This window comes from Streptomyces sp. NPDC043738, assembly GCF_056436545.1.
Genome location: NZ_JBWKCJ010000005.1, coordinates 90,060 through 205,402, shown reverse-complemented (window position 1 = coordinate 205,402; position 115,343 = coordinate 90,060). Strand labels below are relative to the sequence as shown.

Annotated in this window: 98 protein-coding genes, 5 tRNA genes and 1 pseudogene (2 of these 104 cut by a window edge); 72 read left to right on the top strand and 32 right to left on the bottom strand. The window is 71.5% G+C overall.

Going from position 1 to position 115,343, the window contains the following annotated elements:
* The 3 genes in view from gatA to gatB are tightly spaced (at most 32 nt apart) and all read left to right on the top strand, a layout consistent with a single transcriptional unit that may run on beyond the window.
* Window positions 1–1,120, top strand: partial view of an Asp-tRNA(Asn)/Glu-tRNA(Gln) amidotransferase subunit GatA gene (gene gatA / locus AC0680_RS10065; protein ID WP_384431790.1) — the 3' portion only. 374 nt of this gene lie to the left of the window's left edge; only the last 1,120 of its 1,494 coding nucleotides appear in the window; its start codon lies off the left edge, out of view; its stop codon occupies window positions 1,118–1,120.
* Window positions 1,117–1,359: a hypothetical protein gene (locus AC0680_RS10060; protein WP_384431787.1), complete on the top strand. Its 243-nt coding sequence runs from the start codon at window positions 1,117–1,119 to the stop codon at window positions 1,357–1,359. Before gatA ends, AC0680_RS10060 begins: the two co-directional genes overlap by 4 nt.
* A gap of 32 nt (window positions 1,360–1,391) precedes the next feature.
* On the top strand, window positions 1,392–2,900 hold the full coding sequence (gene gatB, locus AC0680_RS10055) for an Asp-tRNA(Asn)/Glu-tRNA(Gln) amidotransferase subunit GatB (RefSeq protein ID WP_478626456.1): 1,509 nt from the start codon (window positions 1,392–1,394) through the stop codon (window positions 2,898–2,900).
* 130 nt (window positions 2,901–3,030) lie between these two features.
* Here gatB and AC0680_RS10050 read toward each other — a convergent pair whose 3' ends face one another.
* Both AC0680_RS10050 and AC0680_RS10045 read right to left on the bottom strand, forming a co-directional pair.
* Window positions 3,031–3,255: a DUF397 domain-containing protein gene (locus AC0680_RS10050; protein ID WP_478626455.1), complete on the bottom strand. Its 225-nt coding sequence runs from the start codon at window positions 3,253–3,255 to the stop codon at window positions 3,031–3,033.
* Window positions 3,252–4,076, bottom strand: coding sequence for a helix-turn-helix domain-containing protein (locus AC0680_RS10045; protein ID WP_478626453.1), 825 nt, complete (start codon window positions 4,074–4,076; stop codon window positions 3,252–3,254). Before AC0680_RS10045 ends, AC0680_RS10050 begins: the two co-directional genes overlap by 4 nt.
* A 112-nt stretch (window positions 4,077–4,188) precedes the next feature.
* Between AC0680_RS10045 and AC0680_RS10040 the strand changes: the two are divergent.
* A pseudogene (locus AC0680_RS10040) lies at window positions 4,189–4,602 on the top strand (ATP-binding protein); the annotation flags it as partial.
* Between the two features lie 5 nt (window positions 4,603–4,607).
* On the opposite strand, the gene AC0680_RS10035 reads toward AC0680_RS10040, so the two are convergent.
* Window positions 4,608–6,356, bottom strand: a complete 1,749-nt coding sequence (locus AC0680_RS10035) for a chitinase (protein ID WP_478626451.1) — start codon at window positions 6,354–6,356, stop codon at window positions 4,608–4,610.
* Window positions 6,357–6,717: 361 nt separating this feature from the next.
* Between AC0680_RS10035 and AC0680_RS10030 the strand changes: the two genes are divergently transcribed.
* The 5 genes from AC0680_RS10030 (at window position 6,718) to AC0680_RS10010 (ending at window position 13,883) form a co-directional block, all read left to right on the top strand.
* Complete coding sequence (locus AC0680_RS10030; protein ID WP_478626449.1) at window positions 6,718–8,979, top strand: MMPL family transporter; 2,262 nt, start codon at window positions 6,718–6,720, stop codon at window positions 8,977–8,979.
* A gap of 111 nt (window positions 8,980–9,090) precedes the next feature.
* Window positions 9,091–9,690, top strand: coding sequence for a hypothetical protein (locus AC0680_RS10025; protein ID WP_478626447.1), 600 nt, complete (start codon window positions 9,091–9,093; stop codon window positions 9,688–9,690).
* Window positions 9,691–9,837: 147 nt separating this feature from the next.
* Entirely contained in the window at window positions 9,838–10,038 is a 201-nt protein-coding gene (locus AC0680_RS10020; protein ID WP_478626445.1) for a hypothetical protein, read from the top strand.
* Window positions 10,039–10,151: 113 nt separating this feature from the next.
* Complete coding sequence (locus tag AC0680_RS10015; protein ID WP_478626716.1) at window positions 10,152–13,256, top strand: helix-turn-helix transcriptional regulator; 3,105 nt, start codon at window positions 10,152–10,154, stop codon at window positions 13,254–13,256.
* 135 nt (window positions 13,257–13,391) lie between these two features.
* Complete coding sequence (locus AC0680_RS10010) at window positions 13,392–13,883, top strand: hypothetical protein (RefSeq protein ID WP_478626444.1); 492 nt, start codon at window positions 13,392–13,394, stop codon at window positions 13,881–13,883.
* Here the strand turns inward: AC0680_RS10010 and AC0680_RS10005 are convergent.
* From AC0680_RS10005 to AC0680_RS09995, 3 genes are all read right to left on the bottom strand, one after another.
* Window positions 13,786–14,025, bottom strand: coding sequence for a DUF6191 domain-containing protein (locus AC0680_RS10005; RefSeq protein ID WP_478626442.1), 240 nt, complete (start codon window positions 14,023–14,025; stop codon window positions 13,786–13,788). The genes AC0680_RS10010 and AC0680_RS10005 overlap by 98 nt on opposite strands.
* 86 nt (window positions 14,026–14,111) lie before the next feature.
* Window positions 14,112–15,344 carry a PQQ-dependent sugar dehydrogenase gene (locus AC0680_RS10000; protein WP_478626441.1) on the bottom strand — a complete coding sequence of 411 codons (1,233 nt, stop codon included), beginning with the start codon at window positions 15,342–15,344 and terminating at the stop codon, window positions 14,112–14,114.
* Between the two features lie 70 nt (window positions 15,345–15,414).
* On the bottom strand, window positions 15,415–16,461 hold the full coding sequence (locus AC0680_RS09995) for an aldo/keto reductase (protein ID WP_478626440.1): 1,047 nt from the start codon (window positions 16,459–16,461) through the stop codon (window positions 15,415–15,417).
* Between the two features lie 88 nt (window positions 16,462–16,549).
* Between AC0680_RS09995 and AC0680_RS09990 the strand changes: the two genes are divergently transcribed.
* The 8 genes from AC0680_RS09990 (at window position 16,550) to AC0680_RS09955 (ending at window position 28,189) form a co-directional block, all read left to right on the top strand.
* On the top strand, window positions 16,550–17,527 hold the full coding sequence (locus AC0680_RS09990) for a 2-hydroxyacid dehydrogenase (protein WP_478626438.1): 978 nt from the start codon (window positions 16,550–16,552) through the stop codon (window positions 17,525–17,527).
* Window positions 17,528–17,817: 290 nt separating this feature from the next.
* Window positions 17,818–20,766, top strand: a complete 2,949-nt coding sequence (locus AC0680_RS09985) for a putative bifunctional diguanylate cyclase/phosphodiesterase (protein ID WP_478626436.1) — start codon at window positions 17,818–17,820, stop codon at window positions 20,764–20,766.
* Window positions 20,767–20,973: 207 nt separating this feature from the next.
* A complete protein-coding gene (locus tag AC0680_RS09980; RefSeq protein WP_384431753.1) occupies window positions 20,974–22,833 on the top strand; it encodes an acetolactate synthase large subunit in 1,860 nt (619 codons plus the stop codon).
* Between the two features lie 41 nt (window positions 22,834–22,874).
* A complete protein-coding gene (gene ilvN / locus AC0680_RS09975; RefSeq protein WP_384431750.1) occupies window positions 22,875–23,399 on the top strand; it encodes an acetolactate synthase small subunit in 525 nt (174 codons plus the stop codon).
* A gap of 111 nt (window positions 23,400–23,510) precedes the next feature.
* The gene (gene ilvC / locus AC0680_RS09970) at window positions 23,511–24,509 is read left to right on the top strand and encodes a ketol-acid reductoisomerase (RefSeq protein ID WP_468974789.1); all 999 of its coding nucleotides are present in this window, start codon (window positions 23,511–23,513) and stop codon (window positions 24,507–24,509) included.
* 272 nt (window positions 24,510–24,781) lie between these two features.
* Complete coding sequence (gene serA / locus AC0680_RS09965; protein ID WP_478626433.1) at window positions 24,782–26,374, top strand: phosphoglycerate dehydrogenase; 1,593 nt, start codon at window positions 24,782–24,784, stop codon at window positions 26,372–26,374.
* A gap of 161 nt (window positions 26,375–26,535) precedes the next feature.
* Window positions 26,536–27,510: a YsnF/AvaK domain-containing protein gene (locus tag AC0680_RS09960; protein WP_478626431.1), complete on the top strand. Its 975-nt coding sequence runs from the start codon at window positions 26,536–26,538 to the stop codon at window positions 27,508–27,510.
* A gap of 82 nt (window positions 27,511–27,592) precedes the next feature.
* A complete protein-coding gene (locus AC0680_RS09955) occupies window positions 27,593–28,189 on the top strand; it encodes a TetR/AcrR family transcriptional regulator (RefSeq protein ID WP_478626429.1) in 597 nt (198 codons plus the stop codon).
* 61 nt (window positions 28,190–28,250) lie between these two features.
* Here AC0680_RS09955 and AC0680_RS09950 read toward each other — a convergent pair whose 3' ends face one another.
* The gene (locus tag AC0680_RS09950) at window positions 28,251–29,876 is read right to left on the bottom strand and encodes a DHA2 family efflux MFS transporter permease subunit (RefSeq protein WP_478626427.1); all 1,626 of its coding nucleotides are present in this window, start codon (window positions 29,874–29,876) and stop codon (window positions 28,251–28,253) included.
* A gap of 333 nt (window positions 29,877–30,209) precedes the next feature.
* The gene (locus AC0680_RS09945; protein WP_478626713.1) at window positions 30,210–31,451 is read right to left on the bottom strand and encodes a PucR family transcriptional regulator; all 1,242 of its coding nucleotides are present in this window, start codon (window positions 31,449–31,451) and stop codon (window positions 30,210–30,212) included.
* Between the two features lie 204 nt (window positions 31,452–31,655).
* Between AC0680_RS09945 and AC0680_RS09940 the strand changes: the two genes are divergently transcribed.
* A complete protein-coding gene (locus tag AC0680_RS09940) occupies window positions 31,656–32,582 on the top strand; it encodes a proline dehydrogenase family protein (RefSeq protein WP_478626425.1) in 927 nt (308 codons plus the stop codon).
* Window positions 32,583–32,726: 144 nt separating this feature from the next.
* Window positions 32,727–34,358 carry an L-glutamate gamma-semialdehyde dehydrogenase gene (pruA, locus tag AC0680_RS09935; RefSeq protein WP_478626424.1) on the top strand — a complete coding sequence of 544 codons (1,632 nt, stop codon included), beginning with the start codon at window positions 32,727–32,729 and terminating at the stop codon, window positions 34,356–34,358.
* Between the two features lie 69 nt (window positions 34,359–34,427).
* Here the strand turns inward: pruA and AC0680_RS09930 are convergent, their stop codons facing one another.
* Complete coding sequence (locus AC0680_RS09930) at window positions 34,428–35,063, bottom strand: Uma2 family endonuclease (protein ID WP_478626422.1); 636 nt, start codon at window positions 35,061–35,063, stop codon at window positions 34,428–34,430.
* Between the two features lie 354 nt (window positions 35,064–35,417).
* On the opposite strand from AC0680_RS09930, the gene AC0680_RS09925 reads away from it, so the two are divergent.
* Window positions 35,418–35,549 (top strand): hypothetical protein, encoded by a 132-nt coding sequence (locus AC0680_RS09925; RefSeq protein ID WP_085925161.1) that lies wholly within the window; start codon window positions 35,418–35,420, stop codon window positions 35,547–35,549.
* 175 nt (window positions 35,550–35,724) lie between these two features.
* Here AC0680_RS09925 and AC0680_RS09920 read toward each other — a convergent pair whose 3' ends face one another.
* Window positions 35,725–37,320 (bottom strand): purple acid phosphatase family protein, encoded by a 1,596-nt coding sequence (locus tag AC0680_RS09920; RefSeq protein WP_478626420.1) that lies wholly within the window; start codon window positions 37,318–37,320, stop codon window positions 35,725–35,727.
* 129 nt (window positions 37,321–37,449) lie between these two features.
* On the opposite strand from AC0680_RS09920, the gene AC0680_RS09915 reads away from it, so the two are divergent.
* On the top strand, window positions 37,450–38,490 hold the full coding sequence (locus AC0680_RS09915) for a 3-isopropylmalate dehydrogenase (protein WP_478626418.1): 1,041 nt from the start codon (window positions 37,450–37,452) through the stop codon (window positions 38,488–38,490).
* 361 nt (window positions 38,491–38,851) lie between these two features.
* Window positions 38,852–39,940 carry a branched-chain amino acid aminotransferase gene (locus AC0680_RS09910; protein ID WP_478626416.1) on the top strand — a complete coding sequence of 363 codons (1,089 nt, stop codon included), beginning with the start codon at window positions 38,852–38,854 and terminating at the stop codon, window positions 39,938–39,940.
* An 87-nt stretch (window positions 39,941–40,027) separates the two neighbouring features.
* On the opposite strand, the gene AC0680_RS09905 is transcribed toward AC0680_RS09910, so the two are convergent.
* The gene (locus AC0680_RS09905) at window positions 40,028–41,485 is read right to left on the bottom strand and encodes a cytosine permease (RefSeq protein WP_478626414.1); all 1,458 of its coding nucleotides are present in this window, start codon (window positions 41,483–41,485) and stop codon (window positions 40,028–40,030) included.
* A 258-nt stretch (window positions 41,486–41,743) separates the two neighbouring features.
* Here AC0680_RS09905 and ureA point away from each other — a divergent pair, with 258 nt between their 5' ends.
* From ureA to cimA, 7 genes are all read left to right on the top strand, one after another.
* Window positions 41,744–42,448 carry an urease subunit gamma gene (gene ureA, locus AC0680_RS09900; RefSeq protein WP_478626412.1) on the top strand — a complete coding sequence of 235 codons (705 nt, stop codon included), beginning with the start codon at window positions 41,744–41,746 and terminating at the stop codon, window positions 42,446–42,448.
* Entirely contained in the window at window positions 42,445–44,133 is a 1,689-nt protein-coding gene (locus AC0680_RS09895; RefSeq protein WP_478626410.1) for an urease subunit alpha, read from the top strand. Before ureA ends, AC0680_RS09895 begins: the two co-directional genes overlap by 4 nt.
* Before the next feature lie 73 nt (window positions 44,134–44,206).
* Window positions 44,207–45,247: an agmatine deiminase family protein gene (locus AC0680_RS09890; protein ID WP_478626408.1), complete on the top strand. Its 1,041-nt coding sequence runs from the start codon at window positions 44,207–44,209 to the stop codon at window positions 45,245–45,247.
* A gap of 34 nt (window positions 45,248–45,281) precedes the next feature.
* A complete protein-coding gene (locus AC0680_RS09885) occupies window positions 45,282–45,890 on the top strand; it encodes a TetR/AcrR family transcriptional regulator (RefSeq protein WP_478626407.1) in 609 nt (202 codons plus the stop codon).
* A 155-nt stretch (window positions 45,891–46,045) separates the two neighbouring features.
* The gene (locus tag AC0680_RS09880) at window positions 46,046–47,371 is read left to right on the top strand and encodes an MFS transporter (protein WP_478626405.1); all 1,326 of its coding nucleotides are present in this window, start codon (window positions 46,046–46,048) and stop codon (window positions 47,369–47,371) included.
* A 98-nt stretch (window positions 47,372–47,469) separates the two neighbouring features.
* Window positions 47,470–48,861: a S28 family serine protease gene (locus AC0680_RS09875; RefSeq protein WP_478626403.1), complete on the top strand. Its 1,392-nt coding sequence runs from the start codon at window positions 47,470–47,472 to the stop codon at window positions 48,859–48,861.
* Between the two features lie 286 nt (window positions 48,862–49,147).
* Complete coding sequence (gene cimA / locus AC0680_RS09870) at window positions 49,148–50,788, top strand: citramalate synthase (protein WP_478626401.1); 1,641 nt, start codon at window positions 49,148–49,150, stop codon at window positions 50,786–50,788.
* A gap of 87 nt (window positions 50,789–50,875) precedes the next feature.
* Here the strand turns inward: cimA and AC0680_RS09865 are convergent, their stop codons facing one another.
* A complete protein-coding gene (locus AC0680_RS09865) occupies window positions 50,876–51,496 on the bottom strand; it encodes a YceI family protein (protein ID WP_478626399.1) in 621 nt (206 codons plus the stop codon).
* Between the two features lie 255 nt (window positions 51,497–51,751).
* On the opposite strand from AC0680_RS09865, the gene AC0680_RS09860 reads away from it, so the two are divergent.
* From AC0680_RS09860 to AC0680_RS09845, 4 genes are all read left to right on the top strand, one after another.
* Complete coding sequence (locus tag AC0680_RS09860; RefSeq protein WP_478626397.1) at window positions 51,752–54,184, top strand: polysaccharide lyase 8 family protein; 2,433 nt, start codon at window positions 51,752–51,754, stop codon at window positions 54,182–54,184.
* Window positions 54,185–54,402: 218 nt separating this feature from the next.
* On the top strand, window positions 54,403–55,986 hold the full coding sequence (locus tag AC0680_RS09855) for an acyl-CoA carboxylase subunit beta (protein ID WP_384433791.1): 1,584 nt from the start codon (window positions 54,403–54,405) through the stop codon (window positions 55,984–55,986).
* Window positions 55,987–56,041: 55 nt separating this feature from the next.
* A complete protein-coding gene (locus AC0680_RS09850; RefSeq protein WP_384433788.1) occupies window positions 56,042–56,245 on the top strand; it encodes an acyl-CoA carboxylase epsilon subunit in 204 nt (67 codons plus the stop codon).
* A 272-nt stretch (window positions 56,246–56,517) separates the two neighbouring features.
* Entirely contained in the window at window positions 56,518–57,174 is a 657-nt protein-coding gene (locus tag AC0680_RS09845; protein WP_478626395.1) for a DUF4360 domain-containing protein, read from the top strand.
* Between the two features lie 168 nt (window positions 57,175–57,342).
* Here AC0680_RS09845 and AC0680_RS09840 read toward each other — a convergent pair whose 3' ends face one another.
* From AC0680_RS09840 to AC0680_RS09805, 8 genes are all read right to left on the bottom strand, one after another.
* Window positions 57,343–57,921 (bottom strand): GTP-binding protein, encoded by a 579-nt coding sequence (locus AC0680_RS09840; protein WP_073447656.1) that lies wholly within the window; start codon window positions 57,919–57,921, stop codon window positions 57,343–57,345.
* Window positions 57,902–58,507, bottom strand: coding sequence for a DUF742 domain-containing protein (locus AC0680_RS09835; protein ID WP_478626393.1), 606 nt, complete (start codon window positions 58,505–58,507; stop codon window positions 57,902–57,904). Before AC0680_RS09835 ends, AC0680_RS09840 begins: the two co-directional genes overlap by 20 nt.
* Window positions 58,508–58,591: 84 nt before the next feature.
* Window positions 58,592–59,005 (bottom strand): roadblock/LC7 domain-containing protein, encoded by a 414-nt coding sequence (locus tag AC0680_RS09830; RefSeq protein WP_384433849.1) that lies wholly within the window; start codon window positions 59,003–59,005, stop codon window positions 58,592–58,594.
* A gap of 10 nt (window positions 59,006–59,015) precedes the next feature.
* Window positions 59,016–62,129: a nitrate- and nitrite sensing domain-containing protein gene (locus AC0680_RS09825; protein WP_478626391.1), complete on the bottom strand. Its 3,114-nt coding sequence runs from the start codon at window positions 62,127–62,129 to the stop codon at window positions 59,016–59,018.
* 399 nt (window positions 62,130–62,528) lie between these two features.
* Window positions 62,529–63,122 (bottom strand): GTP-binding protein, encoded by a 594-nt coding sequence (locus AC0680_RS09820; protein WP_478626389.1) that lies wholly within the window; start codon window positions 63,120–63,122, stop codon window positions 62,529–62,531.
* A complete protein-coding gene (locus AC0680_RS09815) occupies window positions 63,103–63,513 on the bottom strand; it encodes a DUF742 domain-containing protein (protein WP_030087818.1) in 411 nt (136 codons plus the stop codon). Before AC0680_RS09815 ends, AC0680_RS09820 begins: the two co-directional genes overlap by 20 nt.
* A gap of 103 nt (window positions 63,514–63,616) precedes the next feature.
* A complete protein-coding gene (locus AC0680_RS09810) occupies window positions 63,617–64,030 on the bottom strand; it encodes a roadblock/LC7 domain-containing protein (RefSeq protein ID WP_018087200.1) in 414 nt (137 codons plus the stop codon).
* A 9-nt stretch (window positions 64,031–64,039) separates the two neighbouring features.
* Complete coding sequence (locus AC0680_RS09805) at window positions 64,040–67,642, bottom strand: sensor histidine kinase (RefSeq protein ID WP_478626387.1); 3,603 nt, start codon at window positions 67,640–67,642, stop codon at window positions 64,040–64,042.
* Window positions 67,643–68,235: 593 nt separating this feature from the next.
* Between AC0680_RS09805 and AC0680_RS09800 the strand changes: the two genes are divergently transcribed.
* From AC0680_RS09800 to AC0680_RS09760, 9 genes are all read left to right on the top strand, one after another.
* Window positions 68,236–68,427, top strand: coding sequence for a hypothetical protein (locus AC0680_RS09800; protein ID WP_468974815.1), 192 nt, complete (start codon window positions 68,236–68,238; stop codon window positions 68,425–68,427).
* Between the two features lie 82 nt (window positions 68,428–68,509).
* Window positions 68,510–69,283, top strand: coding sequence for a fumarylacetoacetate hydrolase family protein (locus AC0680_RS09795; RefSeq protein WP_384433766.1), 774 nt, complete (start codon window positions 68,510–68,512; stop codon window positions 69,281–69,283).
* A complete protein-coding gene (gene gltX, locus AC0680_RS09790) occupies window positions 69,276–70,757 on the top strand; it encodes a glutamate--tRNA ligase (protein ID WP_478626384.1) in 1,482 nt (493 codons plus the stop codon). The genes AC0680_RS09795 and gltX overlap by 8 nt, the downstream gene beginning before the upstream one ends.
* Before the next feature lie 82 nt (window positions 70,758–70,839).
* Window positions 70,840–71,565 (top strand): HAD family hydrolase, encoded by a 726-nt coding sequence (locus AC0680_RS09785; RefSeq protein WP_478626382.1) that lies wholly within the window; start codon window positions 70,840–70,842, stop codon window positions 71,563–71,565.
* 88 nt (window positions 71,566–71,653) lie between these two features.
* A tRNA-Gln gene (locus tag AC0680_RS09780) sits at window positions 71,654–71,725 on the top strand.
* Between the two features lie 21 nt (window positions 71,726–71,746).
* Window positions 71,747–71,819 (top strand) — tRNA-Glu (locus tag AC0680_RS09775).
* Window positions 71,820–71,881: 62 nt separating this feature from the next.
* Window positions 71,882–71,954 (top strand) — tRNA-Glu (locus tag AC0680_RS09770).
* Between the two features lie 16 nt (window positions 71,955–71,970).
* A tRNA-Gln gene (locus AC0680_RS09765) sits at window positions 71,971–72,042 on the top strand.
* Between the two features lie 41 nt (window positions 72,043–72,083).
* Window positions 72,084–72,156: transfer RNA gene (locus AC0680_RS09760), tRNA-Glu, on the top strand.
* Window positions 72,157–72,200: 44 nt separating this feature from the next.
* Here AC0680_RS09760 and AC0680_RS09755 read toward each other — a convergent pair.
* Window positions 72,201–72,848 (bottom strand): MerR family transcriptional regulator, encoded by a 648-nt coding sequence (locus tag AC0680_RS09755; protein ID WP_478626380.1) that lies wholly within the window; start codon window positions 72,846–72,848, stop codon window positions 72,201–72,203.
* Between the two features lie 90 nt (window positions 72,849–72,938).
* Here AC0680_RS09755 and AC0680_RS09750 point away from each other — a divergent pair, with 90 nt between their 5' ends.
* Window positions 72,939–73,418: a DUF4188 domain-containing protein gene (locus tag AC0680_RS09750; RefSeq protein ID WP_478626378.1), complete on the top strand. Its 480-nt coding sequence runs from the start codon at window positions 72,939–72,941 to the stop codon at window positions 73,416–73,418.
* 123 nt (window positions 73,419–73,541) lie between these two features.
* On the opposite strand, the gene ndgR is transcribed toward AC0680_RS09750, so the two are convergent.
* On the bottom strand, window positions 73,542–74,258 hold the full coding sequence (gene ndgR, locus AC0680_RS09745; RefSeq protein WP_030414225.1) for an IclR family transcriptional regulator NdgR: 717 nt from the start codon (window positions 74,256–74,258) through the stop codon (window positions 73,542–73,544).
* A gap of 175 nt (window positions 74,259–74,433) precedes the next feature.
* Between ndgR and leuC the strand changes: the two genes are divergently transcribed.
* The 5 genes from leuC to AC0680_RS09720 all read left to right on the top strand — a co-directional run bounded on the left by leuC (window position 74,434) and on the right by AC0680_RS09720 (window position 77,923).
* A complete protein-coding gene (gene leuC, locus AC0680_RS09740; RefSeq protein WP_478626375.1) occupies window positions 74,434–75,864 on the top strand; it encodes a 3-isopropylmalate dehydratase large subunit in 1,431 nt (476 codons plus the stop codon).
* Window positions 75,865–75,867: 3 nt separating this feature from the next.
* Entirely contained in the window at window positions 75,868–76,461 is a 594-nt protein-coding gene (leuD, locus tag AC0680_RS09735; RefSeq protein WP_478626374.1) for a 3-isopropylmalate dehydratase small subunit, read from the top strand.
* A 136-nt stretch (window positions 76,462–76,597) separates the two neighbouring features.
* Window positions 76,598–76,843 (top strand): SCO5555 family protein, encoded by a 246-nt coding sequence (locus AC0680_RS09730; protein ID WP_384433744.1) that lies wholly within the window; start codon window positions 76,598–76,600, stop codon window positions 76,841–76,843.
* Between the two features lie 125 nt (window positions 76,844–76,968).
* Complete coding sequence (locus AC0680_RS09725; RefSeq protein WP_393493920.1) at window positions 76,969–77,631, top strand: HU family DNA-binding protein; 663 nt, start codon at window positions 76,969–76,971, stop codon at window positions 77,629–77,631.
* A gap of 88 nt (window positions 77,632–77,719) precedes the next feature.
* The gene (locus AC0680_RS09720) at window positions 77,720–77,923 is read left to right on the top strand and encodes a hypothetical protein (protein WP_393493917.1); all 204 of its coding nucleotides are present in this window, start codon (window positions 77,720–77,722) and stop codon (window positions 77,921–77,923) included.
* Here AC0680_RS09720 and cofC read toward each other — a convergent pair.
* Complete coding sequence (gene cofC / locus AC0680_RS09715) at window positions 77,904–78,554, bottom strand: 2-phospho-L-lactate guanylyltransferase (protein ID WP_478626372.1); 651 nt, start codon at window positions 78,552–78,554, stop codon at window positions 77,904–77,906. The two genes, AC0680_RS09720 and cofC, sit on opposite strands and share 20 nt — an antisense overlap.
* A gap of 161 nt (window positions 78,555–78,715) precedes the next feature.
* On the opposite strand from cofC, the gene AC0680_RS09710 reads away from it, so the two are divergent.
* The 3 genes from AC0680_RS09710 (at window position 78,716) to AC0680_RS09700 (ending at window position 81,805) form a co-directional block, all read left to right on the top strand.
* Window positions 78,716–79,579 (top strand): lysophospholipid acyltransferase family protein, encoded by an 864-nt coding sequence (locus tag AC0680_RS09710; protein WP_478626371.1) that lies wholly within the window; start codon window positions 78,716–78,718, stop codon window positions 79,577–79,579.
* Window positions 79,576–80,577 carry an NAD(P)H-dependent glycerol-3-phosphate dehydrogenase gene (locus AC0680_RS09705; protein WP_478626370.1) on the top strand — a complete coding sequence of 334 codons (1,002 nt, stop codon included), beginning with the start codon at window positions 79,576–79,578 and terminating at the stop codon, window positions 80,575–80,577. The genes AC0680_RS09710 and AC0680_RS09705 overlap by 4 nt, the downstream gene beginning before the upstream one ends.
* A 91-nt stretch (window positions 80,578–80,668) precedes the next feature.
* The gene (locus tag AC0680_RS09700) at window positions 80,669–81,805 is read left to right on the top strand and encodes a D-alanine--D-alanine ligase family protein (protein ID WP_478626368.1); all 1,137 of its coding nucleotides are present in this window, start codon (window positions 80,669–80,671) and stop codon (window positions 81,803–81,805) included.
* Here the strand turns inward: AC0680_RS09700 and AC0680_RS09695 are convergent.
* Together AC0680_RS09695 and AC0680_RS09690 are read right to left on the bottom strand one after the other, a co-directional pair.
* Complete coding sequence (locus tag AC0680_RS09695; protein ID WP_478626366.1) at window positions 81,802–82,293, bottom strand: DUF3515 domain-containing protein; 492 nt, start codon at window positions 82,291–82,293, stop codon at window positions 81,802–81,804. The genes AC0680_RS09700 and AC0680_RS09695 overlap by 4 nt on opposite strands.
* 9 nt (window positions 82,294–82,302) lie before the next feature.
* Window positions 82,303–82,536: an Lrp/AsnC ligand binding domain-containing protein gene (locus AC0680_RS09690; RefSeq protein WP_384433720.1), complete on the bottom strand. Its 234-nt coding sequence runs from the start codon at window positions 82,534–82,536 to the stop codon at window positions 82,303–82,305.
* A gap of 158 nt (window positions 82,537–82,694) precedes the next feature.
* Here AC0680_RS09690 and AC0680_RS09685 point away from each other — a divergent pair, with 158 nt between their 5' ends.
* Both AC0680_RS09685 and thiD read left to right on the top strand, forming a co-directional pair.
* Window positions 82,695–83,660: a thiamine-phosphate kinase gene (locus AC0680_RS09685; protein WP_468974829.1), complete on the top strand. Its 966-nt coding sequence runs from the start codon at window positions 82,695–82,697 to the stop codon at window positions 83,658–83,660.
* A gap of 49 nt (window positions 83,661–83,709) precedes the next feature.
* The gene (thiD, locus tag AC0680_RS09680) at window positions 83,710–84,540 is read left to right on the top strand and encodes a bifunctional hydroxymethylpyrimidine kinase/phosphomethylpyrimidine kinase (protein ID WP_478626364.1); all 831 of its coding nucleotides are present in this window, start codon (window positions 83,710–83,712) and stop codon (window positions 84,538–84,540) included.
* A 158-nt stretch (window positions 84,541–84,698) separates the two neighbouring features.
* Here the strand turns inward: thiD and rpmB are convergent, their stop codons facing one another.
* Complete coding sequence (gene rpmB, locus AC0680_RS09675; RefSeq protein ID WP_006602870.1) at window positions 84,699–84,884, bottom strand: 50S ribosomal protein L28; 186 nt, start codon at window positions 84,882–84,884, stop codon at window positions 84,699–84,701.
* Between the two features lie 215 nt (window positions 84,885–85,099).
* Between rpmB and AC0680_RS09670 the strand changes: the two genes are divergently transcribed.
* The 10 genes from AC0680_RS09670 to AC0680_RS09625 all read left to right on the top strand — a co-directional run bounded on the left by AC0680_RS09670 (window position 85,100) and on the right by AC0680_RS09625 (window position 95,566).
* Window positions 85,100–86,776, top strand: a complete 1,677-nt coding sequence (locus AC0680_RS09670) for a DAK2 domain-containing protein (RefSeq protein WP_478626361.1) — start codon at window positions 85,100–85,102, stop codon at window positions 86,774–86,776.
* A 57-nt stretch (window positions 86,777–86,833) separates the two neighbouring features.
* Window positions 86,834–89,803, top strand: coding sequence for a helicase-related protein (locus tag AC0680_RS09665; RefSeq protein WP_478626360.1), 2,970 nt, complete (start codon window positions 86,834–86,836; stop codon window positions 89,801–89,803).
* A 222-nt stretch (window positions 89,804–90,025) separates the two neighbouring features.
* Complete coding sequence (gene rsmD, locus AC0680_RS09660) at window positions 90,026–90,625, top strand: 16S rRNA (guanine(966)-N(2))-methyltransferase RsmD (RefSeq protein ID WP_478626358.1); 600 nt, start codon at window positions 90,026–90,028, stop codon at window positions 90,623–90,625.
* A gap of 26 nt (window positions 90,626–90,651) precedes the next feature.
* Window positions 90,652–91,134 carry a pantetheine-phosphate adenylyltransferase gene (gene coaD / locus AC0680_RS09655; RefSeq protein ID WP_478626710.1) on the top strand — a complete coding sequence of 161 codons (483 nt, stop codon included), beginning with the start codon at window positions 90,652–90,654 and terminating at the stop codon, window positions 91,132–91,134.
* 127 nt (window positions 91,135–91,261) lie between these two features.
* Entirely contained in the window at window positions 91,262–92,380 is a 1,119-nt protein-coding gene (locus AC0680_RS09650; protein WP_478626356.1) for a cell division initiation protein, read from the top strand.
* A gap of 162 nt (window positions 92,381–92,542) precedes the next feature.
* Window positions 92,543–93,175, top strand: coding sequence for a YceD family protein (locus tag AC0680_RS09645; protein ID WP_478626707.1), 633 nt, complete (start codon window positions 92,543–92,545; stop codon window positions 93,173–93,175).
* A 2-nt stretch (window positions 93,176–93,177) separates the two neighbouring features.
* Entirely contained in the window at window positions 93,178–93,351 is a 174-nt protein-coding gene (gene rpmF, locus AC0680_RS09640; protein ID WP_028802425.1) for a 50S ribosomal protein L32, read from the top strand.
* Between the two features lie 19 nt (window positions 93,352–93,370).
* Window positions 93,371–94,261, top strand: a complete 891-nt coding sequence (rnc, locus tag AC0680_RS09635; RefSeq protein ID WP_478626354.1) for a ribonuclease III — start codon at window positions 93,371–93,373, stop codon at window positions 94,259–94,261.
* A 78-nt stretch (window positions 94,262–94,339) separates the two neighbouring features.
* Window positions 94,340–95,269 carry a bifunctional DNA-formamidopyrimidine glycosylase/DNA-(apurinic or apyrimidinic site) lyase gene (gene mutM / locus AC0680_RS09630; RefSeq protein WP_478626353.1) on the top strand — a complete coding sequence of 310 codons (930 nt, stop codon included), beginning with the start codon at window positions 94,340–94,342 and terminating at the stop codon, window positions 95,267–95,269.
* A gap of 72 nt (window positions 95,270–95,341) precedes the next feature.
* Entirely contained in the window at window positions 95,342–95,566 is a 225-nt protein-coding gene (locus tag AC0680_RS09625; RefSeq protein ID WP_478626351.1) for a hypothetical protein, read from the top strand.
* A 139-nt stretch (window positions 95,567–95,705) separates the two neighbouring features.
* Here the strand turns inward: AC0680_RS09625 and AC0680_RS09620 are convergent, their stop codons facing one another.
* Window positions 95,706–96,641 (bottom strand): CAP domain-containing protein, encoded by a 936-nt coding sequence (locus tag AC0680_RS09620; RefSeq protein WP_478626350.1) that lies wholly within the window; start codon window positions 96,639–96,641, stop codon window positions 95,706–95,708.
* 180 nt (window positions 96,642–96,821) lie between these two features.
* Here AC0680_RS09620 and AC0680_RS09615 point away from each other — a divergent pair, with 180 nt between their 5' ends.
* From AC0680_RS09615 to AC0680_RS09600, 4 genes are all read left to right on the top strand, one after another.
* Window positions 96,822–97,103, top strand: coding sequence for an acylphosphatase (locus AC0680_RS09615; protein WP_384433684.1), 282 nt, complete (start codon window positions 96,822–96,824; stop codon window positions 97,101–97,103).
* A 381-nt stretch (window positions 97,104–97,484) separates the two neighbouring features.
* A complete protein-coding gene (locus tag AC0680_RS09610; RefSeq protein WP_006602857.1) occupies window positions 97,485–97,688 on the top strand; it encodes a hypothetical protein in 204 nt (67 codons plus the stop codon).
* 302 nt (window positions 97,689–97,990) lie between these two features.
* Window positions 97,991–101,716 (top strand): AAA family ATPase, encoded by a 3,726-nt coding sequence (locus AC0680_RS09605; protein ID WP_478626347.1) that lies wholly within the window; start codon window positions 97,991–97,993, stop codon window positions 101,714–101,716.
* 268 nt (window positions 101,717–101,984) lie between these two features.
* The gene (locus AC0680_RS09600; RefSeq protein WP_478626345.1) at window positions 101,985–103,403 is read left to right on the top strand and encodes a sugar porter family MFS transporter; all 1,419 of its coding nucleotides are present in this window, start codon (window positions 101,985–101,987) and stop codon (window positions 103,401–103,403) included.
* Window positions 103,404–103,423: 20 nt separating this feature from the next.
* Here AC0680_RS09600 and AC0680_RS09595 read toward each other — a convergent pair whose 3' ends face one another.
* On the bottom strand, window positions 103,424–104,542 hold the full coding sequence (locus tag AC0680_RS09595) for a GlxA family transcriptional regulator (RefSeq protein WP_478626343.1): 1,119 nt from the start codon (window positions 104,540–104,542) through the stop codon (window positions 103,424–103,426).
* A gap of 71 nt (window positions 104,543–104,613) precedes the next feature.
* Between AC0680_RS09595 and AC0680_RS09590 the strand changes: the two genes are divergently transcribed.
* Window positions 104,614–104,976, top strand: coding sequence for a cupin domain-containing protein (locus tag AC0680_RS09590; protein WP_478626341.1), 363 nt, complete (start codon window positions 104,614–104,616; stop codon window positions 104,974–104,976).
* On the opposite strand, the gene AC0680_RS09585 is transcribed toward AC0680_RS09590, so the two are convergent.
* The 3 genes from AC0680_RS09585 to AC0680_RS09575 form a co-directional block, all read right to left on the bottom strand.
* On the bottom strand, window positions 104,961–105,989 hold the full coding sequence (locus AC0680_RS09585; RefSeq protein WP_478626340.1) for an LLM class flavin-dependent oxidoreductase: 1,029 nt from the start codon (window positions 105,987–105,989) through the stop codon (window positions 104,961–104,963). The genes AC0680_RS09590 and AC0680_RS09585 overlap by 16 nt on opposite strands.
* 119 nt (window positions 105,990–106,108) lie before the next feature.
* On the bottom strand, window positions 106,109–107,596 hold the full coding sequence (locus AC0680_RS09580) for a purine-cytosine permease family protein (protein WP_478626339.1): 1,488 nt from the start codon (window positions 107,594–107,596) through the stop codon (window positions 106,109–106,111).
* Window positions 107,597–107,831: 235 nt separating this feature from the next.
* Window positions 107,832–109,064: an NAD(P)/FAD-dependent oxidoreductase gene (locus tag AC0680_RS09575; protein ID WP_478626337.1), complete on the bottom strand. Its 1,233-nt coding sequence runs from the start codon at window positions 109,062–109,064 to the stop codon at window positions 107,832–107,834.
* Window positions 109,065–109,208: 144 nt separating this feature from the next.
* Between AC0680_RS09575 and ftsY the strand changes: the two genes are divergently transcribed.
* A complete protein-coding gene (ftsY, locus tag AC0680_RS09570) occupies window positions 109,209–110,438 on the top strand; it encodes a signal recognition particle-docking protein FtsY (RefSeq protein WP_478626335.1) in 1,230 nt (409 codons plus the stop codon).
* A gap of 105 nt (window positions 110,439–110,543) precedes the next feature.
* Complete coding sequence (locus AC0680_RS09565) at window positions 110,544–111,434, top strand: alpha/beta fold hydrolase (RefSeq protein WP_478626333.1); 891 nt, start codon at window positions 110,544–110,546, stop codon at window positions 111,432–111,434.
* 62 nt (window positions 111,435–111,496) lie between these two features.
* Here the strand turns inward: AC0680_RS09565 and AC0680_RS09560 are convergent, their stop codons facing one another.
* Window positions 111,497–112,165 (bottom strand): bifunctional DNA primase/polymerase, encoded by a 669-nt coding sequence (locus AC0680_RS09560; protein ID WP_478626331.1) that lies wholly within the window; start codon window positions 112,163–112,165, stop codon window positions 111,497–111,499.
* A 478-nt stretch (window positions 112,166–112,643) separates the two neighbouring features.
* Between AC0680_RS09560 and nsdA the strand changes: the two genes are divergently transcribed.
* Together nsdA and AC0680_RS09550 are read left to right on the top strand one after the other, a co-directional pair.
* Window positions 112,644–114,119 carry a transcriptional repressor NsdA gene (gene nsdA, locus AC0680_RS09555; protein ID WP_478626704.1) on the top strand — a complete coding sequence of 492 codons (1,476 nt, stop codon included), beginning with the start codon at window positions 112,644–112,646 and terminating at the stop codon, window positions 114,117–114,119.
* Between the two features lie 398 nt (window positions 114,120–114,517).
* Window positions 114,518–115,343 carry the 5' portion of an ammonium transporter gene (locus AC0680_RS09550; RefSeq protein ID WP_478626329.1) on the top strand. Its footprint extends 515 nt past the window's final position, so 826 of the gene's 1,341 nt are visible here — the first part of the coding sequence; the start codon lies at window positions 114,518–114,520; the stop codon falls past the right edge of the window.

Here is a 115,343-nt window from a genome sequence, read left to right as displayed (position 1 = left end):
GGACGAGTTCGCCATGGGGTCCTCGACCGAGAACAGCGCCTACGGGCCGACCGGCAACCCCTGGGACCTGACCAAGATCCCCGGCGGTTCGGGTGGCGGCTCCGCCGCCGCGCTCGCCGCCTTCCAGGCCCCGCTGGCCATCGGCACGGACACCGGCGGCTCCATCCGCCAGCCCGCCGCCGTCACCGGCACGGTCGGCGTCAAGCCCACCTACGGCGGCGTCTCCCGCTACGGCATGGTCGCCTTCTCCTCCTCCCTGGACCAGGGCGGCCCGTGCGCCCGTACGGTCCTGGACGCCGCGCTGCTCCACGAGGCCATCGCGGGCCACGACCCGCTCGACTCCACGTCCATCGACGCGCCCGTACCGCCGGTCGTCGAGGCCGCGCGCAACGGCAGCGTCGAGGGCATGCGGGTCGGCGTCGTCAAGCAGTTCCGCGGCGAGGGCTACCAGGCCGGCGTCATCCAGCGGTTCGACGAGTCGGTCGAGCTGCTGAAGGAGCTGGGCGCCGAGATCGTCGAGCTGGACTGCCCGTCCTTCGACCTCGCGCTGTCGGCGTACTACCTGATCGCGCCGTCCGAGTGCTCCTCCAACCTGGCCCGCTTCGACGCCATGCGCTACGGCCTGCGGGTCGGCGACGACGGCTCGAAGTCGGCCGAGGAGGTCACCGCGCTGACCCGTGAAGCCGGCTTCGGCCCCGAGGTCAAGCGGCGGATCATGCTCGGTACGTACGCGCTCAGCTCCGGCTACTACGACGCGTACTACGGCTCCGCCCAGAAGGTGCGGACGCTGATCACCCGCGACTTCGAGAAGGCCTTCGAGCAGGTCGACGTGATCGTCTCGCCGACGACGCCGACCACCGCCTTCCCGATCGGCGAGCGGGCCGACGACCCGATGGCGATGTACCTCGCCGACCTGTGCACGATCCCCACCAACCTGGCGGGCAACGCGGCCATGTCGCTGCCCTGCGGCCTGGCCCCCGAGGACGGGCTGCCGGTGGGTCTCCAGATCATCGCCCCTGCCATGAAGGACGACCGGCTCTACAAGGTCGGTGCCGCGGTCGAGGCCGCGTTCACCGGGCGCTGGGGCCACCCGCTGCTCGAGGAGGCACCCGCACTGTGAGTGGAAAGCTGGCCAAGGCCAAGGGCTTCAAGAAGTCCAAGCCCGGTACGTATCTGTCCATCGGCACCACGCTGTTCGGCGCGGTGAGCGTCGTCAAGCAGGCGAAGAAGGCCAAGACGGAGCAGGACACGCTCCAGATGATCGACGCCGTCGTCTCCGCCGCCGCCATCGTCACCGGCGTCGCCCTGCTCATCCGCGAACTGCGCCGTCTTGGCGACGACGACGTCCTCGCGGACTGACCCGGCGCCGGACCTGAGAGGTTAGTTTCACCGTGACTGTCACCGACCTGGTGTCGTACGAGGACGCGCTGGCCGCCTACGACCCCGTCATGGGGCTCGAGGTACACGTCGAACTCGGCACCAAGACCAAGATGTTCTGCGGGTGCTCCACCACCCTGGGTGCGGAGCCCAACTCGCAGACCTGCCCCACGTGCCTGGGCCTGCCCGGCTCGCTGCCCGTCGTCAACGCGACCGGCGTCGAGTCCGCCGTCAAGATCGGCCTGGCCCTGAACTGCACCATCGCCGAATGGTGCCGTTTCGCCCGGAAGAACTACTTCTATCCGGACATGCCGAAGAACTTCCAGACCTCCCAGTACGACGAGCCGATCGCCTTCGACGGCTACCTCGACGTGCAGCTGGAGGACGGGGAGGTCTTCCGCGTCCACATCGAGCGCGCGCACATGGAGGAGGACACCGGCAAGTCGACGCACGTCGGCGGCGCCACCGGCCGCATCCACGGCGCCCGGCACTCCCTCCTGGACTACAACCGCGCCGGCATCCCGCTCATCGAGATCGTCACCAAGCCCATCGAGGGTGCGGGCGAGCGGGCCCCCGAGGTCGCCAAGGCGTACGTCGCCGAGCTGCGCGAGCTCATCAAGGCGCTGGGCGTCTCCGAAGCCCGTATGGAGCAGGGCCAGATGCGCTGCGACGTGAACCTCTCGCTGCGCCCCAACGGCACGCAGAAGTTCGGTACCCGCTCGGAGACCAAGAACGTCAACTCCCTGCGCTCCGTGGAGCGCGCGGCCCGCTTCGAGATCCAGCGGCACGCCGCCGTGCTGAGCAGCGGCGGCACGATCGTCCAGGAGACCCGGCACTTCCATGAGGAGGACGGCTCCACGACCTCCGGCCGGATCAAGGAAGAGGCCGAGGACTACCGCTACTTCCCCGAGCCGGACCTGGTGCCGGTGGCCCCCTCCCGCGAGTGGGTCGAGGAGCTGCGCGGCACTCTGCCCGAGCTGCCGCGGGTGCGCCGCAACCGCCTCCGCGAGGAGTGGGGCATCAGCGAGCACGACATGCAGTCGATCCTCAACGCGGGCGCGGTCGATCTGATCGTCGCCACCGTCGAGGCCGGCGCGGACGCCGCCGCGGCCCGCAAGTGGTGGATGGGCGAGCTGGCCCGCCGCGCCAACGAGGACGGCGTCGAGCCGGCCGCCCTGGCGATCACCCCCGAGCAGGTCGCCCGGGTCGCCGAGCTGGTCGCCAAGGGAGACCTGAACGACAAGCTGGCCCGTCAGGTCATCGAGGGCGTCCTCGCGGGCGAGGGCACCCCGGACGAGGTCGTCGACAAGCGGGGCCTGAAGGTCGTCTCCGACGAGGGCGCCCTGGGCACCGCCGTCGACGAGGCGATCGCCGCCAACGCCGCCATCGCCGACAAGATCCGCGGCGGCAAGGTGGCCGCGGCCGGCGCCCTGGTCGGCGCGGTCATGAAGGCCACGCGCGGCCAGGCGGACGCGGCCCGGGTGCGCGAACTGATCCTGGAGAAGCTGGGCGTCGAGGGCTGACGCACCACCGATACCGGTATCGCCGAGCGGCCGTCCTTCTGCGGAAGGGCGGCCGCTTCCGTCGGCCCGGACCCAAAGGCGACGGCCACCACACCCAGGCCCGCCGCAAGCAGCATGCCGTGCCCTCCGCCTAACCGGCGACGTCCGTCACCACCTCCGCGAGAAACGCGGCCCAGGCGCCGGCGCTGAGGGTGAGCGTCGGGCCTTGGGGGGTTTTGGAGTCGCGGATGTGGATGGTGGGGCGGGGGGAGGAACAGGTGGCGACTTCGATGCAGTCGCCGCCTGCGCTGCCGCTGTAGCTGGACTTGAACCAGGTAAGGCCGCTGGAGAAGGACTGGGCTGCTGTGCTGGTCATGACTCTCCTAGCAAGTCGTCCAGCAGGCCCTTGGTCTCCTCAGGGGTGAGGGCCTGCGACCGCAGCATCCCATACACCTGCTGATACACACTGACCTCGTCCGGATCGTCGACCAGGAAGCTGATCCGTTGCGCCTCGATGTAGCCGAGGTGATCGTGGCCGGGGGTCTCCAGCAGCACGAGTGGACCATCCAGCGCGGCATGAGCAGCTCGGTCGGTCAGCATCACCTGTAGCCCCAGGAACGGCAGTTCAGTGCAGCGTCGGAGATGGCGGATCTGTTCGCGCAGGGTGTCCGGCCCGCCGATCGGTCGGTGGAGCACCACCTCCTCCAGGATGAAGTTGAGCATGGGCCTCGGCTTCTTGCGCTCCAGTAACTTCTGCCGGTCGAGGCGCGCGGAGACCCAGTCGTCGGCCTGGTCCTCGTCGAGGGGCGGATAGAGGCAGTCGAAGACTGCTCGTGCGTACGGCTCGGTCTGCAGCAGGCCAGGCACCACCTGGTTCTGGTACGAGAGCAGCGTCAGTGCCTCTTCCTCGTGCTCGACCAGGTTCTGCACGAACGCCGGCAGCTTCTCCCGCGCCGGAACCTTCCTCACCGCGACCGCCAACGCGCCCTTGGTGTCGAGGATTTCGTCGAACGTCTCGGCCAGATCGATCTTCAGTGCCCTGCGGCCCTGCTCGATCGAGCCGATGGTGTCCTCATGCAGGCCCACTGCCTCGGCCAGCGCTGGTTGCGTCATGCGGGCGGCCCGCCGGAAGTGGCTCAGCTGGGCTCCGATCACATGCCAGGACGTGATCCTCTTCGGTTTGTTCACCGGGTGCATGCGGCTTGCCTTCCCCCCGTCGTGACTGGCTGATGCGGAGTGGAGTCGTACACCGAATCTGTACGACTTCACGCTGTGGCTCAGCGTAATCACGGGGTGTGACAGTGGCGTCATGCACAAGGAGATCCAGGCTCTCTGCACCCGCTCGGCCTTCTTCCTTCGCGAGCGCCGTTCCGTGGCGCTGGCCAGGGAGTTCGTCCGTACCGCGCTGGCGGACTGGGACCTGAGACAGCGGGCGGACGACATCGTGCTCTGCGTGAGCGAACTGGCCACGAACGCCCTGCTGCACGGCGTCCCGCCGGGGCGCGGCTACCGGCTGTGGCTGGCGAGGGGGGCAACGGACGGGGTGTTGCGTGTGGAGGTGCATGACAGCGGGGGCGGGGAGCCGCGCCTGCCGGGGGCGGTCGTCGGCGAGGAGGCCGAGTCGGGCCGGGGGCTGCTGCTGGTGGCCGCGCTCGCCGACGCGTGGGGCGTCGGCGAGCCCGTACCCGGGAAGATCGTCTGGTGTGAGTTCCGCGTGGACGGCGCGGGTTACGGCAGTCCGTGCACGTGCGGCCCCACCGCCGACGACCACGCGTTGCCGTTCGCCGCGTCCCAGTTGGTGGACCAGGTCATGGCACCCCGTAGGCCGGGGTAGGTCTTCGCCGGCTTGAACGAGCCGCAGCCGGTGCCCTTGGTGAGGCAGTCCAGGGCGGCGTTGACGACGCTGGGGGCGACGTAGCCGCTGCCCGCGCCGCGGGTGGACGCGGGCAGGCCCAGGCCCACCTGCGAGGGGTCCAGCCCGCCTTCGAGCTGGATGCAGGCGAGCGCGGTGAGGAAGTCGACGCTGCCCTGGGAGTAGACCTTGCCGTCGCAGCCGAGCATGGAACCGCTGTTGTAGTACTGCATGTTGACGACCGTGAGGATGTCCTTGACGTTGAGCGCGGTCCGGAAGTAGCCGCCCGACGTGGACTGCATGTCGATGGTCTGCGGCGCCATGGTGAGCACGAGCCGGCCGCCCGCCTTCTGGGAGAGCGAGCGCAGCGCCTGCGTCATGTAGGTGGGATTGAGGCCGTTCTCGAGGTCGATGTCGACGCCGTCGAAGCCGTACTGCTGCATGAGGGCGTGGACGCTGTCAGCGAAGTTGGCCGCCGAGGCCGCGTCGTTGACGGACACCGTGCCCTTCTCGCCGCCGACGGAGATGATCACCGATTTGCCGGCGGCCTGCTTGGCCTTGATGTCGGCCTTGAACTGCTCGACGGTGTAGCCGCCCAGGCCCGCCGAGTCGAGGTGGAAGGTGACGGCGCCGGGTGTGGTGGTGGCGTCCGCGAAGGCGACCGCGATGATGTCGTACTGGCCGGGGACGTCGCTGATCTTCTGGACCGTGGCGCCGTTGTTGAAGTTCTGCCAGTAGCCGGTGACCGCGTGTTTGGGGACGGTGGGGTCGGTGCCGCCACCGGAGGGCGCGGTGGTGGCCGTGACCTCCGCGGAGCGGGCCGACTCTCCGGCGGCGTTGGTGGCGGAGACCTGGAAGCGGTAGGCGGTCGAGGGGCTCAGACCGCTGACCGTCGCCGAAGTGCCGTTCGTCGTACGGTCCTTGGCGCCGTCGCGGTAGACCGTGTAGCCGGTCGCGCCGGGTACCGGGTTCCAGGACAGGGCGACGGAGGACGCGGTCACGGCGCCGGCGGTCAGGCCGCCGGGGGCGGCGGGGACCTCGGGGCCGGGGTCGGTGCCGCCTCCGCCGTCGGGTCCCAGGACGCTGAAGTCATCGGCGTGGTAGGCGGGTTGTCCGTACCAGCCGTGGGTGTAGACGGTGACGGAGGTGGTCTGCGGGCCGGTGGTGAAGGTGGTCGAGAGTTCCTGCCACCCCGTGGCGGACGGGGTCCAGGTGGAGACGTCCGTGGTGCCGGTGCCCGAGGCGCCCAGATAGACGTAGGAACCCTGGACGTACGCGCTGAGCCGGTACGTCGCGGCGGGCTTGACGGCGACGGTCTGGGAGCAGGTGGCGTTGTCCGAGGCGGTGGGGGCGGCCTTGAGGGCGGCGGCGCCGCTGTGGACGGGGGAGGTCACGGTGCTGCCGCTGCCCGCCGAGCAGGTCCAGCCGCTGAGGCCGGATTCGTAGCCCGCGTTCCTTGCGACGTTGACGTCGGCGGTGGTGGACGCGGCGGTGGCGGACCCGGTGGGGGAGGGGGCGGGGGCGGCCGAGGCGGTCGTGCTCGCCGCGGCGGCGGCCACGACCGCGAGGAGCGTGGTGAGCAGGCGTCTGTGGCGGGACGGTCTGATGCGCGCGGTGCCAGGCATGGCTGTCTCCAGTGCCGAAGGGGAAACCCGGGGAACTGTGCGAGACGGTGGCCACCGCCGCCAGGGCCGTTCCGGCCCTGTGGCTCAGAATGGTTCAGACCAATGTGCCGGTCAAGGGGGCGGACGGGACGAGGCGCGCACGGCGCGGGAGCGGCGCGGGACGAGTCATCGCATCCCGGCTCTTTGTGGGGAATTCCACAAAGAGCGCAAAGGATCTCTTCGGGGTGTCACTCTGCTCTGTCAGGGGCCCGCCGCTCACCCGACCGGTTGGCGGCGCATCCGCCCGTCCCCGTACATCCGCGCTCGGCACCACCCGTACCCGGGAGTTATCGACGCACAACCCGGGAAGCAGTCGAGGTCCGTGACCGCTCTTGCTCGGTGGTGTCTCAGGCGCCGCATCGTGGTGATCGTTCTCTGGCTCGCCGCCTTCGCGGGTGTCGCCGTCGCCGCGGGCGTCACCGGGTCCGCGTACTCGAACGACTACGAGGTCCCCGGGACCGAATCCGGGCGGGCCGGCGCCCTGATGGCGAAGGCGTTCCCGGACCGGTCCGGGGACAGCGACACCATCGTGTGGCACACCGACCGCGGAACGGTGCGCTCCGGCGCGGTCGAGAAGACCATGCGGCAGACCCTGGAGAAGGTCGCCGAGCTGCCCGGTGTCTCCGAGGTGCGCGGCCCCTACGGCGGCCGCGGCGACGGTGCGCACGGCGCGCGCCAGATCAGCGAGGACGGCCACACCGCCTACGCCTGGCTCGTCTTCGACCGGCCCGCCGACGAACTGGAGGCGGCCGGGGTCCAGCGGATCGTCGACACCGCGCGGGCCGCGGCCGGCGACGGCCTCCAGGTCGAGCTGGGCGGCGCCGGCATCGCGCTCACCGAGGCGCCGCGGGCCCAGCTCCCGGAGATCATCGGGATCGGCGCCGCGGCCGTGGTGCTCTTCCTCGCCTTCGGCTCGCTCGCCGCGACGTTACTGCCGATCGTCACCGCGGTGGCCGCCGTCGGCACCGCCTCGGCCGGCACCACGTTGCTCAGCCACGCCATGACCGTCGCCGACTTCGCCCCGATGCTCGGCAGCCTGATCGGCCTCGGCGTCGGCATCGACTACGCGCTGTTCATCGTCACCCGGCACCGCAAGGGCCTACGGGCGGGGATGTCGGTCCAGCAAGCCGCCGAGCGCGCCGTCTGCGTATCCGGGCGCGCGGTCGTCTTCGCCGGGGCCACGGTCTGCATCGCGCTGCTCGGCATGCTGATGCTGCGGCTGAACTTCCTCAACGGCGTCGCGCTGGCCGCCTCGCTCACCGTTGTCCTGACCGTGGCCGCGTCAGTGACGCTGCTGCCGGCGCTGCTCGGGCTGATCGGGATGCGGGTGCTCGGCCGGCGGGAGCGGCGGCGGCTGGCCGAGGAGGGGCCGCGGCCCGAGCGGCGCGCCGGGATCGCCGCCCGCTGGGCCGGCTTCGTCGAGCGGCACCCCAAGCTGCTGGGCGGGACCGCGGCCGCCGTGATGCTCGCCCTCGCACTGCCCGCCTTCGGACTCCACCTGGGCACCTCCGACCAGGGCAACAACCCGGCCACGTCCACCACCCGCAAGGCGTACGACCTGCTGGCGCGAGGCGGGCCGGGGGACGGCCACGGCGGCGGCTTCGGGCCCGGACTCAACGGGCCGCTGACCCTCGTCGGCGCACTCGACGGCCCCAAGGACCGGATCGCCTTCGACGAGCTGCCGCGTCAGCTGCGCACCACGCCCGGCGTCGCCGAGGTCAGCCGCCCGCAGTTCGACGGGAGCCGGAGCACCGGGCTGATCACCGTCGTACCGGACGGCTCTCCGCAGTCCCGGCAGACCTCCGACCTGGTGGAGCGGCTGCGTACGGACGTGCTTCCCCAGGCCGCCGACGGGACCACGATGCGGGTGCGGGTCGGCGGCATCACCGCGAGCTACGACGACTTCGCGTCCGTCATCGTCGGCAAGCTGCCGCTGTTCATCGGCGTGGTCGTGGCGCTCGGCTCGCTCCTGCTGCTGCTCGCCTTCCGCAGCATCGGCATACCCCTCAAGGCCGCGTTGATGAACGTCGCGGCCGTCGCCTCGTCCTTCGGCATCGTCGTCGCGGTCTTCCAGTGGGGGTGGGGCAGCGAGCTGCTGGGTCTGGGCAGCGCCGGGCCGATCGAGCCGTTCCTGCCGGTGATCATGGTGTCGGTGCTGTTCGGGCTGTCCATGGACTACCAGGTGTTCCTGGTGTCGCGGATGTACGAGGAGTGGCAGCTCACGCGCGACAACCGCCGGGCGGTACGGGTCGGCCTCGCCGAGACCAGCCGGGTGATCAACTCGGCGGCGGTCATCATGATCGCGGTGTTCGCGGCCTTCGTCCTCAGCGGCGACCGGACCATCGCGATGTTCGGCATCGGTCTGGCCTCCGCCGTCGCGCTGGACGCCTTCGTCCTCCGTACGCTGCTGGTCCCGGCGCTGATGCACATGCTGGGCGGTGCCAACTGGTGGCTGCCGTCCTGGCTCGGCCGTGTGCTGCCCCGGATCAGCATCGAGCCGCCGCCGGAGCCGGACGAGGCCGCGCAGGGGCCGGGCGACGGCGCGCCGGAGCCCGGCGGCGAACGGCCACTGGTGGGCGTGTAGTACCTGCCGCAGGGCTGCCGTCCGGCTCGGCACCTGCCTCCCGGCCATCGGAGCCCCGGCTCTCACCGCGCTCTCATCTCCCTCTCAGACAGGGCACCTACGGTCGCGCCCATGGGAACGACCAGGACGACCGAGAAGCGAACCGACGACGAGACCGTGCCGGCGCAGGCCGCCGCCGCGGAGGAGGAGAAGGCGGCGGGCCCCGAGGCCGGGAGCGCGGAGCCCGAGGCCGCCGAGGAGGCGGTCGCCGCCGGTCAGGACGACGACAACGGCGAGGACGGCCTCGGCGAGGACGCCGAGGACACCACCCCCGCACCGCCCGCCACCGGGGTCGCCGCCGGTGCCGGTGCCGTCGTCGCCGCCGGGCTCGGCCTGGCGTCCGTCACCGGCACCTGGCTCGGCACGCTGATGGCCGAGCGGCAGACGCTGCTGGGCCAGATCAAGCTCCAGACGGGCAAGGCCACCGACCAGATCGCCACCGTGTACGGCACTCCGTGGCACACCACCGCCCTGGTCAACGGCGTCTTCGCGGTGCTCGCCGCGATCGTGGCCGCAGTGGTGCTGACCCGCCCCCGCGCCCCCTGGGTGCGCGCCGTGGCCTGGGCCGGACTGGCGCTCGCCGTGCTGGGGATCCTGATCTCCGCCGGTATGTACCTCGACCTGTTCGGGAGTCTGCCCAGCATCCCTAAGGGCACCGGACCGGGCGCCTAAGGCAGGTACCGGCGCCTTGAGGCACGCGCGGTCGGGTTTCTAAGCACCACCCGCAGGGAAAGATCGGGAACCCTCCCGATGCGGCTTACCCCCCTTGGCGACGAGGCTTGAGCACGTCAACAAGCCCACGCCGTCAAGGGAGTCACCGTGTACACCTCCGAGCTGGAAATGCGGGTCCGTTACGAAGAGCTGCGCCGCGAGGCCGACCGGCAGCGCCTGGTCCGCGAGGCGACCGGCGCCCTGCGCGCCGGGCGCGGCGCCGCCGCCCGCTCCGGGGAGAACGCACCCGAAGGGCGGGTGAGCACCAGGCGGGGCCGGTGGTGGCGTGTACGCCGCGCCGCCGCCTGACCGCCTCCAGGTCCTGAGGATCGGCAGACCCCGCCGTGCCGGACGCCGCGGAACAGGCCATGCCCCATCGGACAGGCCCCAAGCCCCCTGCCGGAATGTCGGACCCCTGTGCGATGCTCGGCAGCGTGGAGAACAGGTCCGTCAGTCCCGTGTTCGTCGGCCGCGCGGCCGAACTCGCCGCGCTCGGCGACGCGCTCGCCCGTATCGCGGCCTCCGGTGAGCCGCAGGCCCTGCTGATCGGGGGCGAGGCCGGGGTCGGCAAGACCCGCCTCATCGAGGAGTTCAGCGAGGCAGCGCGCGCCCGGGGCGCGCTGGTCGCGCTCGGCGGCTGCATCGAGATCGGCTCCGAGGGCCTGCCCTTCGCGCCGTTCTCCGCGATCCTGCACACCCTCAACTGGCACCTGCGGGACGAGCTCGCCGCCGCCGTCGCCGGCCAGGAGGGCGAACTGGCCCGCATCCTGCCCGAATTGGGGGAGACGCCGGGCGAGGCGCACGACGAGGAGATCGGCCGCGCCCGCCTCTTCGAGCTGACCGCCCGGCTCCTGGAGCGGCTCGCCTCCGACCGCACCCTCGTCATCGTCATCGAGGACCTCCACTGGGCCGACCGCTCCACCCGCGAGCTGTTCGCCTACCTCCTGAGAGCCCTGCACGACGCCGGCATCCTGCTGGTGGCGACGTACCGTTCCGACGACATCCACCGCCGCCACCCGCTGCGCCCCTTCCTCGCCGAGATCGACCGCATGCGGACGGTCCGGCGGGTCGAGCTGGCCCGCTTCAACAGGGACGAGGTCCGCTCCCAGATAGCGGGGATCAACGGCAGCGACCCCGAAGAGGACACCGTCGACCGGGTCTTCAAGCGCTCCGAGGGCAACGCCTTCTTCGTCGAGGAGCTGGCCCGCAGCCTCGCCGAGGGCTGTCTGCACGGGCTGAGCGACCCGTTGCGCGATCTGCTGCTGGTGCGGGTCGAGGCGCTCCCCGAGGACACCCAGCGGGTGGTGCGGATCGCCTCGGAGGGCGGCTCCACCATCGAACACGAACTCCTCTCCGCCGTCTGCCGGATGCCCGAGGACGACCTCATCGAGGCGCTGCGGTCCGCAGTCGGCAGCAACACCCTCGTGCCCACCGAGGACGGCACGGGCTACCGCTTCCGGCACGCCCTCGTGCGCGAGGCCGTCGTCGACGACCTGCTGCCCGGCGAGCGCACCCGCCTCAACCGCCGTTACGCCGAGGCTCTGGAGGCCGACCCCTCCCTGGTGCGCGCCGACGCCTGCGCCGCCCGGCTGGCCAGCTACTGGTACAAGGCCCACGACGCCGCCAAGGCGCTGCCCGCCGTCCTCGCCGCCTCCGTCCAGGCCCGCCGCCGCCATGCCTACGCCGAGCAGCTGCGCCTGCTGGACCGCGCCCTGGAGCTGTGGGACGACGCGCCCCCGGAGGTACGCCAAGGGGTCCGCCCGGTGGACTACACCGAGGCCTATCCGGCCCGCGGCTGCGACGACGAGGCGCTGCGCTTCCTCGATCTGCTCGCCGAGATCGCGGTGGCCGCCCGGCTGTCCGGCGACGGCGAGCGGGCCTTTACGATCACCAAGCGTGCCCTGCGGTCCCTGCGCGAGGAGAACGACCCCCTGCGCACGGCCTGGTTCCTGGTGCAGCGCTCCCGGCTCTGCCAGGGCACCGGCCGCGGCAACGGCTGGGAGGACCTCGGCAGGGCGCAGGAACTGGTGCGCGGCCTGCCGCCGTCCTCGGTGCACGCCGAGGTGCTGGCCGCCGTCGCCAGCTGGGCGGTGCTGCACGAGCCGGGCCCGGAGACCTTCGCCACGTCCGAACGCGCGGTGGAGCTGGCCCAGTTGGTGGGCGACGAGGAGGCCGAGCTGAACTCCCGGCTGACGCTGGCGGGGCTGCGGATCGACTCCGGCGCGGTCGACGAGGGCCTGGCCGATCTCCGCGGGGCCGTCGACCGCGCCGTCGAGCGCGGCTACTTCTCCGCCATCGGGCGCGGCCATGTCAACCTCCCGTCCTTCCTGGAGGGCGTGGGCCGCTCCCGGGAGGCCGCCGAGGTCACCGAGCAGGGCATCGAACTCACCACCCGCTACGGCCTCAAGGACAAGACCTGCTGGGTGATGGCCAACCGCGCCGAATCGCTCCAGTCGCTGGGCCGCTGGGAGGAGGCGAGCCGGGCCGCCGCCGACTGCCGCCGGCTCGCCCAGAGCGCCCGCTCGATCGCCCTGGCGGCGAACCGCCTCACCGACCTCGCCCTGGACCAGGGCGACCTCGCCGCCGCCGAGCGTGAACTGGCCGTCGCCCGTGAGCACTACGGCACCCACGACCCCCAGCCGCAGCACGCCCTGCCGCTCGCGCGGCACGCCCTGCGCATCGCCGTGCACCAGAGCCGGATCCTCGATGCCCGCGCCATCCTCGTACAGGCCCTGGACGCCGGCTGTCCGCCCGGTACCCAGCGCTACGCCTGGCCGCTGCTGTGGTCGGCCGCCGCCGCCGAGGCGGACGCCCGCGGACTGCCCGCCGCCGAGCCCGGCCGGTCCGCGGTGCTCGCCCGCGTGCGGGACACCGCCAAGAAGCTGCCCCAGCTCGCCCCCGTCTGGGAGGCGCACGCCCTCGCCGTCGACGCCGAACTCCGCCGCGCCGAGGGCCGCGAGACCCCCGACGCCTGGGCCGAGGTGGTCGCCGCCTTCAAGCCCCTGGAGCGGCCGCACGAGCTCGCCCGGGCCTGCTACCGCTGGGCCGAATCCCTGCTGCACGGCAGCGAGCGGGCCACCGCAGGGCTGGACGGCCGCACCCCGCGCGAGGCCGCCGCACTCCTGCTCACCCAGGCGCACACCGCCGCCACGACGATGGGCGCCCGCCCGCTCGCCGAAGAACTCACCCTCCTCGCGCAGCGGGCCCGGATCCCCCTGCTCGGGCTGACACCGGACCCCGCGGCCGCCACGACCGCCGGTGCCACCCGCCGCGCCACCGCGGACGGTTCCCCCGCCGATCCCGCCCCCGCCGCGGCGCTCGGGCTGACGCCGCGCGAACGGGACGTGCTCCGCCTGGTGGCCGAGGGCCGCAGCAACCGCCAGATAGCCGACACGCTGTTCATCTCCCCGAAGACCGCCAGCGTCCATGTCTCCAACATCCTCGCCAAGCTCGGTGTCTCCGGCCGCGGCGAGGCGGGCGCGGTGGCCCACCGGCTGCGCCTGTTCGGCGAACCGGCGGCCTCCTGACCCGAGGCGCACCGGCGGCCTCCTGACCCGACCGGTACACCGCGGCCGGGCCCGCCGCGGCCCGGCGGTGAGCTGCTGGGATACTGCGGACGCGGATGCCGGCCGTCGGCGGCGCGTTCGGGATGCGGGGACGAGATGGGCAAGTCGCGCGCCGTGGTGCGGCGGGGGCTGGTGTTCGGTCTGCGGGCCGGGGCGATCCCGGCGGGTGCCGGCGCCCTGCTGTGGGCGCTCGTCATGGTGACGCGGTGTCTCAACGGCCCGACCGGCAGCACGATGGAGGACCCGGCGCTGGCCGTGGTCGCCGTGCTGGGGTCGATGGCCGTCGGCGCGTCGATCGGCGCGGGCGTCGGCCTGGTGCTGGCCTACGCCCCGCTCCGACTGGTCTCCTCCGGGCCGTTGCGGGCACTGGTCTGCTTCGTGCTCGCCTCAGTGCTGGCCTTCGGCGAGGTGGTGGTGATGGCGATGTCCAGCGACGGCGGCTACGGGCCGATCCTGCTGGCGCTGCTCGCCATGCCGGTGGTCGGCGTGGTCACCGCGGCCCGCAGCGGGCACCTCGCGGCCGCGCGGATCGGGCCCGTGGGCACGCATCTCCGGCGTCCGGGGCAGTGCCCCGTCCCGCCCGGATGACCACGACTCCGGAGGAGAGGTCTATCGGGCCCGTCCCGGGATCGCCGTCGCCCACGTCATCGACGACGAGCGACATCTTCTGCCGCTCCTCCTCGGTGTGCTGACGGCCCGGTGCGAACAACTCCTCGGCGATGTTGAACATGGTGCCTGCCCCCTCTTCGGTGTGACGCGCACCCGTCCCCTGGCCCCGAGTGTAGGCAGCAGAGGAGAAAGAGGGGGCAGAAGCGGTCAGCTCACCTTGAGCCGGAGAATCCGGTCGTCGCCCTTGTGCGGTGTGCCCCGGCCGTCCGTGTTGCTGGTGACCAGCCACAACCCTCCGTCGCCGGTCGCCACGACGGTCCGCAGCCGCCCGTAGGTACCCTTCAGGAAGGCCTGCGGAGCCGCCACCGGCTTCGTCCCGTTCAGCGCGATCCGCCACAGCCGTTCGCCGCGCAGCGAGGCCATCCAGATCGAGCCCTTGGCGTAGGCGATGCCGCTGGGTGAGGCGTCCGCGGTCTTCCACACCTCGACAGGGTCGACGAAACCGGCGCCGGTCTGCCCGCCCTTGGCCTCGCCCTCGACCTCCGGCCAGCCGTAGTTCTTGCCCGGTTCGATCAGATTGAGCTCGTCCCAGGTGTCCTGCCCGAACTCCGAGGCCCACAGCCGGCGGTCGCCGTCCCAGGCCAGGCCCTGCACATTGCGATGGCCGTAGTCGTAGACGACGGAGTCGGCCGAGGGGTTGCCGTGCGCCGGCTCGCCGTCCGGGGTCATCCGCAGGATCTTGCCGCCGAGCGACTTCTTGTCCTGGGCCAGCTGGCCGTCGCCGGTCTCGCCGGTGCCGGCGTAGAGCATCTTGTCCGGGCCGAACGCGATCCGCCCGCCGTTGTGGATCTGCCCCTTCGGAATCCCCCTCAGGATCGTGTCGGGAGCGCCGAGCTGATCGCCCTGGGGGCGCTTCTCGTCGTAGATCATCCGGGCGATGCGGTTGTCGGAGGCGGTGGTGAAGTACGCGTACACCTGGTGGTCCGTGCCGAACATCGAGGACACCGCGATCCCCAGCAGCCCGCCCTCGCCCCCCGGGTCCACGCCCGGCACCGAGCCCAGCTCGGTGGTCTTCCCGCCGTCCGCAGCCACCCGGACGATCTTTCCGGTGTCGCGGGAGGCGACCAGCAGGTCCCCGCCCGGCAGCACCGCCACGCCCCAGGGGGACGTCAGACCGGTGGTCAGCGTGGCGGTCACCTTCACCGAGCCCTTGGCGGGCGGCGCGGTCGGCGACGGCGTGGCGGTCGGCGAGCCGGCGCCCGCCGAGGCGCCGGGGCTCTTCGCCGGAGTGGTGGCACGCCCGCCGTCCTGGGGCTGGCCGCCACCGGACGAGCAGCCCGCTGCCAGGAGCAGCGAAGCGGCAGCCAACACGGCGGTCTGGGAACGGCGTTGCACGGAAGTGGTCCTCTCGTCGGCGGGGCGTGCACAAGAACACCACATCGGGCCGCCGAACGCGCTCACTCCGCCCGTCCGCGCCCCGTCGGCACCCGCGGTGCCGGCACCGTCGCGGCTACCAGGACTGAAGCGCCGGCGGCAGCGCCGCGATCTCCGCCAGGTCCTCGCGGGTGAGCGCCAGATCCGCCGCCGCGGCGTTCTGCGCGGCCCACCGCTCCTTCTTCGTGCCCGGTACGGGGACGACATGACGGCCCTGTGCCAGCACCCAGGCCAGCGCCACCTGCCCCGGCGTCGCGCCGTACCGGTCGCCGATCCGCCGCAGGCCGGCCACCACCGGCTGGTTCGAGGCCATCATCTCGGCGGTGAAGCGCGGGTGGCGGGCCCGTATGTCCGCCGGTTCGAAGCCCTGTCCCGGGGTGAGGGTGCCGGTCAGATAGCCGTTGCCCAGCGGCATCGCCGCCAGGAAACCGATGCCCCGCGACGCGCACCACGGCAGCAGCTCCTCCAGCGCCTCCGGGGACCACACCGACAGCTCGGCCTGCACGCTGCTGACCGGGAAAACCTGCTGGATGCGCTCCAGTTGGGCCAGTGTGGTGTCGTGCAACCGGGAGCGGGGGCGCAAAGCCGCAGGCCCCGTCCGCCGCTGCGTACGGGCGGTGAGCGGCGGTCGTGCCTGCCGTACCGCCCGCGCGCCCACCGCGCACAGCCCCAGCGACCGTACCTTCCCGGCCGCCACCAGCTCCGCCATCGCCCCCCAGGTCTCCTCGATGGGCACCTCCGGGTCGGCCCGGTGCAGCTGGTAGAGGTCGATGTGGTCGGTCTGCAGCCGGCGCAGCGAGGCGTCGCAGGCCCGCTTGACGTACCCCGGCCGCCCGTTGGCGACGATGTGCTGCTCGCCGACCAACAGCCCGCACTTGGTCGACACGAACGCCTCCGCCCGCCGCTCCTTGAGCACCCGCCCCACCAGCAGTTCGTTGGTGAACGGCCCGTACATATCGGCGGTGTCCAGCAGGCTGGAGCCCCGGTCCAGCGCGGTGTGCACGGCCCGCAGCGACCCCTCCTTGTTGCGCTGCGACTCGGTGTACCCCCAGCTCATCGGCATGCAGCCGAGCCCGATGGCACCCACTTCGAGGGCCGCCGCGCCGATTGTCCTGCGCTCCACCTGGTTGTGCCTCCGTCCCCTCGCCCCCGATCAAGGGCCAGACCAAACTAACGTCTGAGCAGAACATCTCTTCGCATAGCCTCTGGCCATGGCAACCGCAGACCAGCGCACCGACGCGAACGACGTCTGGCTCCCGATCCCGCCCGGCGAGATCGAGGGCCTGCCCGACGGATTCCGCTACCTCCACTGGGACGCCGGACCCGACTTCCCGGCCGATCCGGCCCGGTGCGTGTGCTACGTCGTCCCCTACATGAAGGGCGCGGAGGCGAGCCTGCGCCCGCTGTCCCGGATGAGCCGGGTCCGGGTCGTACAGACCCTCACCGCCGGCATCGAGCACATGCTGCCCGGGCTGGCGCAGATGCCGCCCGGTGCCCAACTGTGCAACGCCCGCGGGCTGCACGACGCCAGCACCGCGGAGCTGGCGCTCACCCTGATCCTGGCGGCGCTGCGCGACATCCCCGGCTTCGTGCGGAGTCAGGACGCGGGGGAGTGGCGGCCGGGCTTCCGTCCCGCGCTCGCCGACAAGTCGATCCTCATTGTGGGCTATGGTTCGATCGGCAGTGCCATCGAAGACCGGCTCACGCCTTTTGAATGTGCGCGGGTGGTGCGCGTCGCACGCACCGCGCGTGACACTGTGCGCGGCCCTGTGCATCCACTCGCCGACCTGTCCGCCCTCCTGCCCGCGGCGGATGTCGTCGTGCTCGCCGCTCCGCTCACCGACGGCACCCGTGGCCTGGTCGGAGGCGATTTCCTGGCGCGGATGAAGGACGGCGCACTGCTGGTGAACATCGCGCGCGGCCCGATCGTCGACACCCAGGCGCTGCTCGGCGAACTGGAGTCCGGGCGGCTTCGCGCGGCGCTCGACGTCACCGATCCGGAACCCCTGCCCGCCGGACACCCGCTGTGGCACGCTCCCGGCGTGCTCATCACTCCACACGTCGGTGGCCCCAGCTCTGCCTTCCTGCCCCGTGCGAAGCGGCTGCTGCGGGAGCAGTTGACGCTTTTCGCGGCCGGCGAACCCCTGCGCAACGTGGTCGCCACCGCCGGCGAAAGCGGTTGCGCGTAGCGCTACGAGGCCGTACGACTGCAGGGGGTATTCAAATCGCGCTACCTGTCACGCTCCGTAGAGGTGCTATGTCCCTGAGTGACGGAACTGGTGTATCGTCCCGATCGGGGACGGCGCCGGACGAAAGCGGCGCGATGGGAAAGATCCGGAACGCGAGGGGGGCGACGGGCGATGTACGGCCGATGGACGATCCGCGAGATGCGTGATCCACGAGCGCCCGCGGGAACGCGGCGAGGCCCCCGGGCGCACCGTCCGCGACGAATCCCCGCACGGGACACCGGGAGAGCACGGTGAGTGCCCCCGGGGCGATGCTCTCCAGGTCGTCCGCGCCGGCCGGCGGTCCGGCGAGCGCGGTGCCGCAGATCGTCCTGGCCGTGGTCTGCGGCGGCTATGCCGTCGGTGCCGCATTCGGCTGGGGCTCCCGCCAAGTCGCCATGTTCATGGGCGACTTCGGCCTCAGCTTCGCGGCCCTGGTGGCGGCGGTCTCCTGCGGTCTGTACGCGCGCCGGCACCGCAGCCGGTTCCGCCCGGCCTGGATGCTGTTCGCCGCCTCCTCGGGGATGGCGGGCATCGGCAACGGCGTATGGGGATGGTACGAGGTCATCGAGGGGACCACGGTGCCCAGCCCCTCGCTGGCCGACTTCTGCTTCCTGCTGTTCGCGCCGCCGGCCATCGTCGGTCTGCTGGTGCTCGCCAAGCGGCCGGTCACCAGGGCCGGCTGGGTCTGCCTGGGGCTGGACTCCTGGCTGATCGCCGGGTCGCTGCTGACGCTCTCCTGGAGCCTCGCGCTCGCGCACACCGCCCACTTCCAGGGCCGCAGCGTGGCGCAGAGCGCACTGTCGCTGGCCTATCCGCTGCTGGACATCGTGCTGGTGAGCATGGTGCTGGCGCTGCACTTCAGGCGCTCGTCCGTTCACCGCTCCGCCATCAACACCGCCGTCGCGGCACTGGCGTTGACGGTGCTGTGCGACGCCCTGTTCAGCTCGCCGCTGCTGCGTGAGCACTACCGCTCCGGCCAGATCCTGGACGCCGGGTGGTTCGCCGGCTCGATACTGCTCGCCTACGCGCCCTGGGTCGCCCGCCGCGCGGGCGAGGAGGAGCCCGAAGAGGCCGAGCCCGCCCGCCGCCCGCAGCCGCACGGCAGCCGCCCCATCGCCGGCTCGCTCGCCGCGCTCACCCCGTACCTCGCCGCCGCGGTGTGCACCCTGGGCATCCTCACCAACGTCCTGGGCGGCCGGCGGATCGACCGCGTGGTGCTCTTCACCGGCTGCACGGTCGTCCTCGCACTGGTCGTCCGCCAGGGCATCATGCTGCTCGACAACATCACCCTCACACAGGAGCTGGCCCAGAAGGAGAACCACTTCCGCTCCCTGGTGCAGGGCTCCAGCGACGTCATCATGATCGCCGCCCCGTCCGGTGTGCTGCGCTATGTGAGCCCGGCCGCGGCCGGTGTCTACGGGCGGGACGCGGAGGAGCTGGTCGGCTCCGAGCTGGCGTCGCTGATCCACCCCGAGGACCTGGGCCGGGTCGTCCACGAGGTCCGCAGGTTCCTCGCCGCCGACCCCGAGGACGAGCCGACCACCCGGATCGAATGCCGCTTCCGCGCCGGCGAGCGGCGCTCGGGCGGTGGGGGCGCCTCCCGCTCGAGCGAAGCCGAGAGTGGGGGAGGCTGGCTGAACGTCGAGTCCACGGTCAACCGCCATCACGGCGGGCTGATCTTCAACTCCCGCGACGTCACGGAGCGGGTCCGGCTGCAGGCCCAGCTCCAGCACAACGCCTCGCACGACGCGCTCACCGACCTGCCCAACCGCGCGCTGTTCACCGAACGCGTCACCAAGGCGGTCACCGGCCGCCGGGCCAGCGACCACGACACCGCCGTGCTCTACATCGACCTCGACGGCTTCAAGCAGGTCAACGACACCATCGGGCATCAGGCGGGCGACGAGCTGCTGGTGCAGGCCGCCCGCAGGCTCGGCGACTCGGTGCGCTCCGGGGACATAGCGGCGCGGCTGGGCGGCGACGAGTTCGCCGCGCTGATCACGGGCGATGGCACCCGCGACCGCGCCGCCCGTGAGTTCCGGATCCACGAGATCGCCGACCGCCTGCGCATCAAGCTCTCCGAGCCGTACCGCATCGACGGCCGGGACGTACGCGTCGCCGCCAGCATCGGCGTCGCCTTCGCCGAGCCCGGCGTCACCCCCGCGGGTCTGCTGCGCAACGCCGACCTGGCGATGTACCGCGCCAAGCAGGCCGGCAAGGGCCGGGTGGAGCTGTACGCCCCGCAGCTGCAGGACGAGGTCGCCCACCGCGCCGAACTCGCCACCAAGCTGCGTACGGCCCTCCAGGACGGCGAATTCGCGCTGCTGCACCAGCCGGTGGTCGAGCTGGCCAGCGGACGGGTCACCGCGGTCGCGGCACATGCCCGCTGGCGCTCCGCCCAGGGCATCCTGTTCACCCCGGCCGAATTCCTGCGGGTCGGCGACCGCGGCCGGTACACCGAAGACGGCGACCGCGCCGCCGAGCTGGACCGCTGGCAGCTGCAGGAGGCGGTCGAGCAGGCCGCGGCGCGCCACCGCGCCGGCCATCAGATCCCGGTCGCGGTCCGGCTCTCGGCCCGGCGGCTGCTGGACCGCTCGCTGTCCCCCAAGGGCGTCGAGTCGCTGCTCACCCGGCATGGCCTGCCCTCCCGCGCGCTCGTCCTGGAATTGTCCGAAAGTGATCCCCGGCTCCCGCTGGACGATCTGGAGCGCCGGCTGGTCGCGCTGCGCCGCATCGGCGTGCGGATCGCCCTGGACGGCTTCGGCAGCGGGTACGCCGCGATCAGCGCGCTGCGCCGGCTCCCCATCGACGTGCTGCGGCTGGACCGCGGGCTGGTCGACGGCGTGGTGGAGTCCTCGCGGCTGCACAAGATCACCGCCGGGCTGCTGCGGATCGCCGGCGACCTGGGCATGCAGTCCGTCGCGGACGGCGTCGACCTGCCCGAGCAGGTCCTCGCACTGCGCTCCATGGGCTGCACGCACGGCATGGGCGTGGCGTTCTCCGGGCCGCTCGACGAGCACCGGCTGCGGCGCACGCTGACGCACTCCGGCTTCCCCGTTCCGGACCTGGCCGGGCAGGGCCGTGCGGTGGTGCTCAGCGGCAGCGGACTGCCCGTCCGGCGCGGCGGGCTGGCGGGCCCGGATTCGCTCGTGCATCCGCCATTGCGCTCAAATAGTGAGACCTCCGTCCCACCCACTTGACACTCGGTGCACGGCGGGGGGAGGGTCAGTGCCATGCGCACCCGAATTCTCGTACTTGGAAAGCGCGTCGGCTGAAGCTGGGCCCGATGAAACCCAGCTGACCGCACCGACGCGCTCCCCTCGCTTGCCTCACGGCACGAGGGGTTTTTTGTTGCATAGCAACCTCACAAATCCCGCCAAAACCCTCAGCTTCGAGAAGAGACGCAGATGACCGAGCAGGCCTCCGGGGCCCACCATCCGCAGCCGCGGGCCCGTAACTCCGGCGGACCGCAGCAGCCCGCCACCGTCGAGCACGTCACGGGCGCGCAGTCCCTCATCCGTTCGCTGGAGGAGGTCGGGGCCGACACCGTGTTCGGCATCCCCGGCGGTGCGATCCTGCCTGCGTACGACCCGATGATGGACTCCTCGAAGGTCCGGCACATCCTGGTCCGCCACGAGCAGGGCGCCGGGCACGCCGCCACGGGGTACGCCCAGGCCACCGGCAAGGTCGGGGTGTGCATGGCGACCTCCGGTCCCGGTGCCACCAACCTCGTCACCCCGATCGCCGACGCGCACATGGACTCCGTCCCGCTGGTCGCGATCACCGGCCAGGTCGCCTCCAAGGCGATCGGCACGGACGCCTTCCAGGAGGCGGACATCTGCGGCATCACGATGCCGATCACCAAGCACAACTTCCTGGTCACCGACCCCGCCGAGATCCCCCGGACGATCGCCGAGGCGTTCCACATCGCCTCCACCGGCCGCCCCGGCCCGGTCCTGGTCGACATCGCCAAGGACGCCCTCCAGGCGCAGACCACCTTCGTCTGGCCGCCGCACACCGAGCTGCCCGGCTACCGCCCGGTCACCAAGCCGCACGCCAAGCAGATCCGCGAGGCGGCCCGGCTGATCGCCGAGTCCAAGCGCCCGGTGCTCTACGTCGGCGGCGGGGTGCTCAAGGCCGGCGCCACCGCCGAGCTGAAGGTGCTCGCCGAGCTGACCGGGGCGCCGGTCACCACCACGCTGATGGCGCTGGGCGCGTTCCCCGACAGCCACCCCCAGCACGTCGGCATGCCCGGCATGCACGGCGCGGTCACCGCGGTCACCGCGCTGCAGAAGTCGGACCTGCTGATCACCCTCGGCGCCCGCTTCGACGACCGGGTCACCGGCAAGCTGGACTCGTTCGCGCCGTACGCCAAGGTCGTGCACGCGGACATCGACCCGGCGGAGATCGGCAAGAACCGCGCTGCGGACGTGCCGATCGTCGGTGACGCCCGCGAGGTCATCGCCGACCTGATCGTCGCCGTCCAGGCCGAGCACGACGCCGGCCACAAGGGCGACTACAGCGCCTGGTGGAAGGACCTCAACCGCTGGCGCGAGACCTACCCGCTGGGCTACGACCTGCCGGACGACGGCAGCCTGTCGCCGCAGCAGGTCATCCAGCGGATCGGTCAGCTCGCCCCCGCCGACACCATCTACGCCGCGGGCGTCGGCCAGCACCAGATGTGGGCCGCCCACTTCATCGACTACGAGCAGCCCGCCACCTGGCTGAACTCCGGCGGCGCCGGCACGATGGGCTACGCCGTGCCCGCCGCCATGGGCGCCAAGGCGGGGCAGCCCGGCCGCACGGTCTGGGCGATCGACGGCGACGGCTGCTTCCAGATGACCAACCAGGAGCTGGTCACCTGCGCGCTGAACAACATCCCGATCAAGGTCGCGATCATCAACAACGGCGCGCTGGGCATGGTCCGCCAGTGGCAGACCCTGTTCTACAACCAGCGCTACTCCAACACCGTGCTGCACAGCGGCCCGGAGGCGGACGGCAAGCAGCCGAGCGCCGGTACCCGCATCCCGGACTTCGTGAAGCTGTCCGAGGCGATGGGCTGTGTGGCGATGCGCTGCGAGTCCCCGGACGAGCTGGACAAGGTCATCGCGGAGGCCAATGCCATCAACGACCGCCCGGTCGTGGTGGACTTCATCGTCCACGAGGACGCCCAGGTGTGGCCGATGGTCGCCGCCGGCACCTCCAACGACGAGGTCATGGCCGCCCGGGGCGTGCGTCCCGACTTCGGCGACAGCGAAGACGACTAGAGCCCAGGACGACACGGACGCACGGAAGAAGAGAGAAGACCATGTCCAAGCACACGCTCTCCGTCCTGGTGGAGAACACCCCCGGCATCCTCGCCCGGATCGCCGCGCTGTTCTCCCGCCGCGGCTTCAACATCGACTCGCTCGCGGTCGGGGTCACCGAGCACCCCGACATCTCCCGCATCACCATCGTGGTCAGCGTCGAGTCGCTGCCGCTGGAGCAGGTCACCAAGCAGCTCAACAAGCTCGTCAACGTCCTGAAGATCGTCGAGCTGGAGCCGGCCGCCGCGATCCAGCGCGAACTGGTCCTGGTCAAGGTCCGCGCGGACAACGAGACCCGCTCGCAGATCGTCGAGATCGTCCAGCTCTTCCGCGCCAAGACCGTGGACGTCTCCCCCGAGGCGGTCACCATCGAGGCCACCGGGTCCAGCGAGAAGCTGGAGGCGATGCTGAAGATGCTGGAGCCGTTCGGCATCAAGGAACTGGTGCAGTCCGGCACGATCGCCATAGGCCGTGGCGCCCGCTCCATCACGGACCGCTCGCTGCGCGCACTGGACCGTTCGGCCTGACGGCCCATCCGCCGGCGGTCCGTTTCGACCGTATGGCGAGACCCACCGACCTTCCCGACCCCGCCCGACGTACTGTGTGGGCACCCCGCTAGATCCAAGGAGATACCCGAAGTGGCCGAGCTGTTCTACGACGACGACGCCGACCTGTCCATCATCCAGAACCGCAAGGTCGCGGTGATCGGCTACGGAAGCCAGGGCCACGCCCACGCGCTGTCCCTGCGCGACTCGGGCGTCGACGTGCGCGTCGGTCTGCACGAGGGCTCCAAGTCCAAGGCCAAGGCCGAGGAGCAGGGCCTGCGTGTGGTGACTCCGGCCGAGGCCGCGGCCGAGGCCGACGTCATCATGATCCTGGTCCCGGACCCGATCCAGGCCGAGGTCTACGAGGAGTCCATCAAGGACCACCTGAAGGACGGCGACGCGCTGTTCTTCGGCCACGGCTTCAACATCCGCTTCGGCTTCATCAAGGCTCCGGCCGGCGTGGACGTGTGCATGGTCGCCCCCAAGGGCCCGGGCCACCTCGTGCGCCGCCAGTACGAGGAGGGCCGCGGCGTGCCGTGCATCGCGGCCGTCGAGCAGGACGCCTCCGGCAAGGCCTTCGAGCTGGCGCTCTCCTACGCCAAGGGCATCGGCGGCACCCGCGCCGGCGTCATCAAGACCACCTTCACCGAGGAGACCGAGACCGACCTGTTCGGTGAGCAGGCGGTGCTCTGCGGTGGCGCCTCGGCGCTGGTCAAGGCCGGCTTCGAGACGCTGGTCGAGGCGGGCTACCAGCCGGAGATCGCGTACTTCGAGTGCCTCCACGAGCTGAAGCTGATCGTGGACCTGATGTACGAGGGCGGCCTGGAGAAGATGCGCTGGTCGGTCTCCGAGACCGCCGAGTGGGGCGACTACGTCACCGGCCCGCGCGTCGTCACCGACGCCACCAAGGCGGAGATGAAGAAGGTCCTCGCCGAGATCCAGGACGGCACCTTCGCCAACAACTGGATGGCGGAGTACAAGGCCGGTCTGCCGAAGTACAACGAGTACAAGAAGGCCGACGAGGGCCACCTCCTGGAGACCACCGGCAAGCAGCTGCGCAAGCTGATGAGCTGGGTGGACGACGAGGCGTAAGCCCGACGGACAGGGGGTCGCGAAGCATCTCGCGGCCCCCTCGTCCATGTGTCCGGCCGGGCGCCGACCAGGCGCCTTGTCCACCGCGTAGAACCACGCACGGGTGATCCTTCCGCAACGGCGCAGGACGCGCCCTCCACCGCCACTACACTGCCCATCACAAGCGCGTTCAGGCCCACAACGTCGTGCGTCTTCCACGCGGCTTTCCCCCTTCACCGCCTTCGGCCGTCGGGACGGCCGTCCGCGAAGGACTAGTGAGGACTGAAGACCACGTGAGCTCGAAACCTGTCGTACTGATCGCCGAAGAGCTGTCGCCCGCCACCGTCGACGCCCTCGGCCCGGACTTCGAGATCCGGCACTGCAACGGCGCGGACCGCGCCGAGCTGCTCCCCGCGATCGTCGATGTCGACGCCGTCCTCGTGCGCAGCGCGACGAAGATCGACGCCGAGGCCATCGCCGCCGCCAAGAAGCTGAAGGTCGTCGCCCGTGCGGGCGTGGGCCTGGACAACGTCGACGTCTCCGCCGCCACCAAGGCCGGCGTGATGGTCGTCAACGCACCGACCTCCAACATCGTCACCGCCGCCGAGCTCGCCTGCGGTCTGCTGGTCGCCACGGCCCGCAACATCCCGCAGGCCAACACCGCCCTGAAGAACGGCGAGTGGAAGCGCAGCAAGTACACCGGCGTCGAGCTCAGCGAGAAGACCCTCGGCGTGGTCGGCCTCGGCCGGATCGGCGTCCTGGTCGCCCAGCGGATGTCGGCGTTCGGCATGAAGGTCGTCGCCTACGACCCCTACGTCCAGCCGGCCCGTGCCGCCCAGATGGGCGTCAAGCTGCTGACCCTCGACGAGCTGCTGGAGGTCTCGGACTTCATCACCGTCCACCTCCCCAAGACTCCCGAGACGGTCGGTCTCATCGGCGACGAGGCGCTGCGCAAGGTCAAGCCGTCGGTCCGGATCGTCAACGCCGCGCGTGGCGGGATCGTCGACGAGGTGGCGCTGGCCAGCGCGCTGAAGGAGGGCCGGGTGGCCGGCGCGGGACTGGACGTCTACGCCGTCGAGCCGTGCACCGACTCCCCGCTCTTCGAGTTCGACCAGGTCGTGGCCACCCCGCACCTGGGCGCTTCGACGGGTGAGGCGCAGGAGAAGGCCGGTATCGCGGTCGCCAAGTCGGTGCGCCTGGCGCTCGCCGGCGAGCTGGTGCCGGACGCGGTCAACGTCCAGGGCGGCGTGATCGCCGAGGACGTCAAGCCGGGGCTGCCGCTGGCCGAGCGGCTGGGCCGGATCTTCACCGCACTGGCCGGCGAGGTGGCCATGCGCCTCGACGTGGAGGTGTACGGCGAGATCACCCAGCACGACGTCAAGGTGCTCGAACTCTCCGCGCTCAAGGGCGTGTTCGAGGACGTCGTGGACGAGACCGTGTCGTACGTCAACGCCCCCCTGTTCGCGCAGGAGCGCGGTGTGGAGGTGCGCCTGACGACCAGCAGCGAGTCGCCCGAGCACCGCAACGTGGTGACCGTGCGCGGCACCCTCGCGGGCGGCGACGAGGTGTCGATCTCCGGCACGCTCTCCGGCCACAAGAACACCCAGAAGATCGTGGCGGTCGGCGACCACTCGATCGATCTGTCGCTCGCGGACCACATGGCGTTCATGCGCTACAGCGACCGCCCCGGCGTCGTCGGCACCGTCGGCCGGATCCTGGGCGAGGCGGGCATCAACATCGGCGGGATGCAGGTCTCCCGGGCCGATGTCGGTGGCGAGGCGCTGGTCGCGCTGACCGTCGACGACACGATTCCGCCGGGCGTGCTGAGCGAGATCTCCGACGAGATCGGCGCGACCTCCGTGCGTGCGGTGAACCTCGGCGACTGATCGTACGATCTCGCAGGTCAACGGGCCCGGACCCCGCTTTCGCGGAGTCCGGGCCCGTTGGCGTCCGCGCTTGCGTGGCTCCGCCCGGCGGCGCGCAATGGGAGGAGTGCACGGGGAAGCGTGCACGCCCCCGCCGCCGCGCGGCGGAAGGAGGACACGCCATGAATGCACCTGTGGGTGACTCCCCGCAGAGCCTGACCGGTCTGCGGGTGGTCGATGTGGACGGCGTGAAGGTGGGTACGGTCCAGCAGGTCTACCGGGACGACGCGACCAACGACCCCGAGTGGATCACCGTGCGTACCGGCCTGTTCGGGATGAAGGAGACCTTCATTCCGCTCGCCGGGGCCCGCCGGACCGGCGGTGAGCTGCGCGTTCCGCACACCAAGGACACCATCAAGGAGGCGCCGCGGATCGACGCCGACGGCCATCTCGACCCGTCCGAAGAGGCCCGGCTCTACCGCCACTACGGGCTGATGCGGCCGGATGACCCCTCCGACGCCGGCGGGCTCGAAGGCGTCGCCGACGACCGCGCCCGCGCCGACACCATCCTGGCGTCCGGCCCCGGGCCGCGGCCCGCCGCGGGTGCGGCCGGGGCCGGGACCCGGGCCATGGCGGACACCACGGCCCACACCCCGGCGCGCGGCGAGCGCAACAAGCTCTTCGACCAGCCGCCGGCCGGGGCGGGCGCGGCCACGCGCGGCCGCGCCGGGGCGGACACCCGGCCCGGTGGTGAGCCCGCCGCCGAGATCGTGCTCTCCGAGGAGCGGCTGGAGATCGGCACCGAGGAGCGGGTGACCGGCCGGGTCCACCTGAGCAAGCACCTGGTCACCGAGGAGGTGCACCGCACCGTCCCGGTCACGCATGAGGAGGTGCGGGTGGTCCGCGAGAAGATCACCGAGGAGGACCGGAGGGCGGGCCGGGCGGCGCCGCGGGCCGGTCACGGCCGGTCCGAGGTCGTCCTGCACGAGGAGCAGCCCACGATCAGCAAGAAGATGGTGCCGGTCGAGCGGGTGTGGCTGGAGACCGAGCGGGTGACCGAGCAGAAGGAGATCACCACCGAGATCCACCGGGAAGAGGTCGAGATCGACGACGGCACGGGCCCGCGCAAGGGCCCCGGCCCGGACCGCCCCCGGTGACCCGGGGATGACCGCCAGAACGTATACGTACGTTTAAGACAGCCGTCTGGTACGAGCGTATGCGCAGAGCTAGGCTGCCGCCATGGGACACCGTGAAGATCTTCTGGAAGGCGCCAAGCGCTGCCTGCTGGAGAAGGGGTACGCGCGCACCACCGCACGCGACATCGTGGCCGCCTCTGGCGCCAACCTCGCCTCCATCGGATACCACTACGGCTCCAAGGACGCCCTGATGCGCCAGGCGGTCATCGCGTCCAGCGAGGAGTGGGGCGCGAGCGTGGCCGAGGCGCCGTCCGCCGGCGGCGCGCGGGCGGCGGACGCGGACCCGCTGGAGCGGTTCGCCGCGGTCTGGGACAACGTCCTGCGGCGGATCGCCACGGAACGGGAGTTCATCGCCGCGCAGGTCGAGGTGCTGGGGCTGCTGCCGCGCGACGAGAAGCTGCGCGAGGCGATCGGCGCGGTGCTGCCGGAGGGCAACGAGGGCCTCGTCGCGATCTTCGAAGGGGTGCCGGACACCGAGGTCGACGCGGAGGCGGCCCGCGTCGTCGGCTCCTTCTACCAGGCCCTGCTCACCGGCCTCATGGTGCAGTCGCTGGTCACCCCCGACGCACTGCCCTCCGGGGACGACCTGGCGGCCGCGCTGCGGCGGGTCACCGCGGGCGAGGTGCTGCGCAAGGGGTGACCCGCCGTCAGGAGCCCGACGACGGCCGCGGCCACCAGGCCGCGACCATGTCAGTGCCGGGTCACTCCTGCGGTGCGGTTTCGGCCCGCCTCCGCCGAGCCGGCTCGGCCGTGGGCTTCTTGTGCGGGCTGAACAGGAGACAGAGCGCCGCGGCGGCCACCAGAGCGGCGGCGCACGCCATGAGGACGGTCTGCATGGCGTCGACGAAGCCCCCGGCGAAGGTGTCGGCGGTGACGCGTTCGTACAGGCCGGCCGTGGCCGGGTTCAGGCCGCTGGGCGGCGCGGGCGGGCCGTAGTTCTGCGCGGCGGCGGCGCTGTCGCCGATGAACCGGGCGCGCAACTCCTCCGGCAGCCGGCCGGCGTGCTTCTCGGCCTCGGCGCGCAGGGCCGAGGAGAGACGGGCCGACAGCAGGGTGCCCAGTACGGCGGTGCCGAGGACGCCGCCGATCTGCCGGGTGGTGCCGGAGACGCCGGAGGCCGCCCCGGCCAGCCGCGGGTCCACGCCGTCCGTGGTGGCCTGCTGCAGTGGTGCGAACGTGGCGCCGCTGGCGATCCCGATGATGAGCAGGCCCGGCAGCAGGCTCCACGCACTGCTGGTGGGGCCGGCCAGGCCGAGCAGTACCAGCAGGCCGACGGCCAGCAGCGTCATCCCGGCCATCAGGACGTACTTGCCGCCGAACCGGTCCGACAGCCGCCCGGCGTACGCCGAGCCGACCGCGGTGAGCACGGCGTTCGGCAGCACCGCCAGGCCGGTCTCCAGCGCCGAGTACCCGCGGGCCGTCTGCAGGTACAGCACCAGGACGAACATGATGCCGATCATGCCGAGTTGGAAGACGAACCCGACTCCGTTGCCGACCGCGAAGTTGCGCGTGCCGAACAGGGCCGGGGGCATCAGGGGCTCACCCCGCTGCCGGTGCTGCCACACGACGAACACCGCCAGCAGCACGACGCCCGCGACGATGACCGAGGTGATGCCGATCGGCCCGGCGATGGTGCCCCAGTCGTAGCGCTCGCCCTCGATCAGGCCGAACACGATGCCGCTCAGCCCGGCGGTGGCCAGCGCGACGCCGACCAGGTCGAGCCGGTGGGTGCGGCCCGAGCGCATGGGCGGCACGCAGGTCAGCGCCAGCACGGCGGTGGCGATGCCGATCGGGACGTTGAGGAAGAAGATCCAGCGCCAGCTGAGGTGGGCGAGCAGGAAACCGCCGACGACCGGGCCGAGGATCGGGGCCGAACCGGCGATCGCGCCGAACAGGCCGAACGCCCGGCCCCGCAGCCGCGGCGGGAAGACCGTCAGGATCGACGAGATGACCTGGGGGAACAGCAGCGCCCCGCCGAGCCCCTGCAGTGCCCGCGCGGTCAGCAACAGGGCCGGCGAGCCGGCCAGCCCGCACAGCGCCGAGGCGATGGTGAAGGTGACGATGCCGATCACGTAGAGCCGGCGGTAGCCGAAGACGTCCCCCAGCCGCCCGGTGCTGATCAGCAGCACCGAGAAGACCAGCAGATAGCCGTCGACGACCCACAGCACCTGGTCGTAGGAGGCGCCCAGGCCGTGGATCAACGTGGGAACGGCGACGTTGACGATGGATCCGTCGAGCAACGACATGAAGAAGCCGATGCACATGATCGCGAGTACCCGCCATGGATGCCGCGTGGACGGGTGCGGGGTGGAAATGACTTCCGGCACTCCGGAAACCTCCCTGAGGGAACCGGTTCTGCTGGCGATGACGCGGACCGGGCCGCTGACGCCGACCAGGCCGCTGATGCCAAAGCGGTGCTCACGTCGGAACACGGTCCCGGCAGTCCCCGGCAGTCCCCGAAGGCCTCGGAAAGGACCGGAAGGGCAGACGCACGTCGTCACCATCACAGAACACCCTTGTCAGGATGTGATGAGTGACTTCCACCTTCCCCGTGTCATCGGGACCCGGGGGAAGCTGGTTGGCGAGGCGGAATGCCCAACGGTGAGAAGTCGACTCGCACCGTAACACAGCGCCCGGAGCCGTCGGATTCCTCAACGCCCCTACAGGCGCGCCGCCTTGAGGGCCATGTGCAGCAGCAGCCGGTGCTCGCCGTCGTCCAGGTCGAGGCCGGTCAGCTTCTCCACCCGGCCGAGCCGGTAGTAGAGCGTCTGGCGGTGGATGCCCAGGGCCTGTGCGGTGCGCCCGGCCTGGCCCGCGCAGTCGAGGAACACCTCGGCGGTGCGGGCGAGTTCGGCGTGTGCGGGGGTGAGCAGCGGGCCGATCGCGGGGTCGGGATCGGTGGCGGGCAGCGCGGTCAGCATGCGGTACGAGCCGATGGCGTCCCACTGGACGATCGGCCCCAGCCGGGGCTCGGCGCGGGCCGCGCGGGCGGCGTCCAGGGCCTCGCGCCAGGCGGCCGGGAGGTCGGTCAGCTCCCGTACGCCGATACCGATCCCGGCGGCGCCCGGACCGGGCCGCGCGGGGTGGGGCCCGGCGGCCGCCGCGGCGCCCGCGCGCGGCGAGCGCAGCAGATGTTCGGCCACCGTGTGGGCGGGGGTGAGCGCACCGGTCGACCGCAGCCGCACCAGGGCGGCCAGGGCGGGTCCGGCCGCCGCGGACCCCGGAAGGTCGCCGGCGCGCAGCGCACACGCCGCGAGCAGCCCCGGCAGGCTCGGCAGCGGCGCCGCGCCGGTGTCCGAGGTGTCCCAGGGGGTCACCGCGACCACGGTGAGCGGCACCCCGGAGCTGAAGCGCAGGGTGTCCCGCAGGGCGTCGCGCAGCGCGGCCGCGGCGGCCGGCCGCCCGGCGGGCTCGGTGAGCAGCAACTGCCGCAGCAGATCCCCGAGTTCGGTTCCGGCGCGGGACTCGGCGGCCAGCAGCGCGCCGATCCGGGCGGCGGTCTCCATGGCCTGGGCGATCCGCGGATCGGGCGGGGTGCCGCGGCCACCCAGGGCGAGGTCGCTCAGATGCCCGTCGTCCAGCAGCCAGACGTAGCCGTGCGCGATGCCCTGATGGCGTACGGGCAGACAGATCCGGCCGCGGAAGACCCCGGCCGCCGGGTCCGGCGGAATGCGCAGCGCCGTCGTGGCCCGGGCGATCCCGAACGCCTCGAACCAGGCCCGTACCGCCGCCGACGAGCGCCGCTGCAGGATCGAACGGGTCCGCACCGGGTCCATGACCTCGTCGTCCTCGCCCTCGTGCGCGCCGAACGCGATCAGCCCGAAATCCCGGTCCTCCAGCGTCGCCGGCGCGCCGAGCGCCGCCGAGATCTCGTCCACGAGCTGCTGGTAGTCGCCCCGCATGCCTCGTCGGCCCTCTCCTGTCGCAGTGGTCACCCCCCACCATTCTCATACATCTGTCTGAGATCCCGACCACGAAGGCGTGACAGCTGTCGATGGCCGGGAAGTGGCGCGATCCTTAAATTTCAGGTGGCTCATTCGTGCCGGGGCATCCGCCTCGTCCGGCGTTCGCATGGCATTTGTCATCCTGAATCGTGGAGGTGCCCCATGCTGGGTCCCGTGCTCCTCGCCGCAGCGCGCAGCGACAGCATCCGCCGTATCGTCGCGGCCGCTCCGGTCACCCGTCCGGTGGTGGACCGGTTCGTCGCCGGCGAGCATCTGGACGAGTCCATGGCGGCCGTACGGTCCCTGGCCGCGCGCGGCATGGAGGTCACCCTCGACCACCTGGGCGAGGACATCACCGACCCGGCCGAGGCGCTGCGCAACCGCGACGCCTACCTCCAGCTGGCCGAGGCCCTCAAGGAGCACGGGCTCGGCGTCAAGGCCGAGATGTCGGTCAAGCTGTCGGCCTTCGGCCAGGCGCTGGCCGGCGGGCACGAGCTGGCGCTGAAGAACGTCACTCCGGTGGTCGAGGCGGCCGCCGCGGCCGGCACGACGGTGACCCTCGACATGGAGGACCACACCACGGTCGACTCCACCCTCGCCATCCTCGCCGAGCTGCGCGGGCGCTTCCCCCAGACGGGCGCGGTGGTGCAGTCCTACCTCTTCCGCACCGAGGACGACTGCCATGCGCTGGCCGGGGAAGGCTCCCGGGTGCGACTGGTCAAGGGCGCGTACAAGGAGCCCGCGACGGTCGCCTTCCAGGACAAGCGGGAGGTCGACAAGGCCTATGTGCGCTGCTTGAAGATCCTGATGGCCGGGCAGGGCTACCCCATGATCGGCTCGCACGACCCGCGGATGGTCGCCATCGCCCAGGAGCTGGCGCACCGCAACGGGCGCAAGCCGACCGACTACGAGTTCCAGATGCTGTTCGGCATCCGCGAGGCGGAGCAGCAGCGGCTGGTCGCCGAGGGGAACCGCATGCGGGTGTACATCCCCTATGGCACTGATTGGTACGGATACTTCATGCGTCGGCTCGCCGAGCGCCCCGCGAACCTCGGCTTCTTCCTGAGGTCGCTGGCGACACGAGGATGACGGACATGAGCAAGCGAGTTCTCGGCCGGGGGTCCGGGGGTCGTCCCCCGGGGGGCGGCAGCCTGAGGTCGCTCGCGACACGAGGATGACGGACGCCCCAAAAGACCGCAGTACGTACGAACCGACGATCGAAGGAGAACGGCCATGGACGCTGTGACCCAGGTCCCCGTGCCGGTGAACGAGCCGGTCCACACCTACGCCCCCGGCAGCCCCGAGCGCTCCCGCCTGGAGGCCAAGCTCAAGGAACTCGCCGGCAACCCGATCGAGCTGCCGATGACCATCGGCGGGGAGCGGCGGATGGGTGGCGGCGAGCGCTTCGACGTCGTACAGCCGCACAACCACTCGGCCCGGCTCGGCACGTACGCCAACGCCACGGTCGCCGACGCCCAGGACGCGGTGGACGCCGCGCTGGCCGCCGCCCCGGCCTGGCGCGCGATGTCCTTCGACGACCGTGCCGCGATCATCCTGCGGGCCGCGGAGCTGCTCTCCGGCCCGTGGCGCGAGACGATGGCCGCCGCCACCATGCTCGGCCAGTCCAAGACCGCTCAGCAGGCCGAGATCGACACCCCCTGCGAGTTGATCGACTTCTGGCGCTTCAATGTGCACTTCGCGCGCCAGATCCTCGCCGAGCAGCCCCCGGCGAACTCCCCGGGCGTGTGGAACCGCTCGGACCACCGTCCCCTCGAAGGCTTCGTCTACGCGATCACGCCGTTCAACTTCACCGCGATCGCCGGCAACCTCCCGACCGCTCCCGCCCTCATGGGCAACGTGGTCGTCTGGAAGCCGTCCCCGACCCAGACCTTCGCCGCCGTGCTGCTGATGCAGCTGCTGGAGGAGGCCGGTCTGCCCAAGGGCGTGATCAACCTCGTCACCGGTGACGGCAAGGACGTCTCCGAGGTGGCGCTGACCCACCCCGACCTGGCGGGCATCCACTTCACCGGCTCGACCAAGACCTTCCAGTACCTGTGGAAGACGGTCGGCAACAACATCGAGAACTACAAGACCTACCCGCGTCTGGTCGGCGAGACCGGCGGCAAGGACTTCATCGTCGCCCACCCCACGGCCGACCGCGCCGTGCTGAAGACCGCCATGACCCGTGGCGCCTTCGAGTTCCAGGGCCAGAAGTGCTCCGCGGCCTCCCGCGCGTACGTCCCGGCCTCCCTGTGGAACGCCGGCTTCAAGGAGGAGTTCGCCGCCGAGGTCGAGTCGCTGACCATGGGCGACGTCTCGGAGCTGGCGAACTTCATGGGCGCCGTGATCGACGAGCGCTCCTTCGCCAAGAACAAGGCGGCGATCGACCGCGCCAAGGCCGACCCGACCGTCGAGGTCGTGGCCGGCGGCACGTACGACGACAGCGAGGGCTACTTCGTCCGCCCGACGGTCCTGGTCTCCACCGACCCGGAGAACGAGATCTTCAAGGACGAGTACTTCGGCCCGATCCTCGGCGTCTATGTCTACGACGACGCCGACTACGACGACATGCTCACCCAGATGGAGTCCGCCTCGGCCTACGGCCTGACCGGTTGCGTCATCGCCCAGGACCGTGCGGCGGCCGCCGTCACCTGCGAGAAGCTGCGCTTCGCGGCCGGCAACTTCTACATCAACGACAAGCCCACCGGCGCCGTCGTCGGCCAGCAGCCCTTCGGTGGCGGCCGGGCGTCCGGCACCAACGACAAGGCCGGTGCCAAGCAGAACCTGATGCGCTGGACCTCCACCCGCTCCATCAAGGAGACGCTGGTCCCGCCGACGGACTACCGCTACCCGCACATGGGCTGACGCCCACGGGCGACCACGCCGACGGCCCGGCACCCCTCTCGTCAGGGGCGCCGGGCCGTCGGCGTCGCGTCAGGCGTTGCGGGGCGGGCCGGTGATGGACTCGCCGATGACGAAGCCCTTGGCGGGGCCTTCGGGGACGATCACGTCGGTGCCGTACGGCATACGGGTCGAGGTGGCGTAGTTGGCGTCCTCGGGGGAGGGGGAGGTGAGCACCGTGACGATGCCGTCTCCGTCGTAGTCGTCGATGATGACGTACGTGGGGATCCCCATCCGGGCGTACAAGCGGCGCTTGCGTACTCGGTCGCGTTGCATTCCGTCCCATCCGGGAGAGACCACTTCCAGGACGAGCGCTACGCAACGGGCATCAAGACCGAGCCCGTCCTCGGTGATGAACTCCTCGTCGTCCTCAGGAGCGACGTAGGCGTCCGGGATCACGACTTCGAAGCCCTGTATGACGTTCATGTCGTTGTCGGTGATGTAGGCACTCGACTGCGCCTCGAGAAACTTCCCCAGCTCCCGACGGAACTCACGACTGGTCCTGCTGTGGCGATGACGACCGGTAGGCGACACCTCTAGGGCTCCCTCGATGATCTCGGCGTGAAGGCCCTCGGGAAGTTCCATGGCTTTCCATGTCTGCCACAGATACTCATCCCGGTCAGGTCCGGACATCGCGGCCTCCGGCGCCTCGTGTGCGAGAGCGGTCATGGTGCAGCACCTCCTCCTCAAGTGTGGGCGGGCTCGGCCTCGTGGCACAAGCGACACCGCGACGCTAGCCACGCCTCAAGCCCTCCAGCTGGCATATGCCAAGAGGTCACTCGTTCGAGCACACGCTCGCCCCGTCTCAGATAGTAGGAAGCCCAAGTAATTGTGCAGACATCACGGCCGAGCTGCCCTACGTTTGTAGAAGCCGAACGTCTCGCTCGATCGAGCGAAGGCGGATGCGGCCCGGTGCGTGAGCGCAGGTGACCCCTGCCGCGCCGTGGCTCCCGCCCCTTCCGGCCGCTTCTGGATCGACGCATCCCTTTTGTTCTCGGGGCTTTGGCATTGGAGACGTGAATCATGGCCGAGACCGCCGTCCGCAGGACCCGTCACTCCGTCCGTACGACCAACGAAGCCGACCGGCGTAACGCCGCGGCCGCTCTCCAGCGCGCCCTCGACCGCCGTGACAACGGCGGCTCCACCGGGCACTGAGATGCTGCGCGCGCGACCCGGGCGGGTGCTGTCGAGGCCGGCGTCGGTGCCCTGCCGCTGCTGCTGGCGGATCCGGCTGTCCGTGGCTCGGTGGCTCTTCCTCTCCTGAACGCCCTCTCCTGAACGCCGCCAGGGGCGCCCGGATCCCGGGCGCCCCCGCGGCCTGCGGGTGCCCCTAGCGGGTCACCTCGAAGTGGTCGATGCGCTCGCCGGATTCGGCCAGCGCGGTGACCTTCATCCGCGGGCGGTGGCCCGGGGAGACCTCGACGGCGATGAACGAGTAGCCGGTGTAGCGGACCCGGGACCACTCCACGGTGTCCTTGATCTTGACCTGGCCTTTGGACCAGTGGAACGTCTCGACGTGGTCGAGGTCCTTGACGTGGCCCTCGTAGCTGTCGGGCACGGGGAAGTCGTACAGGGCCCTGCCCGCGCCGCCGGCGGTGACGTAGACGATGCCCTCGCGTGCGCTGTCGACGCGCTCGCCGATCGGCATCTTCTTGGCGACCCGGCCGCCCCTGAGGGCGTCGGTCCGCTCGTAGACGTGGTTGTGCCCGTTGATGACCAGGTCCACCCGGTGCTTGTCGAACAGCGGCAGCCAGGCGTCGCGCACGCCGCCCTCGGAGGCGTGCGCGTTGGTGGTGGAGAAGGCGCAGTGGTGGAAGAAGACCACGATGAAGTCGATGTCCTCGGCGGCGCGCAGCTGTGCCAGGCGGCGGTCGAGCCAGCGGGTCTGCTCGCCACCGGTGTAGCCCTGGTTGGCGGGGATCTCGTACGAGACGTCGTTGGCGTCCAGGGCGACGACCGCGACGTTGCCGTAGGTGAAGGAGTACACGCCGGGGGCGCGGTGGGCGTCCGGGCCGTTGCCGGGCAGCGACCAGCGGGCGTTCTGGCCGCCGTAGCCGTCGGGCGAGTACCAGGCCTCCATGTCGTGGTTGCCGGTGGTCACCATCCACGGCACGGACTTGGCCACCGACTCGGTCTGGGCGAGGAACTGGTCCCACACCCGCGCGTCGTAGGCGTCGTGGTCGGAGCCCTGCCCGTCGGTGTCCGCATAGCAGATGTCGCCCGCGTGCAGGTGGAAGGACGGGTTCTGACCCAGGATCAGCTGGTCGTTGGCGAGCGCGTGGTAGCTGACGCCCTGGTCGCCGAAGGCGGTGAAGACGAACTTCTCGGCGCGGGCCGGGGCGGTGCGGAAGGTGCCGACCGTGGAGAAGTGGCGCGCGTCGGCCGGGTCGAAGCCGTCGTGCCCGACGCCGTAGTAGTACGTGGTGCCCGGCCGCAGGCCGTCGAGGGCCGCGTGCAGGTAGTACTGCTCCACGGCGGGCAGCTTCGAGGAGAGCGAGGGGGTGTGCAGCGCACGCACCTCGGCCTCGATCTTGAGCCCGAGGTCCCAGGGCCGCAGGCCCACCCGGATGAAGGGCCGCCGGACCGCGAGCGGCACCTGCCAGCTCACCCGCATCTGGCTCCTGGGGTCGGCGCCGAAGGCGAGGTGGCGGCCGAAGGGGGCGACGAGGGACCCGTCGACGGCGACGGTGGCGGAGGGGGCCGACGGGGCGGGGGAGACGGCCGTGGCCGAACCGGTCAGCAGACCGGATCCCGCGACCACTCCCGCGGTGGCGGCCGAGGTGCGCAGCAGGCCCCGGCGGGTCAGCTTCGTGCGGAGGTATTCATGCTGCTCGGGCATGCTCATCCGGGCCGCGAGCCGCTCCGGTACACCGACGCGCGGGGTGTGCGAGGGCAGGGGAGCGTCCCTGCGGGGATTTCCAGTCATGGCAGCGAATGTCGCAGCATCACCCGACCGTTACGGGGCGTTGCGGTGAACGGAGGTTGACCGGCTCCCCATCTGTCCGTATGGCGGACGTTACGTGTCAAGCGATGGGACGGGGCGTAAGGTCCAAACATGTCTCGCAGCATTCGCCTCGCAGTGATCCCCGGTGACGGTATCGGCCAGGAAGTCGTGGCCCAGGGCCTGAAGGTCCTGAGCGCGGTCCTCCCGCAGGACGTCAAGCTGGAAACCAAGGAGTACGACCTTGGTGCCAAGCGATGGCACGCGACCGGCGAGACCCTGCCGGACGCGGAGCTGGAGTCGCTCAAGCAGCACGACGCGATCCTGCTCGGCGCCATCGGGGACCCGTCCGTCCCGTCCGGTGTGCTGGAGCGCGGGCTGCTGCTCAAGCTCCGCTTCGCCTTCGACCACTTCGTCAACCTGCGCCCGTCGAAGCTCTTCCCGAACACCGCCACCCCGCTGGCCGGCCGCCCCGACATCGACTTCGTCGTGGTGCGTGAGGGCACCGAGGGCCCGTACACGGGCAACGGCGGCTCGCTGCGCACCGGCACGCCGGCCGAGGTCGCCACCGAGGTCAGCGTCAACACCGCCTACGGTGTCGAGCGCGTGGTGCGCGACGCCTACGAGCGCGCCAACGCCCGCCCCCGCAAGAAGCTGACGCTGGTTCACAAGAACAACGTCCTGGTCTACGCGGGCCACATGTGGAAGAACATCTTCGACCGGGTCGGCCAGGAGTACCCCGAGGTCACCACCGACTATCTGCACGTCGACGCGGCGACGATCTTCTTCGTCACCCAGCCCGAGCGGTTCGACGTGATCGTCACCGACAACCTCTTCGGCGACATCCTCACCGACCTCGCGGCGGCCGTCACCGGCGGTATCGGCCTGGCCGCCTCCGGGAACATCAACCCGACCGGCCAGTTCCCCTCGATGTTCGAGCCGGTGCACGGCTCCGCGCCGGACATCGCGGGCACCGGCAAGGCCGACCCGACGGCGACGATCCTGTCGGTCGCCCTGCTCCTGCGCCACCTCGGCTTCGAGGCGCAGGCCGCCCGCATCGAGGAGGCCGTCGCGGCCGACCTGGAGGCGCGCGACGGCGCGGCCCGCACCACGGACGAGATCGGCGACGCCCTCGCCGCGCGAGTAGCGGGCTGAGGCCCGCAGCGCGACCTCGCCACCCACGAACAGCGCCGGGCCAGGACACCGCGTCCAGGCACCGGCGCTGTCCGCGTTGACCCGCTCTGGGCTACCGCCCGGTTGGGTGCGACCATCGGACGCGGACCGCGCACACCGGTTCCGGCGGCGGAGACCCACGAGCGATAATCGGACGTGGCGTCGCCGCCCGCGAGAAACTCGGACGTCCCAGTAACGACCGGTACGTTCAGGATCCCGGTGGGCGCGGCCGCCACAGACCGCACCGGTGCCGCACGGTGGGGGCCGACCCCACCCACCCCCGGCCGGAGGGCTGGGCCGGACAACCCGCGGTATCGGATCACGCAGTGAAGGACATGCATTCATGACGACGCCCACGATCGAGCTCAAGCCCTCCTCGCACCCGCTGTCCGACGCGGAGCGGGAGCAGATCCTGGCCGCCCCCGGCTTCGGCCGCCACTTCACCGACCACATGGTGACGATCAGGTGGACCGAGGGCCGCGGCTGGCACGACGGGCAGCTCGTGCCGTACGGGCCGCTCTCCCTCGACCCGGCGACCAACGTCCTGCACTACGCGCAGGAGATCTTCGAGGGCCTCAAGGCCTACCGCCAGCCCGACGGCTCCGTGGCCATGTTCCGGCCCGACGCCAACGCCCGGCGCTTCCAGGCCTCCGCGCGCCGTCTGGCCATGCCCGAGCTGCCCGTCGAGACCTTCATCGAGGCCTGCGACCTGCTGGTCCAGCAGGACAAGAAGTGGGTGCCCGCGCACGGCGGCGAGGAGTCGCTCTACCTGCGGCCCTTCATGATCGCCACCGAGGTCGGGCTGGGCGTGAAGCCCGCCAACGAGTACCTCTTCGTCGTGATCGCCTCGCCCGCCGGCGCGTACTTCGCCGGCGGCGTCAAGCCGGTCTCCATCTGGCTGTCCGAGGACCGGGTGCGTGCCGTCCCCGGCGGCATGGGCGACGCCAAGACCGGCGGCAACTACGCCGCGTCGCTGCTCGCGCAGGCCGAGGCCGCGGTGCACGGCTGCGACCAGGTCGCCTACCTCGACGCCGTGGAGCACAAGTGGGTCGAGGAGCTCGGCGGCATGAACCTGTACTTCGTGTACGGAGACAAGATCGTCACCCCCACGCTGACCGGCTCCCTGCTGGCCGGTGTCACCCGTGACTCGCTGCTGTCCGTCGCCCGTGACCTGGGCTTCGAGTCCGAGGAGGCCCGGGTCTCCATCGACCAGTGGCGGGCCGACACCGAGAACGGCACCCTCACCGAGGTCTTCGCCTGCGGTACCGCCGCCGTGATCACCCCGGTCGGCACGGTCAAGAGCGCGGGCGGCGAGTGGACGCAGTCCGACGGCGAGCCGGGCAAGGTCACGCTGAAGCTGCGCGAGGCGCTGCTGGACATCCAGCGGGGTGTCGCCGACGACAAGCACGGCTGGATGCACCAGCTGGGCTGACCCGCCGCTCCGGGGCGCTTCCCCGGACAGGACCGAGGCCGCCGCCGACATCAGGTCGGGGGCGGCCTCGGTCATGGTCACGTCGGCTCAGCCGGCCTCCGCGGACGCTTCCGTGGGGGCGGTGGGGGAGGAGGTGGGGGGAAGGGGGCGCAGCGTCGGGACCGGGCGCGGATCGCGGGCGGTGAGGGCCAGGTAGGCCGCACCGGCCACCGCGGCCGCGAGCAGGAAGCTGACGTCGATGCCGCCCGTATAGGCCATCAGCGGGCCCTCGTACAGGGGCGTGGCCACCGCCATCAGGCCGACCACCGAGCCCAGCGCCCAGGCGACGGCCGCCTGGACGCTCCAGCCGCCGGTGAACCAGTACACGCCGCCGCGCGTGCCGCGGTTGTAGACCTGCAGGGACTCCGCGTCGTACGCGCCGCGGCAGCGGGTGAAGCCGATCACGGTGATCACCGCCCAGGGCGTGCCGACCGCGGTCATCAGCAGGACGAAGGAGGTCATCGCGTCCTGCGCGGCCCACAGGAAGTGGCCGGCGTAGACCAGCGCGGTCGCGAGTGCGGCGACGACGTAGGTGGCCTGGGTGCGGGTCGCGCGCGGCAGGATGGCGTCCAGGTCCAGGCCCATGCTGTAGAGCATCAGCCCGGAGTTGCCGACCGAGCCGGCCGAGGCGTTGAGCAGCAGCAGCGCCAGGTACCAGAACGGGGCGCCGGCCACCAGCGGGCCCGCGTAGTCCTCGCCCGCACCGACCGCGAGGGCGGTGAAGGTGCCGAACAGCTGGGGCACCAGAAGACCGACGACCAGGCCCAGGCAGGTGGCGCCGAAGACCTTCTTCGAGCTGTGCCGGCGGGGGGAGATGTAGCGGCTGTAGTCGCCGAGCAGCGTGATGAACGCGATCGGGCCGCTCAGGCCCGCGGAGACGGCGGCCAGCAGCCAGGTCTGCCAGAAGCCGCCCAGCAGATACGAGCTGCCGTGCGGCGCGGCGGTGGTGAAGGTGCCGGCGTACGCCACGATGCCGACGGCCAGCAGCAGGGTCATGCCGACGGCGAGCACCTTGCTCAGCCGCAGCAGCACCCGGTAGCCGTAGACCGCGCCGACGGCGGTGGCGCCGGCGAGCAGGGCGTAGACCAGGGCGTAGGTCCCTCCGCCGGTCGGCAGCCCGGTCAGGCGGTGCAGACAGCCGACGACCGCGTCGCCGCCGACCCACAGGGTCAGTGCGGTGTAGCCGAGCGAGAGCAGCAGCCCGATCACCGAGCCGATGAGCCGGCCGCGTACGCCGAAGTGGGCACCGCTGCTGGTGGAGAGGTTGGTGGCGCTGCGCAGCGAGACCAGCGCGAGCGGAGCGGTCAGCAGGGTGCCGACGAGGGTGCCCGCCACCAGGGAGGTCACCGAGGGCCAGAATCCGAGCCCGAAGGAGACCGGTAGCCAACCGAAGATCACCACGCCGAGGGCGAGGTTCGATCCGAGCAGGATCGAGATGAGGTCGCGCGGACCGCTGGTGCGCTCCTCGTCCGGGATGGTGTCGACTCCGCGTTGTTCGATCGGCATGAGGGCTCCCCTGAGAGGCCGGACAACAGTGTCTGAGCAGTGCTCTGCGTGCAGTGCTCCGTCATGTGGAAGTGCTCGATGTGAGCGGGTCTCGCAGCGCCGGACCGGCGGTACGAGATCATTTAGAGCGATGCTCTATTCATCGCCCGTTTAGAACAGCGCTCAATGTGACTCATCACTGCCGTGTAGGTCAATGCTTCCGTGTTGACTAGTTTCATGGTTAGAGTGATGCTCTAATCGAGCTGGAGGTGTGACGGGATGCGGCTGACCCCGACGGAACGCGACCGGCTGCTGCTGTTCGGCGCGGCCGAGCTGGCGCGGACGCGCCGGGCCCGCGGACTGAAGCTGAATGTGCCCGAGGCGACCGCGTTGATCGCGGACACAGTCTGCGAGGCGGCGCGGGACGGGCGCCGCCTCGCTCAAGCCATCGAGGCGGCACGCAGCGTGCTCGGTCCGGACGATGTGCTGCCGGGCGTGGCCGACGTGGTCACCGAGGTGCATGTGGAGGCCGTCTTCGACGACGGCTCCCGGCTCGCGGTGGTCAGCGACCCGATCGGCGCCGGGGCGGCGGCCGGGGAGAGCGCCGAGGCGCCCGCGCCCGGCGCCGTGCTCCCCGGCCCGGCCGACCCGGAGCCCGAGCCCGCGGTGGTGCTCACCGTGCGCAACACCGCGACGGTGCCCATCAGCGTCACCTCGCACTTCCACTTCTTCGAGGCCAACCCCCGGCTGGACTTCGACCGCGGTGCCGCGTACGGCATGCGGCTGTGCGTCCCGGCCGGCTCGTCCGTGCGGTTCGACCCGGGCGGCGCCTCGGAGGTCGGTCTGGTCCCGATCGGCGGGGCCCGGATCGCGATCGGCTTCGCCGGTCTCGTGGACGGCCCGCTGGACGCACCGGGCGCGAAGACGGAAGCGCTGCGGCGGGCCGCCGCCTGCGGCTACCTGGGAGCGGAGGAGCAGGCATGACCATCGACCCCCACGAGTACGCGTCGGTGCACGGCCCGCGGGCCGGCGACCGGGTCGTCCTCGGCGACTCGGGCCTGGTCGTCCGGGTGGAGTCCGACGCCCAGAAGCCCGGCGACGAGTTCCTGGCCGGGTTCGGCAAGACCGCCCGCGACGGGCTGCTGCTCAAGGCGGCCGCGGTCCGCGAGACCTGCGACGTCGTGATCAGCAACGCCCTGGTCATCGACGCGGTACAGGGCATCCGCAAGGTGTCCATCGGCATCCGCCAGGGCCGTATCCACGCCATCGGACGGGCCGGCAACCCCGACACCCTCGACGGTGTCGACGTGGTCGTCGGCACCGGCACCTCGATCGTCTCCGGCGAAGGCATGATCGCCACCGCCGGCGCCGTCGACACCCACGTCCATCTGCTCTCGCCGCGCGTCATGGAGGCCTCGCTGGCCTCCGGCGTGACCACCATCATCGGCCAGGAGTTCGGGCCCGTCTGGGGCGTGGGCGTCAACTCCCCCTGGGCGCTGGGTCACGCCTTCGGCGCCTTCGACGCCTGGCCGGTCAACATCGGCTTCCTCGGCCGCGGCTCCTCCTCGGGCGACGCCCCGCTGGTCGAGGCGCTCGCCGAGGGCGGCGCCTGCGGCTTCAAGGTCCACGAGGACATGGGCGCGCACGCCCGGGCCCTGGACACCGCGCTGCGCGTCGCCGAGGACCACGACGTCCAGGTCGCCCTGCACAGCGACGGCCTCAACGAGTGCCTCACCGTCGAGGACACCCTGCGCGTCCTGGACGGCCGCACCATCCACGCCTTCCACATCGAGGGCTGCGGCGGCGGACACGTGCCCAACGTCCTGAAGATGGCCGGCGTCCCCAACGTCATCGGCTCCTCCACCAACCCCACCCTCCCCTTCGGGCGGGACGCGGTCGCCGAGCACTACGGAATGATCGTCTCGGTCCACGACCTGAAGACCGACCTGCCGGGCGACGCCGCGATGGCCCGCGACCGCATCCGGGCCGGGACGATGGGCGCCGAGGACGTGCTGCACGACCTCGGGGCGATCGGCATCACCTCCTCCGACGCCCAGGGCATGGGCCGGGCCGGCGAGACCGTGCGCCGGACCTTCGCGATGGCCGGGAAGATGAAGGCCGAACTCGGCCCCATGGAGGGCGACGGCGCCCACGACGACAACGCCCGCGTGCTGCGCTACATCGCCAAGCTCACCATCAACCCCGCCATCGCCCACGGCCTCTCGCACGAGATCGGGTCGATCGAGGTCGGCAAGATGGCCGACATCGTGCTGTGGAAGCCGCAGTTCTTCGGCGCCAAACCGCAGTTGGTGCTGAAGTCCGGCTTCCCCGCCTACGGCGTCACCGGCGACCCGAACGCCGCCACCGACAGCTGCGAACCCCTGGTGCTCGGGCCGCAGTTCGGGGCGCACGGCGCGACACCCGCCGAGATCTCGGTCGCCTTCGTCGCGGGCGCCGCGGCCGAGCAGGGCGGCGACCACCTGCCCACCCGCCGCCGCCGGGTCGCCGTCCGCGGCACCCGGGGCATCGGCCCCGGCAACCTCGTCCACAACTCCCGGGTCGGACAGGTCCAGGTCGACGGGCGCAGCGGACTGGTCACCCTCGACGGCGACCCGATGCGCTCCGAGCCGGCCGACACCGTCTCGCTGTCCCGGCTCTACTTCCTGTGAACCGCACCGCCGGTGCACCCACCACCGGCGGCCATCCACCGCCACCACCGCCACAGACCCTGAGGACCCCCGCATGAGCACCCCTGTCGCCGACGGTTTCCGCATGCCCCCGGAGTGGGCCCGCCACGAGCGCACCTGGATGGCCTGGCCCGGCCCCAACTTCACCTTCGGCGAGGAGGGCGAGGAGGCCCTGGCCGAGGCCCGCCGCGCCTGGGCCGGTGTCGCCCGCGCGGTCCGCCGCTTCGAGCCGGTCACCGTCGTCGCCGGCCCCGGCCAGGCCGAGGGCGCCCGGGCCCTCCTCGGAGCGGACATCGAGATCGTCGAGCGCCCGCTGAACGACGCCTGGATGCGCGACATCGGCCCCACCTTCCTCACCGACGGCAAGGGCTCGCTGGCCGCCACCGACTGGGTGTTCAACGGCTGGGGCGCCCAGGAGTGGGCCCGCTGGGACCTCGACGAGAAGATCGCCGAGCAGGTCTCGGCACTGGCCGGCGCCCGCCGCTACGCCACCCCCCTGGTCAACGAGGGCGGCGGCATCCACATCGACGGCGAGGGCACCGTCCTGCTCACCGAGACCGTCCAGCTCGACCCGGGCCGCAACCCCGGCCGCACCGCCCAGGAGGTCGAGGCCGAGATCCACGCCCACCTCGGCACCACCAAGGCGATCTGGCTGCCGCGCGGCCTGGCCGCGGACTACGGACAGTTCGGCACCCGCGGCCATGTCGACATCGTTGCCGCCTTCGCCCGCCCCGGCACCGTGCTCGTGCACACCCAGCCCGACCCCGACCACCCCGACCACGCGATCTGCAGCGAGATCGTCAAGCTGCTGAGCTCGGCCACCGACGCCAAGGGCCGGCAGCTGGAGGTCGTCGAGGTACCCGCGCCGACCGTCATCGAGGAGAACGGCGAGCTGGTCGACTACTCCTACATCAACCACTACCTCTGCAACGATGGCGTGGTGCTGTGCGCCTTCGACGACCCGCGCGACGAGGAGGCGGCCGCCATCTTCCGCCGGCTCTTCCCCGACCGGACGGTCACCCTCGTCGACGCCCGTACGATCTTCGCAGCGGGTGGCGGTATCCACTGCATCACCCAGCAGCAGCCCGAGGCCTGACCCACAGGCCCGCCCAGCCGACCCGGAGGTCCCCGTGCCCGGTCCCGTGCGCCGTCCCCGGCGCCGGCTCAACCAGCCCCGTGAGCAGGTCCTGGCCGCGGCGATGGCCACCATCGCCGCGGAGGGCCTGGACCGGCTGACCATGGCCGGACTGGGCCGCGAGGTCGGCATGAGCAGCGGCCACATCCTCTACTACTTCGGTACGAAGGACGAGCTGCTGCTGCAGACCCTCCAGTGGAGCGAGGAGCAGCTCGGCGCCGAGCGCCGGGCCGCCCTCTCCCGCCGCGTCCCCGCCCGCGAACGCCTGGACGCGCTGATCGACCTCTACCTGCCCGACGGCCACCGCGACCCGCGCTGGACGCTGTGGCTGGAGGTCTGGAACCGCTCCCAGAACGCCGACGACGAGACCCGTGAGCGCCAGCTCGAACTGGAACTCGCCTGGCACCGCGACCTGGTCGCCCTGCTCGTCGAGGGCGCCTCGAAGGGCGAGTTCCGCCCCGTCGACGCCGAACGCCTCGCCACCCGCATCCGCGCCCTCCTCGACGGCTTCGGCACCCACCTCGTCGTCGGCCTCCCCGGCACGGACCGCGCCCAGGTCCGCGAGCACATACACGAGTTCCTGGACGAGTCGCTCACGCCGTGACGGTGCGGGCGGGGGAGGAAGCCGCCCGTCACCGTGGTGCCCCCGCCGCCCCTCCGCCATGCACCGCACCCGTGAACACAACGCACTCAAGTACGCGCGATCGTTGCCGCCCCGGCCCTTGCCGACGGACCGCCCGTCCGCGACCGTGATCGGCTATGGGACGAGAGCAATGGAAGAAGATCTGGGTCGGCTCGGCCGGCAACATGGTCGAGTGGTTCGACTGGTTCGTCTACGCCAGTTTCGCGGTCTACTTCGCGGATTCGTTCTTCCCCAAGGGGAATGACACCGCGAACCTCATGAACACCATGGGGATTTTCGCCGTCGGCTTCTTCATGCGACCGGTGGGCGGCTGGCTGCTCGGCCGGGTCGGCGACCGCAAGGGGCGCAAGGCCGCGCTCACGCTGACCGTCACGCTGATGTCCGCCTCGGCGGTGCTGATCGCCATCGCACCGACATACGACGTCGCCGGCTATGGCGGAGTGGCCGTACTGCTCATCGCCCGGATGCTGCAGGGGCTCTCGGTCGGCGGGGAGTACGCGGCCAGCGCCACCTACCTCACCGAGGCGTCCGCTCCCGGGCAGCGCGGCTTCGCCTCCAGCTTCCAGTACGTGTCGATGACCGCGGGCCAACTGCTCGGCCTCGGCCTGCAGATCGTCCTGCAGCGCACGATGTCCGAGGAGGCGCTGCACAGTTGGGCCTGGCGGATCCCGTTCATCGTCGGTGCCCTGGGCGCCGGGATCGTCTTCTACCTGCGGCGCAACATGCTGGAGACCGAGGTCTACGCCGAGGACGACAGCGCCAACGCCGACCCCGCGCGCGGCACCATCAAGGCGCTGCTGGCCCACAAGCGGGAGGCGTTCTTGGTCATCGCGCTCACCATGGGCGGCACGGTCGCCTACTACACGTACACGACCTACCTCACCAAGTACCTCTCGGGCAGCGTGGGCCTGGACAAGCCGACCGCCTCGCTGGTCAGCTTCTGCGCGCTGTTCCTGTTCATGTGCCTGCAGCCGGTGGCGGGCAGGCTCTCCGACCGGATCGGGCGGCGGCCGCTGCTGATCACCTTCGCGGTCGGCTCGACGTTCCTGACCGTGCCGATCATGACGTTGCTCAAGCACGCCGGCAGCTTCTGGCCGGCCCTCGGGCTCTCGCTGCTGGCGCTGGTCGTGGTCACCGGCTACACCTCGATCAACGCCTGTGTGAAGGCCGAGCTGTTCCCGACCGGTGTGCGGGCGCTGGGCGTGGCGCTGCCGTACGCCATCGCCAACGCGCTGTTCGGCGGCACCGCGGAGTACGTCGCCCTGTGGTTCAAGGACGGCGGCATCGAGTCCGGCTACTACTGGTACGTCGCCGGCTGCGCCGCCGTCTCGCTGATCGTCTACATCACGATGCGCGAGACCCGCACCATCGATCTGCACCGGGTCGGCAAGCCGGCCGCCGGCGCCGACCGCTCGCCGGTGGGAGCGCCCGCCGCCGACTGAGGCGGCCCCCGGCCGAAAACGGCCTCCCCTTCCCGGGGGAGGCCGTTCCCGTGCCCGGGGGATCCGCGCCCCGGCCCCCGGCCGCTTGGCTGGGTGGCATGAAGAACCTCAGGTACGCACTCCTGCCGCTGCTGCTGACGGGGCTGCTGGCCTCGGGCGTCGCGGCCCCGTCCGCGGCGACGGCCCGGCCCGCCGACGGCCCGGGGGCCGCGGCCCAGGCGGCTCCCGCCCGCCCGGCCGCCGGCGACCTCTCCACCCGACTCTCGGCCATCCCCGGCATGCGGGTGGTCAAGGAGAACCACGCCCCGGCCGGCTACCGCTCGATCGAACTGCGCTACCGCCAGCCGGTCGACCACCGCCACCCCGCCCGGGGCACCTTCGAGCAGCGGCTGTTCCTGCTGCACCGCGCCACCGACCGGCCGATGGTGCTGCACACCAACGGCTACGACCTCGACTACCAGGACCCCGCCCTGCGCGCCGAGCCGACCGAGATCCTGAAGAGCAATCAGATCAGCGTCGAGCAGCGGTACTTCGGCAGCTCCACCCCCCACCCCACCGACTGGACCAAGCTCGACATCTGGCAGGCGGCCACCGACCACCACCGGATCGTGCGGGCGCTGCGGACGATCTACCGCGCCCCCTGGATCTCCACCGGAGGCAGCAAGGGCGGGATGGCGACGGTCTACCACCGGCGCTTCTACCCGCACGACGTGGCCGGCTCCGTGGCGTACTCGGCGCCCAACAACACCGGCAACCGGGACGGCACCGCCGAGGACCGCTTCCTGGAGCGGGTCGGCAGCCCCGCCTGCCGCGAGGCGCTCACCGCCGTCCAGCGCGAACTGCTGGGAGCCCGCAGGACGGAGACGGCGGGCCGTATCGCCCGCGCGGCCGCCGCCCACGGCGACACCCTGCACATCGTCGGCGGCGCCGACCGGCTGCTGGAATTCACCACGCTGATGCTGCCGGAGCGCTTCTGGATGGCGCAGGGAGAGGAAGGCTGCGGCCGTATCCCCGGGCGCTCCGCGACCGGCGCGGCGCTCTACGCCTGGTTCGACGGCCTGATGAGCCTTTGGGGCTACACCGACCTCTACGTCTCCCTGGTCACCGCGTCCTTCTACCAGCTGGGCACCCAGCTCGGCATGAGCGAGCGGGCCGCACCGCAGCTGGCCGGATTGCTGCGCCACCCCGGAATCCAGCGGATCCGCACCCTCGTGCCGCGGAACATCCCGATGCGCTTCCAGCCGCAGGCCATGCCCGACATCGACCGCTGGGTGCGCCGCCACGGCAGTGAGCTGATGTTCGTCTACGGCGGGAACGACCCCGTCCGGGCCAATCCGTTCCGTACCGGCCCCGGCAGCCGTGACACCCACGTCTACGTGGCCCCGCACGCAGGCCACCACATGAGCCTGGACAAGCTGACGCCGGGGGACCGGGAGCGGGCCACCACGACGCTCCGCCGCTGGGCCGGCGTGGACGGACCGACCGCATAGTGAGACCGCACGGTGCACCGTGCGTCCGATATGGCACACTGCGGACCGTGCTCTCGTTCGCCATGATTATTGGCAGCAGGCGCGCCGGTCCGCAGTGACCGCCCCGTACGACCCGAGTACGGCGCGGCCACCGTCGTCCCAGACCCGCGCGCAGACCTCTCGCACCCGCGAGGGGTTTTTTCGTTTCCGGCCCACCACTCACCGGAGGCGGAGCGCGAGGGAGCATGGAGGGACGGTGGAACCGGTCATTCCGGTAGACCGAGACCCCGACAGGAGCCAGACCAGCATGACGGACGCACACGCAGCCTCCCCGGCGCCCGCCCCCCGGCCCGCCGGCGCGGTGCCCGACGACTTCCATGTCTTCGACACCACGCTCCGCGACGGCGCGCAGCGCGAGGGCATCAACCTCACCGTCGCCGACAAGCTGACCATCGCCCGGCACCTCGACGACTTCGGCGTCGGCTTCATCGAGGGCGGCTGGCCCGGCGCCAACCCCCGGGACACCGAGTTCTTCCAGCGCGCCCGCGAGGAGATCGACTTCCGGCACGCCCAGCTGGTGGCGTTCGGCGCGACCCGCAAGGCCGGCGTCCGCGTCGAGGACGATCCGCAGGTCGCAGCGCTCCTCGCGTCCGGAGCCCCGGTCATCACGCTGGTCGCCAAGTCCCACGTCGGGCACGTGGAGCTGGCTCTGCGCACCACGCCGGAGGAGAACCTCGCGATGGTGCGGGACACCGTCGCCCACCTGCGCGCCCAAGGCCGCCGGGTCTTCCTCGACTGTGAGCACTTCTTCGACGGCTATGCGCTGGACGCGGTCTACGCCAAGCAGGTCGTCCGCACCGCGAGCGAGGCCGGCGCCGACGTCGTGGTGCTCTGCGACACCAACGGCGGCATGCTCCCCGCGCAGATCACCGCCGTCGTACGGACCGTCCTGGCCGACACCGGCGCGCGGCTGGGGATCCACGCCCAGGACGACACCGGCTGTGCGGTGGCCAACACCCTGGCGGCGGTGGACGCCGGCGCCACCCACGTCCAGTGCACCGCCAACGGCTACGGCGAGCGGGTCGGCAACTCCAACCTCTTCCCGGTCGTCGCGGCCCTGGAGCTGAAGTACGGGCGCCGGGTACTGCCGGCGGGCAAGCTCGCCGAGACCACCCGGATCTCGCACGCCATCGCCGAGGTCGTCAACCTCACCCCCTCCACCCACCAGCCCTACGTCGGCGTCTCCGCCTTCGCCCACAAGGCCGGGCTGCACGCCTCGGCCATCAAGGTCGACCCGGACCTCTACCAGCACATCGACCCGGCGCTGGTCGGCAACACCATGCGGATGCTGGTCTCCGACATGGCCGGCCGGGCCTCCATCGAACTCAAGGGCAAGGAGCTGGGCTTCGACCTGAGCGGCGACCGCGAGCTGGTCGGCCGGGTCGTCGCACGGGTCAAGGAGCGCGAGCTGGCGGGCTACACCTACGAGGCCGCCGACGCCTCCTTCGAGCTGCTGTTGCGGGAGGAGGTCCGCGGCAAGGCGCTGCGCTACTTCGAGGTGGAGTCCTGGCGCGCGATCGTCGAGGACCGCCCCGACGGCACACACGCCAACGAGGCGACCGTGAAGCTGTGGGCCAAGGGCGAGCGGATCGTCGCCACCGCCGAGGGCAACGGCCCGGTCAACGCGCTGGACCGGGCGCTGCGGGTGGGCCTGGAGCGGATCTACCCGCAGCTGGCGCACATGGAGCTGGTCGACTACAAGGTCCGCATCCTCGAAGGCGCCCTGGGCACCGGCTCGATCACCCGGGTCCTGGTCTCCACCAGCGACGGCCGCGGCGAGTGGTCCACGGTCGGCGTCGCGGAGAACGTCATCGCCGCGTCCTGGCAGGCGCTGGACGACGCCTACGCGTACGGGCTGCTGCGCGCCGGGGTCGAGCCGCAGGAGTAGGCGGTACCGCCTCGGACGACCGGGGCCCCGCGCCGGTCCCCGGAGGAGGGGCCGGCGCGGGGCCGCCGTGCTGTGCGGGGCGTGCGGTCAGGCCTGCGGTGCCGCCTTGACCGCGGAGATGTCGAAGGTGAGCTTGACCTTGTCGCTGACCATCACACCGCCGGTCTCCAGCGCGGCGTTCCAGGTCAGGCCCCAGTCGGAGCGCAGGATCTCGGCGCTGCCCTCGAAGCCGACCCGCTCGGCGCCGTAGACGTCGGTGGCCGAGCCGTTGAACTCCAGGTCGATGGTGAGCGGCTTGGTGACGTCCCGGAGGGTGAGGTCCCCGGTGATGCGGTACCGGTCACCGGCCACCCGCTCGGCGGCGGTGCTGCGGAAGGTCATCAGCGGGAAGGCCTCGGCGTCGAAGAAGTCGGCGCTGCGCAGATGGCCGTCGCGGTCCGAGATGCCGGTGTCGATGCTGGCGATCTTGACGTCGAGGGAGGCGGTGGAGCGGGCGGGGTCGGCGCCGTCGAGCGTGAGGGCGCCCTCGTACTCGCCGAACGCACCGCGGACGTTGGTGACCATGGCGTGCCGGACGGTGAAGCCGATGCTGCTGTGCGCCGGGTCGATGGTGTAGTCGCCGGTCAGTGCGGCGAGCGCGGGGTCCGCCTCGACGAGGGCGGCAGGGGCGGCGGTGTCGGCGGTGCGCTTGCGGGTGAACAGAGCCATGGCTCCTCCTCCGGGACGGATCAACAAGGTGGTTTAACGTTCAACGAGATTCACCGTAGCGGCATATAGTTCAACTTTCAACCTCTGTGGTGGTGGGTTCGTTCGGCCGGGGCGCACGGGCCGGGTTCCGCCGGGCGGGTGGTGGTCGGCGTTGCGGCACGGTCATTGCCGCTGCGCACGGGCCCGTGCTAGACCATCGGGAACTCCCAAGTGCGCAGCGCCACACCCCAGTTGACGCCATGGAGAGGACCGACCGTGCCGCTCGATCCCGTGCCGTCCGCCTGGTCACGCCGAGGATTTCTCACCGCTTCCGCCGCGGGCGCGCTCGGCCTGGCGGCCGCCCGGCCCGCGGCCGCCGGCACCGGGAGCGCCGCCCCCGTCGATGCCTATGCCGCCCTCCGGGCCCGCTGGTGCGAGCTCGCCCTCGGTACCGGCTTCGACCCCACCGCTCCGCCGTATGCCGCCGTGCTCAAGGAGACCGGCGACCTCGCGGCCGCCTACCAGGCGGCGATGCGGCCGGCGGCCCACTCGCTCTGGGACGACTGCCCCTACGATCCGCCGTCCGGCATCACCCGGAGCTACAACCGGCTGTGCACCATGGCCCACGCCTATGCCCAGCCCGGCACCGGCCGCACCGGCGACACCGGTCTCGCCGACTGCCTGGTCACCGGCCTGGACCACCTCGAGGCCACCGTTTACCGCGCCGGCACCACCCGCTACGGCAACTGGTGGGAGTGGCAGATCGGCAGCCCCAGACTCCTCCTCGACACCCTCGCGATCCTCGGCGACCGCCTGCCCGGCGACGGGCTGCCCGACGATCTGCGCGACCGCTGCCTCGCCGCCGTCGACCACTTCGTCCCCGATACCATGCTCGGCGACTACACCGGCACCAGCACCGGCGCCAACCGCGTCGACCTGTGCCGGGTGGTCGCGCTGCGCGGCGTCCTCGGCGGCGCCCCCGCCAAGATCGCACTGGCCCGGGACGCCCTCTCGCCGGTCTTCCCCTACGTCACCGAGGGCGACGGCCTCTACGCCGACGGCTCCTTCGTCCAGCACTCCTGGGTCGCCTACTCCGGCACCTACGGCTATGTCCTGCTCGACGGCCTGGGGCGGCTGTTCACCCTGCTCGGCGACTCGCCCTGGCAGATCACCGACCCGGCCCGGCAGATCATCTTCGACAGCGTCGAGCGCGCATACGCCCCGCTGCTCCACAACGGCCTGATGATGGACAGCGTCAACGGGCGTGCCGTCAGCCGCGGTTATCTGCAGGGCGACGAGCGGCGGGTGATGCGCAGCGACCACTACCACGGGCATGCGCTGATCGCCGCCGTCGCGCTGCTCGCCGAGGCCGCGAGCAGCGCCGAGCGGGCGCGCTGGCACGGCATGGTCAAGGGCTGGATCGCCCGCGACACCACGCTGCCGGTCCGCACCGACCGGCAGTACGGCGTCGCCGACCTCGCCCGCCTGCACAAGATCGCCGACGGTCCGGTGGCCGCCGCCCCCGAGCCCGTGGGGCACCGCCTCTTCCCGGCCATGGACCGCGCCGTGCACCGCCGCCCAGGCTGGGCCGCGGGCCTGGCCATGGCCTCCGACCGCATCACGTACTACGAGAACGGCAACGGCGAGAACCCGCGGGGCTGGCACACCGGCGCCGGCATGCTCTATTGGTGGGGTGCGGACTTCGGCGGCGACCAGTACACGGACGCCTTCTGGCCCACCGTCGACCCCTACCGGCTCCCCGGAACCACCGTGTCCACCAAGCGGCTCGCCGACAACGAGGGCGGCGGCTGGGGCGAACCCAAGCCCACCGCGCGCTGGGTCGGCGGCACCACCGACGGCGAGTTCGCCGCGGTCGGCCAGGACCTGCGCGGCCTGTCCTCGACCCTCACCGCCCGGAAGTCCTGGTTCGCGCTGGCGGACTGCGTCGTCTGCCTGGGCGCCGGCATCAGCTCCGGCGACGGCGTGCCCGCCGAGACCGTCGTCGACAACCGCTGCCTGGGCGAGCACGGCACCCAGACGCTCACCGTCGACGGCGTGGTCCGGCCCGCCGCGCTCGGCCGCCGGGACTCCTTCCCGTGCGCCCGCTGGGCCCATCTCGCCGGGCACGGTGGCTACGTCTTCCCCGGCGGCGCCGCCGTGAACGTGCTGCGCGAGGCCCGTACCGGCTCCTGGCACGACATCAACGCCACCTCCTCCCGGCAGCCCTTCACCCGCCGCTACCTCACCCTCTGGCACGACCACGGCACCGATCCGGTCGACGCCCACTACGCCTACCTCCTGATGCCGGGTGCCACCCCCGCCGCCGTGGCGCGGCGGGCCGCCGACCGGCGCTGGCTGACCGTGCTCGCCAACGACGCCGGCCGGCAGGCGATCGCGGTCCACCCGCTCGGCGTAACGGCGGCCAACTTCTGGCGGGCCGGCCGGGCGGGGCCGCTCGAAAGCAGCGGTCCGGCGAGCGTGCTGGTGCGCGAGCGGCGGGCCGGGGCGCGGGGGCGGACGGCCCGGCTGTGCGTGGCCGCACCGGACCGCTCCGGCGATACGCTGGAGATCACCTGGTCGCGGCCGGTGCGCGCGGTGCAGGTGCATGATCCGGCGATCGAGGTGCTGGCCACGGGGCGTTCCCTGCGGCTGCGGCTGAGCCCCGGCAGGAGTTGCGCCACCCACGGCTGCACGGTGCGGCTGGGCTGACCCGCCCCTGCCCGTGCCTCCCACCGTCGGTCACGACAACATCCCTCCGCTGTCGTTTGTCGGGCCCATACAGCACAGGAGCGCTCCCACCACCCGAACGGACGCCGGGACGCAGGCCGGGGACAGGACGGTTCTGTACTGCCTGCCCACCAAAACGCATGGGACGTTGTACGAAACCGACATCGGTGTGCGGCGCCCCGCACACGTACCGTCGATACATGACCACTGTCGAAGATCTGCCCGCCGGCGCCACCGACGCCCGCGGGCGTGTCGCCGAGCTGCACGCCATCCGTGAGCAGGTCCGGCGAGGACCCAGCGAGCGGGCGACCGAAGCGCAGCGTGCCAAGGGCAAGCTGACGGCACGCGAGCGGATCGAGCTGCTGCTGGACGAGGGTTCGTTCAACGAGGTCGAGCCGCTGCGGCGGCACCGGGCGACGGGCTTCGGCCTGGAGGCCAAGAAGCCCTACACCGACGGCGTGATCACCGGCTGGGGCACCGTCCACGGCCGGACCGTGTTCACCTACGCACACGACTTCCGGATCTTCGGCGGGGCGCTCGGCGAGGCGCACGCCACCAAGATCCACAAGATCATGGACATGGCCATCCAGGCCGGTGCCCCGCTGGTCTCCCTCAACGACGGCGCCGGCGCCCGCATCCAGGAGGGCGTCTCCGCCCTGGCCGGCTACGGCGGCATCTTCCAGCGCAACACCAAGGCGAGCGGGGTCATCCCGCAGATCTCGGTCATGCTCGGCCCGTGCGCGGGCGGCGCGGCCTACAGCCCCGCCCTGACCGACTTCGTCTTCATGGTCCGCGAGACCTCGCAGATGTTCATCACCGGCCCCGACGTGGTGCGCGCGGTGACGGGCGAGGAGATCACCCAGAACGGCCTGGGCGGCGCCGACGTGCACGCCGAGACCTCCGGCGTGGCGCACTTCGCGTACGACGACGAGGCGACCTGCCTGGAGGAGGTCCGCTACCTCCTCTCCCTGCTGCCGGCCAACAACCGCGAGAACCCGCCGACGGTCGCCTGCGAGGACCCCGCCGACCGCTCCGGTGACGCGCTGCTGGACCTGGTCCCGGCCGACGGCAACCGCCCGTACGACATGCGCAAGGTCATCGAGGAGATCGTCGACGACGGCGAGTACCTGGAGGTCCACGAGCGCTGGGCGACCAACATCATCTGCGCGCTGAGCCGGCTCGACGGCAAGGTGGTGGGCATCATCGCCAACCAGCCGCAGTCGCTGGCCGGTGTGCTGGACATCGAGGCGTCCGAGAAGGCCGCCCGCTTCGTCCAGATGTGCGACGCCTTCAACATCCCGATCATCACCCTCCTGGACGTCCCGGGCTTCCTGCCCGGCGTCGACCAGGAGCACGGCGGCATCATCCGGCACGGCGCCAAGCTGCTCTACGCCTACTGCAACGCCACCGTCCCGCGGATCTCGATCGTGCTGCGCAAGGCCTACGGCGGTGCGTACATCGTCATGGACTCGCAGTCCATCGGCGCCGACCTGACCTACGCCTGGCCGACCAACGAGATCGCGGTGATGGGCGCCGAGGGGGCCGCCAACGTCATCTTCCGCAAGCAGATCGCCGAGGCGGACGACTCCGAGGCCATGCGCACCCGCATGGTCAAGGAGTACAAGTCCGAGCTGATGCACCCGTACTACGCGGCCGAGCGCGGTCTGGTCGACGACGTCATCGACCCCGCCGACACCCGCCACACCCTCATCCGCGCCCTGGACATGCTGCGCACCAAGCACGCGGACCTGCCGGCCCGTAAGCACGGCAACCCGCCCCAGTAGCCACATCCCGCACCGCACCCGGCACCACGCCCACCGCGACGACGGAGAAGACACCGTGAACCCTGCCCATCGCACCGACTCGATCCGTGTGGAGAAGGGCCAGGCCAGCGAGGAAGAGCTGGCCGCCCTGACCGCCGTCCTCCTGGCCCGCGCCGCTCACCGCCCGGCCGCCCCGGCCGGCCCGCGCGCCACCGCCGCCCGCTGGCGCCGCCTGGAGCGCCAGAGCGGCTTCCACGGCGCCACCAGCTGGCAGCGCTGAACGACCGAGGAGTGACCGAGGGGCCCCGCACGATCGCGGGGCCCCTCGGAGTTTTCGGACCCGGCCGACCCGCACCGCCGTGATGTGCGGCTCCGTCGCTTATCGGCCGCGGTGTTCCGGTTCGGCAGTCGGCGTCCGAATCAAGGCGTAGGTTCGCCCCAATCATCGGGAGCAGAGCTGTTCAAGCCGAGATCCCCGTGCTGGCATGCGCTCGTCATCCACTCCTGGTGTTCCCGCGCCGCGGGCCCTAGGACGACCGGAAGGAAGTGCCCATGCTCAGCACGCTCGGTGCTGGTGCCGCAGTGGCATCCCTGCTCCTCGCCGGATCGGCATCCCCCACCTCGCCGGCACGCGTCGGCGATGAACCGCCCACCGGAAAGATCACCATAACCGTCGCCACGGTCAACGGATCGGGCTGCAGACCCGGCAGCGCCGCGGTGGCCATCGCCCCCGACAACACCGCCTTCACCGTCACCTACAGCGAGTACCTCGCCCAGGCGGGCGGCTCCAGCAAGCCCACCGACGCCCGCAAGAACTGCCAGATCGCCCTGAACGTCCATGTCCCGCAGGGCTTCACCTACGCCATCGCCCGGGCCGACTACCGCGGTTACGCCTCCCTGGCCCCCGGCGCCAAGGGACTGGAGCAGGCGAACTACTACTTCCAGGGCCAGCAGGAGACGGCCCGCAAGAGCCACTCCTTCACCGGCCCCTACGACAACAACTGGCAGACGTCGGACGAGACCGACATCGACGCCCTGGTGTACGCGCCCTGCGGCGAGGAGCGCTACTTCAACATCAACACCGAGCTCCGGGTGGACGGCAAGTCCGCGGACCCCAGGGCCACCAGCTTCATGGCCATGGACTCCACCGACGGCAGCATCAACACCGTGTACCACTTCGCCTGGAAGGAGTGCCCCGCGCGCCGGTGACGCCGCCGCGCCGGCCGCGGGCCCGCACACGGCCGGGCACGGGCCCGCGGCCGGGTACGACGAAGACCCCCGCACCCAAGAGGTGTGGGGGCCTTTCGTACGGCGCGAGCGGGCACGGGGAGCCCGTACGCGGCGCTGCGGTGTCCCCGGGGCCCGGGGAGGCCTCGACTAGCGCAGGCGGGCCATCAGCGCGTGCTCGACCAGCGTGATGAGCGCGCTCTTGGCCTCGCTGCGGTGCCGGGCGTCGGTGGTGATGATCGGCGCGTCGGGGCCGATCTGCAGCGCCTCACGGACCTCGTCGGGCGTGTAGGGCTGGTGCCCGTCGAAGCCGTTGAGGGCGATGACGAACGGCAGGCCGCTGTTCTCGAAGTAGTCGACGGCCGGGAAGCAGTCGGCCAGGCGGCGGGTGTCCACCAGGACCACCGCGCCGATGGCGCCGCGCACCAGGTCGTCCCACATGAACCAGAAGCGGTCCTGACCGGGCGTACCGAAGAGGTACAGGATCAGGTCCTGGTCCAGCGTGATCCGGCCGAAGTCCATCGCCACGGTCGTGGTCGTCTTGTCCGGCGCGTGCGTGAGGTCGTCGATCCCCGCGGAGGCGGAGGTCATCACGGCTTCGGTACGCAGCGGATTGATCTCTGAGACGGCCCCGACGAACGTGGTCTTGCCCACGCCGAAGCCGCCCGCCACCACGATCTTCGCGGAGGTGGTGGAGCGGGCTGCACCGCTAGAGCTTGCGAAGTCCACTGAGCACCCTTTCGAGCAGTGTCACATCTGGCTGTCCGCCGGCGGTCTCGTCCCCGCCGGGCTGATGGATGGCGACGAGTCCGGCCTCCGCCAGGTCGGCGACGAGGATCCGGGCGACGCCGAGGGGGATGGAGAGAAGCGCGGAGATCTCGGCTACTGACTTGATCTCGCGGCAGAGGTGGCAGATGCGCTGGTGCTCCGGCAGCTGGCCCTGCAGCTTGGCGGGGTCGGCGGTCGTGCTGACCAGCGCCTCGATGGCGAGCTGGTAGCGCGGCCTGGTCCGGCCTCCGGTCATGGCGTACGGGCGAACGAGCGGGTTGTTCGCGCCGGTGGGGGAGGGCTCGGGTGCACGCCGCTGCGGCTGCACCGGCTGGATGCGCGGCGCCCGCGGCTCGTCGTACACCGACGGCTCGTACGGCTGGGAGCCGTACGGCCGGGGCTGCTGCTGCTGTGGCTGCGGCGGCTGGGGCCGCTGCGGCCGGCGGCTCGGCGCAGACGGGAAGTTGAAGCGGTTGTGATGGGTCTCGCCCACAGGTCCGGACTCCTGCCCGGAACCGTACGGGTATCCGCTAGGGGGCGTTGCCACGTCTCCTCCTCCAACTTGCCTGTCTGACGCCGGTCGCGCCACCGAACCATAAGGCGCGGGGGCGGGAAACGCACTGCCTGTCTGTTAGTTGAGAAGACTTCCCTGCAGTTCGGCGCGCAGGTCCGGCGTCAGGACGCTACCCGCACGGTCGACCAGCAGGGCCATTTCGTAGCCGACCAGACCGATGTCGCACTCGGGGTGCGCGAGCACGGCCAGCGACGATCCGTCCGAGACGGACATGATGAAGAGGAAGCCGCGCTCCATCTCCACCACGGTCTGGTTGACACTCCCGCCCTCGAAGATGCGGGAGGCGCCGGAGGTCAGCGAGGTCAGCCCGGAGGCCACCGCCGCCAACTGATCGGCTCTGTCCCGAGGGAAGCCCTCGGACATGGCAAGGAGGAGACCGTCCGCGGAGACCACGACCGTGTGCGACACCCCAGGGGTGTTCTCCACGAAGTTGGTGATCAACCAGTTCAGATTCTGCGCCGCCTGGCTCATCGGGCTCACACTAACGCTCCTGATCGTAGGTGCTGCCGGGGCCGAAGCCCTGTTGGTCATTCTGGGGGACCCCGGAGGGGTCCGTGCCGACGCTGCGTCCCTGCTGGACACCGCGGCGCAGGTTGCTCAGCCTGCCGCGGACGTCCTCCGGGGCGCGGGAGACCTGGGGGCCGCCCTGTGGCGTCTGCTCCGCGGCGCCTTCGACCAGGTTGGCCTTGGGCACTCGCCGGGGGAGGCCGGAGGCTGTGACTCCGCCCGCCTTCGGCTCGCGCAGCCGCTCCGCCCGCTCCCAGCGCTCGTCGTTGGAGCTGCGCCAGTCCGAGCCGTCCTGGCCGGTCTCCGGCGTGCCCCGTTGCTGCTGAACCTGCGGTGCCTGCTGGTCGCGGCCTCCGCGGCGCGGAAGGCCGACGTCCGTCAGCGAGGGGGCGTCGCTCGGTGTGGGGCCCGGACGCTCGAATGGTACGCGCTCAGGGGCTTCAGCGGGAGCGGCAGTTGTATTCCGGTCAGATTCCGCTTCGGTCCCGAAGTAGCCCTCGAATGCGGGGCGTTCGGCCCATTCGTCCGGCTGTGCCGGTTCGTGGGAGACGTATGGCTGCTGGCCGGTGGTCTCCGCGGGGCGCGGATCGCCGAATGCCTGGTTGCCGTGCGACCGGTCGTCGTAGAGCGGTTGATCGGCTTCCGCATACGCCTGGGGGGCGAAATCCTGGGACGAAAAGTCCTGGGATGGGAAATCGTGGTAACCGGTGGCGGACGCCTGGTCGCGGAAGAGCGGGTTGCTCGCGTTCTGGCCGTCGGCCGGCTGCTCGCCGCCCGCCTGGGCCTCCAGGGCCGCCCGGCGCTCCTCGCGCATCAGCGAGCGGCCCACCATGTCCAGGTCGCCGCCCTCGGGCAGGCTGTAGCGGCTGTCGTCGAAGCCCAGCTCGGCGGCGGTGCGCTGCTGGCTGTCGTACGTCGGGTGCTGGTGCTCGGGCACGATCCGGGAGACCGTGAAGTCGTCCTCGAACTGCTCCTCGCCGCCACCGCCGTGGGTGATCGCCTCGGGCAGCATGACCAGGGACGTGGTGCCCGCCTGCTCGCCGGAGGGGCGCAGCTGCACCCGGATCCCGTGCCGGTCGGCCAGCCGGCCGACCACGAACAGGCCCATGCGCTGGGAGATCGCGGCGTCCACGCTCGGCGGGTTGGCCAGCTTGTGGTTGATGTCCGCGAAGTCCTCGGGGGTCAGCCCGATGCCCTTGTCGTGGATCTCGATCATCACCCGGCCGTCGGGCAGCCGGGTCGCGGCCACCCGCACCTTGGTCTGCGGGGAGGAGAACGTGGTGGCGTTCTCCAGCAGCTCGGACAGCAGGTGGATGAGGTCGGTCACGGCGGTGCCGTGGATCTCGCTCTCGGGGACGCCGGTGAGGTCTATTCGCTCGTACGACTCGACCTCACTGATCGCCGCGCGCAGCACGTCCACCAGCGGCACCGGCTGGTTCCAGCGGCGGCCGGGCTCCTCGCCGGCGAGGATCAGGAGGTTCTCGCCGTTGCGGCGCATACGCGTGGCGAGGTGGTCGAGCCGGAAGAGGCTCTCCAGCTGGTCCGGGTCCGCCTCGTTGTTCTCCAGGTCGGTGATCAGCTCCAGCTGGCGCTCGATCAGGCCCTGGTTGCGGCTGGAGAGGTTGGTGAAGATCGCGTTGACGTTGCCCCGCAGCAGCGCCTGCTCGGCGGCGAGCCGGACGGCCTCGCGGTGCACCTGGTCGAAGGCGCGGGCGACCTCGCCGATCTCGTCGGTGGTGGCGATCGGGATGGGCGTCACGCGGGTGTCGACCCGGCCCGGGTCGGTCCGCGAGAGCTGGTCGACCAGCATCGGCAGCCGCTGCTCGGCGACGCCGAAGGCGGCGTTGCGCAGCTGGCGCATGTTGCGGCTCATCCGGCGGGCCATCAGCCCGGCCACGACGAACGCGATGATCAGGGCGGCCAGCACGATCGCGGAGTCGACGAAGGTGGACTGGCGGGCGTCGGCGGAGATCTGCGCCGCCTCGTCCACGGCCTTGTTCGCCAGGTCCTTCTCGATGGACCGGTACATGTTGAACTTGCCGGTTGCGGCCGTGAAGTAGGCGTCGGAGGTGATGCCCTTCGGGCTCAGCGCCTCCGGTGCCGCGCCGGTGCCGATCCAGATGGACATCTGGTCGATCGACGGCGGGGTGCGGAAGGGCTGGTTGGCGGCCTGCGCCTGTTCCTTTGCACGTGCGATCTTCTGCTGGGCGGCCTGCTTGAGCGCCGCCGCGTCGTTCTTGAGCCGCGCGACGTCCTCGGGCGTGCCGCCGGAGGTGTACTCGCCGATGGCGATGCCCTCCAGGTAGCGGTACGACGCGAAGGCGGTCAGCTGAAGCTTGTGCTCCTTGCCGCCCTGCGGGGACGCCGGGTCGACCAGGAGGTGGGTGCCGATGGACCGCTGCAGCGACACGGCGGCCTTGGCCAGCGCGACGGCGTAGACGGTACGGCCGTAGGAGGTGATGTTGCCGGTGCCCAGGCCGAGTTCGTTGGCGAACTCCATCAGCGGGTGCTGGACCTCGACATAGCCCTCTTCGGTCTGCACACCGCGCAGCTTGGAGGTGAAGGCGGCCGCGCGCAGCTGCTGGAGCTTGGGCTCGGTCTTCTCGAACGAGGCGAGCCGGCGGTTGAGGCCCGGCTTGTCCGGCATGGCCTTGGCGGCCTGGTGGAACGCGTCGGCGGCGGCGTCGGTGGCGTCCCGCGCCTGCTGCACGACCGGGTCGTCCTTCTTGCCCTGGAGCAGCGGCGCCGCGGTGCGGTCCCGCTCGTCGATCAGGGCGTTGCTGTAGGAAAGCGCGGCGCGAACGAGCTTCGCGGTGTTCTCCGCGTCCTGCGCGTCCCGCCAGGTGGTGAGCGAGCTGTCCACCCGCAGGCCACCCAGGACCAGGGCGACCAGCACGGGGATCAGCAGAATGGCGTTCAGGCGGGTCGCCACGCGCCAGTTGCGCGGGGAGTACTTACCGCCGCTGACCGGAGGCTTGGCGACCGTGTTATCGGACGCGTCGGCAGCCGGTACGCCACCTCTGGGTGGCGGGGTGAAGTTGCCCCGCCGCGGCTCCTGCGGCTCGGGGCTCGACTTGCTTCGCCTCACTCGACCAACAACCTCTCGGCGCCGGCACTACCTGCTGTGCCGTTTCTTCTGGGCGTTCCTACTCCGGAGTTCAGCGAATTTCAGCACGTCAGGGCGGTGCGTTCCAAACACTGGACAAAGCCGGGAGAGGGCCGGAAGCGCCTTAGATAAAAGGGGCGTTAAGGGCGAGCCGCGCCAAAATGCAGGCGCTCTGTGCGCGCAGCGAAGCCAGGCATGCGCATGGGGTGTCGAAACGCCGACGATTCACTGTCGAAACGTTATGAAGCAAATTTGTCGGCGTGTCGAAGGACACAGATCCAATCGCGCACGCCGGGAACCGGCCCGGCGCGCCGCACCGGGCCGACGGAAGCCGACTTCCGCACGGCCCGCGCCGAGCACGGCGCGGGCCCTGGGGCGGCCCTACTGCAGACGGGCCATCAGCGCATGCTCGACCAGCGTGATGAGCGCGCTCTTGGCCTCGCTGCGGTGCCGGGCGTCGGTGGTGATGATGGGGGTCCCGGGGCCGATCTGCAGCGCCTCACGGACCTCGTCGGGCGTGTAGGGCTGGTGCCCCTCGAAGCCGTTGAGGGCGATGACGAACGGCAGGCCGCTGTTCTCGAAGTAGTCGACCGCCGGGAAGCAGTCGGCGAGCCGGCGGGTGTCGACGAGGACCACCGCGCCGATGGCGCCGCGCACCAGGTCGTCCCACATGAACCAGAAGCGGTCCTGACCGGGCGTACCGAAGAGGTACAGGATCAGGTCCTGGTCCAGCGTGATCCGGCCGAAGTCCATCGCCACGGTCGTCGTGGTCTTGTCCTGGACGTGGCTGAGATCGTCGATCCCCGCCGAAGCGGACGTCATCACCGCTTCGGTACGCAGCGGGTTGATCTCCGAGACCGCGCCGACGAACGTGGTCTTGCCCACGCCGAAGCCGCCCGCCACCACGATCTTCGCGGAGGTGGTGGCGCGCGCCGCGCCCCCGGAGAAGCCGCTGTCAGAGCTTGCGAAGTCCACTGAGCACCCTCTCCAGCAAGGTCACGTCCGGCGTGCCGCCGGCCTCACCGCTGCCGCCGGGCTGGTGGATCGCCACCATCCCGGCTTCCGCCAGGTCCGCGACCAGAATCCGCGCCACACCCAGCGGGATGTGCAGCAGCGCCGAGACCTCGGCGACCGACTTCACCTCGCGGCACAGGTGGCAGATGCGCTGGTGCTCGGGCAGCAGCCCGGGCAGCTGGGAGGGGTCGGCGGTCGTGCTGACCAGCGCCTCTATGGCGAGCTGGTAGCGCGGCCGGGTCCGGCCTCCGGTCATGGCGTACGGGCGCACCAGCGGCTGATCACCTTCGCTCCCGTACGGCGCCTGGCTGTAGGCGCCGTACGGGCCGGAAGTGGCAGGTGGCGGGGTCATGGGTCCTCCGGACGGGACAGAGTGTCTGTCGTCGGGTTGGGCCGGTGGGGGGTGGCGGCACGAATGGATGGTGGGGTGCTGGACATGAGGCGCTGCGGGCGCCTCAGTGCAGCAGGCTGCCTTGCAGTTCGGCGCGCAGATCCGGCGTCAGCACCGTTCCCGCGCGGTCGACCAGCAGGGCCATCTCGTAGCCGACCAGGCCGATGTCGCACTCGGGGTGCGCGAGCACGGCCAGCGACGATCCGTCCGAGACGGACATGATGAAGAGGAACCCCCGCTCCATCTCCACCACGGTCTGGTTCACCGTGCCGCCCTCGAAGATGCGGGAGGCGCCGGAGGTCAGCGAGGTCAGCCCGGAGGCCACCGCCGCGAGTTGATCGGCACGGTCGCGCGGGAAGCCCTCGGACATCGCGAGGAGCAGTCCGTCCGCGGAGACCACCACCGTGTGCGACACCCCGGGGGTGTTGTCCACGAAGTTGGTGATCAACCAGTTCAGGTTCTGCGCCGCCTGGCTCATCGGACTCAACTAACGCTCCTGCTGGTGAGTGGGATCGACGGTGCCGTGGGTGCCGGTGGTCGACGTCCCGGCCTGCCGGCCCTGCTGGATACCCCGACGCAGATTGGTCAGCCGGCCGCGCACATCGCTGGGCGCGCGCGAGACCTGAGGACCGCTCTGGTGGGACTGCTGCTGCTGCGCGGTGCCCGCGACGAGGTTCGCACGCGGGACCCGCCGGGGCAGCCCGGAGGTGGTGACACCGCCCGAGGCCGGCTGGCGGATCTGCTCCGCCTGCCGCCAGGTCTCGTCGTTCGGCGAGGAGCGCCACTGCGCGGCGGGGTCGGCCGGCGCTTCGTCGCGCCCGGTGTCGACCGGCGCCTCACGCCGGGCACCGGCGTCCTGCGCGGCCCCGCGGCGCGGCAGCGGCGCCGCGTCGGCGGTGTCGGCGCCCTGCTGCGGCACACCCGCGGCGGCGGCCGCCGGGTGGCTGAACCAGTTGGACTCGATGGTGTCGAAGATCGGCGTACGGCCGTCCCCGGGACCGGCGTCCGCGGCACCGAGCACATCGCCGTCCAGCGCACCGCGGTCCTGCGGCTGCGGGAACTGGCCGGTGTTCTGGCGCTCGTCGGCGTACGGGGCGGGCTCGGCGTCCGGCCGCTGGAACTGGCGGGCGTCGAGCTGTCCGGTCTCGTACGGGTCGGGCTCGGCGGGCTGCGGGAACTCACCGGTCGCGTACTGGCCGGTGTCGCTGTCCGGGCGCGGGTACTGGCCGGTGTCGCCGTCCGGACGCGCGAACTGGCCGGTCGTACCGGAACCGTCCGCGGCCGGGCCACGGCCGGCCGGGCGACCGCCCTGCGGGGCGTCCGCGGCCGACGGCGGGTTGGCGAAGTCGGGCCGGGCGAACGCGGCGGTGTCGCCGGGGCCGCCGCTCGGCGCGGGCCGCTCGAAGCTGCCGGTGCTCTCCGGCTCCTCGTGGCCGCGCGGCTGGTCCTGCGTCTGGCGGGGCGCCAGCGGCCAGTCGTCGGAGCCGCCGCGCTCGCGGCGCGCACCCCAGCTCGTACCGCCCGGCTGCTGACCGCCGCGGCCGTCCTGGCCGCCCTGGCCGCCGGCCGGCGAGGCCCCCGGCAGCTCGGCCGCGGCGCTGCGCGGCGGCAGCTGCGGACGCTCCTCACGGCGCGGCGCGCCGGTCGGCGGCGCCACGGTGGCCGCGGGGCCGCCGTCGGCGCCACGGGTGGGCAGCGGGCGCGCACCACCGGGGCGGGCGCCGGTCGGCGCGGAGGCGTTCGGGGCGCCCGCGCCGGGAGCACCGGTGCGGCCGCCGGGCGCCGGCGAACCGAACGCACCGGGTGCGCCGCCCGGGCCCCCGCGAGCGGGCAGCGCGGGGCGCTGGCCGGGCGCCGGACCCGCACCGACCTGGCCGCGCGGCTGGAGCCCCGCGAGCCGGCTGGAGGGCGCGCCGCCGGCGTCGCCGGAACCGCTCTTGGCGTTGCTGGGCGCCGGCTTCTTGCCGCCCTGGGCGACGTCGACCGGCAGCATGACCAGGGCGGTGGTGCCGCCGGAGTCGGAGGGCCGCAGCTGGATGCGGATGCCGTGCCGCAGGGACAGGCGGCCGACCACGAACAGACCCATCCGCCGGGACACCGAGACGTCCACGGTCGGCGGGCTGGCCAGCCGCTCGTTGATCGCGGAGAGGTCCTCGGGGGACAGGCCGATACCGGTGTCGTGGATCTCGACCAGCACCCGGCCGTCGGGCAGCGCGTGACCGGTGACCTTGACCTTGGTCTGCGGGGAGGAGAACGAGGTGGCGTTCTCCAGCAGCTCGGCGAGCAGGTGCACGAGGTCGTTGACGACCCGGCCGGCGACCTCGGTCTGCGGGACGGCGTTGAGCTCGATCCGCTCGTACTGCTCCACCTCGGAGGCCGCGGCGCGCAGCACGTCGACCAGCGGAACCGGTCGCGTCCACCGGCGTCCCGGCTCCTCACCCGCGAGGACCAGGAGGTTCTCACCGTTACGGCGCATACGGGTGGCGAGGTGGTCGAGCTTGAAGAGCGAGGACAGCTGGTCCGGGTCGGCCTCGCGGGACTCCAGCTCGGAGATCAGCGAGAGCTGGCGCTGGATCAGGCCCTGGCTGCGGCGCGAGAGGTTGGTGAACATCGCGTTGACGTTGCCCCGCAGCAGCGCCTGCTCGGAGGCGAGGCGGACCGCCTCGCGGTGCACGTCGTCGAAGGCCGCGGCCACCCGGCCGATCTCGTCCCGGCTGTGCACACCGACCGACTCGACGGAGGTGTCCACGTCCTGCGGGTCGGACTCCGACAGCTGCTTGACCAGCTCGGGCAGCCGGTCCTGGGCGACCTTCTGCGCGGTGTCCTGCAGCCGGCGCAGCGAGCGGACCATGGACCGCGCCACGACGAACGCGCCGACCAGCGAGACGCCGAGGACGAGCAGGATCACCGCACCGTTGATGATCGCGTCCTGCGTGGCCTCGTTGCGCAGCTCGCGGGACTTCTGCTCCATCTCGGAGAGCAGCGTGGTCTCGATCCGCGACATCTCGTCGATCTTGACGGTGTCGGAGTCGTACCAGTCGAGGTAGCGGTAGTCCTGGCTGCGGATGCCGGAGCCGCTGGCGAAGGCGCGGTGCGCGAAGGCGACCGCGGCCTTGATCTCGTCGTTGTTGCCGTCGAGACCGCGGGTGAGCGCGCCGGCGTTGTTGGAGTAGATCTGCTGGAAGCGGTCGCGCGCCGCCTTCTCGCTGTCCTCGGCGTTACGGCCGGCCAGCCGGTCGTTGGAGGACAGCTCCGGGCCGCCGTCGTGGGCGAGGCCGGCGCTGACCAGGGCGCGCTGGATCGACGCGTACTCCTTGGCGGAGGAGAACGCCGCCAGCGCACGGGTGGAGCGGATCATCTCCGGGTTGCTGGTCGCCTGCGCCATGTCCTGGGAGAGCGACAGCAGCGAGTTGATCAGCTGGTTGTAGCTGGTGACGGTCCGTGCCGCGTTGCCCTCGGACTTGTAGGCGTTGGCACGGATCTCGTTGAGGGTGTTGAGCTGGCGGGTGATCTCCAGGACGGTCGCCCGGACACCGGCCATCGTGGCGTCCTGGCCCCGGATGTCGTCGGTGGCCTGGTTGAACGACAGCTTGGCGCGGTCGGTCGCCTCACGGGGCGCGACGACGTTCGCGTCGTCCTTGACGTTGCCGCTGCCGGCCAGCGGACCGGCCGACTTGTCCCGCTCCACCTGCAACGCGTCGGCGAGCTCGGTCGCCTGACGGGTCATCTCGGTGAGCAGCTGCATCTTGTCCAGCTGGTCGATGCTCTCCAGCTGGGCGCCGATACGCATGCCGCCCAGCGTGGTCGCGGCGACGACGGGAAGCGCGAGCAGGGAGACCAGGCGGGTACTGATGCGCCAGTTGCGCAGCGCTATTCGCGAGCCGGGCCCGCTGGGGCCGCCTTTCGAGGCGGTGGGCTTGCCGCTGTCCGCGGTGTCGCCGCCCGGCGCCTGGCTGCCTCCGTCGACGGGCAGTGTGCCCCCGGCGGAACCGTTGCTCTGGGCGCGCTGGGGCGAGGAGCCGCGGTCGGTCCCGCCGCGGAGCTCCGGGTCCGCCGCAGCGCTGCCATCCCTCTTGAAACGTCCCTGCACTAGCGTCGCAACCTCTGGACCAGGCGTCCCACCTCGGCGGGACGGTGTCGAGTCGTAATAGGGGACCGCTTAAGTCCCCCATGGCGGTCGTGAGTGACCGGCGGGCTGCCCCCTCTGGCCGAGAGAGCGGCACCACCGCGCGGCGCCACTTTGCGCCCTGCGCGCCGGCTGAAACGTGCGGCGGTCCGTGGAATTCCAGCACAGTGCAGGATCTCCAACAAGAGCGGAGGCGCTCGCTGTGACATGGGTGACGCAATGTACGGACCACGTCACGACTTGTAGAGGTTTCTGCGGTAGATAACGGACTTTTGCCCGCGAGTCGATCGCCCCCACCCGCTGTCCCAGGTGCGGTGATCGGGAGCGGAACGTGCGCTTCAATCCGCCATTGTCCGATTCGCCCAAGGATGTTGATCAAGCGGAATGCGGCATTTGTCGCACAGTTCGTGAGCAAACTCACAGGAAGATCGTCGAGTTCTCCATCACTTCGCAGGGAATAGCGCGCATAGCCTGACGCTTTACACGGTTGCCGGAAACGACAAGACGGCTTTCCGCAACCCCTTTCCGACCCTTTGACACTCGCGAGGCGTGCAGCAGTGAAGACGACGATGATGTTCCGCAACATAGCCAATCCGCGGCGCACCACCCTGGCCCACCTCACGGACGCCGACGAGCTCGGCGCCACCGCCCCCGAGGTCCCGGAGCACACCGTCGAGCTGCCCCAGCAGACCGCCAACCCCCGCCGCACGGTCCTGATGGTCGCCCCCGAGCAGGGCGCCCCGGCGTAATCGCGCAGCGGACGCGCCGCGGCCCCGCGATAGCCTGGAGTGTCATCTCCGGCCAGTGATCAATGAGGGGCAGCGGCAACCCGTGCGCATCGCCAGATTCTCCATCGACGGCAACGTCGGCTTCGGCGTCGTCGAGGGCGACGAACTCGACGTCATCAAGGGGCACCCCTTCGCGGAATTCGAGCGCTCGGGGCAGAAGGTCCCCCTCGAGAAGGTCCGGCTGCTGCCGCCCGTCCTGCCCAACAAGGTCGTGGCCATCGGCCGCAACTACGCCGAACACGCCGCCGAGCTGGGCAACGACGTCCCGGACGTGCCGGTCACCTTCTTCAAGCCGTCCACCTCGGTGATCGGCCCCGGCGACCCCATCGCGTACCCCTCCTTCTCCGAGGAGGTGCACCACGAAGCGGAGCTCGCCGTCGTCATCGGCCGGATGTGCCGCGAGGTGCCCCGCGAGCGCGCCAAGGACGTGATCCTCGGCTACACCTGCGCCAACGACGTCACCGCGCGCGACGTCCAGCGGCGCGAGAAGCAGTGGGCCCGGGCCAAGGGCTTCGACAGCTCCTGCCCGCTCGGCCCCTGGGTCGAGACCGGGCTCACCCCCGAGGACGTCGCCGCGGGCCTCGCGGTCCAGTGCACGGTCAACGGCGAACAGCGCCAGCTCGGCCGCACCAGCGACATGGTCCGCCCGATCGAGGACCTCATCGTCCACATCACCGAGGCGATGACCCTGCTTCCCGGCGACGTCATCCTCACGGGCACCCCGGCCGGGGTCGGCCCCCTCAACGTCGGCGACGAGGTCGCCGTCACCATCGAAGGCATCGGCACTCTCACCAACAAGGTGATCAAGCGTGGCTAACGCGACCCCCGTCCGCGTCCGTTTCAGTCCCTCCCCGACCGGCAACCCCCATGTCGGCCTGATCCGTACGGCCCTGTTCAACTGGGCCTACGCACGGCACAACAAGGGCACCCTGGTCTTCCGGATCGAGGACACCGACGCGTCCCGCGACTCCGAGGAGTCCTACAACCAGCTGCTGGACTCCTTCCACTGGCTCGGCTTCGACTGGGACGAGGGCCCCGAGGTCGGCGGCCCGCACGCGCCGTACCGCCAGTCCCAGCGGATGGACATCTACCGGGACATCGTCGACCGGCTCCTGGCCGCCGGCCACGCCTACCACTGCTACTGCACCACCGAGGAGCTCGACGAGCGCCGCGACGCCGCCCGCAAGGCCGGCCGGCCCTCCGGCTACGACGGCACGTGCCGCGAGGTGAGCGCCGAGCAGAAGGCCGCCTACGAGGCCGAGGGCCGCACCTCGATCATCCGCTTCCGGATGCCCGACGAGCCGATCACCTTCACCGACCTGGTGCGCGGCGAGCTGACCTTCACCCCGGAGAACGTCCCGGACTACGGCATCGTGCGCGCCAACGGCGCCCCGCTGTACACCCTGGTCAACCCCCTCGACGACGCCCTGATGGGGATCACCCACGTCCTGCGCGGCGAGGACCTGCTCTCCTCCACCCCCCGCCAGATCGCCCTCTACCGGGCCCTGATCGAACTGGGCGTGGCGAAGGAGATCCCGTCCTTCGGCCACCTGCCCTACGTCATGGGCGAGGGCAACAAGAAGCTCTCCAAGCGCGACCCGCAGGCCTCCCTCAACCTCTACCGCGACCGCGGCTTCCTGCCCGAGGGCCTGCTGAACTACCTTGCGCTGCTCGGCTGGTCCTTCTCCGCCGACCAGGACATCTTCTCGGTGCCGGAGCTGATCGAGAAGTTCGACATCGCGGACGTCAACGCCAACCCGGCCCGCTTCGACCTGAAGAAGGCCGAGGCGATCAACGCCGACCACATCCGGCAGCTGGACGTCAAGGACTTCATCAAGGCCTGTGAGCCCTGGCTGAGGGCCCCGTTCGCCAACTGGGCCCCGGAGGACTTCGACGAGGCCGCCTGGCAGTCCATCGCCCCGCACGCCCAGACCCGCCTGACGGTGCTCTCCGACATCACCGCCAACGTCGACTTCCTCTTCCGCAAGGAGCCGGTCGAGGACGAGGCGTCCTGGACGAAGGCGATGAAGGGCGACCCGGTCGCCCTGCTGACCACCGCCCGCGCCAAGCTCGACGCCGCAGACTGGGCCGCCGGTCCCGAGCCCCTCAAGGAGGCCGTACTGGCCGCCGGCGAGGAGCACGGACTCAAGCTCGGCAAGGCCCAGGCCCCCGTCCGGGTGGCCGTCACCGGCCGCACGGTCGGCCTGCCCCTCTTCGAGTCCCTGGAGGTCCTCGGCAAGGAGCGCACCCTCCAGCGCATCGACGCGGCCCTGGCCAAGCTGGCCGGCTGACCTCGCAGACACCCCTCGGGCCCGGACGCCGCACGGCTTCCGGGCCCGAGGCGTTCCCGGACCGCTCCGCTAGATTGCCGGTATGCCCATTCGCGCCGTCCTGTGGGACATCGACGACACGCTCTTCGACTACACGGGGTCGGACCGCGCCGGTGCGCTGCGCCACCTCCGCGCGGAGGGGCTGCTGGCCGCGTACGGCGGCGAGGAGGCGGCACTGGCGCGCTGGCGCGCCGCCATGGAGACCGAGTTCGCCCGCTTCCTCGCGGGTGAGGTGGGGTTCCTCGACCACCGCCGAGGGCGCGCCCGGACGTTTTTGGGCATCGAGCTGACCGACGACGAGGCGGACGCCTGGTTCGCCCGGTACGTCGCCCACTACGAAGCGTCCTGGGTGCTCTTCCCGGACTCCGCGCCCGCCCTGGAGGCGCTGGCACCGCTGGTCCGCCAGGCGGTGCTGTCGAATTCCTCCTCCGCCAGCCAGGAGCGCAAACTGGCGGCCCTGGGCATCCGTGCCCGCTTCGAGGCCGTGCTGTGCGCCGACGTGCTGGGGCACGCCAAGCCCGCCCCCGAGGCCTTCACGGGCGCCTGCGAGGCGCTCGGCCTGGCACCCGAGGAGGTCGTCTACGTCGGCTACCGGCTCGACATCGACGCGCTCGGCGCCCGGGACGCCGGGCTGACCGCCGTATGGCTGGACCGTACGGACACCGGCGAGGAGCTGCCACCCGGCATCCGGCGCATCGCGAGCCTGGCGGAGCTCCCCGAGCTGTTGCGCGGAGTTATCGGTTTTGGAGCCCCGTCCACGATCAGGTAATGTTCTTCCTGCGCCGCCCGAGAGGGCCGAAAGGCCCGGCCGGGAGGCGCAGATCAAATCAGGCCCCCCAAGGGGGGTTGCGCTTTGATGGCCTATGGTGTAATTGGCAGCACGACTGATTCTGGTTCAGTTAGTCTAGGTTCGAGTCCTGGTAGGCCAGCTCGCAGAGCTCATCTGCAAAGCCCCCGTTGTGTAGCGGCCTAGCACGCTGCCCTCTCAAGGCAGTAGCGCCGGTTCGAATCCGGTCGGGGGTACAGATCCTTCCCAGGGAGACAGTCCGGGTCGCACCCGCTGTCACTCATGCAGGATCGCTAGGGCCCCCGTTGTGTAGCGGCCTAGCACGCCGCCCTCTCAAGGCGGTAGCGCCGGTTCGAATCCGGTCGGGGGTACTGGTCTAAACCACCATGGGCTATGGTGTAATTGGCAGCACGAGTGATTCTGGTTCATTTAGTCTAGGTTCGAGTCCTGGTAGCCCAGCGCAGCGTGTCCTCGGGACAGGCTCAACTGCAGGAAAACTTGCCCCCGTTGTGTAGCGGCCTAGCACGCCGCCCTCTCAAGGCGGTAGCGCCGGTTCGAATCCGGTCGGGGGTACAGAAGAGGAAGGCCCTCCGCGTCATGCGGGGGGCCTTTCCGCGTCAAGGGCCGTCGCCGAAGCGCTTATTGGACTCCTCGGCCTCCGCCAGCCGGCGCAGGCTGAGCAGTACCGGCTCGTAGAGCACGGTCAGCGCCACCGCCGCCTCCACCTGCTCCGCCGGGGTCCGGTACCTCTCGACCAGGTCCAGGTCGCTCACCGCGAGCCCGGCCGCCGAGCGGGCGTAGGGCAGCAGATCCGCGATGTCGCACGGGTAGCCGAGGCGGTGCAGCGCGGCGATGGCGGAGACCAGCGTCCGGAAGGCCCGGGCGTGGCCGGCGATGGCCAGTCCGAAGCGCCAGCCGACGCGTTCCAGCAGTTCGGTGGCGGTGCGCCGGGCGAGTTCCGTCGCGGGATCGCGCTCGTCGGGCTCCGGGCCGTGCGGGAGCGCCTCGACGGCCGTACCCAGGCGGGAGAGCTGGTCGCGGGAGTCGTCCTCGACGGCGGACACCACCTCGCGGGCGGTGCTGACCGGCACCCGGCCGATCTGGATCAGGGCCCGGACGAGCCGCAGCCGCCGCAGATGCTCCTCGTCGTACTCGGACTGGGTGGCGGTGATCCGGCGGCCGGGAGGCAGCAGCCCCTCGCGCAGGTAGTACTTGATCGTGGCGGTGGACACCCCGCTGCGCTCGCTGAGCTCTGCCAGTCGCATGACCCTTGCGCCCTTCGTTAGAGAGTGGCACTATCCAATCATGGATAGCGACGCTATCCAACGTCGAGCGACGTGGCGAAGGGGGTTGTCATGGGTGGTCAGCCGGTGCAGGGGCGGATGACGGCGGACGGCACCGAGGAGGTGGTGGTCTTCCTCATCGGGATGCGGATCAACAACTGGCGGGCGGTGCGCAGTTGGCTGCCGGTGTTCCGGGCGATGCCGCGCATGATCAAGGAGCTGGCGAAGGATCCGGCGCGGGGGCTGCTCGGCTTCCGCGTCCTGCCGGGGCTGCGGAACTTCTCGGTCCTGCAGTACTGGGAGTCGAAGGAGAAGCTGCTGGCGTACGCGAGCGACCAGAGCGGTGAGCACCGGCCGGCCTGGGCCGCCTTCAACCGGCGAGCGCGGGCGGGCCGGGGTGAGGTCGGCATCTGGCACGAGACCTACGTCGTGCCGGCGGGCTCCTACGAGACCATCTACGCCGACATGCCGCCGCATGGGCTGGGGCAGGCCCGCGGCGTGGTGCCGGTGGGCCGCCGCGGGGAGCGGGCGGCGGAGCGGCTGGGGAGCTGAGCCGTGGCGGCGGCGTCGAAAAGGGGCGGCCCTGTGCGGATCATCCGCACAGGGCCGCCCCTCTTCGGCGTGGTGACCGCGACCGGCGACGGCTTCTGCCCCGCCCGCCCCGTCGCGGGGAGGTCAGCCGTTGCGGCGCAGGCCCTCGGAGAGGCGGGCCGCCGCGTCGATGACCGCCTGGGCGTGCATCCGGCCCGGGTGGCGGGTCAGCCGCTCGATCGGTCCGGAGACCGAGACGGCGGCCACCACGCGGTTGGAGGGGCCGCGCACGGGGGCGGAGACGGAGGCCACGCCCGGCTCGCGCTCACCGATCGACTGGGCCCAGCCGCGGCGCCGTACGCCGGACAGGGCGGTGGCCGTGAAGCGCGCGCCCTGCAGGCCGCGGTGCAGCCGCTCCGGCTCCTCCCAGGCCATCAGGATCTGGGCGGCCGAGCCCGCCTTCATCGGGAGCGTGGAGCCGACCGGGACGGTGTCCCGCAGTCCGGACAGCCGTTCCGCCGCCGCCACGCAGATCCGCATATCGCCCTGCCGCCGATAGAGCTGGGCGCTTTCGCCCGTCACATCGCGCAGGTGGGTGAGCACCGGTCCGGCCGTGGCCAGCAGGCGGTCCTCGCCGGCCGCCGCGGCCAGCTCGGAGAGCCGCGGGCCCAGGATGAACCGGCCCTGCATGTCCCTCGCCACCATCCGGTGGTGTTCCAGAGCCACGGCCAGCCTGTGGGCCGTGGGTCGTGCAAGCCCTGTCGCCGCGACCAGCCCGGCGAGGGTGGCCGGACCGGACTCCAGGGCGCTCAAAACCAGAGCTGCCTTGTCGAGAACGCCGACGCCGCTAGAGTTGTCCATGCAACGATACTCGCGTCTCACACTGTGAAACGCAAGTTCAATTTTCCAGGGAAGTCGTCAGTCTGTAGGTGTGGCCCTCGACCAGGGCCCGGCGTAAGGCCCGGCAGGGGGACTTCTGCGGGCACCCGCGCATGGACGAGCAAGGCCGGCAAAGCGGCCGGCCGGAGGGAAAGCGATGGGACGGACACTCGCGGAGAAGGTCTGGGACGACCATGTCGTCCGGCGCGCGGAAGGCGAGCCCGACCTCCTCTTCATTGATCTGCACCTGCTGCACGAGGTCACCAGCCCGCAGGCGTTCGACGGCCTCCGCAAGGCCGGCCGCCAGGTGCGCCGGACGGACCTGACCATCGCCACCGAGGATCACAACACCCCGACCCTCGACATCGACAAGCCGATCGCCGACCCGGTCTCGCGCACGCAGCTGGAGACGCTGCGCAAGAACTGCGCGGAGTTCGGCGTCCGGCTGCACCCGCTGGGCGATGTCGAGCAGGGCGTCGTCCACGTCGTGGGACCGCAGTTGGGCCTGACCCAGCCCGGCACCACGGTGGTCTGCGGTGACAGCCACACCTCCACCCACGGAGCCTTCGGCGCCCTGGCGTTCGGCATCGGCACCAGCCAGGTCGAGCACGTCCTGGCCACCCAGACGCTGCCGCTGGCCCCCTTCAAGACCATGGCGATCACCGTCGACGGCGAGCTGCCCGAGGGCGTCACCGCCAAGGACCTGATCCTGGCGATCATCGCCAAGATCGGCACCGGCGGCGGCCAGGGGTATGTCCTGGAATACCGCGGCTCGGCCATCGAGAAGCTGTCGATGGAAGCCCGGATGACCATCTGCAACATGTCGATCGAGGCGGGTGCCCGGGCCGGCATGATCGCCCCCGACCGGACCACCTTCGACTACCTGCAGGGCCGTGACCACGCCCCCCGCGGCGAGGACTGGGACGCCGCGGTCGCGTACTGGAAGACGCTGCGCACCGACGACGACGCGGTCTTCGACGCCGAGGTGCGCATCGACGCCGCTTCGCTGTCGCCGTTCGTCACCTGGGGCACCAACCCCGGCCAGGGCGCGCCGCTTTCGGCGAGCGTCCCCGACCCGGCTTCGTACGAGGACGCCTCGGAGCGACTGGCCGCCGAAAAGGCCCTGGAGTACATGGGGTTGACGGCGGGTCAGCCGCTGCGCGAGATCGCCGTGGACACCGTCTTCGTAGGTTCGTGCACCAACGGCCGCATCGAGGACCTGCGCTCCGCGGCCGCGATCCTTCAGGGCCGCAAGGTCGCCGACGGCGTACGGATGCTGATCGTTCCCGGCTCGGTCCGGGTCTCCCTGGAGGCCGTCGCCGAGGGCCTGGACAAGGTGTTCACCGAGGCGGGCGCCGAATGGCGGCACGCGGGTTGCTCGATGTGCCTGGGCATGAACCCCGACCAGCTGGCGCCCGGTGAGCGCTCCGCATCCACCTCCAACCGCAACTTCGAGGGCCGTCAGGGCAAGGGCGGCCGTACCCACCTGGTCTCTCCGCAGGTCGCCGCCGCGACGGCGGTTCTCGGCCATCTGGCCTCACCGGCCGACCTGTCCGACGTCGCCGTCGCCACGCCCGCGGGAGTCTGAACCATGGAAGCTTTCACCACCCACACCGGCCGGGCCGTCCCGCTGCGCCGCAGCAACGTCGACACCGACCAGATCATCCCGGCCCACTGGCTGAAGAAGGTCACCCGCGACGGCTTCGAGGACGGGCTGTTCGAGGCCTGGCGCAAGGACCCGGAGTTCGTCCTCAACCAGGAGGCGCACAAGGGCGCCACGGTGCTGGTCGCCGGACCCGACTTCGGCACCGGCTCCTCGCGCGAGCACGCCGTCTGGGCGCTGCAGAACTACGGCTTCAAGGCCGTCATCTCCTCGCGGTTCGCGGACATCTTCCGCGGCAACTCCCTCAAGAACGGCCTGCTGACGGTGGTCCTGCCGCAGGAGACCGTGGACCGGCTGCAGCAGCTGGTCGAGGCCGACCCGACCGCCGAGGTGACCGTCGACCTGGTCGACCGCCAGGTCCGTGCGCAGGGCGTCACCGCCGACTTCGAGCTGGATGAGAACGCGCGTTGGCGTCTGCTGGAGGGGCTGGACGACATCAGCCTCACCCTTCGGGAGGAGCCGTCCATCGTGGCGTACGAGGCGAACCGGCCGTCGTTCAAGCCGCGTACGATGGAGGTCTGACCTCGGGTTTTATGGCTCAAAGCCATATTGCGTACGATGCGCCCCCTGTGCAGTTGGCAGGGGGCGCATCTGCGTGTCCAGGCCGCTGTTGAGGCCCCGTGAAGCGACAACTCGCCGCAGATGGCACAATTAGCGCATGGAACGCGACGACCAACTCAAGCTCTACGGTCTCGTCGCCGACCGTCTCAAGGACGCACACGCAAGAGTGCGGACACTGCAAGTCCCGGAGGGCGTACGGATGGCGCTGAACCGGAAGCTGCTCGTCATCACGGCCGCGGCTAAACACGATCTTGCGGACGCGGCAAGGCGTCTGGAGTGGTTCATGGAAGACCTCGACGAAGGTCGTTATCCCGAAGATGTGCACGCCGACGGAAGTCCGTGAAGGTCGAGTTCGTTGCGGCACAAGGGTGATTAGCCCGTTTCGTGTTTGATTTGCGGTATATATCTGCCTAACGTGCGAAAAAGCTTGGAAACTTTCGTTCCAGCAATGTCTCCGAAGGGGAAGACGTGAACAAGGCGCAGCTCGTAGAAGCCATTGCCGACAAGCTCGGCGGCCGCCAGAACGCCGCGGACGCGGTCGACGCGGTACTGGACGCAATCGTCCGCGCAGTTGTCACCGGCGACCGTGTTTCGGTCACCGGATTCGGCTCGTTCGAGAAGGTCGACCGTCCGGCCCGTTACGCCCGTAACCCGCAGACGGGTGAGCGCGTGCGGGTCAAGAAGACCTCGGTGCCGCGTTTCCGCGCCGGTCAGGGCTTCAAGGACCTGGTGAGCGGCTCGAAGAAGCTCCCCAAGGGCGGCGAGGTCGCCGTCAAGAAGGCCCCCAAGGGCAGCCTGACCGGCGGCGCGGCCATCAAGAAGGCCGCCGCGAAGAAGGCCACCGCCAAGAAGGCCGCCGCGAAGAAGGCCACCACCGCCAAGAAGGCGGCGGCGAAGAAGACCACCACGGCGAAGAAGGTCACCGCCAAGAAGACGACGGCGAAGAAGACCACCGCCAAGAAGGCGACCACCGCCAAGAAGGCCACCACGGCCAAGAAGGCCACCACGGCCAAGAAGGCGACGGCGAAGAAGACCGCCCCCGCCAAGAAGGCGACGGCGAAGAAGGCCCCCGCCAAGAAGGCCACCGCCCGCAAGACCACCGCGAAGAAGACCACCGCCCGCAAGCGGTAATCAGCAGCGGCGACGCCATGCGTCGGGCCGGTCTCCCTCCGGGGAGCCCGGCCCGCGGCGCGTTCGGGCGCCGTCTAGGCTCTGTGTCATGCAGGCCACCGCGTACACGTACGACTCCGACACCCGCTCTGGCAGCGTCCTGCTGGACGACGGGACCCCGCTGCCCTTCGACGCGGCGGCCTTCGACGCCGGCGGTCTGCTGCTGCTGCGGCCCGGTCAGCGGGTCCGCATCGAGGTCACCGGGCAGGGCGACGCCCGGCACATCGACCTGATCACGCTCCAGACGCTCTGACCGGCGGCGGCAGACGCGGCGCATGGCGGGCCGTGTGGGGGCCCACGCCCAGTGCCAGCGCGGCCAGCAGGTCCTCGCCGGTGTCCACGTCCCGGCGCACCGACACCACGTCCGGCGTGGTGATCTCCCGCGCTCCGGACGCCAGGTGACGGGCCCGCGAGGCACCGCCGAATGCCGGTGCCAATTCCACTCCGGAAGTCGCGGTCAGAAGTGTTGTCCCGATATCTGCCGCATCCGCGAGAAATGCACGGGGAAATAGCGAAGCGGAATGGAGCACCAGTTCCAGTTCGGTCGGGCGCAGTGCCGGAAGGTCGGCGTTCAACGCGGCGACCGGCGCGCCCGGACGGTGCGCCCGCACCGCGCTCGCCCCATGGGCCAGTGCCGCGTTGAGCCCCCGCGCCGGTGTGTCGGGCACGATCCGCGCCCCCAGGGCCGCCAGACGCTCCCCGGCGAGCGGATCATCCGTGACAACCACCACATCCCGCACGTCTTCGCAGGCCAGCGCCGCTGTCACGGTGTCCAGGGCGAAGGCGAGGGCCAAGCGGGGCCGAAACTCCTCACCGGCCGCCCCCGAGAGCCTGCTCTTGGCCCGCACCAGCGGCTTCAGCGGCACGACCAGGCTCCAGCCCACATCCGCTCCGTCTCTTCGCATCGGCGCCATTCTCACCCGCCGCCGCCGCTCTCCGGGAGCGCCGGGGTTACGGTGTCCTCGACATAGCGGGTACCTGGGGCGACACTTGTGCGGCTGCCGGCCCGCAGCAGCATCACAGGTCCCACAAGGAGGGTGTCCCAGTGTCCCGCCGCAGAATCGGCTTCTGGTACCGCTTGGCCGCGGTCATCTGCAAACCGCCGCTCTTGGTTCTGTTCAAGCGGGACTGGCGAGGAATGGAGCACATTCCGGCCGACGGCGGATTTATCACCGCGGTCAACCACAACTCGTATCTCGACCCGCTCTCGTATGCGCACTATCAGTACAACACCGGGCGGGTCCCCCGATTCCTCGCCAAGGCCGGACTCTTCAAGAGCGGCTTTGTCGGTCTGATGATGCGCGGCACCGGCCAGATCCCCGTCTACCGGGAAACCACCGACGCCGCCACCGCGTTCCGCGCCGCCGTCACCGCCATCCACAAGGGCGAATGCGTCGCCTTCTACCCCGAGGGCACCCTCACCCGCGACCCGGAGCTGTGGCCCATGCAGGGCAAGACCGGTGCGGCGCGGGTGGCCCTGCTGACGAAGGCGCCGGTCATCCCCGTCGCGCAGTGGGGCGCCAACGACGCGATGCCGCCGTACGCCAAGGAGAACAAGCTCCAGCTGCTCCCGCGCAAGACCCTGCGGGTCAAGGCGGGACCGCCGGTCGACCTGAGCGCGTACTACGACCAGGAGCCGACCGCCGAGGTGCTGCGCGCGGTCACCGACCGCATCATGGCCGCGATCACCGAGCAGCTCGCCGAGCTCCGCGGCGAGCAGGCCCCGGCCGAACCGTACGACTGGCGCAAGGCGATCGCCCAGGAGCGCCGCGCCGCCCGGGAGGCCGCCAAGGCAGGCCGCGCCGCGGTGGCGGAGCGGGCCGCCGAACCGGCCGCCGCCACCGAGGGCGCCGCCGCCCCGCAGCAGGTCCGAAGCACCCAGCAGGCACAGGAGGATGAAGGCAAGTGACGCGCTGCGCCGTCTACGGCACGGGGTCCTGGGGCACCGCATTCGCGATGGTGCTGGCCGACGCGGGATGCGAGGTGACCCTGTGGGGGCGCCGCGCCGGCCTCGTCGACGCCATCAACAACGGCCGCACCAACCCCGACTACCTGCCGGGGGTCGAGCTCCCCGCGTCCGTACGGGCCACCACCGACCCCGCACAGGCGGCACGGGACGCGGAGTTCACCGTCCTGGCCGTCCCCTCCCAGACGCTGCGCGGCAACCTCGCCGAATGGGCGCCCCTGCTGCCCTCCGACACGATCCTGGTCTCCCTGATGAAGGGCGTCGAACTGGGTACGGCCAAGCGCATGAGCGAGGTCATCGAGGAGGTCGCCAAGGCACCCGCGGACCGCGTCGCCGTGCTGACCGGCCCCAACCTCGCCAAGGAGGTCGCGGCCCGGCAGCCCGCCGCCGCGGTCATCGCCTGCACCGACGAGTCGGTCGCCCGACGCCTGCAGAGCGCCTGCCACACCTCGTACTTCCGCCCGTACACCAACACCGACGTGGTGGGCTGCGAGCTGGGCGGCGCGGTCAAGAACGTCATCGCGCTCGCCGTCGGCATCGCCACCGGCATGGGCCTGGGCGACAACGCCAAGGCCTCCCTGATCACCCGGGGGCTCGCCGAGACCACCCGGCTCGGCCTGGCCATGGGCGCCGACGCGCACACCTTCGCGGGCCTGGCCGGCATGGGCGACCTCGTCGCCACCTGCTCCTCGCCGCTGTCGCGCAACAACACCTTCGGCACCAACCTCGGCCGCGGGATGACGCTTCAGGAGACCATCGCGGTCACCAAGCAGACCGCCGAGGGCGTCAAGTCCTGCGAGTCCGTGCTCGATCTGGCCCGTCGGCACGGCGTCGACATGCCGCTCACCGAAACGGTCGTGGACATCGTCCACGAGGGCAAGCCGCCGATGGTGGCCCTCAAGGAGCTGATGTCGCGCACCGCGAAGTCCGAGCGGCACTAGCACCCCGTGGTGGGCCGTTGCCGGTTGCGGCGGTACTACCCGGCGCCGCAACACTGACGCACGCCCTACCAGCAGGTACCCTCAACGCGATATGAGCAGCCAGACCTCCTCCCACAAGCCCCGCGTCGCCGTCGTGTTCGGCGGACGCAGCTCCGAGCACGCCATCTCCGTACTCACCGCCGGAGCCGTGCTGCGCGCCATCGACCGCGAGAAGTACGACGTGCTGCCCATCGGCATCACCACCGACGGCCGCTGGGCGCTGACCGCCGACGACCCCGACCGGATGGCCATCAGCGACCGGCAGCTGCCCAGCGTGGCCGCGCTCGCCGAGTCCGCCGACGGCTCCGTCGTGCTCCCCGTCGACCCGACCAGCCGCGAGGTCGTCTACAGCGAACCGGGCTCGGTGCCCAAGGCGCTCGGCGAGGTCGACGTGGTCTTCCCCGTCCTGCACGGCCCCTACGGCGAGGACGGCACCCTGCAGGGCCTGCTGGAGCTCTCCGGCGTGCCCTACGTCGGCTCGGGCGTGCTCGCCTCCGCCGTCGGCCAGGACAAGGACTACATGAAGCGGGTGTTCACCTCCTTCGGGCTGCCGGTCGGCCCGTACGAGGTCGTCCGCCCGCGGGAGTGGGACAAGGATCCCGCCGCCGCCCGCAAGAAGATCGTGGACTTCGCCGCGGAACACGGCTGGCCGCTCTTCGTGAAGCCCGCCCGGGCCGGCTCGTCCATGGGCATCAGCAAGGTCGACGACCTCGCCGGCCTGGACGAGGCCATCGAGGAGGCCCGCCGGCACGACCCCAAGATCCTCGTGGAGTCGCTGCTGCGCGGCCGCGAGATCGAGTGCGGGGTGCTGGAGTTCGAGGACGGCCCGCGGGCCAGCGTCCCGGCCGAGATCCCGCCGGTGACCGCGCACGACTTCTACGACTTCGAGGCCAAGTACATCGACTCGGCCACCGGGATCGTGCCCGCGCCGCTGACCGCCGAGCAGACCGCCGAGGTCCAGGAGCTGGCCGTCGCGGCCTTCGAGGCGGCCTCCTGCGAGGGCCTGGTGCGGGCGGACTTCTTCCTGCAGGAGGACGGCGAGTTCGTGATCAACGAGATCAACACGCTCCCGGGATTCACACCCATCTCCATGTATCCGCGGATGTGGCAGGAGAGCGGTGTGAGCTACCCGGAGCTGATCGACCGGCTCCTCCAGGCCGCGCTCCAGCGCTCGACGGGGCTGCGCTAGACGCCCTTCGGCACGGTCTCGCGCACGGCGCCCGCGAGGTCGGTGAGCACATCGACCTCGGGGGCGTACTCGCCGGGAACGGTCACCTCGACATAGGCCTTGCGCAGCACGGTCGTGAAGCGGTACCCGTCCTCCTGCTTCTCGAAGAGCCATTCGACGCCGTTGACTTCCGCCGCGTCGGCCTTGGGGTTGTAATGTTCACTCCCGTACGTCAGGACGTCGGGCTTCGGCACCCCGCAGCGCAGTTTCACGGCAGGATCGCCCCATATGGCAGTGAAGTCGGAAACGGGCTCGGCGGCACCTCGCGCGAGCCCGTCCACGGTCTTGGGCAGTTCCCGGTGGAGCGCCCGGCAGTGCCGTGCCGCCTCACCGGTGGGTGAGGGGGCGGCCACGTCCCCGGAAGACGAGCAGCTCACCGCGCCGACCAGCACGGTGAGCAACGACAGGGCCAGGTACCGGCGACGCGCACAGATCACCCGGCCGAGCATACGGGGGAGCTACAGATGAACGACCGGACAGGTAAGGGTGCGGGTGATGCCCTCCACCTGCTGGACCTTCGCGACCACCATCCGTCCCAGCTCGTCGACAGTGTCGGCCTGGGCGCGCACGATGACGTCGTAGGGGCCGGTCACGTCCTCGGCCTGCAGTACACCGGAGATCTTCGAGATCACCTCCGCTACCGCCGAGGCCTTGCCGACCTCGGTCTGGATCAGGATGTAGGCCTGTACCACGGAACCTCCAGGGCGGCTTCGAGGATCATGTGGGAAGAAGGGACGCCACGGTACCGCGTCACCGCGCGGAGCGGGGAGACCCGCGCGGTGAACAGGGGAAGTGGGGCGCAGCCGTCAGCCACGTACGGACCGTCCGTACACATGGGAAGGGCAACAGCATGAAGGGCACCGTGGGGGAGCTTGGGGAGTTCGGGCTGATCAGGGAGCTCACCTCCCGGCTCACCTCCACTCCGGCGGTACGGATCGGGCCGGGCGACGACGCCGCGGTGGTCACCGCGCCGGACCGCAGGGTGGTCGCCAGCACCGACATCCTGCTGGAGGGCCGGCACTTCAGGCGTGACTGGTCCACCGCCTACGACGTCGGCCGCAAGGCCGCGGCGCAGAACCTCGCCGACATCGCGGCGATGGGCGCGGTGCCCACCGCGATCCTGCTCGGCCTGGTCGTCCCCGCCGAGCTCCCCGCGACCTGGCCGACCGAGCTGATGGACGGCCTGCGGGACGAGTGCCAGGTGGCCGGTGCCGCGGTCGTCGGCGGCGACGTCGTGCGCGGCGACACCATCACCGTCGCCATCACCGCGCTCGGCGACCTGCGCAACCAGGAGCCGGTCACCCGGGCCGGCGCCCAGCCCGGCGACGTGGTCGCGGTGACCGGCTGGCTGGGCTGGTCCGCCGCCGGGCACGCCGTTCTGACCCGCGGCTTCCGCTCACCGCGGGCCTTCGTGGAGGCGCACCGCCGCCCCGAGCCCCCGTACCACGCGGGCCCGGCGGCCGCCGGACTCGGCGCCACCGCCATGACCGACGTCAGCGACGGACTCGTCGCCGACCTGGGGCACATCGCCGAGGCCAGCAAGGTCCGGATCGATCTGCGGTCCGCCGCGATCGACATCCCCTCGCAGATGTCCGACATCGGCACGGCGGTCGGCGTGGACCCGATGCAGTGGGTCCTCAACGGCGGTGAGGACCACGCCATCGTGGCCACCTTCCCGCCCGACGTGAAGCTGCCCGCCCGGTGGAAGGTCATCGGCGAGGTCCTCAACCCCTCCGCGCTGCCGCAGGTGACGGTGGACGGCGCCCCCTGGGCGAAGGCCGGCTGGGACCACTTCGGGGACAACGGGGACGCCTAGGGCCTCTCCGGCCCTGATCGCCCGGGAAGGCCCTAGTAGATTCGGCCGCATGCGCACACCTCCACGCGTCCTGACCGTCGCCGGGTCCGACTCCGGCGGCGGCGCGGGCATCCAGGCCGACCTGAAGACGATGCTGGCGCTCGGCACCCACGGCATGAGCGTGCTGACCGCCGTCACCGCCCAGAACTCCCTGGGCGTCCAGGGCGCGTGGGAGCTGCCCGCCGAGGCCGTCCGGGCCCAGTTCCGCAGCGTCGTCGACGACATCGGCGTCCAGGCGGTCAAGACCGGGATGCTCTCCTCCGCGGAACTCGTCGAAACCGTCGCGGAGCTGCTCGCCGAACTCACGGTCCCGGTGGTCGTCGACCCCGTCGGGGTGTCCAAACACGGCGATGCGCTGCTGGCCGCCTCCGCGCTGGACGCGGTGCGCGGCAAGCTGCTGCCCACGGCCACCGTCGCCACCCCCAACCTGGACGAGGTCGCCCAGCTCACCGGCGTACGCGTCCAGGAGGAGGCCGACATGCGGCGGGCGGCCGCCGCCGTCCTGGAGTTCGGGCCGCGCTGGGCGCTCATCAAGGGCGGCCATCTGCCGGCCGCGGCGGGCGGCGGGCCCGGCGGCGCCGGGGACACCGCCGTCGATCTGCTCACCGACGGCACCGAGGAGCACTGGCTGCGCGCCCCCCGCCACGACAACCGGCACACCCACGGCACCGGCTGCACCCTGGCCAGCGCGCTCGCCGCACGGCTGGCCCAGGGGGACACCGTCCCGCAGGCCGCCGCGGCCGCCAAGGAGTACGTCACCGGCGCCATCGCGGCCGGCTTCCGGCTGGGCGCGGGCATCGGCCCCGTGGACCACGGCTGGCACCTGCGCGACGCGCGCTGAGCGCGGCCCCGGCGACGCTCCGGCCGGTCAGCGGCGCTCGCGGGACGAGTCCTGTGCCTGCCCTGCCCTGCTCGGCCCCGGGAACGGCGGAAGCCGGTCCACCACGGAGGTGGACCGGCTTCCCAAGCAACCGGTCGGGCTGCGCTACGGCTAAGGCGTCAGCGCGAGACCTTGCCGGCCTTGATGCACGAGGTGCAGGCGTTCAGCTTCTTCGGCGTGCGCCCGATCACTGCACGCACCGTCTGGATGTTGGGGTTCCAACGACGGTTGGTGCGGCGATGCGAGTGCGAGACACTCTTGCCGAAGCCCGGCCCCTTGCCGCAGACGTCGCAGTTGGCAGCCACGGGTCACTCCAAAGACTTCAGATGCACTTACGGTGAAATCCCGACGAGCCGAGTGCATTGCCCGGCCGGCGTCGTCAGGAGAGGAAATGGCCCGATTCGCATCGGGCAACCGGAGCAGCATACAACGACCGCTCCCGTAGAACGAAACTATCACGCACCCCAGGGCCCCCGCCCCGGCCTCCCCACCCGGCCGCGGCTACTGTGCGGTGCATCCCGTGACCCAGGAGGACGACGTGCCGTACCCGCTCGACGCCGCCGCGGTCCGCTCCTGGTGCGGGCTGGCCCTGGAGGCGCTCGGCCGGGAACGCGAGCGGATCGACGCGATCAACGTCTACCCGGTGGCCGACGGCGACACCGGCACCAACCTGTACTTGACGCTCGAATCGGCCGCTCGCGCGGTCGAGGCGGCCTTCGACGGGCACGCCTCGGCCGGTACCGCCCCCGGCCTGGCCGACGCCATCGGCGCCATGGCACACGGCGCCCTCATAGGGGCGCGCGGGAACTCCGGCACGATCGTGGCGCAGCTGCTGCGCGGGATGACCGAGGTGCTGGCGGCCGCGGACGGCGGAGACGACGGCGGAGCGGACGCGCTGCGCAGGTCGCTGCGCCGGGCCGCCGCGGCGACCTACGAGGCCGTCGCGCACCCCGTGGAGGGCACCGTCCTGACCGTCGCGACCGCGGCCGCCGACGCCGCGGAGCGGGCCGCCGGCGGGACCGGCGGCGCGGCCGGGATCGCCCACGCCGCCCACGAGGGCGCCCGCAGCGCCCTGCGGGCGACCCCCGGGCAGCTCGCGGTCCTGGGCCGGGCCGGCGTCGTGGACGCCGGCGGCTGCGGGCTCGTCGCCCTGCTGGGCGCGCTCGCCGACGCGCTCGGCGGGAAGGTCTCGGCGACCCCGGTCGCGGTACGGGCCGACGCCCCGCTGCCCGAGGCGGCCGGCTGCGAGGCCGCCGCCCGGACGGCCGCGGAGGACTGCGCGGACCCGGACGGGCCGGCCTTCGAGGTGATCTACCTGCTGGAGGCCGACGACGCGGCCGTGGCGCGGCTGCGCACCCGCCTCGACGGCCTCGGCGACTCCCTGGTGGTGGTCGGCGGGGACGGCCTGTGGAACGTCCATGTCCACGTCGACGACGCGGGCGCGGCCGTGGAGGCCGGCATCGAGGCGGGCCGGCCGTACCGGATCCGCATCACCCACTTCGGCGGTGCGGGCCGCGCCAAGGAGCCGGCGATGGCGGCCCGGGCCGTGGTGTCGGTGGTGCCGGGCGACGGACTGGCCGGACTGTGTGCGCAAGCCGGCGCCACGCCGGTCTCGGTACGCCCCGGCGAGCCGCCCGCCAGCGGTGAACTGGTGCAGGCGATCCGGCAGGCGCACGCCCGCGAGGTGATGCTGCTGCCCAACGACCCCGAACTGCGGCACACCGCGGCGGCCGCCGCCGAACAGGCCCGCACCGAAGGCGTACGGGTCGCGCTGATCCCCACCCGCGCCGCCGTCCAGGGCCTCGCGGCGCTGGCCGTGCACGAGCCGGGCCGCAGCTTCGACGAGGACGTGGTCGCGATGACCTCGGCCGCGGGCGCCACCCGCTACGCCGAGCTGGCCCTCGCCGAGCGGCAGTCGTGGACGATGGCCGGGGTCTGCCAGGCCGGGGACGTCCTGGGCCTGATCGACGGCGATGTCGCGGTGATCGGTTCGGACCTCACCCGCACCGCGATGACGGTCCTGGACCGGATGCTGTCGGCCGGCGGGGAACTGGTGACCCTGGTCCTGGGCGCCGACGCGCCCCACTCCCTCGCCGAGCGACTGGAACGGCATGTGCGCGAGCGGCATCTGGCCGTGGACACGGTCGTCTACGAGGGTGGCCAGCACGCCGCGCCGCTGCTCATCGGCGTGGAGTGAGCACCCCGTGCCGGTGGGTGAGCCGCGATTGTCACAGGCGTGGTGTGCAATAGACGCGTGGCTGCGCTCGACGAACCCCTGAAGAAGATCCTCGGCGGCACCACCGCGAAGGTGCTGGCCGAGCAGCTCGACCTGCATACGGTCGGCGACCTGTTGCACCACTACCCGCGCCGGTACGCCGAGCGTGGTGAGCTGACCCGCCTCGCGGATCTCCCGCTGGACGAACACGTCACGGTCCTCGCGCAGGTCGCGGATTCCCGGGTGCTGAAATTCAACGCCGGCCGGGGGCAGCGCCTCGAAGTGACGCTCACGGACGGCAGCGGCCGGCTCCAGCTGGTCTTCTTCGGAAAGGGCATCCACAAGCCGCACAAGGAGCTGCTGCCGGGGCGGCGCGCGATGTTCGCCGGCAAGGTGTCGGTCTTCAACCGCAAACTGCAGCTCGCCCACCCCGAGTACGAGCTCCTCGACCGCGACGCCGGCGACGGAGCCGACGCGGCCAGCGCGTTCGCCCATCAGCTGATGCCGATCTACCCGGCCTGCCAGCAGATGGCGTCCTGGAAGATCGCCAAGGCGGTCGACGCGGTGCTGCCCAGCGCGCAGGACGCCGTCGACCCGCTGCCCGAGGCGCTGCGCGAGGGGCGCGCGCTGGTCCCGCTCACCGAGGCACTGCTCAAGATCCACCGGCCGGCGAGCAAGGCCGACATCGCCGACGCGCGGGCCCGGCTGAAGTGGGACGAGGCGTTCGTGATGCAGGTCGCCCTCGCCCGCCGCCGGCTCGCCGACACCCAACTCCCCGCCGTGGCACGCAAGATGGTCAAGGGCGGCATCCTCGACGCCTTCGACGCCAAGCTGCCCTTCACCCTCACCGACGGCCAGCAGAAGGTCAGCCGGGAGATCTTCGACGATCTGGCGACCGAACACCCCATGCACCGCCTCCTCCAGGGCGAGGTGGGCTCCGGCAAGGCGCAGCCGCTGGACGCCCTGGTGCTGACGCCGCGCGGCTTTCGGCCCATGGGGGAGATGGCCGTCGGCACGGAGGTGGTCGTGCCCAGCGGCGAGATCGCCGTGGTGGACGGCGTCTTCCCACAGGGGGAGCGGGAAGTGTGGCGGCTGGTGCTGTCCGACGGCAGCGCCGTCGAGTGCGACGACGAGCACCTGTGGATCGTCGGGGCCCGCGACACGCAGGAGCGGGTGCTGACGACGCGCGAGCTGCGCGGCGATCTGCTGGGCGCCGACGGGCGGCCCAAGTGGTCCATCGCACCGGCCGTGCCGGTGGACCTCGATGGCGGGGAGCTCCGCCCGCTCGATCCGTACGAGCTGGGCAGGGCGCTGGCCGACCACGGGGGCCGGGTCCCGGACGCCTACCGCAACGCACCGCTCAAGGAGCGGCTGGCGGTGGTACGGGGTCTGCTGGACGCCGCCGGACGGCCCGCGGGCGCCGACACCGTCCTGCGTGCCCTGCCCGGCCCGCTGGCCGACGACCTCGCCTGGCTGGTGCGGTCCCTGGGCGGCCGTGCGCAGGCGCGCCCAGCGGGCGAGGGCGCCTGCGACGTCCACCTGGCGCTGCCGGAAGAAGGCGGCGGCGACGGCTTCGGCCGCACCATCCAGGCCATCGAGCACGTCGGCCGCAAGCCCGTCCAGTGCATCAGCGTCGCGCACCCCGACCACGCCTATGTGACCGACCACTTCACCGTCACGCACAACACCATGGTCGCGCTGCGCGCCATGCTCGGGGTGGTCGACAGCGGTGGCCAGGCCGCCATGCTCGCGCCGACCGAGGTGCTGGCCCAGCAGCACCACCGCTCCATCACCGAGATGATGGGCGAACTGGCCGAGGGCGGCATGCTGGGCGGGGCCGAACAGGGCACGAAGGTGGTGCTGCTGACCGGCTCCATGGGGGCCGCGGCCCGCCGCCAGGCGCTGCTCGATCTGGTCACCGGCGAGGCCGGGATCGTCGTCGGCACCCATGCCCTGATCGAGGACAAGGTGCAGTTCCACGACCTGGGGCTGGTGGTCGTCGACGAACAGCACCGCTTCGGCGTCGAACAGCGCGACGCGCTGCGCGGCAAGGGCAAGCAGCCGCCGCACCTGCTGGTCATGACGGCCACACCCATTCCGCGCACGGTCGCCATGACCGTCTTCGGCGATCTGGAGACCTCCGTCCTGGACCAACTCCCCGCCGGACGCTCGCCGATCGCCAGCCATGTGGTGCCCGCCAAGGACAAGCCGCACTTCCTCGCCCGCGCCTGGGAGCGGGTCCGCGAGGAGGTGGCCGCCGGGCACCAGGGCTATGTGGTGTGCCCGCGGATCGGCGACGACGAGGAGGAGGCGCCCAAGGGCGCCAAGAAGGGCGGTTCCGGCACCAAGGGGGCCGCCGCCGAAGCGAGTTCACCGGAGGACGCGGAGGAGAAGCGCCCGCCGCTCGCGGTGCTCGACATCGCCGAACAGCTCGCGAAGGGACCGCTCGAGGGCCTGCGGGTGGCGGTGCTGCACGGCCGGATGGCGCCGGACGACAAGGACGAGGTGATGCGGTCCTTCGCCGCCGGCGAGCTGGACGTGCTGGTCGCGACGACGGTCATCGAGGTCGGGGTGAACGTCCCGAACGCCACCGCCATGGTGATCATGGACGCGGACCGCTTCGGCGTCTCCCAGCTGCACCAGCTGCGCGGCCGGGTCGGCCGCGGCTCGGCGCCCGGACTGTGCCTGCTGGTCAGCGAGATGCCCGAGGCCAGCCCCGCGCGGGCCCGGCTGGCCGCCGTGGCCGCCACCCTCGACGGCTTCGAACTCTCCCGCATCGACCTCGAACAGCGACGCGAGGGCGATGTCCTCGGACAGGCGCAGTCCGGCGTCCGCTCCTCCCTGCGGATGCTCACGGTCATCGACGACGAGGAGATCATCGCGTCCGCCCGCGAGGAGGCCACGGCGCTGGTCACCGCGGATCCGGAGCTGACCGGCTATCCGGAGCTGAGGATCGCGCTGTCCGCCCTGCTGGACGAGGAGCGGGAGCAGTATCTGGACAAGGGCTGAGGGGTTGCGCGACGACCGGGGGAGCGCCGGCCGGCCCGGCACCGGGCGCGGGACGGGGACTTCCCGCGCCGTTCGGCCGTGAGATCGATCACGGCCCCGGGCGCTCGTGCGGCGCCTCGGACGGCCGCTCGCCGCCGGTCGACGGAATATCGTGGAGGAGCGGAGCCCGACCGGCTCCCACCAGCACTCCACACCGACCACGCGCAACGTAAGGACGGGCCCATGACCCGCGTGATCGCCGGTACGGCCGGCGGCCGCCGCCTGGCCGTACCACCCGGCAACGGCACCCGCCCGACCTCCGACCGGGCGCGCGAGGGCATGTTCTCCACCTGGGAGTCGCTCGACGGGCCGCTGGCCGGTGCCCGGGTGCTCGATCTCTACGGCGGTTCCGGGGCGGTCGGGCTGGAGGCGCTCTCCCGCGGTGCCGCCCACGTCCTGCTGGTCGAGGCCGACGCCCGCGCCGTCCGCACCATCCGCGACAACGTCCGCACGGTGGGCCTCCCGGGCGCCGAGGTCCGGGCCGGCAAGGCCGAACAGACCGCCGCCGCACCGGCCCCCGGCGACCCGTACGACATCGTCTTCCTGGACCCGCCCTACGCGGTGACCGACCAGGAACTGCGCGAGATCCTGCTCACACTCCGTGGTCAGGGGTGGCTGACCGAGCATGCACTCGTCACCGTGGAACGCAGCACCCGAGGCGGCACGTTCCCATGGCCGGACGGATTCGAAGCGATCAAGGCCCGTCGCTACGGCGAGGGGACGCTTTGGTACGGTCGCGCCGCTTCGACGTCCGCCGAATCGACGTCAACAAGCGTGTCATGACCGGATCGGAGAGCGAGGAACCCGAGTTGCGCCGCGCCGTCTGTCCGGGGTCGTTCGACCCCATCACCAACGGGCACCTGGACATCATCGCCCGTGCCTCCAAGCTGTACGACGTCGTCCACGTCGCCGTGATGATCAACCAGTCCAAGAAGGGGCTGTTCACGGTCGACGAGCGGATCGACCTGATCCGCCGGGCCACCGCCGAGTACGGCAACGTCGAGGTCGAGTCCTTCCACGGCCTGCTCGTCGACTTCTGCAAGCAGCGCGACATCCCCGCGATCGTCAAGGGGCTGCGCGCCGTCAGCGACTTCGACTACGAGCTGCAGATGGCCCAGATGAACAACGGCCTGTCGGGGGTGGAGACCCTCTTCGTGCCCACCAACCCCACCTACAGCTTCCTGTCCTCCAGCCTCGTCAAGGAGGTCGCCGCCTGGGGCGGTGACGTCTCCCACCTGGTCCCGTCGTTCGTCCTCGAAGCCCTCACCGAGCGGCTGCGCGACAAGGACTGACCCCGTCCCCGGCGCACGCCCGCGACGCTTTGCTGACGGTCCGTCAGTCGGTGTCGGGTGCAGGCCCCGTGGACGTACAGTCGACCCCGTTCCGTCGTTCCAACCCCCAGAGAGTGGCGAGTCCAAGGTGGACGTGCAGAAGAAGCTCGACGACATCGTCGCGACCGTCGCCGGCGCCCGGTCCATGCCCATGTCGGCCTCGTGCGTGGTCAACCGCGCCGAGCTGCTCGCCCTGCTGGAGGAGGTGCGCGCGGCACTGCCCGGCTCCCTCGCGCAGGCGCAGGAGCTGCTCGGCGGGCGCGAGCAGATGGTCGAGCAGGCGCGCGCCGAGGCGGAGCGGATCATCGAGTCCGCACACGCCCAGCGCGGTTCGCTGATCTCCGACACCGAGGTGGCCCGGCAGTCCCAGGACGAGGCCGACCGGATCCTCGCGGAGGCCCGCCGGGAGGCGGAGGAGATCCGCGCCGAGGCCGACGACTACGTCGACAGCAAGCTCGCCAACTTCGAGGTCGTGCTCACCAAGACCATCGGTTCGGTCGACCGCGGCCGCGAGAAGCTGCTCGGCCTCGGCGCCGGCCTGGACGACCAGGGGTACCCGGACGAGGACGGCACCGCGCCCCCCGAGCGCAGCGCCGACCCGGAGACCCTCAGGCAGCGCGCCGACGCGTACGTGGACGCCAAGTTCGGGGCGTTCCAGGCCGTGCTGAGCAAGACGCTGGAAGCGGTGGGCCGGGGCCGCGACAAGCTCCAGGGCGCCCGGGCGATCGACGAGCTGGGCGCACATCTGGCGGCGCAGGGCGACGACCCGCACTCCGGCCGGCCGCAGGCCGACGCCGAGTACCTGGCCGGGCTGGCGGGCATCGGTGCCGACCAGGTCCCACAGGCCCCACAGGTGCCCCAGCTGCCCCAGCAGCAGCCCCAGGAGCACCAGCAGCCACTCCAGCCCCAGCAGCAGGAGTACTACCCGGACCCGGCGGCCTACCAGCAGCAGGACGTCTACGGCTACCAGCAGCCCCATGACGTCGCGTACGCCCAGGACGCCCAGCACCCCGGCGCGTACGGCTACGACTGGCAGCAGCAGGGCTACGACCCGAACGCCTACCTCCAGCAGCAGGTGCCCCCGCAGCCCCAGCACGCCCCGCACGGCCAGGCCGCGCAGCCCGGCGCCCTGGACGAGACCAGCCTCTTCGACACCAGCATGATCAACCTCGATCAGCTGCGGCAGTACGAGGAGGGGCGCCAGTAGGCGACCCGGCTGCCGGACCGGTCCGGCCGGGAGCGGATTGGGCCTATCGGGGCCCGTCCAGTATCCTGGCTCTTCGGTCGCGCGTATGTCCGCGATCTCGGCTGCCCGGATTTCCACGACGGAATACGGGCGGCGCGAAAACCCCGGAGAAAGCAGGAAGCCATCAACGCCCGCCTCGACCACCGCTCCCCTCTCGTGTTCGACACACGTGAGCTGGGCCGGCGGCCCGGTGCGCTCAAGAGGGTCTCCCGCTCCGCCGAGGCCCCCCGGGACCTCGGCAACGAGGTGATCGGTGTGCCCGAGGGCGCACCGGTCGAGCTCGACCTCCGCCTGGAGTCGGTCATGGACGGGGTGCTTGTCACAGGTACCGCCCGTGCAACCGTCAAGGGGGAGTGCGTAAGGTGTCTGGAGCCGCTGGAGCGAGAGCTCGACAGCGACTTCCAGGAGTTGTTCGCCTACCCCGACGCCGATGCCAGGGTCCACGACAAGGACGCCGGCGACGACGCCGAGGATGAGGAGGACACCCTCTTCCTCGAGGACGACCTGTTCGACCTCGAACCCGTGCTGCGGGACGCGGTGGTGCTTGCACTGCCGATGCAGCCGGTGTGCCAGGACGACTGCCCGGGCCTGTGCTCCGATTGCGGAGCGCGGCTGGCGGACGACCCGGACCACCACCACGACGCCGTCGACATCCGTTGGGCGGCACTGCAGGGACTCGCCGGGACCGTCAAGGACGGCGAGAAGGACAACATGGGCGGCGCCGAAGCGGGCGTCGACGAGAAGCAGGAGAAGTAGCCGTGGCTGTTCCGAAGCGGAAGATGTCGCGCAGCAACACGCGCCACCGCCGGTCGCAGTGGAAGGCTGCGGTCCCCACCCTGGTGGCGTGCGAGCGCTGCCACGAGCCCAAGCAGCAGCACATCGCGTGCCCCGCTTGCGGCACCTACAACAAGCGCCAGGTCCTCGAGGTCTGAGCGGCTGGTGACAGGCTCTATGTCAGACGCCAAATCGACATCCCGCTCACGCGGGGATGAACCGACTCCGGCGGACACGGCCTCGTCCCACACGCTTCTGGAAGGGCGGCTCGGGTACAAGCTCGAGTCCGCCCTTCTGGTGCGTGCGCTGACGCACCGCTCGTACGCATACGAGAACGGCGGTCTGCCCACCAACGAGCGGCTCGAATTCCTCGGGGATTCGGTGCTCGGCCTGGTGGTCACCGACACGCTGTACCGCATCCACCCCGACCTGCCGGAGGGCCAGCTGGCCAAGCTCCGGGCCGCGGTGGTCAACTCGCGTGCGCTCGCCGAGGTGGGCCGCGGCCTCGACCTCGGCGCCTTCATCCGCCTCGGCCGGGGCGAAGAGGGCACGGGCGGCAGGGACAAGGCGTCCATCCTCGCCGACACCCTCGAAGCGGTGATCGGCGCGGTCTACCTCGACCAGGGCCTCGACGCGGCCGGCGAGCTGGTGCACCGGCTCTTCGATCCGCTCATCGAGAAGTCCTCCAGCCTGGGCGCGGGCCTGGACTGGAAGACCAGCCTCCAGGAACTCACCGCGACCGAAGGCCTCGGGGTCCCGGAGTACCTGGTCACCGAGACCGGTCCGGACCACGAGAAGACCTTTACTGCTGCCGCCCGCGTCGGTGGTGTCTCGTACGGCACCGGCACCGGCCGCAGCAAGAAGGAGGCCGAGCAGCAGGCGGCCGAGTCCGCATGGCGCGCGATCCGCGCCGCGGCGGACGAGGCGGCCAAAGCGGCGGCTTCCGGTGACGAGGCGTCGCAGGAAGCGGAAGCCCCCGGTGCAAGCACCGGCTCCACTGGAGCGGCCACCGCCGCGAAGCCTCCTGCGGCTCCGGCCAACGGCGACAGCTCGTCGTCGGCACACTGAACCACCGTTTCTGACCCCGTCCGGGGCGGCCGAGCGTCGCCCCGGACGGGGTCAGAAGTCTTTCCCAAGGAGCCCACCGTGCCCGAGCTGCCCGAGGTCGAGGTCGTACGCCGCGGACTGGAGCGCTGGGTCAGCGGGCGCACGATCGACGCCGTCGAGGTGCGCCACCCCCGCGCGATCCGCCGGCACACGGCCGGTGCGGCCGACTTCGCGGCCCGGCTCGAGGGGCTGCGCACAGGCACGGCCCGCCGGCGCGGCAAGTACCTCTGGCTCCCGGTGACCGGCGGCGGCCCGGCCGCGCAGACCGCCGCCGAGGGCCTCGCACCCCACGTCACACCGTCGGTCACCCACGGCCTGGCGATCCTCGCCCACCTCGGCATGAGCGGTCAGCTGCTGGTCCAGCCGCACGACGCCCCCGACGAGAAGCACCTGCGCATCCGCGTCCGCTTCGCCGACGACCTCGGCACCGAGCTCCGCTTCGTCGACCAGCGCACCTTCGGCGGCCTCTCGCTGCACGACACCGTCCCCGGCGACGCCGAGCAGCTCCCCGACGCCATCGCCCACATCGCCCGCGACCCACTGGATGCGGCCTTCGACGACACCGCCTTCCACGACGCGCTGCGCCGTCGCCGGACCACCATCAAGCGGGCCCTGCTGGACCAGACCCTGATCAGCGGCGTCGGCAACATCTACGCCGACGAGGCGCTGTGGCGCAGCCGCCTCCACTACGAACGGCCGACCGCCACCTTCACCCGCCCGCGCACCGCCGAGCTGCTCGGCCACGTACGGGACGTGATGAACGCCGCGCTCGCCGTCGGCGGCACCAGCTTCGACAGCCTCTATGTGAACGTCAACGGCGAGTCCGGGTACTTCGACCGCTCCCTGGACGCCTACGGCCGCGAGGACGAACCCTGCCGCCGCTGCGGCACCCCCATCCGCCGCCGCGCCTGGATGAACCGCTCCAGCTACTTCTGCCCCCGCTGCCAGCGCCCGCCGCGGGTCGGCTGAACGTAGCAGTCGGATAACTCCTCGCCACCACGGATGTACCGAGGCGGAGGGGGCCGGGTAAGTTCAGCGCCCATGACAGAGGACGCCGCGAGCATCGACCGGCAGCAGCTCATGCAGGAGGCGCTTGAGGAGTACGCGTCGCGCAGCGACGACCAGCTGGACTGGATCCTCGGGCTCGTCAGACACCGCCTCGGCGCGGCTCGCCGGATGGGCGTGCCCCTACCGGACGGACTGGCCGAAAGGGTCTCGCGGCTTTCCGCGAAGCGCGGCTGGCCGATCGACCAGCCGCAGCCCTGAGCCGGGGAAGCACCCGATGATCAAGCTGCTGCCCGCGCCCTTACCCACCGGCACGGCCGTTCGAGGGACACTCCGGCCTGGCGCGCGGGAGATTCGGCGACAGCCGTGAGGAAGCCCGCGACGCGTGCGGGCGCCGGGATCAGAAGCCGAAGTCCTGGGTCCACCACGGACCGCCCGGGCCGAAGTGGACGCCGACGCCGAGGGTCTTGTACTCGCAGTTGAGGATGTTGGCGCGGTGGCCGGGGCTGTCCATCCAGGAGTCCATGACGGACTGGGCGTTGGCCTGGCCGCGGGCGATGTTCTCGCCGCCGAGGTCGCTGATGCCCTGCGCGCGGGCGCGGTCCCAGGGCGTGTGACCGTCCGGGTCGGTGTGGTCGAAGAACCCGCGCTCGGCCATGTCGTCACTGAACCGCTGCGCGAGACCGGCCAATTCCTTGTCCGCGGTCACCGGCGAGCAGCCGGCCTGGGCGCGTTCCTGGTTGACCAGCGCCAGGACCTGGGCCTCGGCGGAGCTCTCGGCGTCGGGGGTCTTCGACGGGGCCGCGGTGCGCGGGGGCGCGGTGGAGGACGGGCGCTCGGTGGGCTCGGCGGAGGGCCGCGAACCGGTCTCCCGGGCGGGGGATTTGGTCGGCCGCTGCGGCGAGGGGGACGTGGACGGCGTCATGGGGGAGGAGGGGCGGTCGCCGCGCGGGGCGGTGGGCCGGGCGCCGCCGCGGCTCGCCGTGTCGGTGGCGCGGTCGGTCGGGGTCTGGGAGAGGCCGCCCATCGGCGCGGTGGTCTCCGGCAGGGTGCCGGCACGGACCCGGTCGCCCCGGCCGTCACCGCTCTCGCCGTCGAACTGGCCGCCGCCGGGGATCAGTCCGGAGGCGACCGCCACGGCTCCCATCGCCACCGCTGCGGAGGCGCCGAGCAGTCCGGTGCGTACGGGCGCCAGGCCGCGGCCGCGTGCGGCGCGGTGCGAGCGGTGCCGCGCCGCCGGGGCCGGCGCGTCGTGCCGTACAGCTGTCGGTGCGTCAACAAGCCCCGCAGCCGGGGCATCGGGCGTATGGGGAGCAGAGCGTCGATGGCGGCCCATCCGCTGTCTTCCTTTCCCCCGGTGCAAGCACCGGCTCCACTGGGGCGGCTACCGCCGCAGAGCCTTCCTAGATGTCAAGACGACTCACCCGAACGGGTGAGTCTCGTTGTCGGGGGACTGTACGCCATGGCACAAGGGGGCGACGTGCCCGCTGAGCAATTGGCCGGTTAACGTGCACACATGAACGAAGCTGTCCGTGTGACCGCGTGGGTGCGTGGTCAGGTGCAAGGCGTCGGGTTCCGCTGGTTCACCCGCGCCAACGCTCTTCGCATCGGCGAACTCGCCGGATTCGCGGTCAATCTCGGCGACGGCCGCGTCCAGGTGGTCGCCGAGGGGCCGAAGGACCACTGCGATCAGTTGCTGGAGTGGCTGCGCACCGGAGACACGCCCGGGCGGGTCGACGGAGTCACTGAGATCTGGGACACGCCCCGGGGCGGCTACGACGGCTTCGAGATCCGCTGACAGGGCCCTCCGCGGCCCTCCGCGGGCCCTCACAGGCGATCTTGCCGGTGTGTCTTTGTCAGCTGCTTACGGGAGATAAGGCCTGGTGGTTGCCAACTCGGCCGACCCGTGCAAGGCTGCCGCTGTACGGATGATCTCCACGCCCCCGCGGGACCTTTCTGGGGAGTCGGCGCAGAGCCCTCGCGGCCGCGCACTCTCAGGTGCCCGAGGATACGGGGCGTGATCGTGTTGACCGTCAAACCGTTTGGTGAGACTCTGGAATCCCCGCGCACCTTAGCTGTTTGGCATTGAGTACACCAGAGAATGACAAGCACCGCGGGTGCGAATCCCTCACGACCCACACCGCTTCGGTCGGTCACTCATTGTGGAGGACCATCCATCATGGCAAAGGCGCTTCTCGGTTACGTCGGCGGCTCCGACCCCCGAGTCCTCTCCGAGATGCGACGGCTTCAGCAGCGCGTTCAAGACCTCGAATCCGAGCTTATCCGGATGCAGGCCGAGAACGACATGCTGTCCGCTGCCGCACGTCGCGACGACTCGATGCTCGACATCGACGTACCCCAGGCGGAGCCCGCGCTCACCTGACCCCAACCCCAGGGCCGGTAGGGCTGCTCGCCAGCCGCTTGAGGCACCGCTCTCTTCAAGATCTGCAAGGGACGCTTCGGCGTCCCTTCGTCGTTTCCCGGCTCGTCCTTCCGGCACGTTGATCGCGTGACCAGAGGCCATTTCGGCCGTGCCGCCCCTCCCTTACCGCATGATGTGCCCTGCGCTTTCCTTGATGAAACCGAAAATGAACGGCGCGGATACCCGGGGGCCGTAGGGCACCGGCGACCGGCCCCGGAATGTTGGGGCCGCCCGCCGAGAGGGGGCCGGTAGAGTCCAACGGCGTGCATCTCAAGAGTCTGACCCTGCGAGGCTTCAAGTCCTTCGCTTCCGCCACGACGCTCCGGTTCGAGCCGGGCATCACCTGCGTCGTGGGCCCCAACGGTTCCGGCAAGTCCAACGTCGTGGACGCGCTGTCGTGGGTCATGGGCGAGCAGGGCGCCAAGTCGCTGCGCGGCGGGAAGATGGAGGACGTCATCTTCGCCGGGACGACCGGGCGGCCGCCGCTCGGCCGCGCCGAGGTCTCGCTGACCATCGACAACTCCGACGGTGCACTGCCGATCGAGTACGCCGAAGTCACCATCACCCGGATCATGTTCCGCAACGGCGGCAGCGAGTACCAGATCAACGGGGACACCTGCCGGCTGCTCGACATCCAGGAACTGCTCTCCGATTCCGGCATCGGCCGGGAGATGCACGTCATCGTCGGACAGGGGCAGCTCGACTCGGTGCTGCACGCCGATCCGATGGGCCGGCGCGCCTTCATCGAGGAGGCGGCCGGCGTCCTCAAGCACCGCAAGCGCAAGGAGAAGGCGCTGCGGAAGCTGGACGCGATGAAGGCCAACCTCGCCCGCGTCCAGGACCTGACCGACGAGCTGCGCCGCCAGCTCAAACCGCTGGGGCGGCAGGCCGCGGTGGCCCGGCGCGCCGCCGTCATCCAGGCCGATCTGCGCGACGCCCGGCTGCGGCTGCTCGCCGACGATCTCGTCACCCTGCGCCGGGCGCTGCGCGCCGAGATCGCGGACGAGGCGGCCCTGAAGGAGCGCAAGCAGGCCGCCGAGGAGCGGCTGCGCACCGCCCAGCAGCGGGAGGCCGCGCTGGAGGAGGAGGTCCGTACGCTCAGCCCGCGTGTGCAGCGCGCGCAGCAGACCTGGTACGAGCTGTCACAGCTCGCCGAGCGGGTGCGCGGCACGATCTCGCTGGCCGAGGCGCGGGTCAAGAGCGCCACCGCGGCCCCGCCGGAGGAACGGCGCGGGCGCGACCCGGAGGACATGGAGCGCGAGGCGGCCCGGATCCGCGAGCAGGAGGCGGAGTTGGCGGCCGCTCTGGAGGCCGCGAGCCGGGCGCTGGAGGACACCGTCGAACACCGCGCCGGGCTGGAGCGGCAGTTGGCCGACGAGGAGCGGCGGCTGCGGGACGCGGCGCGGGCCATCGCCGATCGGCGCGAGGGCCTGGCCCGGCTGAGCGGACAGGTCACCGCCGCCCGCGGCCGGGCCGCCTCCGCGCAGGCGGAGATCGGGCGGCTCGCCGAGGCCCGGGACGGTGCCCGCCAGCGGGCGGCGGCCGCCCAGGAGGAGTACGAGCAGCTCAAGGCCGAGGTCGAGGGGCTGGACGCGGACGACGAGGAGAGCGCGGCGGGGCATGACGCGGCCCGTCGGGAGCTGGCGGAGGCGGAGGCCGCGCTGACCGCCGCGCGGGAGGCGCTGACCGCGGCCGAGCGCAGCCGCGCCGCGACCGCCGCCCGGCACGACGCACTGGCTCTCGGGCTGCGCCGCAAGGACGGCACGGGGGCCCTGCTGGCCGCGGCCGACCACCTCGGCGGGCTGCTCGGCCCGGCCGCGGAGCTGCTGACCGTCGCCCCCGGCTTCGAGATCCCGGTCGCGGCCGCGCTCGGAGCGGCCGCGGACGCCGTCGCCGTCAACGGGCCGGCCACCGCCGCCGACGCCATCCGGCTGCTGCGCAAGCAGGACGCGGGGCGCGCGGCGATGCTGCTGGGGGACGGCACGAGCCGCGGCGGGAGCGCCACCGGGCTGGTGCCCGGGCCGGCGCGGGCCGTGGAGGAGCGGGCGCCCGCGGAGGCCGTGGAAGCCGTGGCGGTGTCGGCCAGGCCTGGGAGCCATGGGGCCGGTGGGGCTCATGGTGCTGGTGGTGACGGTGGTTCCTACGAGGCTGCCGTACACCGGGTTCCCGGGCCCCGCTCCGCGCCCGTACCGGCCGGTGAACTGATCCAGGGGCCGCCGGAGTTGGCCGCCGCGGTGGCCCGGCTGCTGCGGGACGTCGTGGTCGTCGGGACGCTGGAGGACGCCGAGGACCTGGTGGCCGCGCGGCCGGAGCTGGTTGCCGTGACCGGTGAGGGCGATCTGCTCGGGGCGCACTTCGCGCAGGGCGGCTCCGCCGGCGCGCCGAGTCTGCTGGAGGTGCAGGCGTCCGTCGACGAGGCGGCGGCCGAGCTGGAGGAGCTGGCGGCCCGCTGCGAGGAGCTGGCCCAGGTGCAGCGGGCGGCGGCCGAGCGCCGTACGGAGTGTGCCGCGCTGGTCGAGGAGCTGGCCGAGCGGCGGCGGGCGGCGGACCGGGAGAAGTCGAAGGTCGCCGGGGACCTGGGGCGGCTCGGCGGACAGGCGCGGGCCGCCGCGGGCGAGGCCGAGCGCTCGGCCGTGGCGGCCGCCAGGGCGGAGGAGGCGCTGGCGCGGGCCACCGAGGAGGCCGAGGAGCTGGCCGAGCGGCTGGCGGTGGCCGAGGAGGAGCCGGGCGCCGGCGACGAGGAGCCCGACACCTCCGTACGGGACCGGCTGGCGGCCGACGGGGCCAATGCGCGGCAGACCGAGATGGAGGCCCGGCTGCAGGCGCGTACGCACGAGGAACGGGTGAAGGGGCTGGCCGGGCGGGCGGATGCGCTGGACCGGGGGGCGCGCGCCGAGCGCGAGGCGCGGGCGCGGGCCGAACAGCGGCGCGCCCGGCTGCGCCACGAGGCGGCGGTGGCCGGGGCGGTCGCCTCCGGGGCGCGGCAGCTGCTGGCGCATGTCGAGGTGTCGGTCGTGCGGGCCGATGCCGAGCGGGGTGCCGCGGAGCGGGCCAAGGCCGGGCGCGAGCAGGCGCTGGTGGCCGAGCGCAACACCGCCCGGGAGCTGAAGGGCGAGCTGGACAAGCTGACGGACTCGGTGCACCGGGGCGAGGTGCTGGGCGCGGAGAAGCGGCTGCGGATCGAGCAGCTGGAGACCAGGTCGCTGGAGGAGCTGGGGGTGGAGCCGGCCGCGCTGGTGTCGGAGTACGGCCCCGATCAGCCCGTACCGCCGTCGCCGCCGGCCGAGGGCGAGGTGCTGCCGGAGGACCCCGGCCACCCCCGCAACCAGCCGGTGGCCTTCGTACGGGCCGAGCAGGAGAAGCGGCTGAGGGCGGCTGAGCGGGCGTATCAGCAGCTCGGGAAGGTGAACCCGCTGGCGCTGGAGGAGTTCGCGGCTCTGGAGGAGCGGCACCAGTTCCTGAGCGAACAGCTTGAAGACTTGAAGAAGACCCGGGCCGACCTGCTGCAGGTGATCAAGGAGGTCGACGAGCGGGTGGAGCAGGTCTTCACCGAGGCGTACCACGACACCGCGCGGGAGTTCGAGGGCGTCTTCTCCCGGCTCTTCCCGGGCGGCGAGGGGCGGCTGGTGCTGACCGATCCCGACGACATGCTGGCGACCGGGGTGGAGGTCGAGGCACGCCCTCCGGGCAAGAAGGTCAAGCGGCTGTCGCTGCTGTCGGGCGGGGAGCGGTCGCTGACCGCGGTGGCGCTGCTGGTGTCGATCTTCAAGGCCCGGCCCAGCCCGTTCTACGTGATGGACGAGGTCGAGGCGGCGCTGGACGACACCAATCTGCAGCGGCTGATCCGGATCATGGAGGAGCTGCAGGAGAGCTCCCAGCTCATCGTGATCACGCATCAGAAGCGGACGATGGAGGTCGCCGACGCGCTCTACGGGGTATCGATGCAAGGGGACGGCGTATCGAAGGTGATCAGCCAGCGGCTGCACTGACCACGGAGACGGATCTGCGATATGCCCGCTTTTATCCCCGTCGTTGATCGCGCGGAGTGTCCGACGCCCCATCAGTTCACAACTTGAACGAATGCCGTCTCGGCTAACGGAGAAACAAAATCATTACGCGGTATTGACTTCGAAACTTGAAGGCATAGTCTCTGCAACGTTGCTTTTACCTTCAAGTGGTGGGTACCCCCAACCTATGCACCACTAGAAGGGCCAGCCCCCTACGCCCGGCAGCGCAGCCGGGCCACTGGAGTTCACGTTGACCAGCACCGCGCAGCCGACGGTCCCGGAAGGCCGTAAGGCCCACCCCGAGCACCTCGGCCATGTCATCTTCATCACCGCGGCTGCCGCGATGGGCGGCTTTCTCTTCGGCTACGACAGTTCCGTCATCAACGGCGCCGTCGAGGCGATCCGCAGCCGCTACGACGTCGGGTCCGCAGTACTCGCCCAGGTGATCGCCGTCGCGCTGATCGGCTGCGCCATCGGCGCCGCCACCGCCGGCCGGATCGCGGACCGGATAGGCCGCATCCGTGTGATGCAGATCGCCTCGGTGCTGTTCACCATCAGCGCCGTCGGTTCGGCCCTGCCCTTCTCCCTCTGGGACCTCGCCTTCTGGCGGATCATCGGCGGCTTCGCGATCGGTATGGCCTCGGTCATCGGCCCGGCCTACATCGCCGAGGTCTCGCCGTCCGCCTACCGCGGCCGGCTCGGCTCGTTCCAGCAGGCCGCGATCGTCATCGGCATCGCCGTCTCCCAGCTCGTCAACTGGGGCATCCTCAACCTCGCCGACGGCAAGCAGCGCGGCACGCTCGCCGGCCTCGAGGCCTGGCAGTGGATGCTCGGCGTGATGGTCGTCCCGGCGGTCCTCTACGGTCTGCTCTCCTTCGCGATCCCCGAGTCGCCGCGCTACCTGATCTCCGTCGGCAAGCTCGAGCGCGCCAAGGAGGTGCTGGCCGAGGTCGAGGGCCACACGGTCAACCTCGACACCCGGGTCGCCGAGATCGACCAGGCGATGCGCAGCGAGCACAAGTCCACGTTCAAGGACCTGCTCGGCGGCAAGATGGGCTTCCTGCCGATCGTCTGGGTCGGCATCGGCCTCTCGGTCTTCCAGCAGCTGGTCGGCATCAACGTCGCGTTCTACTACTCCTCGACGCTGTGGCAGTCCGTCGGCATCAACCCCGAGAGCTCGTTCTTCTACAGCTTCACCACGTCGATCATCAACATCATCGGCACCGTCATCGCGATGATCTTCGTCGACAAGATCGGCCGCCGCCCGCTGGCACTGATCGGCTCGGCCGGTATGGCGATCGCGCTCGCGCTGGAGGCCTGGGCCTTCTCCGCCAAGACCGCCGCCGGTACGCTGCCGGCCGCCGAAGGCACCGTGGCCCTGATCGCCGCCCACGTCTTTGTGCTCTTCTTCGCGCTCTCCTGGGGCGTCGTGGTCTGGGTCTTCCTCGGCGAGATGTTCCCGAACAAGATCCGCGCCGCCGCGCTGGGCGTCGCCGCCTCCGCGCAGTGGATCGCCAACTGGGCCATCACCGCCAGCTTCCCGAGCCTGGCCGACTGGAACCTCTCGGGTACGTACGTGATCTACACATTCTTCGCCCTGCTCTCGATCCCCTTCGTGCTCAAGTTCGTGAAGGAGACGAAGGGCAAGGCGTTGGAGGAGATGGGCTAACCCCCCGCCAGTCCTTCTCCTCAGTACTGGCTGCTGCCCCGGGTCCCAAGGCGACCCGGGGCAGCAGTCTTTGTACCGGGACCGGGACCGGGACCGGGACCGCGGCCCTGGCCGGGGTCGGCCCCGGCCGTACGGAACGCCCTGCGGTACGCCGCCGGCGTGGTGTGCAGGGCCTGCTGGAAGCGGCGGCGGAGGTTGGTCGCCGAGGACAGCCCGACCCGCACGGCGATCGCCTCGACGGGCAGATCGGTCTCCTCCAGCAGGGTGCGGGCCGCGTTGATCCGGCGGCCCAGCAGCCACTGCCCGGGGCTGGTACCCAGCTGCTCGGTGAACCGGCGGGCCAGGGTGCGCGAGGAGACCCGCAGCCGGCCGGCCATGTCCTCGACCGAGAGCGGCTCGGGCAGCCGGCCGGCCACCCACTCCAGCAGCGGGGCCAGCGACCGGTCCATGGCGAGCGCCGGATCGATCCGGTCGCCCGGGGAGGGGGCCGCGTACTGGGCCTGGCCGCCCTCGCGGTGCGGCGGCATGACCATGTGCCGGGCGATCCGTGCGGCATGGGCGGCGCCGTGGTCGCTGCGTACGAGATGCAGACACAGGTCGACGCCGGCCGCGGCTCCGGCACTGGTGGCCACATCGCCGTGGTCGATGTAGAGCACCCCCGGGTCGACCTGCACCCGGGGGAAACGGGCCGCCAGCTCGGCCGCGCGGGCCCAGTGCGTGGTCGCCCGGCGGCCGTCGAGCAGACCGGTCTGGGCCAGGGCGAAGACGCCGGAGCAGATGGTGACCAGACGGGCCCCGTTGCGCCGCGCGCCGAGCAGGGCCGCGTGCACGGCGGGCGTGAGCGGCTCGTCCTGGGGTATCCAGCCCGGGATGACGACCGTGTCGGCCGTCTCCAGCGCGCCGAGCCCCTCGGTGACGAGCATGTCGTAGCCGGCCGTCGTCCGCACCGGACCGGGTACCTCGGTGCACACCGTGAAGTCGTAGTGGACGGGCAGGCCGGCGCGGCGGGTGCCGAAGACCTCGGCGGCACAGCCGAGTTCGAAGGGGCCCTGGGGCGCATGGACCAGGACCACCACACGGTGCGGCGCCGTGCCGCTGCCGTCGTCCTCGGGAGCATCGGCGGGGCGATCATGGGGCATGGCAGAAAAGTACCCGAGGACGTCTTTTCTGACACTGGGGGACCGGGGTCCCGGCGCGCGAGGCTGACGGCATGACACAGCACAGCACGCGGCACGAAGAGGCGATCAGCGGCCGGGAGATGGCCGGTTACGTGTGGTCGGCGGTGGCCGACGCACCGGTGGAGGAGCTGTTCCCGGGGGTCCGGATCCGTCCCCTGTGGACGGGGGAGGACGGGGCCAGGGCCCAGGTACTGGAGATCGATCCGGGGGCCGCCTGGGAGCGGATCGATGTGCACGAGCCGGGACCGGAGGAGGTCTTCGTCGTCTCGGGCACGTTCAACGACGGCTTCGGCGACCATGAGGCGGGGTCGTTCCTCCACGCGCCCGCGGGCTCCTGGCACATTCCGCGCTCGGAGACCGGCTGCACGATCTTCGTCTTCTACCCCGAGGGCTGAGCCGTGCCCGCCCCGCCTCGCCCGAGGCGGGGCAGCACCTGCTCGGCGAACAGGTGCAGTGAGCGCCAGCCCTCGTCGACGGGCATCCCGCCGCACAGCGGGTGCAGGATCAACGAGCCCTGGGCGCCCGTCTCCTGGGCCAGTTTCAGGCACTCGTCAGGGGTGAGGACGCGGTAGACGCCCTCCTGGCGCAGCGCTTCGGCGTTCGAGGCGGTCGAGCGCACCGCGGAGCGGGTGCCGGCCGACTGCCAGGAGGCGTACGTCCGCGCCTCGTGCAGCAGATGGTCGCCGTACTCGGCCCATGTGCGGTCCGGGTCCTCGGACAGGTGCAGCAGCGAGGTCACCTCCGGCGGCTGCAGCACCCAGCCGTCGGTGCCGAAGGCCGCGCGCTGCTCGTGGTAGTAGGCCGCCAGCTCGGGGAGGTGGGCGCTGGGGAAGAGCGGGAGTCCCAGGCGGGCGGCGCGCCGGGCCGCGGCCCTGGAGCTGCCGCCGATCAGCAGCGTCGGGTGCGGGCGGGTGTACGGGCGCGGGGTCACCCGGACCGTACGCCCCTGATAGGTGAACGGTTCGCCGGTCCAGGCGGACAGCAGCGTCGTCAGCACCTCGTCCTGGAGCGCGCCCCGGCGCCGCCAGTCCTTGCCGTGCGCCGCGTACTCCTCGGGCCGGTAGCCGAGGCCGGCGACGGTGGTCAGCCGGCCGCCGCTGAGCAGGTCGAGCGAGGCGAGGTCCTCGGCCAGTCGCAGCGGGTCGTGCAGCGGGGTGATCAGCGCGGAGACGGTCACGCCGATGCGGCGGGTGGCGCCGAAGACGGCGCCCGCGAAGGTGAGCGGCGAGGGCATCCAGCCGTTGGTGGTGGCGTGGTGCTCCTCGGTCTGGACCATCGTCAGACCGCGGTCGTCTGCGAAGGCGGCCATCTCGACGGCGGCGCGGTAGCGGGCCGAGAGCGCGGCGGGTGCGGGGGAGGGGTCGACGAGGTTGAAGCGGACGACCGTGACGGGCACACCAGCGGACATGGCAAAACGTCCCCTTCGCCAAGAACGGTTGGCGAAGGGGACGTTAGCTGACGTGGCGTCAGTTCACTAGGGGTGTGATCCGGCCGCCGCGTCGGCCGGGGGCCCGGTGGCGGCGGCTGTCAGCCCACCTCGACCGGCTGCCGGGCCTCGGAGCGCTGTGCGTCGGCGGCCGGCGGCACGGTCTCCCTGGGCGCCGGCAGTACGGCGAAGACCAGCGCGGCGATGGCGATCGTGGCCGCCCAGCCCAGGCCGTTCTCGCCGATCCAGGTGGTGGCCAGCGGGCCGGTGAACCACTGGACCTTGGTGAAGCACAGGCCCGCGACGAGCGCGACCGACCAGGCGGTCATGGCCTGCCAGCAGAAGCCGCCGACGTACCAGTAGCGGCTGGTGCGGCCGGTGTTCATCAGGCTCTCGGCGTCATAGCGCACGGCCAGCTTGCGGCGCCGCGCCATGTCGATGCCGTAGACGCCGATCCAGGCGGAGAAGGAGACCGCGAGCAGCGTCAGGAAGGCGATGAACTGGCCGATGAAGTCCTTGGCCACCAGCATCATGAACAGGCCGCCGACCAGGCTGATGAGCGCGTTGATGCTGACCGCCATGGCGCGCGGCAGCTTCACGCCCATGGTCTGGGCGGTGAAGCCCGCGGAGTACATCGACAGGCTGTTGATCAGCATCATGCCGATCAGCGCGGTGATCAGGTACGGAATCGCGATCCAGGTCGGCAGGACCTGGCCGAGGAACGACATCGGGTCGGTGTTCTGGTTGGCCAGCGACGGGTTGCCGACGGCCATCACGCCACCCATGATCACCATCGGGATCAGCACCAGGGCCGCGCCGGAGATGGTGGTGCCGACGATCTTCTTGCCGGAGGCGGAGTGCGGCAGGTAGCGCGCGAAGTCCGGGCCGGTGGGGACCCAGCTGATGCCGCCGGCGGCGATGGTGCCGATGCCCGCGATCATCAGGGTGGCGCTGCCCGGCGACTTGGAGAGGATGTCGCTCCACGGCATCTTGACGATCAGGTGGACCAGGACGACCACGCTGATCGCGCTGAACAGGTACGTCGAGTACTTGTTGCACAGGTTCAGCGCCTTGCGGCCCAGACCGCTCACCAGGAAGGTGCAGGCGACGAAGCCGAGCAGCGTGACGACGATCAGGACGTTGTTCGGCTTGATGCCGAACACCAGGTTCAGCACGGTCAGGATGGCGTACGCGCCGGTGACCGCGTTGATCGTCTCCCAGCCGAAGCGGGCGACCCACAGGATCGCGCCCGGGAAGTAGTTGCCCCGCACGCCGAAGGCGGCACGGGAGAGCATCGCGCCCGGGGCGCCGCCCCACTTGCCGGAGACCGACAGCAGGCCGACCATGCCGAAGGAGACGGCGGAGGCGATGGCGGCCACGATCAGGACCTGCCAGAAGTTCAGCCCGTTGTTGATCACCAGGGAGGCGCCCATGGTGAGCAACAGCACGCTGATGTTGGCGGCGACCCAGGTGGGGAAGAGCTCGCGGACCCGGCCCCGGCGCTCGTGGTCGGGAACGGGCTCGATGCCTCGGGTCTCGACGGCGCCCTCGGTCTCGGGAGTGGACGCGGACGTGGTGCTGGTGTCCATGGGTGCAGGTATCTCCGTGCGGGGATCTGGGGGCACCCCCGAAGCAGGAGGTGCAGGCAGCGGCTGTGATGCCCGGCCAGAATTCGATTGCCAGGACTCTACGCGCGTTGCGCGGCCGTCCACCATCGTACTTTGATCCAACTTCTGCCACTGTGCACTGTTGGACCCCTTGACGAGGACGAGTGTGACCCATGCTCGTCAAAGGGTCCAGTCCGACCCCTTTGACCAGGTTTGATCAGCCGGAAACCGGGACGGCCCGCCGCTGGCTGACCCGATGGTCGGCCCGCCGCAGCAGCTCCCGAGCGTCGTCGACCGGCGGTGAGATCCATGACTCGTTGATGGCGCGCTTGAGGTCCTTGGCGAAGCCCTCGGGCCCCTCGCGCAGCGTCCGGTCCCAGCCGCTGGTGGCCACCGCGCCGGCCTCGCCGAGATCCAGGCAGGTCGCGTACGGGTCGGGGGCGAAGTCCGCCGGCGGCAGGCCGAGCAGCTCGGCCGCGGCGTTGTGGCCGGCCACCTTGCCCAGCGGGGTGGCGTGCTGGCAGCTCTGCGGCAGCGGATGGCCGCCCTGGTCGGTGGCCGCCGCGGTGTCCCCGGCCGCGTAGACCCCCGGGACGCCGCGCACCCGCAGGGCGCTGTCCACGGCGAGCCGCCCCAGGGCGTCCCGGGGCGCGGGGATCTGTGCGGTCAGCGCGCTCGCCCGCATGCCCGCGGTCCACACCGCCGTACGGGCCGGCAGGGTGCTGCCGTCCGACAGGCGCACCGAGCGCTCGTCCAGACCGGTGACCGTGGTGCCGAGGCGGCGCTCGACGCCCAGCTCGTCCAGCGCCCGGGTGATCACCGGCCGGGCCGCGGCGCCCAGTTGCTCGCCGACCACCGCGGCGCGCTCGACCAGCACCACCCGCACCTCGTGCGCCGCGCCGTGCGGCGCCGCCAGGGCGCGCAGCCGGCCGACGAGCTCGGTGGCGAGCTCCAGCCCGGTGAAGCCGGCGCCGGCCACCACCGCGGTCCAGCGGCCCGGTCCGTCCGGCGCCTCGGGCAGCGCCCGCAGATGCTCCGCCAGCCGTACGGCCGCCGGGAGGGTGTCGATGTCGTGCAGCAGCTCGGCGCCGGGCAGCTCGGGCCGGACCAGTGCGCTCCCGGTGGCCAGGACGAGGCGACGGTAGGCCACCTCGGTGCGGCCGCCGTCGGCCGCGGCGGCGGTGACCCGGCGCCGGTCGGTGTCGACCGCGACGGCCCGGGCGGCGATCCGGCGCACCCCGACCGGACCCAGCACCCGGTCCAGCGGCACCCGCATCCGGGCCGGATCGGCCTGGTAGAGGCGCGGCCGCAGCACCAGATCCGGGTCCGGGGCGAGCAGCGCCACGGATCGCGCCGCGGGCTCGGGGGCGTGCGCGCGCAGCAGCCTGGTCGCCGCGGCGGCGCTCCACAGCCCGGCGAAACCGCCGCCCAAAACCAGGACATCAAACATCCGGATTCCCCTCCCAGTGCTCCGCGGGACGGTCCCGGGGAGTGAATCAGGATGCTACACATCCAGATTCAATCCGGATGTCGAGGATCCAGGTTCGGCGCGTGCGGTCCCCCTCGGCGAGGCGTGACTGATACTGGAAGGGTTATGGAATTCGTCATCCTTGCCGTAGTCATCGCCGTGGTCGTGCTCGGCGCGATCAGCGGGCTCGTCGTCAGCGGCCGCAAGAAGAAGCAGCTGCCGCCGCCCCCGCCGGCTGCCCCCAAGCCCTCCGTCACCGCGCCCCCCGCCGAACCGCACGTCGGCGAGGAGGCCGAGACCCCCCGCGACGAAGACCGTCGCACCATCGAAGAAGTCACCCTGCCCACCGCCGAGGCCCCCGAGGCCGAGGCGCCGGCCGCCGAGCCCGAGGCGCCCGTCGCGCCCGCGATCGAGGTGCCCGAGCCCACCGCCGGGCGGCTGGTCCGACTGCGGGCCCGGCTCTCCCGCTCCCAGAACACCCTGGGCAAGGGCCTGCTGACCCTGCTGTCCCGCGAGCACCTCGACGAGGAGACCTGGGAGGAGATCGAGGACACCCTGCTCACCGCCGACGTCGGCGTCACCCCCACCCAGGAGCTGGTCGACCGGCTGCGCGAGCGGGTCAAGGTCCTCGGCACCCGCACCCCCGAGGACCTGCGCGAACTGCTCCGTGAGGAGCTGCTCACCCTGATCGGTCCGGACTTCGACCGCACCGTGCACACCGCCAACGGCATCGGCAACGGCGGCGACGAGATCCCCGGCGTCGTCATGGTCGTCGGCGTCAACGGCACCGGCAAGACCACCACCACCGGCAAGCTCGCCCGCGTCCTGGTCGCCGACGGCAAGTCCGTCGTCCTCGGCGCCGCCGACACCTTCCGCGCCGCGGCCGCCGACCAGCTGCAGACCTGGGGCGAGCGGGTCGGCGCCCGCACGGTCCGCGGGCCCGAGGGCGGCGACCCGGCCTCCATCGCCTTCGACGCCGTCAAGGAAGGCATCGCCGAGTCCGCCGACGTCGTCCTGATCGACACCGCCGGCCGGCTGCACACCAAGACCGGCCTGATGGACGAGCTCGGCAAGGTCAAGCGGGTCGTCGAGAAGCACGGCCCGGTCGGCGAGGTACTCCTCGTCCTGGACGCCACCACCGGCCAGAACGGCCTGGTGCAGGCGCGGGTGTTCGCCGAGGTCGTGGACATCACCGGCGTGGTGCTCACCAAGCTCGACGGCACCGCCAAGGGCGGCATCATCGTCGCCGTCCAGCGTGAACTGGGAGTCCCGGTCAAGCTCGTCGGGCTGGGCGAGGGCGCGGACGACCTGGCGCCGTTCGAGCCGAAGGCGTTCGTTGACGCCCTTATCGACTGAACCCGCCTTGGGGACGCCGCGCCCCGGCTGCCATCGGCCTTCGTACCCGCACCTGTCGGGTACGAAGGCCGATGCCGTCTCCGGGCCGTGCGGCACTCTTGGATCATGACGTCACGCACCGCCGCCCCGGCGCGCACCGGCACGGAACGACTCCCCGACGGACGGCTGCTGGGCTTCGCGGAGTGGGGCCCGGTGGACGGCACACCGGTGCTGCTCTCACCGGGCGCGGCCACCAGCCGGCGGCTGGGATTCGGCGCCGAGGCCGTCGAGGCACTCGGGGTCCGGCTGATCGGCCTGGACCGGCCCGGCCTGGGCGCCTCCTCACCCCACCCCCGCCGCACCTTCGCCGGCTTCGCCGCCGACATCCGGGAATTCGCCGCCCGCCGCGGCCTGCACCGGCCCGCCATGGTCGGCAACTCGCAGGGCGCGCCGTTCGCCCTGGCCTGCGCCGCACACGACGTCATCGGCGCGCTGGCGGTGGTCTCCGGGGCGGACGAGGTCGCCGACCCGCGGTTCGCCGGCCGGCTCCCGGACGAACTGGCCCGGCTCGTCCGCCTCGCGGTACACGACCCGGACGCCGCGGAGCGGCTGCTGGCGAAGTTCACCCCCCAGGACATGTGGAACATGGTGCGGGCCGGCAGCCCGGACTGCGATCGCGCGATCTACGAGGAGCCCGCCTTCGCCGCCGCCTACCAGGAGGCGCTGCGGGAGGCCTTCGCGCCCGGCCCGCAGGGGTACGCCCGGGACACCGTGCTGGCCATGGGCCGGTGGGACATCGCCTACGACGCGATCACGATCCCGGTGGACCTGTGGTACGGCGCCGAGGACACCGGCCACTCACCGGACCAGGGAGCCGGGCTCGCGCTGCGCATCCCCGGAGCCGTCCGGCACCTCGTGCCGGGCATCGGGGGCGCGGTGCTGTGGACCCACGCCGAGGCCGTCCTGCGTACGCTCCTCGACCGCACCCGGCGCACGGCGGTGCCCGGCGGGCGCTGAGGCGCCGCCGGGGCCCGCGACATCCCGTTGCTCCCCCCGCGGTGCGCGGGAGCAGCGCCGGCTCACGCGCACAGACGGGCGCAGACGTACGCCAGCGTGCCCAGGAGCAGTCGCGCCTGCGGCGGACGGTCGGCGGTGTCCAGGGCCGGCGGGCGCAGCCAGCGCATCGGGCCCTGCCCGCCGTGGTCGGACGGGGGAGCGGTGATGTGGTCGCCGGGGCCCAGCGGGCGCAGGTCGAGGGCCGCGTCGTCCCAGCCCATCCGGTAGAGCAGATCGGGCAGTGCGACGGCCGCGCCCGGCGCGACGAAGAACAGCGCACGGCCCGTCGGGGTCGCGGCCACCGGGCCGAGCGGCAGGCCCATCCGCTCCAGGCGCGCCAGCGTGACCCGGCCCGCGACCTCCGGCACGTCGAGGATGTCGAACGAGCGGCCCACCGGAAGGAGGATGGCGGCGCCCGGCGTCTCCGCCCACGCCGCGGCGGCCTTCTCCAGAGTGGCGCCCGCCGCCAACTCCTCGCCCAGGGCCAGCGGATGGGCGCCGGGGGAGGGGCACCCGGCGTCGCCGCACGAACAGTCCGTACGGCCGCCTCCGGCGCGGACCGCACGGGCACCGGGGGCGACGTCCCAGCCCCACAGCCCGGTGTACTCCGCCACCGCCGTGATCTCGGTCGAGCGGACGCGGCGCCGGGAGGCGGAACGAATCTCCCGGATGCCGCCGATCGTGAAGCCCATGCCTCCTCCAACGGGTGGTGCGTGCCAGTGGTTACGAGTCGGCGGGTTGACGTCGGGGCGCCGTGCACGCTCCGTCGAGGCCCGAAGTGGCGGTGGCGCGACGTGGCGCGCCGGGTGGTGCGGGGTGAGCCGCGAGCCCTTGCGTGCTTCGTTCCGCCCGGCCGTACGCGACCTGTGTCAAGTCAATCGTGAGAGCCGGGCGGGGAGTTCATTCGAAGGGGTGGCGAATGGTGGCGTTTCCCCAATCGCCCTCGCGGGGGGCGTGATCGTAGGATTACTTTCAGTGCACGAACCCCCGAGAGGCATCATTCGCACGGGTATGCCGGTGGCAACTCACTGGTAGAGCGCAGGCCAAAAGGTGTGGCCGGAATCCGTGATCGGGTAGATGTACCCCGGACAGGCGTCGCAACGGGCGGCGGCCTGCGGGTGGTTCGCAGTGAGCACCAGGCACCAAGGCAGCTATCGGGAGGGGCTTCCAGTGGGCGGCAACGGCGGCACGGGCGGCACCGACGCCGTCAAACAGCCCAACGCGCAGTTGGGTTCGTGGTTCATGCGCAGCGGCTGGTCCAAGGGCGAGCTGGCGCGACAGGTCAACCGCCGGGCGCGCCAGATGGGCGCCCATCACATCAGCACCGACACCTCGCGGGTGCGCCGCTGGCTCGACGGCGAGCAGCCGCGCGAACCCATCCCCCGGATCCTGTCCGAGCTGTTCTCCGAACGCTTCGGCTGCGTCGTCGGCGTCGAGGATCTGGGGCTGCGCTCCGCGCACCAGTCCCCGTCCGTCTCCGGCGTGGACCTGCCGTGGGCCGGCGCCCAAACGGTCGGCCTCATCAGCGAGTTCTCCCGCAGCGACCTGATGCTGGCGCGCCGCGGCTTCCTCGGCACCTCCCTGGCGCTCGCCGCCGGCCCCAGCCTCATCGAGCCGATGCAGCGCTGGCTGGTGCCCGTCCCCGCGAGCCAGACCGGCCCGGAGGAGCCCGACCGGGCCAGGCGGCCCGCGCGGCTGTCCAAGCCTGAGCTGGACCTCCTGGAGTCGACCACCGCGATGTTCCGCCAATGGGACGCGCAGTGCGGCGGCGGGCTGCGACGCAAGGCGGTCGTCGGCCAGCTCCACGAGGTCACCGACCTCCTCCAGGAACCGCAGCCGGCACCGGTCGCCAAGCGGCTCTTCAAGGTCGCCGCCGAGCTCGCCGAGCTGGCCGGCTGGATGAGCTACGACATCGGGCTCCAGCCGACCGCGCAGAAGTACTTCGTGCTGGCGCTGCACGCCTCCAAGGAAGCCGGCGACCGCCCCCTGGGCTCGTACATCCTCTCCAGCATGAGCCGGCAGATGATCCACCTCGGCCGGCCCGACGACGCGCTGGAGCTGATCCATCTCGCCCAGTACGGCAGCAGGGAGACGGCGACCCCCCGCACCCAGGCGATGTTGTATGCGATGGAGGCCCGCGCCTACGCCGGAATGGGCCAGCCCAGCAAGGTCAAGCGGGCCGTCCGGATGGCCGAGGACACCTTCTGCGACGTCGCGCCCGGCGAGCCCGAGCCGGACTGGATCCGCTTCTTCTCCGAAGCCGAGCTGAACGCCGAGAACGCCCACTCCTACCGCGATCTGGCCTATGTGGCCGGCCGCAGCCCCACCTACGCCTCGCTCGCCGAGCCCGTCATGGAACGGGCCGTCGAACTGTTCGGCAAGGACGCCGAGCACCAGCGTTCGTACGCACTCAACCTGATCGGCATGGCCACCGTCCGGCTGCTGCAGAAGGAGCCGGAGGCCTGCGCGGAGATGGCGCAGCGGGCCATCCCGTTCGCCAGGCAGGTCCGCTCGGAGCGGGTCAACACCCGGCTGCGCAAGACCGTGGACACCGCCGCCCGGGAATTCGGCGGCGTCGCCGAGGTCATCCAGCTCACCGACGAGCTCGCCCGCCAGCTCCCGGAAACCGCGGAGGCCGTCGGCTGACGGCATCCCCCACCCCTCCGGCCGCGGCCGCCGCCCCGTACAGCCCGACTCGGCTCCCCCCTGCCAGTCATGCGGGCGGCGTCCGCGGCCGGTCCTCCTTTTGCGCCTGAGCCGGTGCCGCTCTCGCGTAGGTGGCCGGTCGCCGTAGGGGTGGCTCAATTGATGGCTCGGGTGGGGAAGGGGAGGGCCCGGGTGAGCAATTCTGCGGGTGAACGGGTGAATCGGGACTTACCGGCGCTGATCGCGGAGTTCATCGGGGCGTAACACAGACGCCGCCTTCGTCACGGTGGTGAAACACCCGCAAGGTTTGGCCGAAACCACCCTGCGACAACCTCATCGCGAAGTCGGCCCACCAGAAACACGCCCGCACGGGCCGCATCGACGACGAGGAGACGCCGATGCCCCCAGGCATCCTGACGCTTGCAGCAGACAAGGTGACGCTCAGCCCGGCGAACACCGGCTTCATGCTGATCTGCTCCGCACTGGTGATGGTCATGACCCCCGGACTCGCCTTCTTCTACGGAGGCATGGTCCGGGTCAAGAGCGTGCTCAACATGCTGATGATGAGCTTCATCAGCCTGGGCATCGTCACCATCCTTTGGGTCCTGTACGGCTTCGGACTCGCCTTCGGCACCGACAAGGGCAGCCTCATCGGCTGGGACGGCAACTTCGCAGGCCTGAGCGGCATCGGACTGACCGAGCTGTGGGGCGCGAGCACCATCCCGGTCTACGTCTTCGCGGTGTTCCAGCTGATGTTCGCGATCATCACGCCCGCCCTGATCAGCGGTGCCCTCGCGGACCGGGTCAAGTTCACCGCCTGGGCCCTGTTCATCGCCCTGTGGGTCACCATCGTCTACTTCCCCGTCGCCCACTGGGTGTGGGCCGAGGGCGGCTGGCTGTTCGACCTGGGCGTCATCGACTTCGCGGGCGGCACGGCCGTGCACATCAACGCCGGTGCCGCGGCGCTCGGCGCGATCCTGGTCGTCGGCAAGCGCATCGGCTTCAAGAAGGACCCGATGCGGCCGCACAGCCTCCCCCTGGTGATGCTCGGCGCCGGTCTGCTGTGGTTCGGCTGGTTCGGCTTCAACGCCGGCTCCTGGCTCGGCAACGACGACGGCATCGGCGCGGTCGCCTTCGTCAACACCCAGGTCGCCACCGCCGCCGCGATGCTCGGCTGGCTGGCGTACGAAAAGCTCCGGCACGGCTCGTTCACCACCCTCGGCG

Excerpts from the sequence above, each read along its gene's own strand:
- AC0680_RS09980 (WP_384431753.1), top strand. The coding sequence starts at position 20,974 with ATGACCGAGCAGGCCTCCGGGGCCCACCATCCGCAGCCGCGGGCCCGT.
- AC0680_RS09610 (WP_006602857.1), top strand. The coding sequence starts at position 97,485 with ATGGCAAAGGCGCTTCTCGGTTACGTCGGCGGCTCCGACCCCCGAGTC.
- AC0680_RS09560 (WP_478626331.1), bottom strand. The coding sequence starts at position 112,165 with ATGGGCTTCACGATCGGCGGCATCCGGGAGATTCGTTCCGCCTCCCGG.
- AC0680_RS09580 (WP_478626339.1), bottom strand. The coding sequence starts at position 107,596 with ATGGACACCAGCACCACGTCCGCGTCCACTCCCGAGACCGAGGGCGCC.
- AC0680_RS09920 (WP_478626420.1), bottom strand. The coding sequence starts at position 37,320 with ATGACTGGAAATCCCCGCAGGGACGCTCCCCTGCCCTCGCACACCCCG.
- AC0680_RS10005 (WP_478626442.1), bottom strand. The coding sequence starts at position 14,025 with ATGTTCAACATCGCCGAGGAGTTGTTCGCACCGGGCCGTCAGCACACC.
- AC0680_RS09595 (WP_478626343.1), bottom strand. The coding sequence starts at position 104,542 with ATGCCCCATGATCGCCCCGCCGATGCTCCCGAGGACGACGGCAGCGGC.
- AC0680_RS09910 (WP_478626416.1), top strand. The coding sequence starts at position 38,852 with ATGACGACGCCCACGATCGAGCTCAAGCCCTCCTCGCACCCGCTGTCC.
- AC0680_RS09620 (WP_478626350.1), bottom strand. The coding sequence starts at position 96,641 with ATGGGCCGCCATCGACGCTCTGCTCCCCATACGCCCGATGCCCCGGCT.
- AC0680_RS09700 (WP_478626368.1), top strand. The coding sequence starts at position 80,669 with ATGAGCAGCCAGACCTCCTCCCACAAGCCCCGCGTCGCCGTCGTGTTC.
- AC0680_RS09880 (WP_478626405.1), top strand. The coding sequence starts at position 46,046 with ATGGGACGAGAGCAATGGAAGAAGATCTGGGTCGGCTCGGCCGGCAAC.
- pruA (WP_478626424.1), top strand. The coding sequence starts at position 32,727 with ATGGACGCTGTGACCCAGGTCCCCGTGCCGGTGAACGAGCCGGTCCAC.
- ftsY (WP_478626335.1), top strand. The coding sequence starts at position 109,209 with ATGGAATTCGTCATCCTTGCCGTAGTCATCGCCGTGGTCGTGCTCGGC.
- AC0680_RS09730 (WP_384433744.1), top strand. The coding sequence starts at position 76,598 with ATGGAACGCGACGACCAACTCAAGCTCTACGGTCTCGTCGCCGACCGT.
- AC0680_RS09750 (WP_478626378.1), top strand. The coding sequence starts at position 72,939 with ATGGGTGGTCAGCCGGTGCAGGGGCGGATGACGGCGGACGGCACCGAG.
- cimA (WP_478626401.1), top strand. The coding sequence starts at position 49,148 with ATGACGGACGCACACGCAGCCTCCCCGGCGCCCGCCCCCCGGCCCGCC.
- AC0680_RS09565 (WP_478626333.1), top strand. The coding sequence starts at position 110,544 with ATGACGTCACGCACCGCCGCCCCGGCGCGCACCGGCACGGAACGACTC.
- AC0680_RS09845 (WP_478626395.1), top strand. The coding sequence starts at position 56,518 with ATGCTCAGCACGCTCGGTGCTGGTGCCGCAGTGGCATCCCTGCTCCTC.
- AC0680_RS10000 (WP_478626441.1), bottom strand. The coding sequence starts at position 15,344 with ATGTGGTGTTCTTGTGCACGCCCCGCCGACGAGAGGACCACTTCCGTG.
- AC0680_RS09810 (WP_018087200.1), bottom strand. The coding sequence starts at position 64,030 with ATGAGCCAGGCGGCGCAGAACCTGAACTGGTTGATCACCAACTTCGTG.
- AC0680_RS10015 (WP_478626716.1), top strand. The coding sequence starts at position 10,152 with ATGCTCGGCAGCGTGGAGAACAGGTCCGTCAGTCCCGTGTTCGTCGGC.
- AC0680_RS10050 (WP_478626455.1), bottom strand. The coding sequence starts at position 3,255 with ATGACCAGCACAGCAGCCCAGTCCTTCTCCAGCGGCCTTACCTGGTTC.
- AC0680_RS09855 (WP_384433791.1), top strand. The coding sequence starts at position 54,403 with ATGACCACTGTCGAAGATCTGCCCGCCGGCGCCACCGACGCCCGCGGG.
- leuC (WP_478626375.1), top strand. The coding sequence starts at position 74,434 with ATGGGACGGACACTCGCGGAGAAGGTCTGGGACGACCATGTCGTCCGG.
- ilvN (WP_384431750.1), top strand. The coding sequence starts at position 22,875 with ATGTCCAAGCACACGCTCTCCGTCCTGGTGGAGAACACCCCCGGCATC.
- rsmD (WP_478626358.1), top strand. The coding sequence starts at position 90,026 with ATGACCCGCGTGATCGCCGGTACGGCCGGCGGCCGCCGCCTGGCCGTA.
- AC0680_RS09890 (WP_478626408.1), top strand. The coding sequence starts at position 44,207 with ATGAGCACCCCTGTCGCCGACGGTTTCCGCATGCCCCCGGAGTGGGCC.
- AC0680_RS09945 (WP_478626713.1), bottom strand. The coding sequence starts at position 31,451 with ATGCGGGGCGACTACCAGCAGCTCGTGGACGAGATCTCGGCGGCGCTC.
- AC0680_RS09925 (WP_085925161.1), top strand. The coding sequence starts at position 35,418 with ATGGCCGAGACCGCCGTCCGCAGGACCCGTCACTCCGTCCGTACGACC.
- AC0680_RS09695 (WP_478626366.1), bottom strand. The coding sequence starts at position 82,293 with ATGCTCGGCCGGGTGATCTGTGCGCGTCGCCGGTACCTGGCCCTGTCG.
- AC0680_RS09625 (WP_478626351.1), top strand. The coding sequence starts at position 95,342 with ATGACAGAGGACGCCGCGAGCATCGACCGGCAGCAGCTCATGCAGGAG.
- AC0680_RS09865 (WP_478626399.1), bottom strand. The coding sequence starts at position 51,496 with ATGGCTCTGTTCACCCGCAAGCGCACCGCCGACACCGCCGCCCCTGCC.
- AC0680_RS10045 (WP_478626453.1), bottom strand. The coding sequence starts at position 4,076 with ATGCACCCGGTGAACAAACCGAAGAGGATCACGTCCTGGCATGTGATC.
- ndgR (WP_030414225.1), bottom strand. The coding sequence starts at position 74,258 with ATGGACAACTCTAGCGGCGTCGGCGTTCTCGACAAGGCAGCTCTGGTT.
- thiD (WP_478626364.1), top strand. The coding sequence starts at position 83,710 with ATGCGCACACCTCCACGCGTCCTGACCGTCGCCGGGTCCGACTCCGGC.
- AC0680_RS09815 (WP_030087818.1), bottom strand. The coding sequence starts at position 63,513 with ATGACCCCGCCACCTGCCACTTCCGGCCCGTACGGCGCCTACAGCCAG.
- AC0680_RS09830 (WP_384433849.1), bottom strand. The coding sequence starts at position 59,005 with ATGAGCCAGGCGGCGCAGAATCTGAACTGGTTGATCACCAACTTCGTG.
- rnc (WP_478626354.1), top strand. The coding sequence starts at position 93,371 with ATGTCAGACGCCAAATCGACATCCCGCTCACGCGGGGATGAACCGACT.
- AC0680_RS09585 (WP_478626340.1), bottom strand. The coding sequence starts at position 105,989 with ATGTCCGCTGGTGTGCCCGTCACGGTCGTCCGCTTCAACCTCGTCGAC.
- leuD (WP_478626374.1), top strand. The coding sequence starts at position 75,868 with ATGGAAGCTTTCACCACCCACACCGGCCGGGCCGTCCCGCTGCGCCGC.
- AC0680_RS09930 (WP_478626422.1), bottom strand. The coding sequence starts at position 35,063 with ATGACCGCTCTCGCACACGAGGCGCCGGAGGCCGCGATGTCCGGACCT.
- AC0680_RS09615 (WP_384433684.1), top strand. The coding sequence starts at position 96,822 with ATGAACGAAGCTGTCCGTGTGACCGCGTGGGTGCGTGGTCAGGTGCAA.
- AC0680_RS09785 (WP_478626382.1), top strand. The coding sequence starts at position 70,840 with ATGCCCATTCGCGCCGTCCTGTGGGACATCGACGACACGCTCTTCGAC.
- AC0680_RS09990 (WP_478626438.1), top strand. The coding sequence starts at position 16,550 with ATGGCAACCGCAGACCAGCGCACCGACGCGAACGACGTCTGGCTCCCG.
- AC0680_RS09940 (WP_478626425.1), top strand. The coding sequence starts at position 31,656 with ATGCTGGGTCCCGTGCTCCTCGCCGCAGCGCGCAGCGACAGCATCCGC.
- AC0680_RS09685 (WP_468974829.1), top strand. The coding sequence starts at position 82,695 with ATGAAGGGCACCGTGGGGGAGCTTGGGGAGTTCGGGCTGATCAGGGAG.
- ureA (WP_478626412.1), top strand. The coding sequence starts at position 41,744 with ATGCGGCTGACCCCGACGGAACGCGACCGGCTGCTGCTGTTCGGCGCG.
- AC0680_RS10035 (WP_478626451.1), bottom strand. The coding sequence starts at position 6,356 with ATGCCTGGCACCGCGCGCATCAGACCGTCCCGCCACAGACGCCTGCTC.
- AC0680_RS10010 (WP_478626444.1), top strand. The coding sequence starts at position 13,392 with ATGGGCAAGTCGCGCGCCGTGGTGCGGCGGGGGCTGGTGTTCGGTCTG.
- AC0680_RS09575 (WP_478626337.1), bottom strand. The coding sequence starts at position 109,064 with ATGTTTGATGTCCTGGTTTTGGGCGGCGGTTTCGCCGGGCTGTGGAGC.
- AC0680_RS09590 (WP_478626341.1), top strand. The coding sequence starts at position 104,614 with ATGACACAGCACAGCACGCGGCACGAAGAGGCGATCAGCGGCCGGGAG.
- AC0680_RS10025 (WP_478626447.1), top strand. The coding sequence starts at position 9,091 with ATGGGAACGACCAGGACGACCGAGAAGCGAACCGACGACGAGACCGTG.
- AC0680_RS09955 (WP_478626429.1), top strand. The coding sequence starts at position 27,593 with ATGGGACACCGTGAAGATCTTCTGGAAGGCGCCAAGCGCTGCCTGCTG.
- AC0680_RS09875 (WP_478626403.1), top strand. The coding sequence starts at position 47,470 with ATGAAGAACCTCAGGTACGCACTCCTGCCGCTGCTGCTGACGGGGCTG.
- AC0680_RS09915 (WP_478626418.1), top strand. The coding sequence starts at position 37,450 with ATGTCTCGCAGCATTCGCCTCGCAGTGATCCCCGGTGACGGTATCGGC.
- AC0680_RS09720 (WP_393493917.1), top strand. The coding sequence starts at position 77,720 with ATGCAGGCCACCGCGTACACGTACGACTCCGACACCCGCTCTGGCAGC.
- AC0680_RS09755 (WP_478626380.1), bottom strand. The coding sequence starts at position 72,848 with ATGCGACTGGCAGAGCTCAGCGAGCGCAGCGGGGTGTCCACCGCCACG.
- AC0680_RS09960 (WP_478626431.1), top strand. The coding sequence starts at position 26,536 with ATGAATGCACCTGTGGGTGACTCCCCGCAGAGCCTGACCGGTCTGCGG.
- AC0680_RS09905 (WP_478626414.1), bottom strand. The coding sequence starts at position 41,485 with ATGCCGATCGAACAACGCGGAGTCGACACCATCCCGGACGAGGAGCGC.
- AC0680_RS09895 (WP_478626410.1), top strand. The coding sequence starts at position 42,445 with ATGACCATCGACCCCCACGAGTACGCGTCGGTGCACGGCCCGCGGGCC.